This window comes from Streptomyces sp. CB02009, from assembly GCF_001905825.1.
Lineage (GTDB): Bacteria > Actinomycetota > Actinomycetes > Streptomycetales > Streptomycetaceae > Streptomyces.
The window spans coordinates 169,395-281,667 of sequence record NZ_LIVV01000008.1; the positions used below are offsets into that span (position 1 = coordinate 169,395).

The 112,273-nt window shown below is 72.1% G+C and carries 102 protein-coding genes, 1 tRNA gene and 1 pseudogene (2 of these 104 only partly in view); 47 read left to right on the forward strand and 57 right to left on the reverse strand.

Features of this window, described 5'->3' with window-relative positions:
• From AMK27_RS29810 to AMK27_RS29870, 13 genes are all read right to left on the reverse strand, one after another.
• A protein-coding gene (locus tag AMK27_RS29810) for a cytochrome P450 (RefSeq protein WP_241847645.1) crosses the window boundary here: on the reverse strand, window positions 1–903 show its 5' portion. Its footprint begins 495 nt before the window's first position; only the first 903 of its 1,398 coding nucleotides appear in the window; it begins with the start codon at window positions 901–903; the stop codon falls past the left edge of the window.
• A gap of 388 nt (window positions 904–1,291) precedes the next feature.
• Entirely contained in the window at window positions 1,292–4,120 is a 2,829-nt protein-coding gene (locus AMK27_RS29815; RefSeq protein WP_073915017.1) for a DEAD/DEAH box helicase, read from the reverse strand.
• A gap of 44 nt (window positions 4,121–4,164) precedes the next feature.
• Window positions 4,165–5,205: a diacylglycerol kinase family protein gene (locus tag AMK27_RS29820; protein WP_073915020.1), complete on the reverse strand. Its 1,041-nt coding sequence runs from the start codon at window positions 5,203–5,205 to the stop codon at window positions 4,165–4,167.
• A gap of 39 nt (window positions 5,206–5,244) precedes the next feature.
• Window positions 5,245–6,147, reverse strand: coding sequence for a twin-arginine translocase subunit TatC (gene tatC / locus AMK27_RS29825; RefSeq protein ID WP_073915023.1), 903 nt, complete (start codon window positions 6,145–6,147; stop codon window positions 5,245–5,247).
• A 105-nt stretch (window positions 6,148–6,252) separates the two neighbouring features.
• Window positions 6,253–6,549 carry a Sec-independent protein translocase subunit TatA gene (tatA, locus tag AMK27_RS29830; RefSeq protein ID WP_073915026.1) on the reverse strand — a complete coding sequence of 99 codons (297 nt, stop codon included), beginning with the start codon at window positions 6,547–6,549 and terminating at the stop codon, window positions 6,253–6,255.
• Between the two features lie 186 nt (window positions 6,550–6,735).
• Window positions 6,736–6,933 (reverse strand): hypothetical protein, encoded by a 198-nt coding sequence (locus AMK27_RS29835; protein ID WP_073915029.1) that lies wholly within the window; start codon window positions 6,931–6,933, stop codon window positions 6,736–6,738.
• A 157-nt stretch (window positions 6,934–7,090) separates the two neighbouring features.
• Window positions 7,091–7,354 carry a hypothetical protein gene (locus AMK27_RS29840; RefSeq protein WP_073915032.1) on the reverse strand — a complete coding sequence of 88 codons (264 nt, stop codon included), beginning with the start codon at window positions 7,352–7,354 and terminating at the stop codon, window positions 7,091–7,093.
• 182 nt (window positions 7,355–7,536) lie between these two features.
• Window positions 7,537–8,490: a helix-turn-helix transcriptional regulator gene (locus AMK27_RS29845; RefSeq protein WP_073915034.1), complete on the reverse strand. Its 954-nt coding sequence runs from the start codon at window positions 8,488–8,490 to the stop codon at window positions 7,537–7,539.
• 16 nt (window positions 8,491–8,506) lie between these two features.
• Entirely contained in the window at window positions 8,507–9,463 is a 957-nt protein-coding gene (locus tag AMK27_RS29850) for a helix-turn-helix transcriptional regulator (RefSeq protein WP_073915037.1), read from the reverse strand.
• A 285-nt stretch (window positions 9,464–9,748) separates the two neighbouring features.
• On the reverse strand, window positions 9,749–10,129 hold the full coding sequence (locus AMK27_RS29855; RefSeq protein WP_073915041.1) for an FKBP-type peptidyl-prolyl cis-trans isomerase: 381 nt from the start codon (window positions 10,127–10,129) through the stop codon (window positions 9,749–9,751).
• 43 nt (window positions 10,130–10,172) lie between these two features.
• On the reverse strand, window positions 10,173–11,114 hold the full coding sequence (locus tag AMK27_RS29860; RefSeq protein WP_073915043.1) for an FKBP-type peptidyl-prolyl cis-trans isomerase: 942 nt from the start codon (window positions 11,112–11,114) through the stop codon (window positions 10,173–10,175).
• A 117-nt stretch (window positions 11,115–11,231) separates the two neighbouring features.
• Complete coding sequence (gene pafA, locus AMK27_RS29865) at window positions 11,232–12,593, reverse strand: Pup--protein ligase (RefSeq protein WP_055598404.1); 1,362 nt, start codon at window positions 12,591–12,593, stop codon at window positions 11,232–11,234.
• 69 nt (window positions 12,594–12,662) lie between these two features.
• Complete coding sequence (locus AMK27_RS29870) at window positions 12,663–13,943, reverse strand: MFS transporter (RefSeq protein ID WP_073915046.1); 1,281 nt, start codon at window positions 13,941–13,943, stop codon at window positions 12,663–12,665.
• 145 nt (window positions 13,944–14,088) lie between these two features.
• On the opposite strand from AMK27_RS29870, the gene AMK27_RS29875 reads away from it, so the two are divergent.
• Entirely contained in the window at window positions 14,089–15,108 is a 1,020-nt protein-coding gene (locus AMK27_RS29875) for a LacI family DNA-binding transcriptional regulator (RefSeq protein WP_073915049.1), read from the forward strand.
• A gap of 371 nt (window positions 15,109–15,479) precedes the next feature.
• Here the strand turns inward: AMK27_RS29875 and prcA are convergent, their stop codons facing one another.
• From prcA to arc, 5 genes are all read right to left on the reverse strand, one after another.
• The gene (gene prcA / locus AMK27_RS29880) at window positions 15,480–16,232 is read right to left on the reverse strand and encodes a proteasome subunit alpha (protein ID WP_073915052.1); all 753 of its coding nucleotides are present in this window, start codon (window positions 16,230–16,232) and stop codon (window positions 15,480–15,482) included.
• Between the two features lie 46 nt (window positions 16,233–16,278).
• A complete protein-coding gene (gene prcB, locus AMK27_RS29885) occupies window positions 16,279–17,118 on the reverse strand; it encodes a proteasome subunit beta (protein ID WP_073915055.1) in 840 nt (279 codons plus the stop codon).
• 160 nt (window positions 17,119–17,278) lie between these two features.
• Entirely contained in the window at window positions 17,279–17,491 is a 213-nt protein-coding gene (locus tag AMK27_RS29890; RefSeq protein WP_030315996.1) for a ubiquitin-like protein Pup, read from the reverse strand.
• Between the two features lie 159 nt (window positions 17,492–17,650).
• A complete protein-coding gene (dop, locus tag AMK27_RS29895; protein ID WP_073915058.1) occupies window positions 17,651–19,162 on the reverse strand; it encodes a depupylase/deamidase Dop in 1,512 nt (503 codons plus the stop codon).
• A 179-nt stretch (window positions 19,163–19,341) separates the two neighbouring features.
• Window positions 19,342–21,108 carry a proteasome ATPase gene (gene arc / locus AMK27_RS29900; protein WP_073915061.1) on the reverse strand — a complete coding sequence of 589 codons (1,767 nt, stop codon included), beginning with the start codon at window positions 21,106–21,108 and terminating at the stop codon, window positions 19,342–19,344.
• A gap of 251 nt (window positions 21,109–21,359) precedes the next feature.
• On the opposite strand from arc, the gene AMK27_RS29905 reads away from it, so the two are divergent.
• A complete protein-coding gene (locus AMK27_RS29905) occupies window positions 21,360–21,671 on the forward strand; it encodes a ferredoxin (protein WP_073915064.1) in 312 nt (103 codons plus the stop codon).
• A gap of 4 nt (window positions 21,672–21,675) precedes the next feature.
• Here the strand turns inward: AMK27_RS29905 and AMK27_RS29910 are convergent, their stop codons facing one another.
• From AMK27_RS29910 to AMK27_RS29920, 3 genes are all read right to left on the reverse strand, one after another.
• Window positions 21,676–22,254, reverse strand: a complete 579-nt coding sequence (locus AMK27_RS29910) for a hypothetical protein (RefSeq protein WP_073915067.1) — start codon at window positions 22,252–22,254, stop codon at window positions 21,676–21,678.
• A 213-nt stretch (window positions 22,255–22,467) separates the two neighbouring features.
• Window positions 22,468–23,355: a tRNA (adenine-N1)-methyltransferase gene (locus tag AMK27_RS29915; RefSeq protein WP_015032448.1), complete on the reverse strand. Its 888-nt coding sequence runs from the start codon at window positions 23,353–23,355 to the stop codon at window positions 22,468–22,470.
• 18 nt (window positions 23,356–23,373) lie between these two features.
• A complete protein-coding gene (locus tag AMK27_RS29920; protein ID WP_073915070.1) occupies window positions 23,374–24,564 on the reverse strand; it encodes a site-2 protease family protein in 1,191 nt (396 codons plus the stop codon).
• A 122-nt stretch (window positions 24,565–24,686) separates the two neighbouring features.
• Here AMK27_RS29920 and AMK27_RS29925 point away from each other — a divergent pair, with 122 nt between their 5' ends.
• Both AMK27_RS29925 and AMK27_RS29930 read left to right on the forward strand, forming a co-directional pair.
• On the forward strand, window positions 24,687–25,589 hold the full coding sequence (locus tag AMK27_RS29925) for a RecB family exonuclease (RefSeq protein WP_231075450.1): 903 nt from the start codon (window positions 24,687–24,689) through the stop codon (window positions 25,587–25,589).
• 42 nt (window positions 25,590–25,631) lie between these two features.
• Window positions 25,632–26,309 carry a response regulator gene (locus AMK27_RS29930; protein ID WP_073915076.1) on the forward strand — a complete coding sequence of 226 codons (678 nt, stop codon included), beginning with the start codon at window positions 25,632–25,634 and terminating at the stop codon, window positions 26,307–26,309.
• Window positions 26,310–26,452: 143 nt separating this feature from the next.
• Here AMK27_RS29930 and AMK27_RS29935 read toward each other — a convergent pair whose 3' ends face one another.
• From AMK27_RS29935 to metH, 4 genes are all read right to left on the reverse strand, one after another.
• Complete coding sequence (locus tag AMK27_RS29935; protein WP_198955961.1) at window positions 26,453–28,033, reverse strand: ABC transporter substrate-binding protein; 1,581 nt, start codon at window positions 28,031–28,033, stop codon at window positions 26,453–26,455.
• Between the two features lie 82 nt (window positions 28,034–28,115).
• Window positions 28,116–29,705: an ABC transporter substrate-binding protein gene (locus tag AMK27_RS29940; protein WP_073915082.1), complete on the reverse strand. Its 1,590-nt coding sequence runs from the start codon at window positions 29,703–29,705 to the stop codon at window positions 28,116–28,118.
• A gap of 534 nt (window positions 29,706–30,239) precedes the next feature.
• Window positions 30,240–30,938 carry an HAD family hydrolase gene (locus AMK27_RS29945; protein ID WP_073915085.1) on the reverse strand — a complete coding sequence of 233 codons (699 nt, stop codon included), beginning with the start codon at window positions 30,936–30,938 and terminating at the stop codon, window positions 30,240–30,242.
• 141 nt (window positions 30,939–31,079) lie between these two features.
• Window positions 31,080–34,610: a methionine synthase gene (gene metH, locus AMK27_RS29950; RefSeq protein ID WP_073915088.1), complete on the reverse strand. Its 3,531-nt coding sequence runs from the start codon at window positions 34,608–34,610 to the stop codon at window positions 31,080–31,082.
• 244 nt (window positions 34,611–34,854) lie between these two features.
• On the opposite strand from metH, the gene AMK27_RS29955 reads away from it, so the two are divergent.
• The 6 genes from AMK27_RS29955 (at window position 34,855) to AMK27_RS29980 (ending at window position 42,416) form a co-directional block, all read left to right on the forward strand.
• A complete protein-coding gene (locus AMK27_RS29955) occupies window positions 34,855–35,619 on the forward strand; it encodes an IclR family transcriptional regulator (protein WP_073915091.1) in 765 nt (254 codons plus the stop codon).
• Between the two features lie 267 nt (window positions 35,620–35,886).
• Window positions 35,887–36,645 (forward strand): MIP/aquaporin family protein, encoded by a 759-nt coding sequence (locus AMK27_RS29960; RefSeq protein ID WP_073915095.1) that lies wholly within the window; start codon window positions 35,887–35,889, stop codon window positions 36,643–36,645.
• Window positions 36,646–36,680: 35 nt separating this feature from the next.
• Window positions 36,681–38,207 (forward strand): glycerol kinase GlpK, encoded by a 1,527-nt coding sequence (glpK, locus tag AMK27_RS29965; RefSeq protein WP_073915098.1) that lies wholly within the window; start codon window positions 36,681–36,683, stop codon window positions 38,205–38,207.
• Window positions 38,208–38,212: 5 nt separating this feature from the next.
• Entirely contained in the window at window positions 38,213–39,817 is a 1,605-nt protein-coding gene (locus AMK27_RS29970; RefSeq protein ID WP_073915101.1) for a glycerol-3-phosphate dehydrogenase/oxidase, read from the forward strand.
• 118 nt (window positions 39,818–39,935) lie between these two features.
• Window positions 39,936–40,997, forward strand: coding sequence for an LLM class flavin-dependent oxidoreductase (locus tag AMK27_RS29975; protein WP_073915104.1), 1,062 nt, complete (start codon window positions 39,936–39,938; stop codon window positions 40,995–40,997).
• A gap of 141 nt (window positions 40,998–41,138) precedes the next feature.
• The gene (locus tag AMK27_RS29980; protein WP_073915107.1) at window positions 41,139–42,416 is read left to right on the forward strand and encodes a PAC2 family protein; all 1,278 of its coding nucleotides are present in this window, start codon (window positions 41,139–41,141) and stop codon (window positions 42,414–42,416) included.
• An 88-nt stretch (window positions 42,417–42,504) separates the two neighbouring features.
• Here AMK27_RS29980 and AMK27_RS29985 read toward each other — a convergent pair whose 3' ends face one another.
• The 5 genes from AMK27_RS29985 to AMK27_RS30005 all read right to left on the reverse strand — a co-directional run bounded on the left by AMK27_RS29985 (window position 42,505) and on the right by AMK27_RS30005 (window position 49,257).
• Window positions 42,505–45,600 (reverse strand): NPCBM/NEW2 domain-containing protein, encoded by a 3,096-nt coding sequence (locus AMK27_RS29985; RefSeq protein WP_073915110.1) that lies wholly within the window; start codon window positions 45,598–45,600, stop codon window positions 42,505–42,507.
• Between the two features lie 116 nt (window positions 45,601–45,716).
• On the reverse strand, window positions 45,717–46,946 hold the full coding sequence (gene mshC, locus AMK27_RS29990) for a cysteine--1-D-myo-inosityl 2-amino-2-deoxy-alpha-D-glucopyranoside ligase (protein ID WP_073915113.1): 1,230 nt from the start codon (window positions 46,944–46,946) through the stop codon (window positions 45,717–45,719).
• A gap of 159 nt (window positions 46,947–47,105) precedes the next feature.
• The gene (locus AMK27_RS29995; RefSeq protein WP_198955963.1) at window positions 47,106–47,945 is read right to left on the reverse strand and encodes an SCO1664 family protein; all 840 of its coding nucleotides are present in this window, start codon (window positions 47,943–47,945) and stop codon (window positions 47,106–47,108) included.
• Window positions 47,909–48,499, reverse strand: a complete 591-nt coding sequence (locus AMK27_RS30000) for a DUF3090 domain-containing protein (protein WP_030315944.1) — start codon at window positions 48,497–48,499, stop codon at window positions 47,909–47,911. The genes AMK27_RS29995 and AMK27_RS30000 overlap by 37 nt, the downstream gene beginning before the upstream one ends.
• A gap of 68 nt (window positions 48,500–48,567) precedes the next feature.
• The gene (locus tag AMK27_RS30005) at window positions 48,568–49,257 is read right to left on the reverse strand and encodes a histidine phosphatase family protein (RefSeq protein ID WP_073915119.1); all 690 of its coding nucleotides are present in this window, start codon (window positions 49,255–49,257) and stop codon (window positions 48,568–48,570) included.
• Between the two features lie 130 nt (window positions 49,258–49,387).
• Here AMK27_RS30005 and AMK27_RS30010 point away from each other — a divergent pair, with 130 nt between their 5' ends.
• Window positions 49,388–50,380, forward strand: coding sequence for a magnesium and cobalt transport protein CorA (locus tag AMK27_RS30010; protein WP_073915482.1), 993 nt, complete (start codon window positions 49,388–49,390; stop codon window positions 50,378–50,380).
• A gap of 64 nt (window positions 50,381–50,444) precedes the next feature.
• Here AMK27_RS30010 and AMK27_RS30015 read toward each other — a convergent pair whose 3' ends face one another.
• Together AMK27_RS30015 and AMK27_RS30020 are read right to left on the reverse strand one after the other, a co-directional pair.
• Entirely contained in the window at window positions 50,445–51,230 is a 786-nt protein-coding gene (locus AMK27_RS30015) for a hypothetical protein (protein ID WP_073915485.1), read from the reverse strand.
• Window positions 51,231–51,465: 235 nt separating this feature from the next.
• A complete protein-coding gene (locus AMK27_RS30020; protein WP_073915488.1) occupies window positions 51,466–52,515 on the reverse strand; it encodes an LLM class F420-dependent oxidoreductase in 1,050 nt (349 codons plus the stop codon).
• 130 nt (window positions 52,516–52,645) lie between these two features.
• Between AMK27_RS30020 and AMK27_RS30025 the strand changes: the two genes are divergently transcribed.
• Both AMK27_RS30025 and AMK27_RS30030 read left to right on the forward strand, forming a co-directional pair.
• A complete protein-coding gene (locus tag AMK27_RS30025; protein WP_073915122.1) occupies window positions 52,646–53,623 on the forward strand; it encodes an aldo/keto reductase in 978 nt (325 codons plus the stop codon).
• Window positions 53,620–56,013 (forward strand): helix-hairpin-helix domain-containing protein, encoded by a 2,394-nt coding sequence (locus AMK27_RS30030; RefSeq protein WP_073915124.1) that lies wholly within the window; start codon window positions 53,620–53,622, stop codon window positions 56,011–56,013. Before AMK27_RS30025 ends, AMK27_RS30030 begins: the two co-directional genes overlap by 4 nt.
• A gap of 136 nt (window positions 56,014–56,149) precedes the next feature.
• Here the strand turns inward: AMK27_RS30030 and AMK27_RS30035 are convergent, their stop codons facing one another.
• Window positions 56,150–56,860 carry a hypothetical protein gene (locus AMK27_RS30035; RefSeq protein WP_073915126.1) on the reverse strand — a complete coding sequence of 237 codons (711 nt, stop codon included), beginning with the start codon at window positions 56,858–56,860 and terminating at the stop codon, window positions 56,150–56,152.
• Window positions 56,861–56,907: 47 nt separating this feature from the next.
• Between AMK27_RS30035 and AMK27_RS30040 the strand changes: the two genes are divergently transcribed.
• The gene (locus tag AMK27_RS30040) at window positions 56,908–57,096 is read left to right on the forward strand and encodes a DUF5703 family protein (protein WP_073915128.1); all 189 of its coding nucleotides are present in this window, start codon (window positions 56,908–56,910) and stop codon (window positions 57,094–57,096) included.
• A 56-nt stretch (window positions 57,097–57,152) separates the two neighbouring features.
• Here the strand turns inward: AMK27_RS30040 and AMK27_RS43100 are convergent, their stop codons facing one another.
• From AMK27_RS43100 to AMK27_RS30055, 3 genes are all read right to left on the reverse strand, one after another.
• Window positions 57,153–58,085, reverse strand: a complete 933-nt coding sequence (locus AMK27_RS43100) for a chaplin (protein WP_073915130.1) — start codon at window positions 58,083–58,085, stop codon at window positions 57,153–57,155.
• Between the two features lie 140 nt (window positions 58,086–58,225).
• Complete coding sequence (gene chpH / locus AMK27_RS30050) at window positions 58,226–58,459, reverse strand: chaplin ChpH (RefSeq protein WP_015032475.1); 234 nt, start codon at window positions 58,457–58,459, stop codon at window positions 58,226–58,228.
• Window positions 58,460–58,623: 164 nt separating this feature from the next.
• Window positions 58,624–59,958 (reverse strand): M20/M25/M40 family metallo-hydrolase, encoded by a 1,335-nt coding sequence (locus tag AMK27_RS30055; protein ID WP_073915132.1) that lies wholly within the window; start codon window positions 59,956–59,958, stop codon window positions 58,624–58,626.
• 208 nt (window positions 59,959–60,166) lie between these two features.
• On the opposite strand from AMK27_RS30055, the gene AMK27_RS30060 reads away from it, so the two are divergent.
• Window positions 60,167–60,254, forward strand: a tRNA-Leu gene (locus AMK27_RS30060).
• A gap of 69 nt (window positions 60,255–60,323) precedes the next feature.
• Entirely contained in the window at window positions 60,324–61,250 is a 927-nt protein-coding gene (locus AMK27_RS30065) for an RluA family pseudouridine synthase (protein WP_073915134.1), read from the forward strand.
• Here the strand turns inward: AMK27_RS30065 and AMK27_RS30070 are convergent.
• The 4 genes from AMK27_RS30070 to AMK27_RS30085 all read right to left on the reverse strand — a co-directional run bounded on the left by AMK27_RS30070 (window position 61,234) and on the right by AMK27_RS30085 (window position 65,414).
• Window positions 61,234–61,863, reverse strand: coding sequence for an MBL fold metallo-hydrolase (locus AMK27_RS30070; protein WP_073915136.1), 630 nt, complete (start codon window positions 61,861–61,863; stop codon window positions 61,234–61,236). The two genes, AMK27_RS30065 and AMK27_RS30070, sit on opposite strands and share 17 nt — an antisense overlap.
• Window positions 61,863–62,948: an S-(hydroxymethyl)mycothiol dehydrogenase gene (locus AMK27_RS30075; protein WP_073915138.1), complete on the reverse strand. Its 1,086-nt coding sequence runs from the start codon at window positions 62,946–62,948 to the stop codon at window positions 61,863–61,865. The genes AMK27_RS30070 and AMK27_RS30075 overlap by 1 nt, the downstream gene beginning before the upstream one ends.
• Before the next feature lie 121 nt (window positions 62,949–63,069).
• Window positions 63,070–64,527, reverse strand: a complete 1,458-nt coding sequence (locus AMK27_RS30080; protein ID WP_073915140.1) for an amino acid permease — start codon at window positions 64,525–64,527, stop codon at window positions 63,070–63,072.
• A 185-nt stretch (window positions 64,528–64,712) separates the two neighbouring features.
• On the reverse strand, window positions 64,713–65,414 hold the full coding sequence (locus AMK27_RS30085; protein WP_073915142.1) for a FadR/GntR family transcriptional regulator: 702 nt from the start codon (window positions 65,412–65,414) through the stop codon (window positions 64,713–64,715).
• 147 nt (window positions 65,415–65,561) lie between these two features.
• Between AMK27_RS30085 and AMK27_RS30090 the strand changes: the two genes are divergently transcribed.
• From AMK27_RS30090 to AMK27_RS30100, 3 genes are all read left to right on the forward strand, one after another.
• Window positions 65,562–66,089 carry a gluconokinase gene (locus AMK27_RS30090; protein WP_073915144.1) on the forward strand — a complete coding sequence of 176 codons (528 nt, stop codon included), beginning with the start codon at window positions 65,562–65,564 and terminating at the stop codon, window positions 66,087–66,089.
• 63 nt (window positions 66,090–66,152) lie between these two features.
• Complete coding sequence (locus AMK27_RS30095) at window positions 66,153–67,550, forward strand: GntT/GntP/DsdX family permease (RefSeq protein WP_073915147.1); 1,398 nt, start codon at window positions 66,153–66,155, stop codon at window positions 67,548–67,550.
• Between the two features lie 55 nt (window positions 67,551–67,605).
• On the forward strand, window positions 67,606–68,037 hold the full coding sequence (locus tag AMK27_RS30100; RefSeq protein WP_073915149.1) for an ASCH domain-containing protein: 432 nt from the start codon (window positions 67,606–67,608) through the stop codon (window positions 68,035–68,037).
• A gap of 72 nt (window positions 68,038–68,109) precedes the next feature.
• Here the strand turns inward: AMK27_RS30100 and AMK27_RS30105 are convergent, their stop codons facing one another.
• Window positions 68,110–69,765 carry an FAD-binding dehydrogenase gene (locus AMK27_RS30105; protein WP_073915152.1) on the reverse strand — a complete coding sequence of 552 codons (1,656 nt, stop codon included), beginning with the start codon at window positions 69,763–69,765 and terminating at the stop codon, window positions 68,110–68,112.
• Between the two features lie 105 nt (window positions 69,766–69,870).
• Here AMK27_RS30105 and AMK27_RS30110 point away from each other — a divergent pair, with 105 nt between their 5' ends.
• The 5 genes from AMK27_RS30110 to AMK27_RS30130 all read left to right on the forward strand — a co-directional run bounded on the left by AMK27_RS30110 (window position 69,871) and on the right by AMK27_RS30130 (window position 72,743).
• Window positions 69,871–70,524 (forward strand): TetR/AcrR family transcriptional regulator, encoded by a 654-nt coding sequence (locus tag AMK27_RS30110; RefSeq protein WP_073915155.1) that lies wholly within the window; start codon window positions 69,871–69,873, stop codon window positions 70,522–70,524.
• Window positions 70,521–71,285 (forward strand): glucose 1-dehydrogenase, encoded by a 765-nt coding sequence (locus tag AMK27_RS30115; protein WP_073915158.1) that lies wholly within the window; start codon window positions 70,521–70,523, stop codon window positions 71,283–71,285. The genes AMK27_RS30110 and AMK27_RS30115 overlap by 4 nt, the downstream gene beginning before the upstream one ends.
• A gap of 80 nt (window positions 71,286–71,365) precedes the next feature.
• Window positions 71,366–71,899, forward strand: coding sequence for an NUDIX hydrolase (locus AMK27_RS30120; RefSeq protein WP_073915161.1), 534 nt, complete (start codon window positions 71,366–71,368; stop codon window positions 71,897–71,899).
• 125 nt (window positions 71,900–72,024) lie between these two features.
• Entirely contained in the window at window positions 72,025–72,420 is a 396-nt protein-coding gene (locus AMK27_RS30125) for a YidH family protein (protein ID WP_073915163.1), read from the forward strand.
• Window positions 72,417–72,743 carry a DUF202 domain-containing protein gene (locus AMK27_RS30130; protein WP_073915166.1) on the forward strand — a complete coding sequence of 109 codons (327 nt, stop codon included), beginning with the start codon at window positions 72,417–72,419 and terminating at the stop codon, window positions 72,741–72,743. Before AMK27_RS30125 ends, AMK27_RS30130 begins: the two co-directional genes overlap by 4 nt.
• A gap of 51 nt (window positions 72,744–72,794) precedes the next feature.
• Here AMK27_RS30130 and AMK27_RS30135 read toward each other — a convergent pair whose 3' ends face one another.
• Complete coding sequence (locus tag AMK27_RS30135) at window positions 72,795–73,724, reverse strand: NADP-dependent oxidoreductase (protein WP_073915169.1); 930 nt, start codon at window positions 73,722–73,724, stop codon at window positions 72,795–72,797.
• Between the two features lie 99 nt (window positions 73,725–73,823).
• Here AMK27_RS30135 and AMK27_RS30140 point away from each other — a divergent pair, with 99 nt between their 5' ends.
• The gene (locus AMK27_RS30140; protein WP_073915171.1) at window positions 73,824–74,756 is read left to right on the forward strand and encodes an MBL fold metallo-hydrolase; all 933 of its coding nucleotides are present in this window, start codon (window positions 73,824–73,826) and stop codon (window positions 74,754–74,756) included.
• Between the two features lie 21 nt (window positions 74,757–74,777).
• Here AMK27_RS30140 and AMK27_RS30145 read toward each other — a convergent pair whose 3' ends face one another.
• Window positions 74,778–76,160: an enolase C-terminal domain-like protein gene (locus AMK27_RS30145; RefSeq protein ID WP_073915173.1), complete on the reverse strand. Its 1,383-nt coding sequence runs from the start codon at window positions 76,158–76,160 to the stop codon at window positions 74,778–74,780.
• Window positions 76,161–76,292: 132 nt separating this feature from the next.
• On the opposite strand from AMK27_RS30145, the gene AMK27_RS30150 reads away from it, so the two are divergent.
• Window positions 76,293–77,315: a phosphotransferase gene (locus AMK27_RS30150; protein ID WP_073915176.1), complete on the forward strand. Its 1,023-nt coding sequence runs from the start codon at window positions 76,293–76,295 to the stop codon at window positions 77,313–77,315.
• 6 nt (window positions 77,316–77,321) lie between these two features.
• A complete protein-coding gene (locus tag AMK27_RS30155) occupies window positions 77,322–78,536 on the forward strand; it encodes an acyl-CoA dehydrogenase family protein (protein ID WP_073915178.1) in 1,215 nt (404 codons plus the stop codon).
• 29 nt (window positions 78,537–78,565) lie between these two features.
• Here the strand turns inward: AMK27_RS30155 and AMK27_RS30160 are convergent, their stop codons facing one another.
• Together AMK27_RS30160 and AMK27_RS30165 are read right to left on the reverse strand one after the other, a co-directional pair.
• Window positions 78,566–79,159 carry a TetR/AcrR family transcriptional regulator gene (locus AMK27_RS30160; RefSeq protein ID WP_073915180.1) on the reverse strand — a complete coding sequence of 198 codons (594 nt, stop codon included), beginning with the start codon at window positions 79,157–79,159 and terminating at the stop codon, window positions 78,566–78,568.
• 108 nt (window positions 79,160–79,267) lie between these two features.
• On the reverse strand, window positions 79,268–80,044 hold the full coding sequence (locus AMK27_RS30165) for an SDR family oxidoreductase (protein ID WP_073915182.1): 777 nt from the start codon (window positions 80,042–80,044) through the stop codon (window positions 79,268–79,270).
• Window positions 80,045–80,247: 203 nt separating this feature from the next.
• Here AMK27_RS30165 and AMK27_RS30170 point away from each other — a divergent pair, with 203 nt between their 5' ends.
• The 5 genes from AMK27_RS30170 to AMK27_RS30190 all read left to right on the forward strand — a co-directional run bounded on the left by AMK27_RS30170 (window position 80,248) and on the right by AMK27_RS30190 (window position 86,191).
• Window positions 80,248–81,540, forward strand: a complete 1,293-nt coding sequence (locus AMK27_RS30170; protein ID WP_073915184.1) for an exo-beta-N-acetylmuramidase NamZ family protein — start codon at window positions 80,248–80,250, stop codon at window positions 81,538–81,540.
• A gap of 189 nt (window positions 81,541–81,729) precedes the next feature.
• The gene (locus tag AMK27_RS30175; protein WP_073915186.1) at window positions 81,730–83,073 is read left to right on the forward strand and encodes an erythromycin esterase family protein; all 1,344 of its coding nucleotides are present in this window, start codon (window positions 81,730–81,732) and stop codon (window positions 83,071–83,073) included.
• A 193-nt stretch (window positions 83,074–83,266) separates the two neighbouring features.
• On the forward strand, window positions 83,267–84,553 hold the full coding sequence (locus AMK27_RS30180; protein ID WP_073915188.1) for an alpha/beta hydrolase: 1,287 nt from the start codon (window positions 83,267–83,269) through the stop codon (window positions 84,551–84,553).
• A 214-nt stretch (window positions 84,554–84,767) separates the two neighbouring features.
• Window positions 84,768–85,382, forward strand: a complete 615-nt coding sequence (locus AMK27_RS30185; protein WP_073915190.1) for a hypothetical protein — start codon at window positions 84,768–84,770, stop codon at window positions 85,380–85,382.
• 44 nt (window positions 85,383–85,426) lie between these two features.
• A complete protein-coding gene (locus AMK27_RS30190) occupies window positions 85,427–86,191 on the forward strand; it encodes a 3-keto-5-aminohexanoate cleavage protein (RefSeq protein ID WP_079188642.1) in 765 nt (254 codons plus the stop codon).
• A gap of 205 nt (window positions 86,192–86,396) precedes the next feature.
• Here the strand turns inward: AMK27_RS30190 and soxR are convergent, their stop codons facing one another.
• Window positions 86,397–86,879, reverse strand: coding sequence for a redox-sensitive transcriptional activator SoxR (gene soxR / locus AMK27_RS30195; RefSeq protein WP_073915192.1), 483 nt, complete (start codon window positions 86,877–86,879; stop codon window positions 86,397–86,399).
• A gap of 124 nt (window positions 86,880–87,003) precedes the next feature.
• On the opposite strand from soxR, the gene AMK27_RS30200 reads away from it, so the two are divergent.
• Window positions 87,004–87,465: a MaoC family dehydratase gene (locus AMK27_RS30200; RefSeq protein ID WP_030315866.1), complete on the forward strand. Its 462-nt coding sequence runs from the start codon at window positions 87,004–87,006 to the stop codon at window positions 87,463–87,465.
• On the opposite strand, the gene AMK27_RS30205 is transcribed toward AMK27_RS30200, so the two are convergent.
• The 3 genes from AMK27_RS30205 to AMK27_RS30215 all read right to left on the reverse strand — a co-directional run bounded on the left by AMK27_RS30205 (window position 87,456) and on the right by AMK27_RS30215 (window position 89,751).
• Entirely contained in the window at window positions 87,456–88,082 is a 627-nt protein-coding gene (locus AMK27_RS30205) for a TetR/AcrR family transcriptional regulator (RefSeq protein WP_073915194.1), read from the reverse strand. The genes AMK27_RS30200 and AMK27_RS30205 overlap by 10 nt on opposite strands.
• A 100-nt stretch (window positions 88,083–88,182) precedes the next feature.
• The gene (locus tag AMK27_RS30210; protein WP_073915196.1) at window positions 88,183–88,470 is read right to left on the reverse strand and encodes a YiaA/YiaB family inner membrane protein; all 288 of its coding nucleotides are present in this window, start codon (window positions 88,468–88,470) and stop codon (window positions 88,183–88,185) included.
• Between the two features lie 129 nt (window positions 88,471–88,599).
• Entirely contained in the window at window positions 88,600–89,751 is a 1,152-nt protein-coding gene (locus AMK27_RS30215; protein ID WP_073915199.1) for an acyl-CoA dehydrogenase family protein, read from the reverse strand.
• 62 nt (window positions 89,752–89,813) lie between these two features.
• On the opposite strand from AMK27_RS30215, the pseudogene AMK27_RS30220 reads away from it, so the two are divergent.
• From AMK27_RS30220 to AMK27_RS30235, 4 genes and pseudogenes are all read left to right on the forward strand, one after another.
• A pseudogene (locus AMK27_RS30220) lies at window positions 89,814–90,470 on the forward strand (TetR/AcrR family transcriptional regulator); the annotation flags it as partial.
• A 253-nt stretch (window positions 90,471–90,723) separates the two neighbouring features.
• On the forward strand, window positions 90,724–91,419 hold the full coding sequence (locus AMK27_RS30225; RefSeq protein ID WP_073915202.1) for an ArsR/SmtB family transcription factor: 696 nt from the start codon (window positions 90,724–90,726) through the stop codon (window positions 91,417–91,419).
• Window positions 91,420–91,498: 79 nt separating this feature from the next.
• On the forward strand, window positions 91,499–92,413 hold the full coding sequence (locus AMK27_RS30230) for a DMT family transporter (protein WP_073915205.1): 915 nt from the start codon (window positions 91,499–91,501) through the stop codon (window positions 92,411–92,413).
• A gap of 213 nt (window positions 92,414–92,626) precedes the next feature.
• Window positions 92,627–93,316, forward strand: coding sequence for a TetR/AcrR family transcriptional regulator (locus AMK27_RS30235; RefSeq protein ID WP_073915208.1), 690 nt, complete (start codon window positions 92,627–92,629; stop codon window positions 93,314–93,316).
• A 99-nt stretch (window positions 93,317–93,415) separates the two neighbouring features.
• On the opposite strand, the gene AMK27_RS30240 is transcribed toward AMK27_RS30235, so the two are convergent.
• Window positions 93,416–94,078, reverse strand: a complete 663-nt coding sequence (locus AMK27_RS30240; RefSeq protein ID WP_073915211.1) for a TetR/AcrR family transcriptional regulator — start codon at window positions 94,076–94,078, stop codon at window positions 93,416–93,418.
• Window positions 94,079–94,200: 122 nt separating this feature from the next.
• Here AMK27_RS30240 and AMK27_RS30245 point away from each other — a divergent pair, with 122 nt between their 5' ends.
• The 10 genes from AMK27_RS30245 (at window position 94,201) to AMK27_RS30290 (ending at window position 103,168) form a co-directional block, all read left to right on the forward strand.
• The gene (locus AMK27_RS30245; protein WP_073915214.1) at window positions 94,201–95,139 is read left to right on the forward strand and encodes a DMT family transporter; all 939 of its coding nucleotides are present in this window, start codon (window positions 94,201–94,203) and stop codon (window positions 95,137–95,139) included.
• 71 nt (window positions 95,140–95,210) lie between these two features.
• Window positions 95,211–96,011: an MBL fold metallo-hydrolase gene (locus tag AMK27_RS30250; RefSeq protein WP_073915217.1), complete on the forward strand. Its 801-nt coding sequence runs from the start codon at window positions 95,211–95,213 to the stop codon at window positions 96,009–96,011.
• A 26-nt stretch (window positions 96,012–96,037) separates the two neighbouring features.
• Window positions 96,038–96,739: a DsbA family oxidoreductase gene (locus AMK27_RS30255; protein WP_073915220.1), complete on the forward strand. Its 702-nt coding sequence runs from the start codon at window positions 96,038–96,040 to the stop codon at window positions 96,737–96,739.
• Between the two features lie 220 nt (window positions 96,740–96,959).
• Window positions 96,960–98,138, forward strand: coding sequence for an aminotransferase class I/II-fold pyridoxal phosphate-dependent enzyme (locus AMK27_RS30260; RefSeq protein WP_073915223.1), 1,179 nt, complete (start codon window positions 96,960–96,962; stop codon window positions 98,136–98,138).
• Window positions 98,128–98,673 carry a DUF6190 family protein gene (locus AMK27_RS30265; protein WP_073915226.1) on the forward strand — a complete coding sequence of 182 codons (546 nt, stop codon included), beginning with the start codon at window positions 98,128–98,130 and terminating at the stop codon, window positions 98,671–98,673. The genes AMK27_RS30260 and AMK27_RS30265 overlap by 11 nt, the downstream gene beginning before the upstream one ends.
• A gap of 26 nt (window positions 98,674–98,699) precedes the next feature.
• Window positions 98,700–99,506 (forward strand): dihydrodipicolinate synthase family protein, encoded by an 807-nt coding sequence (locus AMK27_RS30270; protein WP_073915229.1) that lies wholly within the window; start codon window positions 98,700–98,702, stop codon window positions 99,504–99,506.
• Complete coding sequence (locus AMK27_RS30275; protein WP_073915232.1) at window positions 99,503–100,393, forward strand: iron-containing redox enzyme family protein; 891 nt, start codon at window positions 99,503–99,505, stop codon at window positions 100,391–100,393. The genes AMK27_RS30270 and AMK27_RS30275 overlap by 4 nt, the downstream gene beginning before the upstream one ends.
• Complete coding sequence (locus AMK27_RS30280) at window positions 100,390–100,770, forward strand: Rieske (2Fe-2S) protein (RefSeq protein WP_079188636.1); 381 nt, start codon at window positions 100,390–100,392, stop codon at window positions 100,768–100,770. The genes AMK27_RS30275 and AMK27_RS30280 overlap by 4 nt, the downstream gene beginning before the upstream one ends.
• Window positions 100,767–102,218, forward strand: coding sequence for a purine-cytosine permease family protein (locus AMK27_RS30285; RefSeq protein ID WP_073915235.1), 1,452 nt, complete (start codon window positions 100,767–100,769; stop codon window positions 102,216–102,218). The genes AMK27_RS30280 and AMK27_RS30285 overlap by 4 nt, the downstream gene beginning before the upstream one ends.
• 2 nt (window positions 102,219–102,220) lie before the next feature.
• Complete coding sequence (locus AMK27_RS30290) at window positions 102,221–103,168, forward strand: PDR/VanB family oxidoreductase (protein WP_073915238.1); 948 nt, start codon at window positions 102,221–102,223, stop codon at window positions 103,166–103,168.
• Window positions 103,169–103,265: 97 nt separating this feature from the next.
• Here AMK27_RS30290 and AMK27_RS30295 read toward each other — a convergent pair whose 3' ends face one another.
• From AMK27_RS30295 to AMK27_RS30325, 7 genes are all read right to left on the reverse strand, one after another.
• On the reverse strand, window positions 103,266–104,348 hold the full coding sequence (locus AMK27_RS30295; RefSeq protein ID WP_073915491.1) for a Zn-dependent alcohol dehydrogenase: 1,083 nt from the start codon (window positions 104,346–104,348) through the stop codon (window positions 103,266–103,268).
• A 105-nt stretch (window positions 104,349–104,453) separates the two neighbouring features.
• Window positions 104,454–105,845, reverse strand: a complete 1,392-nt coding sequence (locus AMK27_RS30300; protein ID WP_073915241.1) for an aldehyde dehydrogenase family protein — start codon at window positions 105,843–105,845, stop codon at window positions 104,454–104,456.
• Window positions 105,846–106,130: 285 nt separating this feature from the next.
• Window positions 106,131–107,015, reverse strand: coding sequence for a class F sortase (locus tag AMK27_RS44390; protein WP_338014352.1), 885 nt, complete (start codon window positions 107,013–107,015; stop codon window positions 106,131–106,133).
• A gap of 52 nt (window positions 107,016–107,067) precedes the next feature.
• Entirely contained in the window at window positions 107,068–107,838 is a 771-nt protein-coding gene (locus AMK27_RS30310) for a hypothetical protein (RefSeq protein ID WP_073915247.1), read from the reverse strand.
• A 164-nt stretch (window positions 107,839–108,002) separates the two neighbouring features.
• Window positions 108,003–109,472, reverse strand: a complete 1,470-nt coding sequence (locus tag AMK27_RS30315) for a CitMHS family transporter (RefSeq protein ID WP_073915250.1) — start codon at window positions 109,470–109,472, stop codon at window positions 108,003–108,005.
• Between the two features lie 119 nt (window positions 109,473–109,591).
• Window positions 109,592–111,793 (reverse strand): molybdopterin oxidoreductase family protein, encoded by a 2,202-nt coding sequence (locus AMK27_RS30320; RefSeq protein ID WP_073915253.1) that lies wholly within the window; start codon window positions 111,791–111,793, stop codon window positions 109,592–109,594.
• 84 nt (window positions 111,794–111,877) lie between these two features.
• Window positions 111,878–112,273, reverse strand: partial view of a TetR/AcrR family transcriptional regulator gene (locus AMK27_RS30325; protein ID WP_073915256.1) — the 3' portion only. 234 nt of this gene lie beyond the right edge of the window; the window shows 396 of its 630 coding nt (coding positions 235–630); its start codon lies beyond the right edge, outside the window; it ends in the stop codon at window positions 111,878–111,880.

The window sequence follows — 112,273 nt, forward strand, 5'->3', positions numbered from 1 at the left end:
GGCGAGGGCGTCGCGGACCTGCGGGTTGCGGGAGAGCAGGTACCAGGTCCAGACGAGCGTGGAGCTCGTGGTCTCGTGGCCGCCGATGTAGAGGGTGACGGTCTCGTCGCGTATCTCCTGGTCGGAGAGGGGCGCGCCGGTCTCGTCGCGGGCCGCGAGGAGGCGGCTGAGAAGGTCGGGGCGGTCGGTGTCACCGTCGCGATGACGGGAGACGACACGGGAGACCTCCGCGTCGATGACGGCGGTGGCGCGTTTGATGCGGGCGCGTCCTGGGGTCGGCAGCCAGTCGGGCAGCACGGCTCCGATGCCGCTGAACTCAGCGCCGATCTCCTTCTGCGCGACGTCCATCGCCTGGCCGATGGCTTCGGCGTCGGCGGCGGTGTCGACGCCGAAGATGGTGCGGACGGCGACGAGTTGGGTGAGGGCCGCCATCTCCTTCTTGATGTCGATGTGCTGCCCGTCGGCCCATCGGTCGGCGAGGGCGACGGCGCATTCGGACATGGTCGCCGCGTAGGACCGGACCTGTTTCGGCCGGACGGAGGGCTGCACGAGGGAGCGCTTGCGCCGCCAGTCGGCTCCCTTGGAGACGATGACGCCGTTGCCGAGGAGGGTGCGGAAGGCGATGCCGAGGTCGGGCTGGTCGAAGGTGCCTTCGACCTCGGTGAGGAGTTCGCCGACGGTGTCGGGGTGGGCGATGAAGAGGGAGGGTTTGCGGCCGAAGCGCCAGCGGACGATGTCGCCGCGGTCCCGGAGCTGCTCGAAGAAGGCCAGCGGGTTCTTTCCGAAGGCGGGCAGGCTGCCGAGGAGGGGCACGCCCCGCGGCCCGTCGACGACGACCGGAGTCGCGGCCCGCGCCGCTGCCGGAGCGTCCGCCAGCGCGTCTGATGACGCGTCAGACGGCATCCCCGAAAGCGCGCCCGTCGGCCCGCCCGGAGACGCTTCCAAGGGCGCGTCCGCCGGTTGTCCCTCGCCCTGTTCTCCGGCGCTCGATCGGCCCTCGCCCTGCGCCCCCGCGTGCGGATGACCGGCTTGCGTGGTCATGTACATCCCTCCCCAACTGGCCTTCCCTGCTTGCGAGTCCATGCAATCGGAACGGCCTCGCCCGCGCCACCCCTGTGGACGACGGCCTGTGGACAACGACTGCACCAACGGCCCGGTATGACCATCGGACCACCGAAGAAGGCTCTGAGAAGGCCCTGAGAAGGCTGGCTTCAAGAGGCTCAGGAAAGGCCGGGTGCCCGTGGCGTGATCGCCACGGGCAGCCGGCCTGTGCAGGAGGGGATCGGGGCCGTCAGCCCACCGAGCTGTAGGCGACGACACCCCGCAGCAGCGCGTCCACGGCCTTGCGGGCGTTCTTGGCGACGGTGCTGTTCTCCCTGGGCGCCGCCGCCGCGATCTGCCCGAGGACGTCGATGACCTGCTTGCACCAGCGGACGAAGTCGCCGGCCGGCATCTCGGCCTCGCGCAGCACCTCGTCGAGGCTCTTGTCGGAGGCCCACTGGTAGGCGGCCCAGGCGAATCCGAGGTCGGGTTCGCGCTGGCCGACCCCCTCCGCCTGGTTGATCTTGAATTCCTCTTCGAGGGCGTCGAGCCGGCCCCAGATCCTGACCATCTCGCCGAGCGCCGCCTTGGCGTTGCCCGCGGGCAGCTTGGGGGCGACGGCGTCGTCGGACTGACGTGCCTCGAACACCAACGCCGAGACGCAGGCCGCGAGTTCGGCCGGGTTCAGGCCCTCCCAGACTCCGTCGCGGAGGCATTCGCTGGCCAGCAGGTCGAGTTCGCCGTAGAGCCGGGCGAGCCGCTTGCCGTTCTCCGTGACCTCGTTGCCGCGCAGGTAGTCGAGCTCGGTGAGGAGGGCGACGATCCGGTCGAAGGTGCGCGCGATGGTGTTGGTGCGGCCCTCGATGCGCCGCTCCAGCTGCTGGGTGTCGCGCTGGAGGCGGTGGTAGCGCTCGGCCCAGCGGGCGTGGTCCTCGCGCTCGTCGCAGCCGTGGCAGGGATGGGCGCGGATCTCGGAGCGCAGCCGGGCGATCTCGCGGTCGTCGGCGGCGGCGGAGCGCTGCTTGTGGTGGCGCTCGGGGTTGATGTGTCCGGCCTTGCTCCGCAGGGCGGAGGCGAGGTCGCGGCGGGACTGCGGGGAGCGCGGGTTGAAGGACTTGGGGATCCGCATCCGCTCCAGGGCCTCGACCGGGACGGGGAAGTCGATGGAGGCGAGCCTCTTGACCTGCCGTTCGGCGGTGAGGACGAGGGGGCGGGGCCCGTCGTGGTGCTCGAAGCCGCGGTGGCCGTTGGTGCGGCCGGCCGGGATGCCCGGGTCGAGGACGAGGGCGAGTCCGGCGAACTTGCCGGTGGGGACGTGGATGACGTCGCCGGGCTTGAGCTTCTCCAGGGAGCCGGCGGCCTGGGCGCGGCGCTGGGCGGCGCCCTGGCGGGCCAGTTCGGTCTCGCGGTCCTTGAGGTCGCGGCGGAGCCGCGCGTACTCCTCGAAGTCTCCGAGGTGGCAGGTCATGCCCTCGCGGTAGCCTTCGAGGCCCTCCTCGTTCTTCTGCACCTGCCGGGAGATGCCGACGACGGAGCGGTCGGCCTGGAACTGGGCGAAGGACGTTTCGAGGAGCTCGCGGGAGCGGTGCCGGCCGAAGCCTTCGACGAGGTTGACCGCCATGTTGTACGAGGGCTTGAAGCTGGAGCGCAGCGGGTAGGTGCGCGTGCCGGCGAGGCCGGCGAGGTGGTCCGGGTCGAGGCCGCGCTGCCAGAGGACGACGGCGTGGCCTTCGACGTCGATGCCGCGGCGTCCGGCCCGGCCGGTGAGCTGGGTGTACTCGCCGGGGGTGATGTCGGCGTGCTGCTCGCCGTTCCACTTGACGAGCTTCTCCAGGATGACGGTGCGCGCGGGCATGTTGATGCCCAGGGCGAGCGTCTCGGTGGCGAAGACGGCCTTGACGAGGCCCTTCACGAAGAGGTCCTCGACGACCTCCTTGAAGGTCGGGAGCATGCCGGCGTGGTGGGCGGCGATGCCGCGTTCCAGCGCTTCGAGCCATTCGTAGTAGCCGAGGACGTGGAGGTCCTCGGTGGGGATGGCGGCGGTGCGCTCCTCGACGATCTCGCGGACGCGGCGGCGTCCCTCGTCGTCGTTGAGCCGGAGTCCGGCGTAGAGGCACTGCTGGACGGCGGCCTCGCAGCCGGCGCGGCTGAAGATGAAGGTGATGGCGGGCAGGAGCCCTTCGGCGTCGAGGCGCTCGATGACCTCGGGGCGGCCGGGGGTCCAGATGCGGGAGCGCTGGCGGCGCTCGCGCTCGCGGTCGGCCTCGCGGACCATCTTGCCGCGGCGGCGGTCGCGCGGGTTGTACGTGCGCGTGTTCTCCGTGCGGGCGAGTCGCTGGAGGTCGGGGTTGACCTCGCGGCGGGAGGCGCCGCGGCCGCCGTGGTCGGTCTCCTCCTCGAAGAGGTCGTACATCCGGCGTCCGGCGAGGACGTGCTGCCAGAGGGGGACGGGGCGGCTCTCGGAGACGATGACCTCGGTGTCGCCGCGGACGGTGTCGAGCCAGTCGCCGAACTCCTCGGCGTTGGACACGGTCGCGGAGAGTGAGACGAGGGTGACCGATTCGGGGAGGTGGATGATCACTTCCTCCCAGACGGCGCCGCGGAAGCGGTCGGAGAGGTAGTGGACCTCGTCCATGACCACGTAGCCGAGGCCGGAGAGGGCCTGGGACCCCGCGTACAGCATGTTGCGGAGGACTTCGGTGGTCATGACCACGATCGGCGCGTCGCCGTTGACGCTGTTGTCGCCGGTGAGCAGGCCGACCTTGTCGTTGCCGTAGCGCCGGACGAGGTCGGCGTACTTCTGGTTCGACAGCGCCTTGATCGGCGTCGTGTAGAAGCACTTGCGGCCCTGGTTCAGGGCGAGGTGGACGGCGAACTCGCCGACGATGGTCTTGCCGGAGCCCGTGGGCGCGGCGACGAGCACGCCCTTGCCCGCTTCGAGGGCCTGGCATGCCTCGATCTGGAAGGGGTCCAGACCGAACTCGTACATCTCGCGGAAGGGGGCCAGCGCGGTGGCCGCATCGGCGTTGCGGGCACGGGCGGCCGCGTACGCCTCGGCTGGTGTGAGGTCCTCTGTCATCTTGTTCTCGAGCCTACCCGCCGCCTGTGACAGTGACGCGATCTTTATCGAGGGGATGTGGAGGGGTCCGCTCCGGGGTCTTCGCGGGGTGCCGGGGCGAGGACGCGGAGGGCGCCGGGGACGCAGCTCACGGTGAGGGGGAGGCTGCCGAGGGGCTCGCCGTCGGCGTATCCGGTGGTGTCGGGGGCTTCGAGGGTGAGGGAGCGGACCCGGTACGTGGTGACCTTCGGGTGGCTGAGATGGGTGCCCTTGTAGACACGGGGGAAGACCTTGATCAGGGTCCTGCGGTCGCAGTCGCCGACGACGGTGACGTCGAGGAGTCCGTCGTCGAGGCGGGCGTCGGCGCAGATCCGCATGCCGCCGCCGTACGAGCTGCCGTTGCCGACGGCGACGAGGGTGGCGTCGGTCTCGACGACCCGCCCGTCGTCGAGGGTGAGGCGGTACGGGACGGGGCGGAAGCCGGCGAGCTCGGCGAGGATCGCGAGGTCGTAGGTGAAGCGTCCGGCGCGGAGGCGCATGCGGTTGCCCCGGTCGTTGACGCGGGAGTCGAACCCGGAGGCGAGGACGGTGCCGTACCAGCGGCCGGTCCCGGATCCCCCGGCGGTGTCTCCGGCGCCGGCGATGTCCCTGCCCCGGGCCACGTCTCCGCCCCCGCCCGTGTCCCCGGCTCCGGCCGTGTCCCCGCCGGTGCCGATCCGTCCCAGGTCGACGGCCCGGGCGCCCGTCGTCCCGAGGATCCGCGCCGTGACGCGCGCGGCGGCGGCCGGGTCGCCGAGGGGCAGGCCGAGAGCGCGGGCGAAGTCGTTGCCGGTGCCGGCGGGGATGATCCCGAGCGGGGTACGGGTCCCGGCGACCGCCCGGAGCGCGAGGGCGACCATTCCGTCGCCGCCGACGACGACCAGGGCGCCGGTGCCCGCCGCGACCGCCTCGCGGGCGCGCCGCAGGGCGTCGTCGGCGGTGTGCCCGAGGACGGTGCGGACGGAGAAGCCCGCGTCCCGAAGGGCGCGGGCGGCGGGCTGGGCGGCATGGGAGCCGCGGCCGCGGCCCGCGGTGGGGTTCACGAAGAGGGTGAGCTCGCTGGTCATGGGGTCCCCCCGGACGAAGTCTGGGGGGACCCTACAAGCTCAGGTGATGTCGTCGTAACCGTTGGCGCGCTGCACGGCCGAACCGCCGTGTTCGCCGGTGGCCTGCTCGGGCAGGGCGCGGGGAGCGCCGACCGGCTCGATGGCGCCGACGGCCTGCGGCGTCAGGTCCAGCACCGAGGCCTCGTCGTCGTCGAGCTCGGCGTCGGGGTTGTTGCGCCTGCGCCGCCGGTCGTTGAGGAGGGAGAAGCCGACGGCACCGAAGTACAGGACGGTGACGGGTCCCGCGAGGGCGATCATGCCGACGGGGTCGGTGGTCGGGGTGATGACGGCGCCGAAGATGAAGACGCCCATGATCACGCCGCGCCACCAGCCGGCCATCCGGCGGCCCGTGAGGACGCCGGTGAGGTTGAGCATCACCAGGATCAGCGGCAGCTCGAAGGCCAGGCCGAAGACGAGCACCATGCGCAGGGTGAAGTCGAGGACGTCAGCGAGCGAGAGGAGGTTCTGGGCCCCGTCGGGCGTGAGGCTGATGAGGACCTTCACGCTGATGGGGAGGATCTTGTACGCGAGGTAGGCACCGGCCGCGAAGAGCGGGACGGCCGCGCCGACGAAGGCGTACGTGTACTTCTTCTCGCTCTTGTGCAGCCCGGGCGCGATGAAGGCCCACAGCTGGTAGAGCCACACGGGGCTCGCGACGACCAGGCCCACGGTCAGGGAGATCTGGATCGTCGTGCTGAAGGGAGCCGTCAGCGTGGCGAAGGTGACCTCGGCGCAGTTGCCGCCGCTGCTCTTGACGCCCGGTGGGCACTTGGGCACCGACTTCTGCAGGAAAACCAGCAGCTCCTCGCTGTACACGAGGGCGACGATCGTCACCGCGACGATGGCGAGGAGGCCCTTCGCCATGCGGTTGCGGAGTTCACGCAGGTGCTCCACGAGGGGCATACGGCCCTCGGGATCTTTGTCCTGCTTGCGGGCAGACTTGGGCAACCCACGTCCTCATCTCATGCGGCAGGCCGCCGCACGGTGCGGCGGCCGCGGCGGACCGGGTCAGCGCTTGGTGGTGTCCGAGGGCTCGGTCACGGGACGTGCGCTGGTCACGTCACCGGGAGCGGCCTGGATGGTGCGCGGTGCGGGCTCCTGGGCGGCGGCGGTGCCGGTGCCGGGGTGCGGCGGGTCGGCGGGGGCGCTCTGCTGGTCGTCCGACTTCATCGCCTTGGCCTCGCTCTTGAGGATGCGGGCCGACTTGCCGAGCGAGCGGGCCATGTCCGGGAGCTTCTTGGCGCCGAACAGCAGGATGATGACGACGAGGATGAGAATGATCTCGGTGGGGCCGAGCCTACCCATAGCTGTTTACCTTCTTCACCGAGGCGACATGGAGTGCAGTGCCCGGCGGGTCGGACAGGTGTCCGGCCACCGCGCTGTCTGCGATCGTAACCCGCAGGAGTAAACGCAGGGCAATGCCCTTGCATACTCCCGATTGCGTCCCGCGCGCCCGGTTCAGGGCCGCTTCACGCAGGGTACGGCACGGGATCAGCGCAGCGACTCGCCCGTGCGGGCCAGACCGACGGCCGCCGTTTCGAGGTCGTCGGCGGCCTGGCTGATCCGCTCTGTGGTGTGGGCCACTTGACGGCCGAGGCGCTGGACCTCGACGAAGACCCTGATGGCGAGGACGCCGAGGACGGCGATGCCGAGGAAGCCGAGGGCGATGGCGAGCATGGGCCAGAACATGTGCTGAGCCTAGACGTTGGGCGCGGCGGACCCGGGGCCGGGCCGCGGCCCGGTCCTCTGTGCTCGGTCCTCTGCGCTCGGTTCACGCTGCTCGGTTCCCGGTTCCCGGTTCGCGGTTCGCGGTTCGCGGTTCGCGGTTCGCGGTCGCGGTCGCGGTTCAGACAGTCGTGTGGAGCCGCAGGGTCCGGACGCCGCCGCCGGTGAGGAGTTCGACGATGCGCTCGCCTGCGGGCTTGCGGACGGAGCTGCCGCACTCGGGGCAGGTGAAGGAGTAGAAGGTGGTACGGCGGCTGGCCCCGATGGCGAGGCGCAGGGAGCTCGCGGAGAGCTCGCAGCGGGAGCGGCAGTCGGGGCAGGCGGCCTTGAAGAGGACCGGGGCGATCGTCGCCGTAAGATCGTGGATCACGGACATTTCCCTCATCTCTCTGCTCCCGCACCTCGCGCGGCGCGCGTCGCGCAGCGCGCACGTCCGCAGGCGCGGCTTCTCCGTCCTTGCCCGCTCCGGCGTGTCGGGCCGGTGACCGCACCGGTCACCGCACCCGTCGCACCGCCGGCCCGCGGCCGGTCACCCCGTCTGTCACAGCGTCCCCCGGGCGGGGAACGTCACTCGCCCTCGTACGCGGCGAGCGCGGCGGCCGCCGCCGTCCTGGCGTTGTCGGCGAGCTCCGGCGGCGCGGCGATCCGGCCGTCGCTGCCCAGCCGCAGCGCCAGCCGGCGCAGCGAGGCCGGGTCCGGCGTCCGCAGCGTGATCCGCAGCCCGCCGTCGGGCAGCTCCTCGGCCCGGTCGTGCGGGTAGTACTCGGCGACCCAGCGCCCGCCGGGGCCGACCTCGACGACGACCTCGGGGTCGTCCGCGGAGGGCTGGACCAGACCCGCGGAGAGGTCGCGCAGCTCGAGCTCGGGCGGTGCCGCGTGCTCGTCGAGGATGCGGATCTCGGCCACGCGGTCGAGGCGGAAGGTGCGGCGCGCCTCGGAGAGCCGGCACCACGCCTCCATGTAGGTGTGGCCGACGGCGAAGAGCCGGATCGGGTCCACCTCGCGCTCGGTGAGCTCGTCGCGGGCGGGCGAGTAGTAGCGGACCCAGAGGCGACGGCGCTCGGAGATCGCCCGGTCGACCTCGGCGAAGACGCCGCCCTCGGACTCGAAGGTCACCGAGAGCCGGGAGCTGGCCCCGGCGGCCTCGCCCGCGGCGGCCTCCAGCTTGGCGGTGGCCCGCAGCAGCGCCTCGCGGTCGCTCTCCCGGAGCCCGGGGAGGGTGGCGACGGCGCGGGCTGCGACAAGCAGGGCGGTCGCCTCGTCGGCGGCGAGCCGGAGCGGTGCGGCGACGTCGTCCGGGTTGTGCCACCAGATCCGGTCGCCGTCGGTGTCGATGTCGAGGAGGTCTCCGCCGCGGAAGCTGGTGCCGCACATGGGCAGCACGTCCAGGTCGGAGATCAGCTCGTCCTCGGTGATCCCGAAGGCGCGGGCGACATCGGCGACGTGGGCGCCGGGGCGCTCACGGAGATAGGTGACGAGCGAGAGCATCCGCCTCGTCTGGTCGATCGCGTTGGCAGCCATGCGGTACGTCTCCCCCTCAGCCCTTGGCCACGGCGCGCAGCCGGTCCACCACGTCGGCCCGCAGATCGGCCGGTTCCAGTACGACGACATCGGGTCCGAACTCGACGAGCCAGGCGTCGAGGCCGTGCCCGTACGGGATCTCCAGCTCGTCCCAGCCGTCGGCGCCCTCGGTCAGGGACTGGGCGCGGGCGCGCAGCGGGTAGCCGCAGCCGGTGCGCAGCCGGATCCGGGCGGAGCGGGTGGCGGTCTCGCCGGCCCAGCTCTCCACGGTCTCGCGGACGGTGACGACGTCGGGCACGGGCGCGGTGAAGGCTCCGGCGCGGGAGCGGACCTTGCCGGTGATGCGGGAGAGCCGGAAGACGCGCTCGGCTCCGCGGTCGCGGTCCCAGCCGGCCAGGTACCAGTGGCCGCGCCAGCATTCGAGGGTCCAGGGCTCGACCTGGCGGGCCTCGGGGCGGGCGGCGTTGGCCTTGCGGTAGTCGAAGGAGACGGGCCGCCGGTCGCGGCAGGCCAGCATCAGCGGTTCGAAGGCGGCCTCGTGGACGGGGATACGCGGTTCGAGGGCGCTGGGCTGGGTGTCGTACGAGTCCTCGGCCTCCGGCATGCCGGCGGCGCGGAGCTTCTGCAGGGCGCCGCTGGCGGCACCGGCGAGGCGGGCCTGCTGCCAGACCTTGGCAGCCAGGCCGAGGGCGGCTGCCTCCTCGGCGTCCAGGGTGATGGGCGGCAGCCGGTTGGAGTCGCGGCGGGCGAGGTAGCCGGTCTCGCCCTCCAGGTTCTCGACGGTCTCGATGACGAGGCCGAGCTCGCGGAGGTCGTCCTTGTCGCGCTCGAACATGCGGTTGAAGGCATCGTCGCCGCTCGCTTCGAGGTAGGCCTCGATGGAGCCGCGGAGCTCCCGCTTGCTCAAGGGGCGGCGTGTCCCGAGCAGGCACAGCGCGAGATTCATCAGCCGCTCGGACTTGGCAATCGCCATCGACGCCCCGTACCCCTTCGCCGTTCCACTTCTCGGACGTCCGACCGTACCGCCCCGGGGTGTCGGGACCAAAGCCGGGACCGAAGCCCGGACGGGGGCTGGACCCACGCAGGGACCGCGGCCCGGACGGGGGCTTGCACCGACGCCCCGACCCGGGCCCGGACCGCAGCCCGACCCGGGCCGGATCGGAGCCTGATCCCGCGCCGGGCCGGGGCATGCCCGAGGGCCCCCGCCGGGAACGGCGGGGGCCCTCGGAGCGACCGGAACCCGGTCGGGGTGCGCGGGTCAGCGCTTGGTGACGCCCACGAGGTCGCAGACGAAGATCAGCGTCTCGCCCGGGGCGATCTTGCCGCCGGCGCCGCGGTCGCCGTAGGCGAGGTGCGCGGGGATGACCAGCTGGCGGCGGCCGCCGACCTTCATGCCCTGGACGCCCTGGTCCCAGCCCTGGATGACCTGACCGGCGCCGAGGTGGAAGTCGAGCGGGGCGCCGCGGTTCCAGGAGGCGTCGAACTCCTCGCCGGAGTCGAAGGACACACCGACGTAGTGGACCTTCACGAAGTCACCGGCTTCGGCGAGGTCGCCGTCGCCCTCCCAGAGGTCCTTGATCTCCAGGTCCTTCGGCGGCTCGCCACCCGGGAAGTCGATCTCGGGCTTCTCGATGCTCACTGAACTGCTCCTCATGCTGATGAACTGCGTGATCGGGACAGTCTTACACCTTCGTGAGGATGTCCACGGCGAAGACGAGGGTGGAGTTCTTCGGGATGCCCTGCTGCTCCTTGTCGCCGAACGCCTCGGACGGCGGCGCGACGATGAGGACGCGGCTGCCGACCTTCTTGCCGACGAGGCCGTCCTTCAGACCCTTCAGCGTGAGCTGCGCGAGCGGGAAGTTCGCGGGCTTGCCCGAGGTGTACGTCGAGTCGAAGACCTTGCCGTCCTTCCACAGGGCGGCGACGTAGTTCACGACGACCGTGTCGGTGGCGGTCACGGCGTCGCCCTTGGCCTCGAGGATGTAGTTCGAGACGAGCTTGGTCGGCGGGTCGACCTTGGGGACCGTGAGCGAGGGGGCCTTGCCGTCGGTGTTCGTGCCGACCTTCGGCAGGTCCTTGTTGTCCTGGGCGACCGGGGTGCCGGTGGCGGACTTGGGGATCGTGACGGCCTTCAGGATGTCCACGACGAAGACGAGGGTGGCGTTCGGCTTGATGCTGGGCGGCGAGCCCTTCTCGCCGTAGCCGAGCTCCGGCGGGATGCCGACCTCGATGCGGCTGCCGACCTTCTGGCCTTCGAGGGCCTGCTCCCAGCCCTTGATGACCTGGCCCTCGCCCAGCGTCACGCTGAAGGGCTGGCCGCGGTCGAAGCTGTTGTCGAAGGGGGTGGTGGAGTCCCAGGCCTGACCCAGGTAGTTCACCGAGAGCGCGTCGCCCTTCTTCGTCACCGCGCCCTTGCCCTCGCTGATGACGTTGACCTTGAGTTCCTTGGGCGGGTCGCCCTCGCCCTTGGCGAGGGTCGGCTTCTCGCCGAACTTGGCCCCCGCGGTGATGGCGGGCAGCCCGTTCGTCATCGAAGCGGAATCGGAGCCCTTGTCGTCGCTGCCGCACGCCGCTGTGGAGAGCAGCAGCAGCGGGACGACGAGAAGGCCGGCAAGTCGGCGCACGTGTTCCTCAGATCTCAGACGGCACAGTAGTTGTCCCGACACTCTAGGGGACCCTCCTGTCACGTCGAGGGCCCCGCACGCCAAACGTGCGGGGCCCACATCGCCGGTACGACCGGCCTACATTCCGGCGATCAGCTTTTCGACGCGGTCGTCGACGGAGCGGAACGGGTCCTTGCACAACACCGTGCGCTGCGCCTGGTCGTTCAGCTTGAGGTGGACCCAGTCGACGGTGAAGTCCCGCCGCTGCTCCTGGGCGCGGCGGATGAAGTCGCCGCGGAGCCGGGCCCGAGTGGTCTGCGGGGGCACCGACTTGCCCTCGAAGATCTTCATGTCGTTGCAGATCCGGGCCGCCTGGCCGTTCTTCTGCAGCAGGTAGTACAGCCCACGACGGCGGTGGATGTCGTGGTAGGCGAGGTCTATCTGCGCGACCCTCGGGTTCGACATGGTCATGTTGTGCTTGGCCCGGTAGCGCTCGATGAGCCGGTGCTTCATGACCCAGTCGATCTCGGTCTCGATCCTGTCGAGCCGCTCGCTCTCGATCGCGTCGAGCGTGCGGCCCCACAGCTCCAGGACCTGGGCGACCGTGCCGTTCCTGATGCCTCGGCGGTCGACGAAGTCGACGGCCTTCTCGTAGTACTCGCGCTGGACCTCCAGGGCGGAGGCCTCGCGGCCGCTGGCGAGCCGGACCTTGCGCTGTCCGGTGATGTCGTGGCTGACCTCGCGGATGGCCCGGATCGGGTTCTCCAGGGTCAGGTCGCGCATCACGGTGCCGGCCTCGATCATGCGGAGGACCAGGTCGGTGGCGCCGACCTTGAGGAGCATGGTCGTCTCGGACATGTTCGAGTCGCCGACGATGACGTGGAGCCGGCGGTAGCGCTCGGCGTCCGCGTGCGGTTCGTCACGGGTGTTGATGATGGGGCGTGAGCGGGTGGTCGCGGAGCTGACGCCCTCCCAGATGTGCTCGGCGCGCTGGGAGACGCAGAACACCGCTCCGCGCGGGGTCTGGAGGACCTTTCCCGCGCCGCAGATGAGCTGCCGGGTGACCAGGAACGGAATGAGGATGTCCGCGAGCCGGGAGAACTCTCCGTGGCGGGCGACGAGATAGTTCTCGTGGCAGCCGTAGGAGTTTCCTGCCGAGTCGGTGTTGTTCTTGAAGAGGTAGACGTCGCCCGCGATTCCCTCCTCGTGCAGGCGGCGTTCGGCGTCGACGAGCAGGCCCTCGAGAATGCGCTCACCGGCCTTGTCGTGGGTGACCAGTTCGGTCACGTTGTCGCATTCCGGTGTGGCGTATTCCGGATGCGATCCCACGTCGAGGTACAGGCGGGCGCCGTTCCGCAGGAAGACATTGCTGCTGCGGCCCCATGACACGACACGGCGGAAGAGGTAGCGCGCCACTTCGTCAGGAGACAGTCGGCGCTGTCCCCTGAACGTGCACGTGACGCCGTACTCGTTCTCCAGCCCGAAAATGCGGCGGTCCATGTCTGAACATTACGCCTGACGGCCTGTGCTGAAACCGGGTTGGACGTTCCCGTTTCGATCATTTTCCGATCAGTGCGTGTTCTTTTCCGTGTGTACGGAGGTGGGGACGGCCGCACCGACGGCGTGTCGCGGCTCGGCCCCGGGCGTTTCGGGGGCCGCGGGCACGTGCAGGACACGGCCGGTGGCGAGCAGGACGAGGAGGGCGGCGACGCCGCCCGCCCCGGCGACGGCGAATCCGGCGACCGTCCCGGCGAGTTCGACGGCGGGGCCCGCCGCGGCGGAGCCGAGGGCGGAGCCGACGCCGAAGGTGGTGACGAGCCAGGAGAAGGCCTCGGTGACCGTGCCGCGCGGCGCGTGCCGGTCCACGACGATGAACGCGCAGGCGAGGACCGGCGCCAGGAAGACGCCGGCGAGGGCCGCGAGGGCGCTCATGGCGACGGGGCCGGGGGTGAGCACCAGCGGCAGGTAGCAGACGGCCAGGAGGAGCACGAGGACGCGCAGTCGCCGCTCGGGGGCTCCGGACCACTGCCGGGCGCCGTAGGTGACACCGCCGACGAGCGCGCCGAGGCCGAGCGCGGCCATCAGCCAGCCGTAGACGGACGGGGTGCCCCGGTCGTCGGCGTACGCGACGGCGGCGACAGTGATGGAGCCGAGCGCGAGGCCGACGAAGAAGAACGAGCCCAGCAGGGCGAGCAGGCCCGGGGAGCGCAGGGCGCCCAGCCAGTGGGCCTCCCGGGGCGCGGAGCGCCAGGCGCGGGAAGGCTCGGAGAGGACGACGGCGAGGGCGCCGAGGACGCCGAGGAGGTTGATGACGAGGAGGGCGGCGGCGGGCGACCAGAGGGAGACCAGGAGGGTCAGCAGCAGCGGGCCGACGGTGAACATGACCTCCTGCGCGACCGCGTCCATGGCGTACGCGCGGTGGACCCGGTCCTCGCGGCCGAGGACGCTCGGCCACAGGGCCCGCAGACCGCCCTCCAGGGGCGGTGTGAAGAGTCCGGCGACGACGACGGCCACGTAGGCGAGGCCGAGGTGGCCGATGCCGGTGAGGGCGAGCAGGGCCATGCCGAGGGCGGAGAGGACCGCGGCGGGCAGCTGGACACGGGGCTGGCCCTTCAGGTCGACGGCGCGGCCGAGGAGGGGCTGGCCGACGGCGGTCGCGACGCCGTAGGCGGCGATGAGGCCGCCGGCCAGGGTGTAGCTGCCGCCCTGGTCGCGGACGAAGAGGGTGAGGGCGATGGGGCCGACGCCGTTGGGCAGGCGCCCCACGAGGGTGCCGGCGAGCAGCCGGGCCGCGTGCGGCGCCCGGAGTATGTCGAGATAGCCGCCTCGCGCCGGGGCCTCGGTGGCCATGTGGTCTCCCCTCGCCTCGGACCGCTCCGAGGTTTTACGTATAACTTCCGTGGTCATACGTACCATGTCGCCAGTGCGCGGGTCCACCCCGCGACCGGGCAGCGGACGCCCCCGCGCGCCCGGACCGTACGACGCGGAGGCTTGTGTGCAGACCCCGGAGCCGCTCGGCGGCACCCGCCCCACCAGCCGCGACGTCGCCCGGACCGCGGGCGTCTCCCAGGCCACCGTCTCCCTCGTGCTCGGCGACAAGTGGCGCGGCCGTGTGTCGGAACGCACGGCCGAGGCCGTGCGCGGGGCCGCCCGGGAGCTCGGCTACCGGCCCAACCTGGCCGCCCGCAACCTGCGGCTCGGCCGCACCCGTACCGCCATGCTCGTCGTCCCGGCGCTCACCAACGAGTTCTTCGCGCACGTCTACACGGGAGCGGCCGCCGCGGCGGCCCGGCACGGCTTCGGCGTGGTCCTCTACCCCTCCCCCGACGGCCTGGGCCCCGCACGGGACCCCTTCGCCTCGGCGCAGGCCGCCCTCGACGGGGTGATCGCCTCCTCGATGGCGACCGGCGCCCTGGAGGCCTTCCGGGGCACCGACCTCCCGCTCGTCATGCTCGACAGCGACCCGGCCGATGCCGGGGCGGCCGCCCATGTGAACCTCGACGTCGCCGACGGCATGCGCCGGGTGACCGACCACCTGCTCGCCCTGGGCCACCGCCGCTTCCTGCACCTGGCCTCCGCGGCCCCGTCCTGGACCTTCGACGTGCGGGCGGCCGCCCTCGCCCACGCCCTGCGGGGCACGGAGGTGCGCACCGTGCGGTCGCCGCTGAACGTCGCGGACGCGTGGGAGGTCGCGGGCCGGGCCCTCGACGCCCCCGGGCCCCGGCCCACGGCGGTGATCTGCGACGACGACATCCTCGCGGCCGGCGTCTGCAAGGCCGCGCGGCGGCTCGGACTGCGGGTCCCCGAGGACCTGTCGGTGACCGGCTTCGACGACATGGCCCTGGCGACGGTGGTCGACCCGGAGCTCACCACCGTGCGACTGCCCGCGGAGGAGTTCGGCCGGCGGGGCATGGAGGCCCTCCTCGCGGTCCTCACGGGCGAACGGCCCCAGCCGGACACCCTTCCCGTCTCCCTGATCCCCCGAGGCTCCTCGGGGCCCGCACCGGCCGCCTGAGGGGCGGACCGGGCTCCTCGGGGCCCGCACCAGGCCGTCCGAGACAGGACCGGGCTTCACGGGGCCCGCACCGGCGGTCTGAAGGGCCACCAGGCTTCACGGGGCCCGCGCCGGCCGCCTGCGGGGCGGACCGGGCTCCCGGCCGGGTCTGAGACCGGACCGGCTCCTCGGGGCTCACACCGGCCGTCTGAGACCGGACCGCGCTCCCTCGGGGCCGCACCGGCCGTTCGATGGCGCACCCGGGCTCCCCGGGGCCGTTCGAGGGCGGACCCGGCTCCCCGGCGCCCGCGCCGCCGGCCGTCCGAGGGCGGACATGCCGGAGGGGCCCCGGCCGCGCGTCCGCGGGACGGGGCCCCTCCGGGCCGTGCCGACTACTCCTCGGGAGCCTCGTCCGAGGGCTCGTCCGTCTTCGCCACCGCCGCGTCGTCGGCCTCCAGGAGGCGCGACAGCTGACGGCCGACGATCCGCTTGAACTTGCGCTGCTGCGGCCGCGTGCGGTCCAGGACCGCCACCTCGAGGCGCTCCGCGGGGATCTCCCGCTCGCTGCCGTTGGTGTCGCGCGAGAGCGCCTGCACGGCCAGCCTCAGGGCCTCGGCGAGGGACATGCCGTCCCGGTGCCGCTGGTCCAGGAAGGAGCCGATCTGCTCGGCGTTGCCGCCGACCGCGACCGAGCCGTGCTCGTCCACGATCGAGCCGTCGTGCGGCAGCCGGTAGATCTGGTCGCCCGACGGCTCGGTGCCGACCTCGGCGACGACCAGCTCCACCTCGTACGGCTTCTCCCCCGCGCTGGAGAAGATCGTGCCGAGGGTCTGGGCGTAGACGTTGGCCAGGCCGCGCGCGGTGACGTCGTCCCGGTCGTAGGTGTAGCCCCGCAGGTCGGCGTAGCGGACGCCGCCGATGCGGAGGTTCTCGTACTCGTTGTACTTGCCGGCGGCCGCGAAGCCGATCCGGTCGTAGATCTCGCTGAACTTGTGCAGCGCGCGGGACGGGTTCTCACCGACGAAGACGATCCCGTCGGTGTACTGGAGGACGACAAGGCTGCGGCCTCGGGCGATGCCCTTGCGGGCGTACTCCGCCCGGTCGGCCATGGCCTGCTGGGGTGAGACGTAGAACGGAGTGGACACCGGCGGTCCGTCCCTTTCTTCTGGGCTTCAGTCGGGCGACGAGGGGTCAGAGCAGGGCGGCGCGGGGCCCGTCGGGCTCCTCGAGACGCCGCTCGGTGACCGACCGGGCCAGCGCGGAGGACTCGTCCTCCGTGAGCCTGCGGTAGCCCTCGTCGGTGATGACCGTGACGATCGGGAAGATCCGGCGTGCCATGTCCGGCCCTCCGGTCGCGGAGTCGTCGTCCGCCGCGTCGTAGAGCGCCTGCACGACCAGCGTGGTGGCCTGCTGCTCGGTCAGGTCGGCGCGGTAGAGCTTCTTCATCGAGCCGCGCGCGAAGATCGAGCCGGAGCCGGTGGCGGCGAACCCGTGCTCCTCGGAGCGGCCGCCGGTCACGTCGTAGGAGAAGATCCGGCCCTTCTCCTTGCCCTCGTCCCAGCCCGCGAAGAGCGGCACGACGGCGAGCCCCTGCATGGCCATGCCGAGGTTGCCCCGGATCATGGTGGAGAGGCGGTTCGCCTTGCCCTCCAGGGAGAGCGTGACGCCCTCCACCTTCTCGAAGTGCTCCAGCTCCAGCTGGAACAGCTTGACCATCTCCACGGCGAGGCCGGCGGTGCCGGCGATGCCGACGGCGGAGTACTCGTCGGCAGGGAAGACCTTCTCGATGTCCCGCTGCGCGATCATGTTGCCCATGGTGGCCCGCCGGTCACCGGCGAGCACGACCCCGCCGGGGAACGTGGCCGCCACGATGGTCGTCCCGTGCGGGGCCTCGACGACCCCTTCGGGGAGCTTGCGCCCGCCCGGCAGCATCTCCGGCGAGTGGTCCGCCAGGAAGTCGATGAAGGAGGACGAGCCCGGCGTCAGGAAGGCCGCCGGCAGACGCCCGGTGCTACGAGGGTTGGCTTCCACGCGATTCCTTCCGGGTGGGAGAGTCGGCCCGCCGTGGGAAGCGCCGGCCGATCTTGCTTGCTGTGCACGGACCTTACCCGTGCCACCGCTTGTCATCCGTCCCCGGGCCCACGGCTTTCGCCGGGGCTCCGGGGACGGGGACGACAGACGCGCCGAGCGGCTACTCGCCGCCCTTTTGCACAAATGACCGCACGAAGTCCTCGGCGTTCTCCTCGAGGACGTCGTCGATCTCGTCCAGGACGGAGTCGACGTCGTCGCTCAGCTTCTCCTGGCGCTCCTGGAGGTCGGAGCTCGCCTCCGTGGTGGTCTCCTCGACCTCCTCCGTGGAGCGCGTCGCCTTCTGCTGTCCGCCGCCGGTGTCCTTGGTCGCCATATCCCTCACCCCGCTCGAATCGGCCCGCTCGGTTGAGTCCGTACAAGATCAGACCCTATACGGCGGGTCCTGTTTCGGCCCTGCTGTTTCGACAACGCCCGGGCACTGATTCCATGATTCCCAGTGCCGGGGTATTTCAGGCCCCCGCGGGGCCTCGGATCAGCCGCCGGACAGGACGCGCACCAGTTCCTCGGCGGTCCTGCAGCGGTCCAGGAGCGATTTCACATGGGCTTTGGTGCCCCGCAGCGGCTCCAGGGTGGGAACGCGCTGGAGGGAGTCGCGGCCGGGCAGGTCGAAGATCACCGAGTCCCAGGAGGCCGCCGCGACGTCGTCGGCGTACTGCTCCAGGCACCGGCCCCTGAAGTAAGCCCGGGTGTCCTCCGGAGGCGCCGTCTCGGCCCGCTCCACCTCGGTCTCGTCCAGGAGCCGCCTCATCCGCCCGCGGGCCGCCAGCCGGTTGTAGAGGCCCTTCTCGGGGCGCACGTCCGCGTACTGGAGGTCGACCAGGTGCAGCCGTGCGGCGTCCCAGTCCAGGCCGTCCCGGCGCCGGTAGCCCTCCATGAGCTCCCGCTTGGCGATCCAGTCGAGCTCGCCGGCCAGGCTCATGGGGTCGTTCTCGAGCCGGTTGAGCGTGTCCTCCCAGCGGATCAGGACGTCCTTGGTCTGCTCGTCGGCGTCGACCCCGTACCGCTCCTCCACGTACTTCCTGGCCAGCTCGAAGTACTCCATCTGGAGCTGCACCGCGGTGAGTGTCCGGCCGCTGCGCAGCGTGACGAGGTACTGGAGGGTCGGGTCGTGCGAGACCTGGTGGAGGGTCCGTACCGGCTGGTCGACGGCGAGGTCGACGGTGATGAACCCGTCCTCGATCATCGAGAGGACCAGGGCGGTGGTGCCCAGCTTGAGGTAGGTCGAGATCTCCGAGAGGTTCGCGTCGCCGATGATCACGTGCAGGCGCCGGTACCGCTCGGCGTCCGCGTGCGGCTCGTCCCGGGTGTTGATGATGGGCCGCTTGAGGGTGGTCTCCAGGCCGACCTCGACCTCGAAGTAGTCGGCGCGCTGGCTGATCTGGAAGCCGTTCTTCCGGCCGTCCTGCCCGATGCCGACCCGTCCCGCGCCGGTCACGACCTGGCGGGAGACGAAGAAGGGCGTCAGGTGGCGCACGATGTCCGAGAAGGGGGTCTCCCGCTTCATCAGGTAGTTCTCGTGCGTGCCGTAGGAGGCGCCCTTGTTGTCGGTGTTGTTCTTGTAGAGGTGGATCGGCTGCGCCCCGGGGAGCTGCGCGGCCCGCTCGGCGGCCTCCGCCATGATCCGCTCGCCGGCCTTGTCCCAGCGGACGGCGTCGAGCGGGTTGGTGACCTCGGGCGAGCTGTACTCGGGGTGGGCGTGGTCCACGTAGAGGCGGGCCCCGTTGGTGAGGATCACGTTCGCCAGGCCGATGTCCTCGTCGGTGAGCTGGCTGGAGTCGGCGGCCTCGCGGGCGAGGTCGAAGCCGCGGGCGTCCCGCAGCGGGTTCTCCTCCTCGAAGTCCCAGCGGGCGCGGCGCGCCCGGTGCATCGCCGCCGCGTAGGCGTTGACGATCTGGGACGAGGTGAGCATGGCATTGGCGTTCGGGTGTCCCGGGACGGAGATCCCGTACTCCGTCTCGATGCCCATTACTCGCCGTACGGTCATGCGGCCCTCCTTGCCCGGCGGCGCTCACTGTGCGCGACTCGGCGGTACCGATGAGCCTAGAGCGGCTCCGCGCTGGTGGGGAGATCGGTTGCGTATTTCCCTGTGATGCCGGGGGAAATGCTGGATGGAATGCGTCGGCTGCGGATGCCCGGTTTCCGGACATCCGCAGCCGGGGCGTTTTACAGGTACTGACCGGTATTGGCCACCGTGTCGATGGAGCGCCCGGTGTCCGCGCCCTGCTTTCCGGTGACGAGGGTGCGGATGAACACGATCCGCTCGCCCTTCTTTCCGGAGATCCGGGCCCAGTCGTCGGGGTTGGTGGTGTTGGGCAGGTCCTCGTTCTCCTTGAACTCGTCCACGCACGCCTGGAGGAGGTGGGAGACCCGGATGCCCTTCTGGTTGTGGTCGAGGAAGGCCTTGATGGCCATCTTCTTGGCCCGGTCGACGATGTTCTGGATCATCGCGCCGGAGTTGAAGTCCTTGAAGTAGAGGACTTCCTTGTCGCCGTTGGCGTACGTGACTTCGAGGAAGCGGTTCTCCTCGGATTCGGCGTACATCTGCTCGACGACCGACTGGATCATTCCGTGAGCGGCCGCCGCCTTGGAACCGCTGTGCTCGGAGATGTCGTCCGAGTGGAGCGGCAGGGTGGCGGTGAGGTACTTCGCGAAGATGTCCTTCGCGGCCTCGGCGTCCGGACGCTCGATCTTGATCTTGACGTCGAGCCGGCCGGGTCGCAGGATCGCGGGGTCGATCATGTCCTCGCGGTTGGAGGCGCCGATGACGATGACGTTCTCCAGGCCCTCCACACCGTCGATCTCGGCGAGCAGCTGGGGGACGATGGTGTTCTCCACGTCCGAGCTGACACCGGATCCGCGGGTGCGGAAGAGGGATTCCATCTCGTCGAAGAAGACGATGACGGGGGTGCCCTCGCTCGCCTTCTCCCGCGCACGCTGGAAGACGAGGCGGATGTGCCGCTCGGTCTCGCCGACGTACTTGTTGAGGAGCTCGGGGCCCTTGATGTTGAGGAAGTAGGACTTCCCCGCGGGCTGGCCGGTCACCTCGGCGACCTTCTTGGCCAGGGAGTTGGCCACGGCCTTCGCGATCAGCGTCTTGCCGCAGCCGGGCGGGCCGTAGAGCAGGATGCCCTTGGGCGGCCGCAGTTCGTGCTCCTTGAAGAGGTCCGGGTAGAGGTAGGGGAGCTCGACCGCGTCCCTGATCAGCTCGATCTGGTTGCCCAGGCCGCCGATCTTGTTGTAGTCGACGTCCGGGACCTCTTCCAGAACGAGCTCTTCGACCTCGCTCTTAGGGACCACTTCGTACACGTAGCCGGACCGGGAGTCGAGCAGCAGGGCGTCGCCGGGGCGGATGGTGACGTCCAGCAGAGGCTCGGCGAGCCTCACCACCCGCTCCTCGTCGGTGTGCCCGACCACCAGGGCGCGCTCGCCGTCCTCGAGGATCTCCTTGAGGGTGACGATGTCCCCGGCGCGCTCGAACTCCATGGCCTCGACCACGTTGAGCGCTTCGTTGAGCATGACTTCCTGGCCGCGCTTGAGCTCTTCGAGCTCGATGCTCGGGCTGACGTTCACCCGGAGCTTGCGGCCCCCGGTGAAGATGTCGCACGTGCCGTCCTCATTGGCCTGAAGGAAGACACCGAAGCCGGCCGGCGGCTGCGCGAGCCGGTCGACTTCCTCCTTGAGGGCCACGATCTGGTCGCGGGCCTCACGGAGCGTGTTCGCCAGTCGTTCGTTCTGCGCGGACACGCCGGCCAGGCTGGTCTGCAGCTCGACGATCCGCTCTTCGAGAATCCTCGTGTGTCGCGGAGAGTCGGCGAGCTTGCGGCGCAGGACGGCGATTTCCTGCTCGAGATAGGCAACCTGACCGGCGGGGTCCTCAGACCCTCGCCCGGGCCGGATGCCGCGGTTGATGTCGTCGTCGTGGGCTGCCACGGTCCTCACCTCCTCCAAGGGGAGCTGGACGCTTCCTGACCCTACCTGCGTGGGTGGTGATTGAAACCCCTAGATCAAAAAGACTCCGAGGTGTGTCCGATCTTCACCCTTGCGCTTCCCCTGTCGACAGGGGAATACCCACCCTTCGCAGGTTGAAAGCGGGCGGTTGTATCGTCGTCATGGGCCAACACCCGTCGGAGGTGGCCCGACTTACCCGCGAGAACACACGAGAAGCAGAAACGGCAGGAGATATGACCGTGCAGCACGAGGCTCCGTCCACGGGCGCCGCAGAGGCGCTGGAGGTCTGGATCGACCAGGACCTGTGCACCGGGGACGGGATCTGCGCGCAGTACGCTCCCGAGGTCTTCGAGCTGGACATCGACGGGCTCGCTTATGTGAAGAGCGCCGACGACGAGCTGCTCCAGGACACCGGTGCCACGACGCCGGTCCCGCTGACGCTGCTCCAGGACGTGGTGGACTCGGCGAAGGAGTGCCCGGGCGACTGCATCCATGTGCGCCGGGTCGCGGACAAGGTCGAGGTGTACGGCCCCGACGCGGAGTGACGGGTCAGGCGCTGCGCGCTTCGGCCTGTCCGGTGCGCACGAAGGCGCCGCCCTTCCAGTGCCAGCTGACCTGCTCCTTCTCGTCGGGGCAGCAGCTGGGCACGTCGGGGGACGAGTAGCCGAGCAGGGTGGCGCGGACCGCCCCGTCGCGTACGGAGAAGTCGGTCACGGTCTTGAGCAGCTCGGGTGCGACGAGGGTGGCCACCACGCGCGCGGGTGCGCCGGCCTGCTTACCCCGGGTGAGGACGTAGACGCCGCTCGGCGGTGTGCCGGAGCCCGCTTCGCAGTGCACGACCGCAACGGTCTCGGGGTTCCCGTCTCCGTCGAGGTCCCCCGACGCCCGCTCGGCGACCTTGTGGGGTGCTCCCCCGCAGTCGAGCGGGTAGGCGACGCCGGCGGCCTCGGGGGCCGGTGCGGGCTTCGCTGCCGTGGCGGGGGTCGCGGTGGCTCCGGCGGGGCCGGGCTGGAGGAGGCCGGCGAGGGCGACGACCGCGGCGGTCGCGGTGGCGGTGGCGAGCCAGTGGGCCGGCCGGGCGTGGGTGTGTGCGAGGTCCGCGAGGTCCGGGGCGGCGGAGGGCTGCACGCGAGACGTCTCCTGTGGGGTGGTGCGGCGGTTTCCGGCATCGTGCCACACGTCACAGGGGGACGGAACCGTCGGGGTCGGCCTCGTGGGAGTCCGGGTGCCCGCCGAACGTGAGGACGCCGAACATGAGGACGCCGAACATGAGGACGCCGCCGTCGAGTTCCCCGCGGCGGGCGGGGAAGTCGACGGCGGCGCGCCGTGGGTGTCGGGACGTCAGCCCTTGTTGGGGCCTTCGTAGTCCTCGCCGTAGGCGCCCTTGGCGGGGCGGCGGCGGCGCATCGGGGGCTCGACGCCGTCCGCGAGGCGGCGGGCGGTGACGAGGAAGCCGGTGTGGCCGATCATGCGGTGATCGGGGCGGACGGCGAGGCCCTCGACGTGCCAGTTGCGGATCATGGATTCCCAGGGCTGCGGCTCGGCGTAGCAGCCGAACTCGCGGATGGACTCCACGGTGCGGGCGAGCTGGGTGGTGGTCGCCACGTAGCAGCAGAGGATGCCGCCGGGGACGAGTGCCTTGGAGACGGCCTCCAGGCACTCCCAGGGGGCGAGCATGTCCAGGATGACGCGGTCGACGTCGGTGTCGGACAGGTTGTCCTGGAGGTCGCCGACGGTCAGCTGCCACGCGGGGTGGGGGCCGCCGAAGTAGCGCTCGACGTTGCCCTTCGCGATCTCGGCGAAGTCCTCGCGGCGCTCGTAGGAGTGCAGCATGCCGCTGTCCCCGATGGCGCGCAGGAGGAAGCTGCTCAGCGAGCCCGAGCCCACTCCCGCTTCCACGACGCGGGCGCCGGGGAAGATGTCGGCGAAGGCCAGGATCTGCCCCGCGTCCTTGGGGTAGACCACGGCGGCGCCGCGGGGCATGGACAGGACGTAGTCGGGGAGCAGGGGGCGCAGCGCGAGGTAGGCGACGTTTCCGGTGGTGCGGACAACGCTGCCCTCGGGGGCGCCGATCAGTTCGTCGTGCGGGAAAGAACCCTTGTGGGTGTGGAAGTTCTTTCCCTCTTCGAGCGTGAACGTGTAGTGACGGCCCTTGGGGTCGGTCAGCTGAACCTGGTCCCCGACCTTGAAGGGCCCGCGTCGGCGGGCGGCACCGGTCGGTTCGGACATGTGACCAGAGTACAAGGACTACGAGGAGGGTCGTGCCATGGCCTGGACGAAGGCGCGCTCGACGTCGGTGGTGGAGAGGACTCCGTAGATCTCGCCGGTGTCCTCGACGACGAGGTACTCGGTGGCCGGGCTGGCGCGGAGGTGGTCGAGGAGGGGCTGGCCGGTGAGTTCGGCGGGGACGCGCATGCCGCTGGTGAGGTCCTGGGCGAGGGTGCTGACGGCGACCCAGGGGCGGCGGTGCTGGGGGACGGCGGCGATGGCGGCCTCGCGGACGATGCCGGTGGGTTCGCCGTGGCCGTCGACGACGACGAGGGCGCGGGCGCCCGCCTCGTTGGCGCGGCGGAGGGCCTCGGAGAGGGGGGTGACGGGCTCGACGGGGATGGCGCGGCGGGTGAGGCTGCGGGCGCGGAGCTCGGGGAGGTGTTCGCGGAGGCGGGCCATGCGGAGGCTGTTGCCGGCGCCGGTCCAGATGATGGCGGCGAGGATCGCGGCGAGCAGGGCGTCGGTGACGGTGTTGAGGCCGCTGATGTCCTCGGTGGAGTTGCCGAGGAAGCCGGTGCGGGTGAGCAGGGGCAGTCCGACGAGGACGAGGACGGCGAGGGCGCGGCCGACCCAGGCGGCGGCGATGGTGCCGCTCATGGGCTTGCCGGTGATCTTCCAGACGACGGCGCGGAGCATCCGGCCGCCGTCGAGGGGGAGCCCGGGGAGCAGGTTGAAGATCGCGACGATGAGGTTGGAGATCATCAGGCCGGCGAGGAGGACGCCGGGGACGGTGCCGGGCTCGACGGCGTACATCGAGAGATAGAACACGCCGGCGAGGACGAGGGAGAGGAGGGGGCCGACGAACGCGAGGACGAATTCGCGGCCGGGGGTCTCGGTCTCCTTCTCGATCTCGGAGACGCCGCCGAAGAACTGGAGCTGGATGCGGCGCACCGGGAGCTTGAAGCGGAGCGCGGCGATGGTGTGGGCCAGTTCGTGGACGAGTACGGAGGCGTAGAAGGCGACGGCGAAGAAGAGGGAGACGAGGTAGCGGGCGGCGCCGAGTTCGGGCAGGACGCGCTCGATCTGGTCGCCGAAGACCCAGGTGATGAGGGCGGCGACGAGGAACCAGCTGGGGGCGACGTAGACGGGCACGCCGAAGGGCCGGCCCATGAGGATCCCGCCGCCGGGCTCCTCGGTCCGCTGCGGCTTGGGCTCGTCCTGGTTCACGGGTTCCTCTCGTCGCGGGCGGTGACCACGTCGGTGTGTCACGGTTCGATCATGCAGTGCGACGGGGTCCCAGGTCGATGGTATTCCGCTCGCTGTCGGTGGCGGGTCGTAGGGTCTTCGTCATGAGTACGAGCGAGCAGGTGCCGGCGGAGCCCCGGGCGCCCATGTCGTTGTCGCCGTCGCGGGCGAGCGATTTCATGCAGTGTCCGCTGCTGTACCGGTTCCGGGTGATCGACCGGCTGCCGGAGAAGCCGAGCGAGGCGGCGACGCGGGGGACGCTGGTGCACGCGGTGCTCGAGCGGCTCTTCGACGATCCCGCGGTGGAGCGGACGGCTCCGCGGGCGCGGGCGATGGTTCCGGGGCAGTGGGACCGGCTCCTGGAGTCGAAGCCGGAGCTGGGTGCGCTGTTCGCGGAGGATCCGGAGGGCGAGCGGCTCGCGGGCTGGCTGGGTGAGGCGGAGCGGCTGGTCGAGCGGTGGTTCACGCTGGAGGACCCGACGCGGCTGGAGCCCGCCGAGCGGGAGCTGTTCGTGGAGACGGAGCTGGATTCGGGGCTGCGGCTGCGCGGGGTGATCGACCGGATCGACGTGGCGCCGTCGGGTGACGTGCGGATCGTCGACTACAAGACCGGGAAGGCGCCCCGTCCTGAGTACCGGGACGGCGCGCTGTTCCAGATGACGTTCTACGCGCTGGTGGTGTGGCGGCTGCGGCGGGTGATCCCGCGGCGGTTGCAGCTGGTCTACCTGGGCAGCGGGGAGGTGCTGACGTACGACCCGGTGGAGGCGGATCTGCTGCGGGTGGAGCGGAAGCTGCTGGCGCTGTGGGAGGCGATCCGGCTGGCGACGGAGACGGGCGACTGGCGGCCGCGTCCGACGAAGCTGTGCGGCTGGTGCGATCACCAGGCGGTGTGTCCGGAGTTCGGGGGGACTCCCCCGGTCTATCCGCTGAAGATCGTTCCCGCGCGCCCGCCGGAGTCGGGCGATTCGGGGCAGGGCAGAATGGACCTGGCCCCGCCGGCGCCGTAGTGCCGGTGCACCTCGTGAGCTCAGCCCCGTGAAGGAGCCCCTGTGACGATCCGCGTCCTCTTGGTCGACGATCAGCCGCTGCTGCGCACCGGCTTCCGGATGATTCTGGAGGCGGAGCAGGACATCGCGGTGGTGGGTGAGGCCGGGGACGGTCTCCAGGCGCAGGACCAGGTGCGGGCGCTGCAGCCGGACGTGGTGCTGATGGACATCCGGATGCCGCGGATGGACGGGGTGGAGGCGACCCGGCAGATCACGGGTCCGGGTCGGGACGGTCCGGCGAAGGTGCTGGTCCTGACGACCTTCGATCTCGACGAGTACGTGGTGGAGGCGCTGCGTGCGGGGGCGAGCGGCTTCCTCCTGAAGGACGCCCCGGCGAACGAGCTGGTGCAGGCGATCCGGGTGGTGGCGGCCGGTGAGGCGATGCTGGCGCCGTCGATCACGCGCCGGCTGCTCGACAAGTACTCGGCGCATCTGCCGACGGGCGAGGAGCAGGTGCCGGACACGCTGAACACCTTGACGGACCGTGAGGTCGAGGTGCTGAAGCTGGTGGCCCGGGGCCTGTCGAACGCGGAGATCGCGGCGGACCTGTTCGTCAGCGAGACGACGGTGAAGACGCATGTGGGCCATGTGCTGACGAAGCTGGGCCTGCGGGACCGGGTGCAGGCCGCGGTGTACGCGTACGAGAGCGGTCTGGTGCGGCCGGGGGCCAACGGGCAGTAGTCCCGGCGGGTTCTTCGGGAGCGGGGACGCCGGCGGAGACGACGGGAGGGGCCCGGTGCGCGTGCTGCGTGCACCGGGCCCCTCCTGTCGTGCCGGGACGGGCCTCGCCCCCCAGGGGGGACGGGCCTCGTGTCCCGGGGCGGTCAGCCCTTGCGGATCTCCCAGAAGCGGAAGACCGTCGAGGCGTCGAGGGTCCATTCGAGGCCCGTGACGTCCTGGCGGGCGACGGCGTACTGCTTGCCCTGCCAGAGCGGCAGGAGGGGCAGCTGCTCGGCGACGAGGTCCTGGAGCCTGCCGTACTCGTCGGCGGTGGCGGCGCGGTCCGGGGCGGCGGCGGTCTTGGGGAGGAGGCTGCCGGTGATGGTGGCGTTCTCGTAGTGGTTGCCGAGGACGTTGCCCTCGCCGAAGAACGGGGTGGTGAAGTTGTCGGCGTCGGGGTAGTCGGGGACCCAGCCCTTGACGTAGACGCCGTACTTGCCGGCCGCGACGTCCTTCTCGTACTGGTCGTAGGCGACGGACTTGACGTCGGCGTCGAAGAGGCCGCTGGCGTTGAGCTGCTCGGCGATGGCCTTGAGCTCCTCGTCGGTGGAGGGGCCGTAGCGGCTGGGCGTGGACCAGAGGGTGAGCTTCACCTTGTCGGTGATGCCGGCGGCGCGCAGGGCCTTCTTCGCCTTGGCGGCGTCGGGAGTGCCGTAGGTGTCGTAGAAGGCGGTGTTGTGTCCGGCGATGCCGGCCGGGACGATCGAGTACAGCGGCGTGGCCGTCGACTTGTAGATGCCTTCGACGAGGGCCTCGCGGTCGACGAGGTGGGCGATGGCCTGGCGGACGCCCAGCTTTCCGGCGACCGGGTCCTTCATGTTGAAGACGAGGTGCTGGACCTCGGCGCTGCTGCCCTGGACGACCTCGATGCCCTTGTCGTCCGTGGTGTCGGAGGTCTCGAGGGTCGCGATGTCCTCGGCGGAGAGGCCTCGGTAGGCGACGTCGACGTCTCCGTCGGTGAGCGCCTTGGCGAGGGCGGAGCGGTCGCCGCCGTAGAGCTTGAGGGTGACGGCGTCGTTCTTGCGCTGCGCGGTGCCCTTGTAGCCGGGGTTGGCGGAGAAGGTGGCCTCGGTGGCGCTGAAGGAGTCCAGCTTGTAGGGGCCGGAGCCGGTGGCCTTGCCGTCGGTGCGCAGGGCGTCGGCGGCGTACTCGCGGTGGTCGACGATGGAGCCGGCGCCGGAGGCGATCTTGCTGGGGAAGGTGGCGTCGGGGACCTTGAGGTGGAAGACGACCGTCTTCTCGTCCGGGGTCTCGATGCGCTTGATGGTGGCCAGCAGCGGCGCCGGGCCCATCGGGTCGGCGATCTTGAGGGCGCGCTCGAAGGAGAACTTGACGTCCTCCGAGGTGAGCTTGTTGCCGTTGGAGAAGGTCAGGCCGTCCCGCAGGGTGCAGCTGTACACGGTGCTGCCGGTGGTGAAGCCGCACTTGTCGGCGGCCTCGGGCTCGGGCTCGGAGCCGCCCTTGGGGAAGGCCAGCAGGGACTGGAAGACGTTGTTGAACAGCAGCCACGAGCCGGGGTCGTAGCCGGCCGCCGGGTCGGTGGCGACGATCTCGTCGGACATGCCGACGCGTATGCCGTTGCCGGAGTCGCCCGAGCCGCCCTGCTCGGTGCCGCAGCCGCTGAGGAGGGCGGCGGACAGACCGGCGGCGAGGGGGGCCGTCAGCCACTTGTTGTGCGTCTTCACAGAACGTGCCTCGTGATCTCTTGTCATGTCAGGCCGGCCGCGCGCGGGTGCGCGGCCGGTGTAACCGACCCGGTCGACGGGGTTATGCGGTACCGCGGCCCAGTTCCCACAGCAGGAGGTCGGAGGACGTGTTGAGGGCGTACTCGACTCCGTTGAGGTCGTCGCGCGCGGCGACGTACTGCTTGCCCTGCCACAGCGGCAGGACGGGTACGTCCTCGGCGACGATCTTCTGGATCTGGTTGAAGACGGGGCTCGCGGCGGTGCGGTCGGCCTGCCGGCGCGAGCGCGGGATGAGCTGGTCGCGGACGACCTTGTTCACGTACGGGGTGTTGAGGAAGTTGTCGCTGTCCAGGAACGGCGCGATGTAGTTGTCCGGGTCCGGGTAGTCGGGGAACCAGCCGAGTCCGTAGACGGCGTAGTCGCCGCGCTTCTGGGCGGTGCGGAACGTCGACCACTCGGCACCCTGCACGGTGACGTCGAAGAGCTCGCTGGAGACGAGCTGCTTCTTGAGCGCCTCGAACTCCTCCGCGGTCTCGGCGCCGTAGTGGTCGGTGGTGTAGTTCAGCGTCAGCTTGACCGGGGTCTTGACGCCGGCGTCCTTGAGGAGCTTGGCGGCGCGGTCCTGGTCGGGCTCGCCGTAGGTGTCGAAGAAGGGGGTGGCGTGGCCGGTGATGCTGGAGGGGATCAGCGAGTACAGCGGCTCGGCGGTGGTGCCGTACACCCGGTTGACGAGGGCGCCGCGGTCGACGACGGCGGCCATGGCCTGGCGGACGGCCTTCTCCTGGACGGCGGGGGCCTTGGTGTTGAAGCCGAGGTAGCGGATCTCGAGGCCGGGGACCTCGATGACCTCGATGCCGTCCTTGGGGGTCTCGGTGAGGTCCTTGACCTGCTTCCGGGACAGGGAGCGGGCCATCATGTCGATGTCGTCGCTCTCCAGGGCCCGGCCCATGGTGCTCGCGTCGGCGTAGGGGCGCAGCTCGACCTTCTCGTTGCGCAGGGTGATGTCGCCCTTGTAGGACGCGTTCTTGGTGAAGACGAAGCGCGTGGCCTTGTCGCCCTCGCGCTCGACCTTCATGGTGTACGGCCCGGAGCCGTCGACGTCGAAGCCCTCGCGGAGCTTTCCGGCCTCGTACTTGTCCTTGCTGAGGATGCCGGCGACCGGGGTGGAGAGCTTGTACGGGAAGGTGGCGTCGGGGGTCTTCAGGTGGAAGACGACCTCGTCGGCGCCCTTGGTCTCGATGGTGTCGATGTTCGAGAGGAGGGCGGCGGTGCCGTTGTCCGACTTGATCTTCAGCACGCGCTCGATGGAGAACTTGACGTCCTCGGCGGTGATCGGGGTGCCGTCGGCGAAGGTGAGGCCGGAGCGCAGCTTGCAGCGGTAGCTCTCGCTGGCCTTGTCGGAGAATCCGCAGCTCTGGGCGGCCTCGGGGACGGGCTCGCCGCTGTCGCGGGGCACGTGCATCAGCGTCTGCACGGTCTGCCGGAGGATGTTCCAGGCGCCGGTGTCGTAGGCGAAGGCCGGGTCGAGCGGCGCGGGGGCGTCCGCGGTGGCGATGAACTGGTCCGTGGTGCCGACGACGATCGCTCCGCCTTCCTCCGCACCGCCGCAGGCGGCGAGCAGGGGGGCGAGCAGTCCGGCCACGGCCGGGAGCACCAGGGTCTTGCGGTTCATCAGGGACGATCTCCTCATCCGGCACTGGGATACAGCGGTCAGTGGAACTCCGCCGCCGGCCGCCCGGTCGGGGCGGGAGCGATCGGGCCGGGTGTTGCGATCGGTCCTGTGTTCACGGCGACTTGGGTGTGCGCCGGTGCACGCGGGTTATGCGGCGAAGTACTCGCGAAAGATTAGTGGGCGGCGTCGCTATTGCTTGACCACGGGCGGCCGTGGGGGTAATCGCACAGTGATCATGAATGCGGGAGCCTCGATAGTCATGCGTCGGATGATGCGGACGGTGGCCATCGAATCGGGACACAGGGGGCGCCGAAACACACCCCAATCGGACAGGGGACGCAGGAAGGCCACCCACCGTCCGGCACTCTGCGTGACCAAGGTCACGCAGAGGCCTTTTCGGCGAATGGCCTGATCGTTTTCTCCGGGCGTTCCCCGGGTGCACCCCGGGTGCCTCCTGGGTGCCCCCCGGGGTATCTCCCGGCGGTATCTCCCGGGGGAAATCGCATTCCGCCCGAGGGGAAGCTCAGATAGAGCTCAGATTCCGGTGATCAATGTACGGAGGAAGGGCACGTCGACCTCTTCGAGGGAGCGCACGACCACCCGGCCCGGGGAGGGCGCGATCGGGGCGACCGAGGGCACCGCGACGACCCGGCAGCCGGCCGCCTCTGCGGCCGCCACACCGGTCGCGGTGTCCTCGATGACGGCGCAGAGCACGGGGTCGGCCCCGACCCCCTGGGCGGCCGCCAGGTACGGCTCCGGGTGCGGCTTGGTCCGGACGACCTCGTCGCCCGCGACGGTGAGCGCGAAGCGGTCGCGGCCCAGCGAGTGGAGCACCTTGTCGATGATCCGCCGGTGCGAGGCGGAGACCAGCGCGGTCGGGATGGAGTGCCGGGCCAGCTCGGCGAGGAGCCGCTCGGCGCCGGGCATGAGGGGCACGCCGCGCTCGATGCGCTGCTCGAACTTCTCGTTGAGCAGCACGGTCAGCTCGTCGACGGTGATGTCGGCGCCGGTGGACTCGATGAGGTAGCCCGCGCTGCGCGTCATCGGGCCGCCGACGACGACGTCCCGCCAGGCCTCGTCCAGCCGGTGCCCGAGGTCGGCGAAGGCCTCGACCTCCGCGTCCCACCAGAAGCCCTCCGTGTCGACGAGGGTCCCGTCCATGTCGAGGAAGACCGCCTGCAGGGCGGAGCTTCCGTTGGTACGGATCAGGGACGCGGGGACCGTACTGGTCATCCGGCACACCTCCATGGAGGGACGAGAAGGCCGGCCCCCCTCCCCGGTACGGGGAGGAAGACCGGCCTGCACTGGACCGACAAGTGTACGTCCGGATCACCGAAAGGGCGCGGATTTACCCCCGGGACGGTGTGCGCCCGGTCACCGGGCGTTGAAGTACTTCGCCTCGGGGTGGTGGATCACGATGGCGTCGGTGGACTGCTCGGGGTGGAGCTGGAACTCCTCGGAGAGGTGGACGCCGATCCGCTCCGGACGCAGCAGCTCCGCGATCTTCGCGCGGTCCTCCAGGTCGGGGCAGGCTCCGTAGCCGAGCGAGAAGCGCGCGCCGCGGTACTTGAGGTCGAACATGTCCTCGACCGCGTCCGGGTCCTCGCCGCCGAAGCCGAGCTCGGCGCGGACCCGGGCGTGCCAGTACTCGGCCATGGCCTCGGCGAGCTGGACGGAGAGGCCGTGCAGCTCCAGGTACTCGCGGTAGGAGTCGGACTCGAACAGCTTGGCGGTGGCCTCGCCGATCTTCGAGCCGACGGTGACGACCTGGAGGCCGACCACGTCGGTCTCGCCGGACTCCTCCGGCCGGAAGAAGTCCGCGAGGCAGAGCCGGCGGCCGCGGCGCTGGCGCGGGAAGGTGAAGCGGGTCCGCTCGTTGCCGGCCTCGTCGAGGATGATCAGGTCCTCGCCCTTGGAGACGCAGGGGAAGTAGCCGTAGACGACGGCCGCCTCGAGCAGGTTGTCGGTGTGCAGCCTGTCGAGCAGGCCGCGCAGCCGCGGCCGGCCCTCGCTCTCGACGAGCTCCTCGTAGCTGGCGCCGCCGACGCGGGCCTGCTTGAGGCCCCACTGGCCCTTGAAGAGGGCGCCCTCGTCGAGCCAGGAGGCGTAGTCCTTGAGCGGGATGCCCTTGACGACGCGGGTGCCCCAGAACGGCGGGGTGGGGACGGGGTTGTCGACGGCGACGTCGGAGCGGCCGCCCGGCTCGTCCGCCTCCTCCACCTGGACGACCGGCGTGTCCCGCTTGGGGACGCGGCGCTGCTTGAGCTCGGGGAGCGTGGCGCCGGGGACGCCGCGCTTGACGGCGACGAGGGCGTCCATGAGGCGCAGGCCCTCGAAGGCGTCGCGGGCGTAGCGGACCTCGCCCTGGTAGATCTCGTGGAGGTCCTGTTCGACGTACGCCCTGGTGAGGGCGGCGCCGCCGAGGATCACGGGGTACTTGGCGGCCAGCTCGCGCTGGTTCAGCTCCTCCAGGTTCTCCTTCATGATCACGGTGGACTTCACGAGGAGGCCGGACATGCCGATCACGTCGGCGCTGTGCTCCTCTGCGGCTTCCAGGATCGCGGAGACGGGCTGCTTGATGCCGATGTTGACGACGTTGTAGCCGTTGTTAGAGAGGATGATGTCGACGAGGTTCTTGCCGATGTCGTGGACGTCGCCGCGGACGGTGGCGAGCACGATCGTGCCCTTGCCGTCGGCGTCCGTCTTCTCCATGTGCGGTTCGAGGTAGGCCACCGCGGTCTTCATGACCTCGGCGGACTGGAGCACGAACGGCAGCTGCATCTGGCCCGAGCCGAACAGCTCGCCGACGGTCTTCATGCCGTCGAGCAGGATCTCGTTGACGATCTCCAGAGCGGGGCGGATCGTCAGCGCCTCGTCGAGGTCGGCCTCGAGACCGTTCTTCTCGCCGTCGATGATCCGCCGCTTCAGGCGCTCGTCCAGCGGCAGCGCGAGGAGCTCCTCGGTCTTGCCCGCCTTCATCGACTTGGTGTTGACGCCCTCGAAGAGGGCCATCAGCTTCTGCAGCGGGTCGTAGGCCGGTTCGTCCCCCTGCTGGGGGCGCCGCCGGTCGTAGATCAGGTCGAGCGCGGTGGTGACCTGCTCGTCGTCGAAGCGGGCGATCGGCAGGATCTTCGAGGCGTGGACGATCGCCGAGTCGAGTCCGGCCTTGACGCACTCGTCGAGGAAGACCGAGTTGAGCAGGATGCGGGCGGCCGGGTTCAGGCCGAAGGAGATGTTGGAGAGGCCCAGGGTGGTCTGGACGTCCGGGTGGCGGCGCTTGAGCTCGCGGATCGCCTCGATGGTGGCGATGCCGTCCTTGCGCGACTCCTCCTGACCGGTACAGATGGTGAAGGTCAGGGTGTCGATGAGGATGTCGGACTCGTGGATGCCCCAGGTGCCCGTGAGGTCCTCGATGAGCCGCTCGGCGATGGCGACCTTGTGCTCGGGGGTGCGGGCCTGGCCCTCCTCGTCGATGGTGAGGGCGATGAGCGCGGCGCCGTGCTCCTGGGCGAGGCGGGTGACCTTGGCGAAGCGGGACTCGGGGCCGTCGCCGTCCTCGTAGTTGACGGAGTTGATGACGGCCCGGCCGCCGAGCTTCTCCAGACCGGCCTGCAGCACGTCGACCTCGGTGGAGTCGAGGACGATCGGCAGGGTGGAGGCGGTGGCGAAGCGGCCGGCGAGCTCCCGCATGTCGGCGACGCCGTCGCGGCCCACGTAGTCGACGCAGAGGTCGAGCATGTGCGCGCCCTCGCGGATCTGGTCGCGGGCCATCTCGACGCAGTCGTCCCAGCGGGCCTCCAGCATGGCCTCGCGGAACTTCTTCGAGCCGTTGGCGTTGGTGCGCTCGCCGATCGCCATGTACGCGGTGTCCTGGCGGAACGGCACGGTCTGGTAGAGCGAGGCGGCGCCGGGCTCGGGGTGCGGCTCGCGCACGGCGGGGGTGAGGTCCCGGACGCGCTCGACGACCTGGCGAAGGTGCTCGGGGGTCGTACCGCAGCAGCCGCCGATCAGGGAGAGGCCGTACTCGCGGACGAAGGTCTCCTGGGCGTCGGCGAGCTCGGCGGGGCTGAGCGGGTAGTGGGCGCCGTCGGAGGTGAGGACGGGCAGGCCGGCGTTGGGCATGCAGGAGAGCGGGATGCGCGAGTGGCGGGCGAGGTAGCGGAGGTGCTCGCTCATCTCGGCGGGGCCGGTGGCGCAGTTCAGCCCGATCATGTCGATGCCGAGCGGCTCCAGGGCGGTCAGCGCCGCGCCGATCTCGGAGCCGAGGAGCATGGTGCCGGTGGTCTCGACGGTGACGGAGACGATGAGCGGCACGTCGGCGCCGAGGGCCTCGAGGGCGCGGCGGGCGCCGATGACGGAGGCCTTGGTCTGGAGGAGGTCCTGGGTGGTCTCGACGAGCAGGGCGTCGGCGCCGCCGGCGATGAGGCCTTCGGCGTTCTGCTGGTAGGCGTCGCGCAGCAGGGTGTACGGGGCGTGGCCGAGGGTCGGCAGCTTGGTGCCGGGGCCGATGGAGCCGAGGACCCAGCGCTGGCGTCCGGTGGAGGCGGTGAACTCGTCGGCGACCTCGCGGGCGATGCGGGCACCGGCCTCGGAGAGCTCGTGGACACGCTCGGGAATGTCGTACTCGCCCAGGGCGGCGTGGTTGGCGCCGAACGTGTTGGTCTCGACGCAGTCGACGCCGGCGGCGAAGTACTCCTGGTGGACCGAACGGACGATGTCGGGCCTGGTGATGTTCAGGATCTCGTTGCAGCCTTCGAGGTTCTGGAAGTCCTCGAGGGTGGGGTCCTGCGCCTGGAGCATGGTGCCCATGGCGCCGTCGGCGACGACGACTCGGCTGGCGAGTGCCTCGCGGAGGGCTGCGGCGCGGTTCCGGCTGTCTGCGGAAGGGGTCGGCAACGAGGCCATGGATGAGCTCCCTGGGATGCGACGGCTGTCGGCTTTGCACCTTCGGAGGAGGGTGCACGGGGCCAGCGTAACCGCGCGCCGGTCGGGGTGGACACGGCGTCTCGCGGGGCGGACGGCATCCTGTGTGCGGGGACTCCCGGTTCTGACCGTTCTTGACTGACACTGTCGTGTGTCACCCAAGGTCGGCATCGACCGATAGTGTTCAGCATTGTCGAACAGCATGAGAGGGAGAAGGGGTCGGGCGATGGCGAAGAACATCCAGTCGCTTGAACGGGCGGCGGCCATGCTGCGACTGCTCGCGGGCGGCGAGCGCCGGCTGGGCCTGTCCGACATCGCGTCCTCGCTGGGACTCGCCAAGGGCACCGCCCACGGCATCCTGCGCACGCTCCAGGCGGAGGGCTTCGTGGAGCAGGAGGCGGCCTCGGGCCGCTACCAGCTCGGCGCGGAGCTGCTGCGGCTCGGCAACAGCTATCTCGACGTGCACGAGCTGCGCGCGCGGGCGCTGGTCTGGACGGACGACCTGGCGCGGTCCAGCGGCGAGAGCGTGCACCTGGGGGTGCTGCACCAGCAGGGCGTCCTGATCGTGCACCACGTCTTCCGGCCGGACGACAGCCGCCAGGTGCTGGAGGTGGGGGCCATGCAGCCGCTGCACTCCACGGCGCTGGGCAAGGTCCTCTCGGCGTACGACCCGGTGGCGCACAGCGAGGTCCTGGAGGTCGAGCGGGAGCCGTTCACGCCCCGTACGACGACGGAGCTCGGGGCGTTCGAGTCGCTGCTCGACATGACGCGGGCCAAGGGCTGGGCGGCGGACGTGGAGGAGACCTGGGAGGGGGTCGCCTCGGTGGCGGCGCCGATCCACGACCGGCGGCGGATGCCGGTGGGCGCGGTGGCGGTGACGGGCGCCGTGGAGCGGCTGTGCCCGGCCGGGGAGCTGCGTCCCGAACTCGTCGCGGCGGTGCGCGACTGCGCCCGCGCGGTCTCCCGGGATCTGGGGGCCGGACGCTTCTGACCCTGCGCCACCGTGCACCCCGAGCTGAGTGAACCCGCCGGTAACGATCGCGTTATCGGCGGGTCTTTCGTTTCCCGGGGCCTTGACGCGCTGTTAACCCGGGGGCAAAACTTCCGTTCATCGGTCGGCAATGCCGAACACCTAACGGCAATACGCGCTAAGGTGTGGCAGTGCCAAGGGCCGGAAACAGCCCTCACACGAGGGTGCGGACCTCCGGAGGGACCCGGAGTCCGCCGTTCCCCTGGACGAAGGACAAAGGAGTCGCGGGTGTCCAGCTCCGACATCTTCCTCGGCGAGACCATCGGTACCGCCGTTCTGATTCTGCTCGGCGGCGGCGTGTGCGCCGCTGTCACGCTCAAGGGCTCCAAGGCCCGCAACGCGGGCTGGCTCGCGATCACCTTCGGGTGGGGCTTCGCCGTCATGACGGCCGTCTACATGACGGCTTCCCTCTCCGGCGCCCATCTGAACCCCGCCGTCACGGTCGGCATCGCGATCAAGGACAGCGACTGGGGCAACGTCCCCGTCTACATCGCGGGCCAGATGCTCGGCGCCATGATCGGCGCGGCGCTGGTCTGGGTGGCCTACTACGGCCAGTTCCAGGCGCACCTCGACGACCCGGAGGCCTCGGGCCAGAAGCCGATCGAGGGCCCCGGCCCGGTGCTCGGCATCTTCTCCACCGGCCCCGAGATCCGTAACACCTGGCAGAACCTGGCGACCGAGATCATCGGCACCGTCGTGCTCGTCCTGGCCGTGCTCACGCAGGGCCTCAACGACAGCGGCAAGGGCCTCGGCGTCATAGGCGCCCTGATCACCGCGTTCGTCGTGGTCTCCATCGGCCTGTCGCTCGGCGGCCCGACCGGCTACGCGATCAACCCGGCCCGCGACCTCGGCCCGCGCATCGTGCACGCCCTGCTCCCGCTGAAGCACAAGGGCGGCTCCGACTGGAGCTACGCCTGGATCCCGGTCGCCGGTCCGCTGATCGGTGGAGCCATCGCCGCGGGTATCTACAACATCGCGTTCGCCTGAGCCGTCCTTCTTCCAGACCTCCCTTGGAGCCAACCGTGACCGACGCACACACCTCCGGCCCGTTCATCGCGGCCATCGACCAGGGCACCACCTCCTCCCGCTGCATCGTCTTCGACAAGGACGGCCGGATCGTCTCGGTCGACCAGAAGGAGCACGAGCAGATCTTCCCGAAGCCGGGCTGGGTCGAGCACGACGCCGCCGAGATCTGGACCAACGTCCAGGAGGTCGTCGCCGGCGCCCTGACGAAGGGCGGCATCGCCGCCGCCGACGTCAAGGCCATCGGCATCACCAACCAGCGCGAGACCACGCTGCTCTGGGACAAGAACACCGGCGAGCCCGTCCACAACGCCCTCGTCTGGCAGGACACCCGCACCGACGCCCTCTGCAAGGAGCTCGGCCGCAACGTCGGCCAGGACCGCTTCCGCCGCGAGACCGGCCTGCCGCTGGCGAGCTACTTCGCCGGTCCGAAGATCCGCTGGATGCTCGACAACGTCGAGGGGCTCCGCGAGCGCGCCGAGGCCGGCGACATCCTCTTCGGCACCATGGACTCCTGGGTCATCTGGAACCTCACGGGTGGCACCGACGGCGGCGTGCACGTCACCGACGTCACCAACGCCTCGCGCACCATGCTGATGAACCTGCACACCCTGGCCTGGGACGAGAAGATCGCGGAGTCGATGGGGGTCCCCCTCAACGTCCTCCCCGAGATCCGCTCCTCCGCCGAGGTCTACGGCCACGTCAAGGACGGCGCCCTCGCCGGCGTCCCGGTCGCCTCCGCGCTCGGCGACCAGCAGGCCGCCCTCTTCGGCCAGACCTGTTTCGCCGAGGGTGAGGCCAAGTCCACGTACGGCACCGGCACCTTCATGCTGATGAACACCGGTGACAAGATCATCAACTCCTACAGCGGCCTGCTGACCACGGTCGGCTACCAGATCGGCGACCAGAAGCCGGTCTACGCCCTGGAGGGCTCGATCGCCGTCACCGGTTCGCTGGTGCAGTGGATGCGCGACCAGATGGGCCTGATCAAGTCCGCCGCCGAGATCGAGACCCTCGCGTCCTCGGTCGAGGACAACGGCGGCGCCTACTTCGTGCCGGCCTTCTCCGGTCTCTTCGCCCCGTACTGGCGCTCCGACGCCCGCGGTGTGATCGCCGGCCTCACCCGGTACGTCACCAAGGCGCACATCGCCCGTGCCGTCCTGGAGGCCACCGCCTGGCAGACCCGCGAGATCACCGACGCCATGACGAAGGACTCCGGCGTCGAGCTGACCGCGCTCAAGGTCGACGGCGGCATGACCTCCAACAACCTGCTGATGCAGACCCTCTCGGACTTCCTGGACGCGCCCGTCGTGCGCCCCATGGTCGCCGAGACCACCTGCCTCGGTGCCGCCTACGCCGCCGGCCTGGCCGTCGGCTTCTGGCCGGACACCGACGCCCTGCGCGCCAACTGGCGCCGCGCGGCGGAATGGACCCCTCGCATGGACGCCGACAGGCGCGACAGCGAGTACAAGAGCTGGCTCAAGGCCGTGGAGCGGACCATGGGCTGGATCGAGGACGAGGAGTAAGACACATGACCACCCTGCAGAGCGTCCCTGCCCTTGGGACGCACCCGGCGTCCGGCTCCCTCCCGAGCCGCGCCGAGACCCGGGACCGGCTTTCCAAGGCGACGTACGACCTCCTGGTGATCGGCGGCGGCATCCTGGGCATCTCCACCGCCTGGCACGCCGCGCAGTCGGGCCTGCGGGTGGCCCTGGTGGACGCCGGCGACTTCGCCGGCGCCACCTCCTCCGCCTCCTCGAAGCTGCTCCACGGCGGTCTGCGCTACCTGCAGACCGGCGCGGTGAAGCTGGTCGCGGAGAACCACTTCGAGCGGCGTGCGGTCTCCCGCCAGGTGGCACCGCACCTCGCCAACCCCCTCACCTTCTACCTGCCCGTCTACAAGGGCGGCCCGCACGGCGCGGCCAAGCTGGGTGCCGGCGTCTTCGCGTACAGCGCCCTCTCGGCGTTCGGCGACGGCGTCGGACACCTGCTCTCCCCCGCCAAGGCCGCGCAGGACGTGCCGGAGCTGCGCACCGACAACCTCAAGGCCGTGGCCGTCTACGGCGACGACCAGATGAACGACGCCCGCATGGCGCTGATGACGGTCCGCGCCGCCGTCGACGCCGGCGCCACCGTCCTCAACCACGCCGAGGTCACCGGGCTGCGCTTCACCAGGGGCCGGGTCACCGGCGCCGAGCTGAAGGACCGCACCAGCGGCGACGAGTTCGGCGTCACCGCCCGTCTCGTGCTCAACGCCACCGGCCCGTGGGTCGACCACCTGCGCAGGATGGAGGACCCGAACGCGGCCCCCTCCATCCGCCTCTCCAAGGGCGCCCACCTGGTCCTCAAGCGGACCTCGCCGTGGAAGGCCGCCCTGGCCACCCCGATCGACAAGTACCGCATCACCTTCGCCCTCCCCTGGGAGGACATGCTGCTCCTCGGCACCACCGACGAGGAGTACGAGGGCGACCCCGGCCAGGTCGAGGTCACCGAGAAGGACACCGCCCAGATCCTGGACGAGGCCGCCTTCTCCATCCGCGACCAGCAGCTGTCGCGCGACCTGATCACCTACGCGTTCGCCGGTCTGCGGGTGCTCCCGGGCGGTCCCGGCGACACCTCGAAGGCCAAGCGCGAGACGGTCGTCACCGAGGGCCGCGGCGGCATGCTGTCGGTGGCCGGCGGCAAGTGGACGACCTTCCGCCACATCGGCCGCACGGTCATGAAGAAGCTGGAGCAGCTCCCCGGCCACCCGCTCGGCGAGGACTACGAGTCGGTGTCCACGCTGCCGAAGCGGCTGCCGCTGCCCGGCATCGCCAACCCGAACGCCGTCGCGCACCGGCTGCTCGTCGACGGCCCGGCGCCCGGCCCGCGGATGGCCGCCGACACCGCCAAGCACCTGGCGACGCACTACGGCTCGCTCTCCTTCGACATCGCCCGCATGGCGAACGAGAACCCGGAGCTGGCGCGGCGCATACACCCCGACGCGCCGGAGATCTGGGCGCAGGTCGCCTACGCCCGCGACCACGAGTGGGCCGAGACGGCGGACGACGTGCTGCGCCGCCGCACCACGCTGACCATCCGCGGCCTCGCGACGGACGAGATCCGCGCGGACGTCGAGAAGATGCTGAACAAGTAGCACCGGGATCGATCCAACTCCCGTGCGCACAGGGGCGGTTCCTCTCCGGAGGGCCGCCCCTGCGGCGTGCCACACGCCGTCCACACCGCGGCAACACTCGGCGCGCAGAGTGGAGCGCATGAAATTCCAGGTGCTCTCGATCGTCCACCACTCCCCGCACCCGCTCACCGGCGAACTCCTCTCCGCCGCCGACCGGTTGGAGCAGGTCGTCACGCTCGGCGAGACGGCCGAGCGGCTCGGCTTCGACGCGTACGCCGTCGGCGAACGGCACGCGGGCCCCTTCCTCTCCTCCGCCCCCACCGTGCTGCTCGCCGCACTCGCCGCCCGCACCACCCGGATCAGGCTGCTCACCGGCGTCACCGTCGTCGCGATCCTCGACCCGGTCCGGGTCGCCGAGGACTACGCCACCCTCGACCAGCTCTCCCGCGGCCGGATCGAACTCGTCGTCGGCAAGGGCGCGGAGGCCGGCCACTTCGACCTCTTCGGCCTGGACGAGGAGCGGCAGTGGGACCTCCAGAAGGAGAAGTACGAGCTGCTCCGGCGGCTCTGGACGGAGGAGGGCGTCGACTGGGAGGGCGAGTTCCGGCCCGCGCTGAAGAACGTCACCACGGTGCCGCGCCCGTACGCGGGACCGCCCCGCATCTGGCACGGCTCGGCCACCAGCCTCAACTCCCCCGAGCTCGCGGCGAAGCACGGCGATCCGCTCTTCACCGCCAACGCGATCCAGCCCCGAGAGGCGTACGCGCGGCTCATCGCCCACTACCGGGAGAAGTTCGAGGAGTACGGGCACGACCCGGCGCACGCGCGCGTGGCGGCCGGTTCCGGCGGCCTGCTCATCGCCGACACCACCCAGGAGGCGATCGCCCGTCACAAGGACCTGTACGAGGCGAAGGTGCGGCAGAGCTTCAAGCCGCACCTGGAGGGCAAGGCCGGTTACAACACGCCGTTCCGCACGATCGAGGACGCCGTCGCGGACGGCCCCCAGCTGATCGGCTCCCCGCAGCAGATCATCGACAAGATCCTCGGCTACCACGCCCACTACGGGCACGACCTGCAGTCCGTCACGGTCGACACCTTCGGCCAGTCGACGGCCGAGCAGATCGAGACGCTCCAGCGCTTCGCCGAGGAGATCGCGCCGGTGGTCCGGAGGGAGGCGCCGAGCACGCTCTGGGAGGAGTGAGACCGCCGTGTGCGGAGGCGAGTTCCTGGGTAGTCGATCAAGGCCGCACGGGTTTTCGGGGATGTCCGGGGGCTGCGGACGGACCGGGAGAAAGCCGTAAGGTTGGTCCGTACGACAGGAACTTCGAAAAGGAGGCGCTGGGTGATCGAGCTCGAGGGGGTACCCGAGCTGATCGACCCGGTCATGGTGGCCGCGTTCGAAGGCTGGAACGACGCCGGCGACGCCGCCTCCACCGCGGTCGCCCATCTGGACCGGGAATGGAAGGGCGAGGTCTTCGCGGCACTCGACGCCGAGGACTACTACGACTTCCAGGTCAACCGGCCCACGGTCTTCCTGGACAACGGCGTCCGGAAGATCACCTGGCCGACGACCCGGCTCTCCGTGGTCCGGGTCGGCGGCGAGAAACCCCGTGACCTGGTGCTGGTGCGCGGGATCGAGCCGTCGATGCGCTGGCGCTCCTTCTGCAACGAGATCCTCGCCTTCGCCCACGAGCTGGGCGTGGAGATGGTCGTGATCCTGGGCGCGCTGCTCGGCGACACCCCGCACACCCGGCCGGTCCCGGTCAGCGGTGTGACCTCCGACCCGGACCTGGCGCGCACGATGGACCTGGAGGAGACCCGGTACGAGGGCCCGACGGGCATCGTGGGCATCCTCCAGGAGGCGTGCACCCACGCGGGCGTGCCGGCGGTGAGCCTGTGGGCCGCGGTGCCGCACTACGTGTCGCAGCCGCCGAACCCGAAGGCGACCCTGGCGCTCCTCAACCGGCTGGAGGACCTGATCGGGCTGCGCATCCCGCTGGGCGAGCTGCCCGAGGACGCGCGTGCCTGGCAGGTCGGTGTGGACCAGCTGGCCGCCGAGGACAGCGAGGTCGCCGAGTACGTGCAGACGCTCGAGGAGGCCCGGGACACGGCGGAGCTGCCGGAGGCCTCGGGCGAGGCGATCGCCCGCGAGTTCGAGCGGTATCTGCGGCGGCGTGAGCCGGGCACGGGTCCCGGCGGCCCCGGGGTGGCGATGGAGGGCGGCGACACGCCGTTCCTCCGGGACACCGGCGGCGGTCGTACGCGCCCTCCGAAGCCGGAGCAGCCGGGCCCGGAGGCGGTCCCGGGTGCGGAGGCGGCCGAGGGGGCCGGGGCGGCGGAGGAGCCGGACGGTCCCGAGGCGCCGGAAGGGTCCGCCGACGGTTCGGCGGACGGGGCCACGGCCCTGGATGCTGGCACGGACGCAGGCACGGGTACCGGCACGGGTACCGGCACGGGCACGGACGCGGCCACCGGCACGGACGCAGGCGCCGAAGCGGACGCGGACGCGGACGGCGGCACGGGTCGCGGCACGGGCGGCGACACCGGCAGCAGCCCCAGCGGCGACAGCGGCAGCGGCAGCGGCACCAGCGGCGACACGGACGGCGAGTCCGGCAAGTAGCCGCCTCCGCCGGGAAGTCGGGACGGAACGGGAGGGGTGCCCGAGGGCGCCCCTCCCGTCGTCGTGCCGGCCGGAGTCAGGTCACGCGTCAGGCGCAGCCGAACCGGGCCGCCGCCCAGTCCCCGTGGTCGCCGCTCTTGGACCCGTTGGTGTCCGTGAGCCGCAGCCGGACGTGCCGCGCCCCGGTCACGTCGACGTTCACGGGCAGGGTGGCGGAGGCGCCGGTGAGCCGGGGCGAGGTCCACAGGACCTTGCCGTCGGCCTCGACGGAGAAGGCCACGTCGCCGTAGCCGTTGATCTCGTCGTCAATGCCGACGTCGGCGGTGAAGGTGGTGCAGCGGCCGCCGAGGTAGACCTCGATGTCGGAGTCGGCGTGGGCGCCGATGCCCTTCTCGTAGGCCGTGCCGGCCAGGGTGAGGGCCCGACCGTCGGCGGCGCCGGACTCGCCGTTGGAGCGGTCGCGTTCGGGCGGTCCCCAGCCGTTCGTGGAGCGCAGCCAGACGAGGTCGCTCGCCCAGGCGTCGCCGGTGGGCGGCGGGGGCATGACGCCGATCGCGAACCGCTGGCCCGCGGTGCGGTCGATGCCCGCGGCGCGGTGCCGGGCGGTGGCGGTGAGGGTGACCTCGCCGGGCTCGGCGTCCGGGGCGGGGGTGACGGTGACCTCGACCCGGCGGGTGGTTCCGGCCGGGACGCGGTCGACCGGCGCGGCCGGGGTGACCTGCCAGCCGGCCGGGGCGGCCAGGGAGACCCGTACGTCGGTGGCGTCGCGGGTGCCGGCGGTGACGTCCACGGCGACGGTGCCGGGCGCTCCGGCGCCGAGTTCCTGCGCCGTGGGGACGGCGAGGGTGGCGGCGGCGCCCGGTACGGCGCCGCCGACCGCGCTGGTGTCGGTCAGCAGCAGTTCGAAGTCGCGGGCGGTGGAGAGGGCGGCCGTCTTGACCCGGACGACTCCCCCGCGCTCGTCGCGGTCGTACCACCAGCCCTGGGAGGCCGCGTCGAAGGCGGCGCGGGAGGTGAGGGCGGGCAGCTTGCGCCCGTCGAGCCGGACGGTGCCGGGCGCGTCGCCGGTGTGGACCGTGAAGGCGTACGGCCGGGCGGCCGCCTTGCCGGCGTACGTACCCTTGCTCGCTCCGATGCGGACGGTGACGTCGCCGGCGCCGCGCTGCGGGGCGCGGACCTCGGCGCGCTGGGTGGCGTACCGGCCCGTGCGGTGTTCGCGGGTGACGCCGTCGTCCTCGTACAGCTCGAAGGAGGAGGTGCCCTTCGGGTAGACGTCCCAGGCGATCGGGTCGCCGGGGGCGCGGTCCGTGTACGAGCGGATGTCGCCGGGCCACATGGGCACGGTCGCCCCGGCCCGTACGAAGAGGGGCAGGGTGTCGAGCGGGGCGCTGTAGTCGTCGACGGTGACGGGGCCCTCGTAGGTGCGGCCGTTCCAGTAGTCGATCCAGGTGCCGGCGGGCAGGTGGATGCCGTCGCGTTCGACGGCGTCCTGGTAGACGGGGGCGACCAGGAAGTCCTCGCCGCTGAGGAACTCGTACTTCGCGGCGTCGCTCGCGGCCTTCGGATCGTCCGGGTACTCCAGGGCCAGCGGCCGGGCGAGGCCGACGCCGGTCTTCGTCGCCCGGTGGGCGTGGCTGTAGATGTACGGGAGCAGGGCCTCGTGGAGCTTGAGGGAGGCGCGGTTGATGCTGGTGTAGGGCTCGCCGTACCGGAAGGGCTGCTTGTCGTTCGCGGCCCAGCCGTCCATGGTCATGGTGACCGGGAGGAAGGTCTTCCACTGCAGGTCGCGGGTGTACGTCTTGGCGCTGCCGCCGAAGATGCCGTCGACGTCGCCGGTGGTGTAGGCGAGTCCGGACATGGAGGCGCCGGCGTAGGTGGGGATCTGCCAGCGGATGTACTCCCAGCTGCCGGACTGGTCGCCGGACCACTGGACGCCGCAGCGCTGGGCGCCGGACCAGCTCTCGGGGGCCCAGGTGAAGCCGCGGGCGTCGCTGTGGGCCTCGATGCCGGCGTGGGCGTCCTTGCAGCCGTCGAGGGCGAACTTGTAGCCGTCGCCGACCCAGGCGACGTCGAGCTTGGCGACCCGCTGTCCGGCCTTGACCTGCTCTTCGAGCTTGTCGATGCCGTCCTCGGTCCAGAGGCCGAGCTTCATGCCGCGCTCGCCGAGTCCTGCGGAGGCCTCGGCGAGGTTCTCGTAGCCGCAGCCGTAGCCGTCGTTGACGAGCATCCAGCCGTTGGGCATGTCGTTCTCGACGTAGCCGTCGGCGACCTTCAGGGCGTCGAGGGTGCGGCGCTCGCCCCGGTTGGCGTTGTGGAGGTAGCAGTCGGCGTCGCCGATCTCCAGGCCGTACACGGGCGGCAGGAAGGGCTTGCCGGTGAGCCGGGTGTACTGGCCGATGACGTCCTTGGCGGCGTCGCGGCCGGTGCCGGCGAAGTAGTAGGCGTCGAAGCGCCGTTCCTGGGCGCTGGTGGTGACGGGTTCGGTGAAGGCGTAGGTGTTCGGGGCGTAGGTGTTGCGGTAGACGCCGTATCCGGCCGAGGAGAGGTAGAAGGGGACGGAGTTGGGGTGGCCGCCGTCGTTCCAGTTGTAGTCGACGCCGACCTCGACGGTCTTGTCGCGGTGGGAGGTGTTGCCGCGGCCGTTCTGCATGCCGGCGCCGTAGAACTGCTCGGTGGCGCCGCGGGCGAGGGTCTGGGTGGTGCGGTCGGCGGTCCAGCTGAGGCCGCGGGACTCGCTCCAGAGCGGGGTGCCGTCGGCGCGCAGGGCGGCGAAGCGGAGCGGTGACTTGTAGGCGCGCAGGGTCACCGCGGCCGTGCTCAGTTCGTAGCGGTCGCCCAGGTCGCGCCAGCGGGTGGCGGGCGGCGGGCCCTGGGGCAGGGTGATGTCGCTGCCGGTGGGGTCGGTGAACGTGCCGTCGGGGGCGAGTTCGATGCGGAAGGTGTCTGCGGTGACGAAGCTGACCCGGGCCTGGGCCCGGCCCGCGGTCAGCTGGTAGACGGATCCGGTGGCGGCGAACCCGGTGAGGTCGCCGACCGTGGTGGCGGGCTCCTGTGCCGTGGTGTCGGCTCGGTCGGCGCGGCCGTCGGGGCGGGCCGACGCGGTGGTGCCGGGTCCCGCGAGGGCCGCGAGGAGCCCGAGGACGGCTCCGGCGAGTGCAACTTTCATGCGTGATGATGATTGCATGGAGCTTATTTAGCGCAGGATCGAGCAGTGCCGCCAGGACAAAACGGAACCGCCCTCGGACTTCGGCGAGAAGTCCGAGGGCGGTTGCCTGAAAGGGAGTTGTACGGTCCTGCTCGCTACAGGGCCACACCGAGCAGTGCGTCGACGGCACGGGAGACGAGACCGGGTGCGGAGTCGTCGGTGCCGCCCTCGGCCGTCTGGAGCGCGGCCCAGCGGTCGACCGCGGCGAGCGCGGTCGGCGTGTCGAGGTCGTCGGAGAGGGCCTCGCGGAGCTCCTCGACGAGCGCGTCGGCGGACGGGCCGTCGGGGCGCGACACGGCGGCGCGCCACCGGCCGAGGCGCTCCACGGCGTCCTGGAGGACCTGGTCGGTCCACTCCCAGTCGTCGCGGTAGCGGTGCGAGAGGAGCGCGAGCCGGATGGCGGCCGGGTCGACGCCGTCGCGGCGGAGCTTCGAGACGAAGACCAGGTTGCCCCGGGACTTGGACATCTTCTCGCCGTCGAGGGCGACCATGCCGGCGTGGACGTACGCCTTCGCCATGGGGAACTCGCCGGTGAGCGTCTGGGCGTGGGAGGCGCCCATCTCGTGGTGCGGGAAGATCAGGTCGGAGCCGCCGCCCTGCACGTCGAAGCCCATGCCGAGGTGGTCGAGGGCGATGGCGACGCACTCGATGTGCCAGCCGGGGCGGCCGGCGCCGAGGCTCGCGCCGTCCCAGCTCGGCTCGCCCTCGCGGGCGGCCATCCAGAGCATCGGGTCGAGCGGGTTCTTCTTGCCCGGACGGTCCGGGTCCCCGCCGCGCTCGGCGGAGAGGTGGCGCATCAGCTCGGTGGTGTAGTTCGAGACCTGCCCGAAGTGCGGGTCGGCGTCGACGGAGAAGTAGACGTCCCCTTCGAGCTCGTAGGCGGCTCCGGAGTCCCGGAGGCGCTCGACGAGCGGGACGATGCCGGGTATGGCCTCGACCGCGCCGATGTAGTGCTGCGGGGGCAGCATCCGCAGGGCGGTCATGTCCTCGCGGAAGAGGGCGGTCTCCCGCTCGGCGAGGCCGACCCAGTCGACGCCGTCGCGGATCGCCCGCTCCAGGAGCGGGTCGTCCACGTCCGTGACGTTCTGGACGTAGTGCACCTGCCGCTTGGTGTCGAGCCACACGCGCTGAACGAGGTCGAACGCGTTGTAGGTCGCCGCGTGACCCATGTGGGTCGCGTCGTACGGCGTGATGCCGCAGACGTAGATACGGGCGACGGGGCCGGGGGCGAGGGTCACTCGTCCACCGGTCGCGGTGTCGTGGATCCGGAGGTCGCGGCCCTTGCCGGGAAGGGCGGGGACCTCAGAAGCGGGCCAGGCATGCATGACCCGAGCGTAACCGGACAGGTGTTCCGGATACGAACCGGATCCGGGATCTTGACCGATTAGGCGCTCTTGCGGGTCGGAGGCCTGCGTGCATACCCCCCAGGGGTGCACGGCACCCGAGGGGCCGCGCACAGGGATGGCTGAAACCTTTCGGCCCGGTCAGACGGGGGGCCAGGGGATCGCCGGCCACTGCCCCGAGGGCTCCGGGTGCCGTCCCGTGCTCCGCAGCGCCTCCACGCGGGCGCGTACGGCGGCCACCTCGGCATCCGTGAGCAGTTCCGCCAGACGGGCGGCGAGCGGCTCTCCCGGGGCCAGGGAGCGGCCCAGGGAGTCGAGCACCCCGGCCGCCTCCGCGGGCAGTTCCTCGCCCGCCCAGCCCCACAGCAGGGTGCGCAGCTTGTCGTCGACGTGGAAGGTCACCCCGTGGTCGATGCCGTAGAGGTGTCCGCCGGGGGCGGGCAGCAGATGCCCGCCCTTCCGGTCGCCGTTGTTGATGACGGCGTCCAGGACGGCGAGCCGCCGCAGGTCGGGGGTGTCCGCGTGGACCAGGAGGGCGGTGCGGTCCTCGTCGACCTGCGCGGGACCGACGGCCTTCCAGCCCTCGCCCGCCTCGTCGTCCTCGGTCAGGGCGAGCAGCCGCGCCTCGGGGTCGGCCTCGATCCACAGCTGGACCATGCCCTGCCCGTACGGGCCGTCGCGGAGCACGGTCGGCGGGACCAGGCTCCAGCCGGTGGCCTCGGAGATCTCGTACGCCGCGACCTCGCGCTGGGCGAGCGTGCCGTCGGGGAAGTCCCACAGCGGCTGCTCGCCCGCGACCGGCTTGTAGACGCAGGCCGCCTCGCGCCCCTCGTACGCGACGGAGCAGTAGAGCACGGCGTTGGAGGCCTCGCGGACCCGGCCGCGCACGGTCAGCTCACCGTGGGCGAGCAGCTCGGCGTCGGGCGGCGGCGGGGGGCTGCTGCTCATGCTCCGCGGCGGTATCCGTTCTGGCGCGGGCAGACGTGGCCCTCGGGGTCGAGCGGCAGGCTGCACAGCGGGCAGGGCGGACGGCCGGCGTTGACGACGTCCAGGGCCCGCTTCGCGAAGGCGCGGGCCTGGGCGCCGCTGAGGCGGACCCGGAGCATCGGCGGGCCGTTCTCCTCGTCCTGGAGCAGCCGCTCCTCGGCCTCGGCGAGGTCCTCCTCGGACTCCACGTCGAGTTCGACGAGCGCCTGCGCCTCGACGATCATGCGCTGCTCCTCGCCGTCCCAGGCGAGCGCCATGGTGCCGACCCGGAACTCCTCCTCGACGGGTACGTCGAGGGGGGCGGTGTCGGCGACCTCGGCGGGCGCGACGGCGGGGACCGGGGCGTTCCCCCCGGTGCGGCGGACGACCTCGTCGAGGAGTTCGTCCATGCGCTCGGCGAGCGCGGCGACCTGTGTCTTCTCCAGGGCGACGCTGGTGACCCGGCCGGCGGCGGACGCCTGGAGGAAGAACGTACGGCGGCCAGGCAGCCCGACCGTGCCGGCCACGAAACGCTCCGGTGGGTCGTAGAGGAACACCTGACGGGACACGTTTCCCGGCTCCCTTGCGTCTCGACAGTCGTACTACGGCGGCGCGTCCACCCTACTGCGCGAGAGGATCACGGTGCGCCCGCACCACCCCCGACCTCGGCGGTACCGCTGCTGTCGGAGTGCTCGCGCGGGGCGAATCCGGCGAAGTCCCCGGTGTCGCCGAGGCGGACGAGGAACGGGCGCAGGCGGGTGTAGCGGATGACGGTGACCGAGCACGGGTCGACGTGGAGGCGCTGGAAGAGGTCGAGGTGGAGCCCGAGCGCGTCGGCCACGATCGACTTGACGATGTCGCCGTGGGAGCACATGACGTAGGCGGCCTCCTCGCCGTGCTCGGCCTCGATCCGCGCGTTCCAGTCCTGCACGGCGTCGACGGCGCGGGCCTGCATCGCGCGCATGGACTCGCCGCCGGGGAACGCCGCCGCGGAGGCGTGCGCCTGGACGACCTCCATCAGGGGTTCGTCGTTGAGCTCGGCCAGCTTCCGGCCGGACCAGTCGCCGTAGTCGCACTCGTTGATCCGGTCCTCGACGTGCAGCGGGAGGTCCGGGCGGGCGTCGAGGAGCGGGCGTACGGTCTCCCGGCAGCGCTGGAGGGGGCTGGAGACGACGGCGGCGAGCGGGACGTCCGCCAGGCGTCCGGGGAGCGCGGCGGCCTGCGCGGCGCCCCGCTCGTCGAGGGAGATCCCGGGGGTGCGCCCGGCGAGGACCCCGGAGGTGTTGGCGGTGGAGCGTCCGTGCCGGACGAGGATCAGCGTGGCCATGGCGGCCAGCCTAGGCGGTGCCCGGAGGTGTCCGGCGGGTCCGGTCCTGCGGGGCCGGAGGGTCCGGTCCTGGGGGGCCAGGGGGCTCCGGGCGGATCCACGCGTGCGTCGCGAGGCCGTTCGATGGAGAATACGGCGCGTGATCGTGGACTCAGCCATCTACCGGGACGGGCGCCGTACGGACGGCCCCGCCGACCTCTCCGACGCGCTCGACGAGGCGCGGGCCGCCGGGGACGCCTTTCTGTGGGTGGGGCTCCACGAACCCACGGAGGCCGAGTTCGCCCATGTCGCCTCGGAGTTCGCGCTGCACCCGCTGGCCGTCGAGGACGCCCTCAAGGCCCACCAGCGTCCCAAGCTGGAGGTCTACGACGACTCCCTGTTCGCGGTCCTCAAGCCGGTCGACTACGAGCCGGAGAGCGACCGGGTCTCCTCCGGCGAGCTGATGGTGTTCATGGGCGACTCCTTCGTGGTGACCGTCCGGCACGGGCAGGGCGCTCCGCTCGCGGAGGTCCGCCGGCGGCTCGAAGCCGATCCGGAGGTCCTGAAGCACGGGCCGACGGCGGTGCTGTACGCGGTGAGCGACGCGATCGTGGACCACTACCTCGATGTGGCGGGCGAGCTCCAGGTGGACCTCGAGGAGCTGGAGGCGGACGTCTTCGCGCCCACCGGGGGCAATCCCGCGAACACGGCGGAGCGGATCTACACGGCGAAGCGGCAGGTCCTGGAGTTCCGCCGGGCCAGCGGTCCGCTCGCCGGGCCGATGTCCCGGCTCACGGGCGGTTCGGTGCCGTTCGTGAACGAGCGGTCGCAGCCCTTCTTCCGGGACGTCAACGACCATCTGCTGCGGGCCAACGAGCAGGTGGAGGGGCTCGACCGGCTCCTCTCGGACGTGCTGTCGGCCCATCTCGCGCAGATGGGCGTGCGGCAGAACGACGACATGCGGAAGATCTCGGCCTGGGCGGCGATGGCGGCCGTCCCCACGATGGTCGCGGGCATCTACGGCATGAACTTCGACCACATGCCGGAGCTGCGCTGGGTGGGGTCGTACCCGGTGGTGCTCGTGGCGATGGCCGGCATCGTCGTCACCCTGTACCGGATGTTCAAGCGGCGCGGCTGGATGTGAGCCCGCCGGCCCGCCCCGCGCGGCCCGGCGGTCGCCCCGGAGCGGGTCGGAACGGCGGCGCGGGTCAGAACGCCGGGGCGGGGGTCGCGGGCCCGCCGAGGGCGTCGAGCCGCTCGGGCATCCTCAGGCCGACCATCCGGTGCCAGCCCGCGGCGCGCTCGTACACGTACGTCCCGTGGATGCCGGCGGCGAGGACGGCCGCCTTGGGCTTGGACCAGCCCAGGATCCGCCCCATGTGCCCCATCACGGCGAGGCTGACGTCGCGGTAGACCTGGATCTCGACGAGGGCGGACTCGCGCAGGGTCCGCTGGATGAGCCGGCCGTGTCCCGCGCGCGCGAGGCGCAGCAGCTCCTCGTGGCAGTAGGCGAGGTGGTTCGCCTCGTCGTTGTCGATCATGTGGATGGCCTTGCCGAGTTCGGGATGGTCCCCGAAGTACGTGACCAGCATGTCCATCTGGTCGGCGGCCCGCTGCTCGGTGACCCGGCTGTGGGCGAGGTAGACGACGACGTCCTCCTCGCTCAGCGGTTCGTCGCGGCGCAGCTTGTCGTGGGCGAGGCCGATGCCGCGCTGTTCGAGCAGCATCGTGTAGTCCGTGTCGGGCGGCACCGGGACGGGTTCGAGACCGCGCTTCTTCATCAGCGCGTTGAAGATCCGGCCGTGCTTGTCCTCGTCGGCGCCGTGCCGGGTGATCTTGGGCGTGAGATCCCTCATCCCGGGGGCGACGAGCGCCGCGATCCGGGCGTTCTCCCAGCCGCCCTGGGACTCCCCGCTCGCCGCGATCGAGCAGAAGAGCGCGAAGGACTCGTCGTTGTCGATGATTTCCTTGAACAGGCCCTTGGCCGTGAGCATCGCCGCCACCTCCGTGCGCAAGTCCGCACTCCGTCCGGCCCCCGGGAGAACGAGTCAAGTGCGGTACGCGGCGAGGGGCAACACGGGGGCCGGAAGGCTCGGCCGAAAGAGTGAGTCCCGAGGGCGTAACCGAGGGCCCCGTGGAGCCGTTGTGCAGCGTGACGGCCGTGGCGGGGAAGACCCCCGAGCCCCCACCACGGCCGCAGAACCTCTCGCCGACGGCGCCCCCTCGGGGTCACGCCAGTCCGGCTCGCTCCATCGCCTCGACGCCCGCCCGCAGCGCCGCCACCCGCTCGTCCAGGGTGAAGCCGGCCGGGGCCAGGGTGAGGGTGGTGACACCGGCCTCCGCGTAGGCCGTCATCCGCTCGGCGATCCGCTCGACGGAGCCGAGCAGCGAGGTCTGGTCGATCAGGCTCTGCGGCACGGCCGCGGCGGCCCCCGCCTTGTCGCCGGCCAGGTACTTGTCCTGGATCTCGGCGGCCTCCTTCTCGTACCCCATGCGCTGCGCGAGCTGGTTGTAGAAGTTCTGCTTGCGGCTGCCCATGCCGCCGACGTACAGCGCGGTGTACGGGCGGAACACGTCGGCGAGGGCGTCGACGTCGTCCCCGAGGGCGAGCGGCACGGTGGGACAGACGTCGAAGCCGTCCATCGTCAGTCCGGCCTTCTCGCGGCCCGCGCGGATGTGCCGGAGCGCGGTCTCCTCCAGGTGGGCGGCGGAGGGGAAGATCAGCAGGGCGCCGTCGGCGATCTCGCCGGTCTGCTCCAGGTTCTTGGGGCCGATCGCGGCGATGTAGAGCGGGATGTGCTCGCGCTCCGGGTGCACGGTGAGCTTGATCGGCTTGCCGGGGCCGCCGGGCAGCGGCAGGGTCCAGTGCTCGCCGTCGTAGCTGAGGCGCTCCCGGGTCATCGCCCGGCGGACGATCTCGACGTACTCGCGGGTCCTGGCCAGCGGCTTGTCGAACTTCACGCCGTACCAGCCCTCGGAGACCTGCGGCCCCGAGACGCCGAGGCCGAGGCGGAAGCGGCCGCCGGTGAGCGAGTCGAGGGTGGCGGCGGTCATGGCCGTCATCGCGGGCTGCCGGGCCGGGATCTGCATGATCGCGGAGCCGACGTCGATCCGCTCCGTCTTCGCCGCGACCCAGGCGAGCACGGTGGGCGCGTCGGAGCCGTAGGCCTCGGCGGCCCAGCACACGTCGTAGCCGAGGCGGTCCGCCTCCTGGGCGACGGCGAGGTTGTCGCCGTCCATGCCCGCACCCCAGTAGCCGAGGTTGATGCCGAGCCGCATGTCCACGCACCCCTTACCCATCGGTAACGTTCTTGTGGGCGGGACTCTAGCGCGCGGTCGGGGCATCCGACAGGACGTGGTTGTCCACAGGCTCTCTCCGCGTGGTGCCCTGGCCAGTAATCTCGCGCCCATGGAGCAGAGGCATCTCGGACGTACGGGCCTGCGTGTGTCGCGCATCGGACTCGGCACCCTCACCTGGGGCCGGGACACCGACGAGCACGACGCCGCCGAGCAGTTGAAGTCGTTCTGGGACGCGGGCGGCACGCTCGTGGACACCGCCGACGTGTACGGCGGGGGCGAGGCGGAGTATCTGCTCGGCCGTCTGATGGAGCGGCTCGTGTCCCGGCAGGACCTGGTGCTGTCGACCAAGGCGGGCAGCGTGCCGGACCCCGACCGGCGGACGGACGGCTCGCGCGGGCATCTGCTCGCCGCGCTCGACGCCTCGCTCGCCCGGCTCGGCACGGACCACGTGGACCTGTGGCAGCTGCACGCCTTCGACCCGCACACGCCGCTGGAGGAGTCCCTCCAGGCGCTCGACATCGCGGTGCGCAGCGGGCGGGCGCGGTACGCCGGTGTGGCGAACTTCTGCGGCTGGCAGCTCGCCAAGGCCGGCACCTGGCAGCTCGGCGGGGACCGGACCCGGCTCGCGGGGACGCAACTGGAGTACTCGCTGCTCCAGCGGGGCGTGGAGCGTGAGGTCCTGCCGGCGGCGCAGGACCTCGGGATAGGCCTGCTGCCCTCCTCACCGCTGGGGCGCGGAGTCCTGACGGGCAAGTACCGCGGCGGGACCCCGTCCGACTCGCGCGGTGCCTCGGAGACGATGGCGCCGTTCGTGGAGCCGTACCTGGACGACGCCGCGAGCAGGATCGTGGACGCGGTCGCGACGGCCGCCGACGGCCTCGCGACGACCCCGCTGCACGTGGCGCTCGCCTGGGTCCGCGACCGGCCCGGGGTGACCGCGCCGATCGTCGGCGCGCGCACGGCGCGCCAGCTCGCGGCCGCGTTGTCGGTGGAGACCCTTAGTCTTCCTGACGAGATCTGTCGGGCGCTGGACGATGTGTCGGCGCCCGTGCACCGCTATCCGGATCACGACTGGAGCACCTTGTGACCGAGCCTTCCGGGGAGACCGCGCCCGAGGCACCCGAGGACGTGGCACCCACCGAGGACGTCCGGGAGGACGTACGGCAGGGAGCCGCCGAGCCGGAGGAGCCGGGGACGGCGGAGGAGCCTGCGTCGGCCGAGGAGTCCGCGCCGGCTGAGGAGCCTGCGTCGGCCGAGGAGTCGGCGTCGGCCGAGGAGTCGGCGAGCGGCGAGGAGTCGCCGCGGGCCGGGGAGCCCACGCCGGCTCAGGAGCCCGCCGCGTCCGAGGAGTCGGACGGGCCCGCCGCGGGCGACGCGGCACCGGAGCCGGAGTCGGAAGGGCCCGACGCGGCCCAGGCGTCTCCGGAGCCGGCCGGCACCGAGTCCGGCGCGGACGGCGGCGCCGTCGCCGAGACCTCCGACACGCCCGAGCTGAGCGACGCGCAGGCCGAGCTCGCCGCGCAGCGGGAGCTGCGGGCCAGGATCGAGGCGCGCAAGGCCGAGAAGGAAGGGCCCCTGGCGAGCGGCGCCAAGCTGAGCGGCACGGCCGCCGATCTGCTCGCCGCCGTCCGTGCGGTGGAGGGCGGTGCGGCCTCCGGCAGCGCGTTCTACGAGGCCCCCGCGCCCGCGCCCCGCCGGACCGCCCCCGAAGCGGCCCCCGCCACGACGGTGCGGCCACCCGTACCGGCTCAGGCGCCCGCCCCTGCTCCCGGCACCACCGCCGCAGTGCGGGAGGTCCTGGCCAAGGGCGGCGCCCCCGAGGCCCTGGCCGGCCAGGTCGCCGCCGCGCTCGGCGAGGGCGCCGCCCAGGCCCTGCTCGACGACCCCTGGCAGCTGCTCACGGTCTCCGGGGTCCGCCCCGAGCAGGCCGACGGCTTCGCGCGGGCCCTGCTCGGCGCCGCGTGCGGCCCCGACGACCCGCGCCGGACGGTCGCCCTGACGGTGTGGCTCCTGGAGCGGGCCGCGCTCCAGGGACACACGGCGCTGGAGGTCGACGCCGTGCGCGCCGGGCTCGCCCGGCACGCGGTGCCCGACGCCGGGTCGGCCGTCGAGGAGGCGGTGTCCGCGGGCGCCGTCCTCGTCTTCCAGGAGGAGGAACCCTCCGAGGGGGATCACGAGGAGGACGAAGAGGACGAGGGCCACGAGGAGGCGCCGGGGGCGGCGGAAGCCGCCGCCGAGCCGGCCTCGCCCGTGCTGCTCGGCCTCGACCGGTACGCGCTCGCGGAGGAGAGCCTCGCCGACGGGCTCGCCCGGCTGGTCAAGACGGCGACGGCCGACACCTGGGAGGGCTCCGAGCTCGAACGGGCCGCCGGGGCGCACGGTCTCGTCCTGCACACGGGCGGCGAGGCCTCCCGCGCCGAGCCGGTCGCGCTCGCCGCGGCCGCCCGCGCGCACGGGCTCCGCACTCTGGTCGCCGTCCACGCGGACGGCGGACGGCGCGCGCTCGGCCCCGCCGGGACGGACGCGGTGACGGTCGCCGCGCTGCTCTCCGGAGCGGCCGGACCCGGCCGTGACGAGGAGGGCGCGTTCGCCCTGGACCTCCTGGTGGTGCTCGACGCGCCGCAGCTGGACGTGGAGACCGCCGCGATGCTCGTGGAGTCGCTGCCCGACGGCTGCCGACTGGTGCTGAGCGGCGACCCGGCGGTGCTCGGCGCGCCGGGGGCCGGCCAGGTCTTCGACGACCTGCTGGCGGCCCGGGTGTGCCCGCGGATCGCCTCCCGCGTGCCCGACCCGGGCCCGCTCGGCGAACTGGTCTCGGGCATCGGCGCCGGAGAGCTGAACCAGGTCGAGGCACCCGGCAAGGAGATCGTGATCGTCCCCGTGCGGGACGCCGGCGAGGCCGTGCACCGCACCGTCCAGCTGGTGGCCGACTCGGTGCCGCGGGCGATCGGGGTACCCGCCGAGCAGACGCAGGTCGTCACGGTCGGCCACGGCGGCTCGGCCGGTACGCGCGCGTTGAACACCGCGCTCAAGGAGCGGCTGAACCCGGGACCCGGCCGGTTCGGCGGCTACGACCCCGGTGACCGGGTGGCGTACGCGCCGGTGCCGGGGCGGACGGTGACCGGCACGGTCCTGTCGGCCGACGCCGAGGGGCTGCGGCTGCGGTGCGGCGACGAGGAACTCCTCGTACCGAAGGAGCGCGTGGAGTCGGCGCTGCGGCACGGCTGGGCGCTCACCGCGCACCAGGCGGCCGGGCTGCGCTGGCCCGCGGTGGTCGTGGTGCTGCCGGGCGACGCCGCGGGCGGCCTGAGCAGGCCGTGGGTGTACACGGCGTTCGGCCGCGCGGAGCGTCATCTGTCCGTCGTCCACGGGGTGGACCAGGCACTGCCCCGCGCGGTGGCCGAGGGTGCCGCCCCGGAGCGCACGACGCGACTGCGGCCGCTCCTCGAGGCGCTGCTCGCCGTTCCCGAGGAGTAGGGGCCGCGGAGCAGGGGCCGAGCCGCGGGCGCCCGGGCAGGGGCCCGACCGACGGGACGGCGGAGGGCCGGGACACCGATCGTGGTGTCCCGGCCCTCCGCCGTCTCCCCGCGTCTCGCGCGCCCCCGGATGCCTGTCAGGAGGCGGAGCCGCCGGCCCCCACCCGGTCACCGTCGCCGGCGTCGTCGTCGGCGACATCGACGATGTCCGCGATGTCGGCGTCGTCGTCATCGTCCTCGTCGAAGACGGAGCTGACGTCGAAGCGGCAGACGATCCGCTCCGGATCGGCGTGCTCGAAGGGGGCGTTGAGCCACTCCCCCGGTTCCGGGAGCTCCTCGGCAGCCGTCACCCAGAGCGTGGAGTCGCCCTCCTCCAGGCCGAACTCCTTGTGCCGGGAGGCGATCTCGTCCGGTTCGTACTCGCCGAAGAGCACCCCGAGTGCGGCGAGCGGTGAGACTCCGGCCCGGGCGCCGGGGCCGGTGGCGTCCGCCCCGCCGTCGATCTCGGCGATCCGGCGGGCCTGGGCGAGCAGTCGCTTCGGTTCCGCCACGGCGTAGTCACGGCGGATCAGGAGGCTGAGCGCGTGCGGTTCGTCGGGTCCGGCGTACGGCGGCAGCGAACCGTCCGCTCCGGGGATCTCGAAGGGAGTGACCTCGTCGTACCGGTCGTAGAGGAGTTCGTCGTACGCCTCGGCCGCCCCCGCGAGGGCGTTGAAGGCTTCGTAGACGGCCGGGTCGTCGTCACCCGTGCGGCGTTCGACCGCCGTGAGGTGACGGTCCAGTGCGGCTTTGACCGCCTCGGCGGCGGCACGTACCTCGGCAGCGGTGGGCTGCGCAGCATCAGACATGAGACGCACGCTATCCGTAGCGGGCCCGTGCCCGCACAATAGATGCGATGCCGGAATACGAATTTGTCGACGTGTACGTGCCGCGCGGTGTCTCCCGCAAGGAGGCGACGCGGCTGCTGACCGACCATGCCGAGTACGGACACTGGGAGTTGGACCGCCTGACCCTGCACCGGGACGGGAGCCGCAGAGTACGGCTGAAGCGGCGGATCATCCGCCAGGTGCGAGCGACCTGGTAGAGCGGCGAGAAGGGGCCCCGCGGTGTGCGGGGCCCCTGTGCGTGGTGCTGCGCGGATCAGGCGGCGCTGCGGGACCGGCGGTAGATCAGCGCACCGGCGAGCAGCAGACCGGCACCGGCGGGGACGATCACGCCGAGCGGACCGGAGCCGGTCTCGGCGAGCTCCTCCACGGCGCGGGGCGGAGTGGCACCCTGCTCACCCGGGGTGTTCGGCCCGCCCTCACTGCCGGGAGTGCCGGGCGTACCCGGGTTGCCCGGGGTCCCGGGAGTACCAGGGGTGCCGGGGTTGCCCGGGTTACCGGGGTTACCGGGGCTACCCGGGTTCCCAGGGTTGCCGGGGTTGCCCGGGTTCCCGGGGTTCCCGGGGTTCCCAGGGTTCCCAGGGTTACCCGGGTTGCCGGGGTTCCCAGGGTTCCCAGGGTTACCCGGGTTGCCGGGGTTCCCAGGGTTCCCAGGGTTACCCGGGTTGCCGGGGTTCCCAGGGTTACCCGGGTTGCCGGGATTCCCCGGATTCCCAGGGTTACCGGGGTTCCCCGGGTTGCCCGGATGCGTCGGCTCGATGCCGTTGCCGCAGCCGTTGCCCGCGGCGGCGTTGCCCAGGCCGATGCCCGTGACGCTGTTGCCGCACACGTTGACCGGGACGTCGACGGGCACCTGGACGGTGTTGCCGGAGCCGACGCCCGGGGAGTTGCTGGTGTGCCCGCCGGCGGAGGAACCGCCGCCCGGCTTGCCGGGCTTACCCGGCTTGGAGATGTTGGCGCACTTGTTGCCGAAGGCCGGATTGAGCACTCCGACGACGTTGACGGTGTTTCCGCAGGCGTTCACCGGCACGTGCACCGGGACCTGGACGGAATTTCCGGACGCGACGCCCGGGGAATTGGTGGCCGCACCGTACGCACCGGAATCGGCGTGCGCGTAACCGCCGACGGCGGCGAGAACGCCTCCGGCTGCCGCAACGGTGACAAGACTCTTGCGCGTGACCTGTCGCATAGTTCGTTCCCTGCCTGCTCGGCTTCGAAAGAGTGCCACCGGGTGGAACACCCGGGGCTGAAATGGCCACCGGCCCCGGAGTGCATGGCACGCACTCCGGGGCCGGACCGGCTCACACCCTCACGGGGCGAGGCACAACGTCAGGCGTTGACGCAGGTGTTGCCGAAGGCGGGGTTCAGCAGCCCGATCACGGAGACCGTGTTACCGCACACGTTCACGGGAACGTGAACCGGCACCTGGACGACGTTGCCCGAGAGGACACCGGGGGAACCGATGGCCGCACCCTGGGCACCCGCGTCGGCGACGGCCATGCCCGCACCCGCGAGAACGAGACCGCCAGTGGCAGCCGCAGCAGCGACGACCTTCTTGATCATTATTCCTCCTAGTTGGAAATGCGGTCCCAGCCGCGGACCGCACCACCTGTAACGAGGGGGAATGGTGGGGGCTACGAGCCCCCGGGTGCATTCACTCTTTCCGGTCACATGCAAACGCGCGGACGAATTGCGACGGACGAAGCGCACGGACGTCGCGACCGTCGTCAGCAGGCGTCGATGAACCGGTCCAGGACGCGGGCACCGAACTTCAGGCCGTCGACCGGCACCCGCTCGTCCACGCCGTGGAACATGCCGGCGAAGTCGAGCTCGGGCGGCAGCTGGAGCGGGGCGAAGCCGAAGCAGCGGATGCCGAGGTCGTCGAAGGACTTCGCGTCGGTGCCGCCGGACAGCATGTACGGCACGGCGCGGGCGATCGGGTCCTCGGCGCGCAGCGCCAGCTGCATGGCGTCGACCAGGGCACCGTCGAAGCTGGTCTCCAGGGCCTTGTCGCCGTGGACGTCCTCGCGCTTCACGTTCGGTCCGAGGATCCGGTCGAGGTCGGCGAGGAACTCCTGCTCGTATCCGGGCAGGAAGCGGCCGTCGACGTGCGCGGTGGCCTGGCCGGGGATCACGTTCACCTTGTAGCCGGCGCCGAGCATGGTGGGGGCGGCCGAGTTCCGCAGGGTGGCGCCGACCATCTTGGCGATGCCGCCGAGCTTGGCGAGGGTGCCGTCCATGTCCTCGGGGTCGAGCGGGGTGCCCAGCGCGTCGGAGAGCTCGTCCAGGAAGGAGCGGACGGTCTTGGTGACCCGTACCGGCCACTGGTGGCGGCCGAGCCGGCCGACGGCCTCGCAGAGCTCGGTGATGGCGTTGTCGTCGTTGGTCATCGAGCCGTGGCCGGCCGTGCCCTCGACGGTCAGCCGCATCCAGTGCATGCCCTTCTGGGCGGTCTCGACCAGGTAGAGCCGCAGGTTCTCGTTCACGGTGAAGGAGAAGCCGCCGACCTCGCCGATGGCCTCGTCGACCCCGTCGAAGAGGTCCCGGTGCTTGTCGACCAGGTGCCGGGCGCCGTAGGTGCCGCCGGCCTCCTCGTCGGCGAGGAAGGCGAGGACGATGTCGCGCGGGGGCTTGCGGCCGCTGCGCAGCCGGTCCCGGACGACCGCGAGGGTCATCGCGTCCATGTCCTTCATGTCGACGGCGCCGCGGCCCCAGACGCAGCCGTCGGCGATCTCCCCGGAGAAGGGGTGGTGGGTCCAGTCCTCGGCGTTGGCCGGGACGACGTCGGTGTGGCCGTGGATGAGCAGGGCCGGCCGCGACGGGTCCTCGCCCTCGATGCGGGCGACGGTGGAGGCCCGCCCCTTGTGCGACTCGATGATCTTGGGTTCGAGTCCGACCTCCGCGAGCTTCTCGGCGATGTACTCCGCCGCCGCCCGCTCGCCCGGCCCGGAGTGGTCGCCGTAGTTGCTGGTGTCGATGCGGATGAGGTCGCGACAGAGGTCCACGACCTCGTTCTCGGCGGTCTCGGCGCTGCCGCCTCGACCCGTGTTCGACTCGCTCACGCTGCTTCCTCCCACTACGTGCCCCACGTGATTGCTTCGGTCCTCCCCCCATCCTCCCGCGTGCCCCCCTCCCCGCCCAAGGGCGGCCCTCGGCCGACATGCGGCTGTCACATGACGGGGGCGACCTGGGGTGGTGATCGACCACCCCGAATGTTTGCTATGGTTTTCCTCGTCGGAAGGGCCCAGCGGCCAGGAAGACAGACACCTTGTCCGGGTGGCGGAATGGCAGACGCGCTAGCTTGAGGTGCTAGTGCCCTTTATCGGGCGTGGGGGTTCAAGTCCCCCCTCGGACACCACAGGAAGTCCCGGTCGATCTCATCGACCGGGACTTTCGGCATGAGTACGCGCAGTCACGAGGCGGAGCCGTGAGACGGAGAGCGAAGGCGCCGGTCGCGCCGTTGCCGCAGCGGGACGGGATCGATCCCGTGCGGCTGCGGCTGCCGGAGGATCCGGGCGGGGCCTGGGCGACCGTGCAGGAGTACCTGGTCGACCGGTACGGGGTGGCCGTCGGTGCCGGGCGGGTCGAGGAGATGCTCGGTGAGGGCCGGTTCGTCGGGGTCGACGGGCCGGCGGCCGGGGGCGATCCGTACACCGCGGGCAGGTACCTCTGGTTCCACCGGGACTTTCCGGTGGAGGAGCCGGTGCCGTTCCCCGTCGGGGTGGTCCACCGGGACGAGCGGATCGTCGTCGCGGACAAGCCGCACTTCCTCGCCACCATGCCCCGGGGGCGGCACGTCACGGAGACCGCGCTCGCGCGGCTGCGGCGGGAGCTGGGGCTCCCGTCGCTGCAGCCCGCGCACCGGCTCGACCGGCTGACGGCGGGCCTGGTGCTCTGTGTCGTACGTCCGGAGGACCGGGGGGCGTACCAGACGCTGTTCCGGGACCGGCTGGTGCGCAAGGAGTACGAGGCGGTGGCGCCGTACGACCCGGCGGTGGGGCTGCCGGTGACGGTGCGCAGCCGGATCGAGAAGGAGCGCGGGGTGATGGCCGCCCGGGAGGTGCCGGGCGAGCCGAACAGCGAGAGCCGGATCGCGCTCGTGGAGCGGCGGGGCGGGCTCGGGCGGTACCGGCTGGTGCCGGAGACCGGGCGGACGCATCAGCTGCGGGTGCACATGAACGCGCTGGGGCTGCCGATCCTGCACGATCCGATCTATCCGGTGGTCCGTGAGGACGGGCCGGAGGACTTCCGGCGTCCGCTGCAACTGCTGGCGCGGACGCTGGAGTTCACCGACCCGTTCACGGGTGTCGAGAGGCGTTTCGAGAGCCGGTCGGCTCTCAGTGGCCTCGGTTGATCCATTCCTGGAGGTGCGGGGCCTCGGCGCCGATCGTGGTGCTGTCGCCGTGGCCGGTGCGGACCACCGTCTCCGGCGGGAGGGTGAGGAGCTTCTCGCGGATCGAGTCCACGATCGTCGGGAAGTCCGAGAAGGACCGGCCGGTGGCGCCGGGGCCGCCCTGGAAGAGGGTGTCGCCGGTGAAGACCGTGCCCAGGTCGGGGGCGTACAGGCAGATGCCGCCGGGGGCGTGACCTGGGGTGTGCAGGACCGTGAGGTCGGTGCCGGCGATGGTGAGGACCTGGCCGTCGGCGAGTTCGCCGTCGGGGCTGTGGTCGGGGTGGGTCTGCTTCCACAGCGGCTGGTCGGCCGAGTGGAGCAGGATGCGGGCGCCGGTGGCGGCCGCGAGCGCCGGGGCCGCGTCGATGTGGTCGTTGTGGGCGTGGGTGCAGACGATGGCGCGCAGGGCGCGGCCGTCGAGGGCGGCGAGGATGGCCTCGGCGTCGTGGGCGGCGTCGATGACGATCGCCTCGCTGTCGTCGCCGACGATCCAGACGTTGTTGTCGACGTCCCAGGTGCCGCCGTCGAGGCTGAAGGTGCCGGAGGTGACGAGGTGGTCGATGCGGGCGGCCATCAGAACACCACCACCGAGCGCAGGACGTCGCCCTCGTGCATGCGGCCGAAGGCCTTCTCGACGTCGCCGAGGCCGATGGTCTCGGTGACGAAGGCGGCGAGGTCGATGCGGCCCTGCTGGTGCAGGTCGACGAGCATCGGGAAGTCGCGGGAGGGCAGGCAGTCGCCGTACCAGGAGGACTTGAGCGCGCCGCCGCGGCCGAAGACGTCGAGGAGCGGGAGCTCCAGCTTCATCTCGGGGGTGGGGACGCCGACGAGGACGACGGTGCCGGCGAGGTCGCGGGCGTAGAAGGCCTGCTGGTAGGTCTCGGGGCGGCCGACGGCCTCGATGACGACGTCGGCGCCGAAGCCCCCGGTGAGCTCGCGGATCGCTTCGACGGGGTCGGTGGAGCGGGAGTTGACGGTGTGGGTGGCGCCCATCGCCTTCGCCGTCTCCAGCTTCCGGTCGTCGATGTCGACGGCGATGATCTTCGCGGCTCCGGCGAGGCGGGAGCCGACGACCGCCGCGTCGCCGACGCCGCCGCAGCCGATGACGGCGACGGTGTCGCCGCGGCCGACGTTCCCGGTGTTGATCGCGGCGCCGATGCCGGCCATCACGCCGCAGCCGAGGAGGCCCGCGACCTCGGGGGCGACGGCGGGGTCGACCTTGGTGCACTGGCCGGAGGCGACGAGGGTCTTCTCGGCGAAGGCGCCGATGCCGAGGGCCGGGGACAGCTCCGTGCCGTCGAGCAGGGTCATCCGCTGCTTGGCGTTGTGGGTGTCGAAGCAGTACCAGGGGCGGCCGCGCAGACAGGCGCGGCACTGGCCGCACACCGCGCGCCAGTTGAGGATCACGAAGTCGCCGGGCTCGACGTCGGTGACGCCCTCGCCGACCGACTCGACGATTCCGGCGGCCTCGTGGCCGAGCAGGAAGGGGAACTCGTCGTTGATCGCGCCCTGCTTGTAGTGGAGATCGGTGTGGCAGACGCCACAGGCCTGGATCTTCACGACGGCCTCGCCGGGGCCGGGATCGGGGATCACGATCGTCTCGACCCGTACCGGTTCGTTCCTGCCGGGGGCGATGACCCCCTGGACGTGCTGCGGCATCGCGAACTTCCCTTCCTCCGACCGGATCTTGTAAGGCTCTTGCGTACCACTATCTCCTGACAAAAGGCGAGACCCCCGCAGGCCGTGCCTGCGGGGGTCTCGCCGTTCCCGTGGGGGGAGGTCAGCCGCGGTTCGCCGCGGCGGTCGTACGGACCCGCTTGCGGACGAGGAACCAGCCGCCGACCAGGGCCGCCGCGATGAGCGGCAGACAGTTGACGGTGGTGCGGCTGATGCCGCCGTCCATCCACATGAGGACGAGGACGGAGCCGAGGAAGACGAGCGTCACGATCTGGGTGTACGGGGCCCAGGGCAGCTTGTAGCCGGGGCGGGACAGCTTGCCCTCCTGGGCGTTGCGCCAGAACAGGAGCGAGCAGACCATGATCATGGCCCAGGTGCCGATGATGCCGATGGAGGCGAAGTTGAGGACCAGTTCGAAGGCCTCGCCGGGCATCACGTAGTTGAGCGCGACGCCCATGACGCCGAAGGCGGCGGTGAGCAGGATGCCGCCGTAGGGGACGCCGCCCTTGTTCATGACGCCGGTGAACTTCGGCGCGGAGCCGGAGAGCGACATGGAGCGCAGGATGCGGCCGGTGGAGTAGAGGCCCGAGTTGAGGCTGGAGAGCGCGGCCGTGAGGACGACGAGGTTCATCACGCCGGCGGCGCCGGGGATGCCCAGCTTGTCGAAGACGGTGACGAAGGGGCTCTGGTCGCCGGAGTACGCGGTGTACGGGAGGATCAGCGCGAGCAGGACGACGGAGCCGACGTAGAAGAGGCCCACGCGCCACATGATCGAGTTGATCGCCTTCGGCATGATCTTCTCGGGGTTCTCGGTCTCGCCCGCGGCGACGCCGCACAGTTCGACGGAGGCGTAGGCGAACACGACGCCCTGGATGAGCAGCAGCATCGGCATCATGCCGTTGGGGAAGATGCCGCCGTTGTCGGTGATGTTCGCGAGGCCCGGGGTGCTGCCGCCGACGTCGTGGGAGGTCACGATGAGGAAGATGCCGATCAGCATGAAGGCGACGAGCGCGCCCACCTTGATGATCGCGAACCAGAACTCCATCTCGCCGAAGTACTTCACGGAGATGAGGTTGGCGGCGAGGACGACCGCGAGGGCGATCAGCGCGAGGATCCACTGCGGGACGTCGCTGAACATCGACCAGAAGTGGGCGTAGGTCGCGGCCGCGGTGATGTCGGCGACGGCGGTGGTCGACCAGTTGAGGAAGTACAGCCAGCCGGCCGTGTAGGCGCCCTTCTCGCCCATGAACTCACGGGCGTAGGAGACGAAGGCGCCGGACGAGGGGCGGTAGAGCACGAGCTCGCCGAGGGCCCGCACGACGAAGAAGGCGAAGACGCCGCAGACCGCGTACGCGATGAAGAGGGAGGGGCCCGCCTGGGCCATCCGGCCGCCGGCGCCCAGGAAGAGGCCGGTGCCGATCGCGCCGCCGATGGCGATCATGTTGATGTGGCGGGACTTGAGGTCCTTGCGGTATCCGGCGTCGCCGGCGTCGACGTGGGGGGCGGCCGGGTTCGCCGTGGCGGCGGACAGCGGGTCGGCCGCGATGACGCGGTCACTCATGGACTGGTTCGCCTTCGTGAGGGGGCTGTGCGGTACCCGGCCGTGCCTGGTGGGGGGTCACCCCGGCACGGCCAGCGCACATCCTCACGGCAAGGAGCGGCAAATGACTGTGGCGCATGTCACTGAACGCCCGTATTTGAGCTAGTTCAGAGCTTGGCAGTGTCTTGATTGGGCCTGGCGGACACCTACGGGGCGAGGACGTCCAGCTCCTGGAGGGCGCCGACCGCGATCTGCCGGGTGAGCTCCTCCGCGCGGGCCGCGTCCCGCTCCCGTACGGCCTCGGCGACCTGGACGTGGAGGGTCACGGCGGCCGGGTCGGGGTCCTCGAACATCACGTGGTGGTGGGTGCGGCCGGTGAGGACCTCGGCGACGACGTCGCCGAGGCGGGCGAACATCTCGTTCCCCGAGGCGTTGAGCACGACCCGGTGGAAGGCGATGTCGTGGACGAGGTACTCCTCCAGGCGCCGGCCGCGCGAGGTGGCGACCATGCCGAGGGCGTGCTCGGTGAGCTCGCGGCACTGCTCGGGGGTGGCGTTCTCGGCGGCCAGGCCGGCGGCGACGGGCTCGACGGCCGAGCGGAGCACGGTGAGCGAGCGGAGCTGGCGGGGCCGGTCGGCGCCGGCCAGCCGCCAGCGGATGACCTGGGGGTCGTACACGTTCCAGCCGGCGATGGGGAGGACGGTCACGCCGACGCGGCGACGGGACTCGACGAGGTGCATGGACTCCAGGACGCGGACGACCTCCCGGACCACCGTCCTGGACACGTCGAAGCGCTGGGCGAGCTCGTCGGTGCGCAGCACGGTGCCCGGCGGGTACTCCCCCGCGGTGATCGCGAGACCCAGGGTGGCGAGGACCTGCGAGTGAAGCCCCTGGGCCGGTGTCGTCATGGTGGCAAGCCTATGCGCGCTCGCGGGGATGATCACATCGGGAATTAAAAGTACTACTTTTATGTCACAGCCTCTTGAATACGTCGTACCCAATGGGTTTCATGGGCGCGACGGATCGATGTCGAAGAAGACAGCGAGGCACCACCCATGAGCACCACCCCCCAGCCCGGAACGACGACGGTCGTCGTCGTGATGGGCGTCGCCGGGACCGGGAAGACCACGATCGGCCCGCTGGTCGCCGACGCCCTCGGCCTCCCCTACGCCGAGGGCGACGACTTCCACCCGGCGGCGAACGTGGCCAAGATGTCGGCCGGCACCCCCCTGGACGACAGCGACCGCGCGCCGTGGCTGGACGCCATCGGCGCCTGGGCGCACGACCGGGCCGGGCTCGGCGGTGTGGTGAGCAGCTCCGCGCTGAAGCGCAGCTACCGGGACCGGCTCCGCGCGGCGGCCCCCGGTGTGGTCTTCCTCCATCTGACCGGCGACCGGGAGCTGATCGAGCAGCGCATGGGGGCCCGCAAGGGCCACTTCATGCCGACGGCGCTCCTCGACTCCCAGTTCGCCACCCTGCAGCCGCTGCAGGAGGACGAGGCCGGCGTCGCCGTCGACGTCTCCGGCACCCCCGAGGAGATCGCCGCCCGGGCCGCCGCCGCGCTGCGCGGCCTCGCCGGCTGATCCCCCTCCCGTCCCCGTCCCCGTCCCCGTCCCGTTCCCCCCGCTCGTACGAAGGACACCACCGTGACCAGTCTCAGCGTCGAGATCCTGGCAGCGGACGCCGCCGAACCGATCACCTCGGCAGGCAACGCCCAGCTCGGCATCGCCGTACTCGCCGGCATCGCCGTCATCGTCGTGCTCATCACCAAGTTCAAGCTGCACGCCTTCCTGGCGCTGACCATCGGGTCGCTCGCCCTCGGCGCGTTCGCCGGTGCGCCGCTCGCGGACACCATCAAGTCCTTCACCACGGGCCTCGGCAACACCGTGGCCGGCGTGGGCGTCCTGATCGCGCTCGGCGCGATCCTCGGCAAGCTGCTCGCCGACTCGGGCGGCGCCGACCAGATCGTCGACACGATCCTCGCGAAGGCGAGCGGCCGGGCGATGCCCTGGGCCATGGTCCTGATCGCCTCGGTGATCGGTCTGCCGCTCTTCTTCGAGGTCGGCATCGTGCTGCTGATCCCGGTGGTGCTGCTCGTCGCCAAGCGCGGCAACTACTCCCTGATGCGGATCGGCATCCCGGCCCTCGCCGGCCTCTCCGTGATGCACGGCCTCATCCCGCCGCACCCCGGCCCGCTCGTCGCCATCGACGCGGTCGGCGCCAACCTGGGCGTCACCCTGGCCCTCGGCCTCGTCGTCGCGATACCGACCGTGATCATCGCCGGTCCGCTGTTCGCCCGGTACGCGGCCCGCTGGGTCGACATCCCGGCCCCCGAGAACATGATCCCGACGCGCCCCTCCGAGGACCTGGAGAAGCGCCCCGGCTTCGGCGTCACCGTCGCGACCGTCATGCTGCCCGTCGTCCTCATGCTGGTGAAGGCGCTCGTCGACATCGTCGTCGACGACCCGGAGAACGGCGTCCAGAAGGTCACCGACGTCATCGGCTCCCCGCTGATCGCCCTCCTCGCCGCCGTCATCGTCGGCATGTTCACCCTGGGCCGCGCGGCCGGCTTCACCAAGGAGCGGCTGTCCACGACCGTCGAGAAGTCGCTCGCCCCGATCGCGGGCGTGCTGCTGATCGTCGGCGCGGGGGGCGGCTTCAAGCAGACCCTGATCGACATCGGCGTCGGCCAGATGATCCTGGACTTCTCCGAGAACTGGTCCATCCCGGCCCTGCTGCTCGCCTGGCTGATCGCCGTCGCGATCCGCCTGGCGACGGGTTCCGCGACCGTGGCGACGATCTCGGCGGCGGGGCTCGTGGCTCCGCTGGCGGCGGGCATGTCGACGACCGAGACGGCGCTGCTCGTGCTCGCGATCGGCGCGGGTTCGCTCTTCTTCAGCCACGTCAACGACGCCGGGTTCTGGCTGGTGAAGGAGTACTTCGGCATGACCGTCGGCCAGACGATCAAGACCTGGTCGGTGATGGAGACGATCATCTCCGTCGTGGGCATCGGCTTCGTGCTGCTGCTGTCGCTGGTGTTGTAGCCCGGCGCCTCCGATACGGCTCCGAGGGCCGGTCACGGCTGACAGACTGTCGGCCATGACCGGCCCTCACGCGCTGAAGCCCTTCCTCCTCGCCTTCCCCGGCCCCCTGCGGGACCGGCTCGTCGCGGCGGTCCTCTCCGGCGAGAAGACCGCCACGACAGGGCTCCTCGTGGAGTACGAGGTCGAGAACGAGGAGCTGCCGGAGGCGGGCGAGCGCTCGGCCCTGATCGACTCGGACGGCCGCGAGGTGGCGGTCGTGGAGATCACGGAGGTCGAGGTCCTGCCCCTGGGCAGCGCGGACCTGCGGCTCGCGCTCGACGAGGGCGAGGGCTTCCTGTCGGTCGCGGACTGGCGCGCGGCGCACGAACGGTTCTGGCACAGCGCGGAGATGCGGGAGGGACTGGGGGACCCCGGGTTCGTGGTGGACGACACGACGATGGTGGTGGTGGAGCGGTTCAGGGTGGTGGAGGCGGTCCGGGAGTCCTGAGCCGGGAGCCCTGGTCCCTGAGCCGTGAGCCCTGGTCCCTGAGCCGGGAGCCAGGAGTCCTGAGCCGGGGCCTCAGCCCACCGCCTTCGCCGCCGCCCGGCCCGCCGCGCGGCCCGAGAAGATGCAGCCGCCGAGGAAGGTGCCTTCCAGGGAGCGGTAGCCGTGGACCCCGCCGCCGCCGAAGCCGGCCGCCTCGCCCGCCGCGTACAGGCCCTCCAGGGGCTCGCCGCCCTCCGTGAGGACGCGGGAGTCGAGGTCGGTCTCCAGGCCGCCGAGGGACTTGCGGGTCAGGATGTTGAGGCGGACGGCGATCAGCGGGCCCGCCGCGGGGTCGAGGATGCGGTGCGGGGCCGCCGTGCGGATCAGCTTGTCGCCGAGGTACTTGCGCGCGCCGCGGATCGCCGTGACCTGGAGGTCCTTGGTGAAGGGGTTGGCGATCTCGCGGTCGCGGGCGGTGATCTCCCGGCGGAGGGCGTCCTCGTCGATGAGGGGCTCGTCGGTGAGTGCGTTCATGCCCCGCACGAGGGCCGGAAGGTCGTTCTCCACGACGAAGTCTGCGCCCTTGTCCATGAACGCCTGGACAGGGCCCGGCACGTCGGCGCGGGCGCGGCCGATGACGTCGCGGACCGACTTGCCGGTCAGGTCGGGGTTCTGCTCGGAGCCGGAGAGGGCGAACTCCTTGCCGATGATCCGCTTGTCGAGGACGAACCAGGTGTGGTCGTGGCCGGTCCGCATGATGTGTTCGAGGGTGCCGAGGGTGTCGAAGCCGGGGAAGAGCGGGACGGACAGCCGCTTGCCGGTCGCGTCCAGCCAGAGCGAGGACGGCCCGGGGAGGATGCGGATGCCGTGCCTGGCCCAGATCGGGTTCCAGTTCTCGATGCCCTCGGTGTAGTGCCACATCCGGTCGCGGTTGATGTGGCTGGCGCCGGCCTTCTCGGCGATGCCGAGCATCAGGCCGTCGACGTGGGCGGGGACGCCGGAGAGCAGCTTGGCGGGCGGGGTGCCCAGCCGCTCGGGCCACTGGGCGCGGACGAGCTCGTGGTTGCCGCCGATGCCGCCGGAGGTGACGATCACCGCCTGGGCGCGCAGTTCGAAGGCGCCGGTGGCCGTGCGGGTGCTGGCGGTGCCGCGCTCGGCCGCGGAGGGTTCCAGGATCTCGCCGGTGACGGTGTCGACGGCTCCGGCGGTGCGGCCGAGGGCGGTGACCCGGTGGCGGAAGCGGAGCTGGACGAGGCCCCGGGCGACGCCCTCGCGGACCTTCCGCTCGAAGGGGGCGACGAGGCCGGGGCCCGTACCCCAGGTGATGTGGAAGCGGGGGACGGAGTTGCCGTGGCCGTTGGCGTCGTAGCCGCCGCGCTCGGCCCAGCCGACGACGGGGAAGAACCGCACCCCGCGCGCGTGGAGCCAGGAGCGCTTCTCGCCGGCGGCGAAGTCGACGTACGCCTCGGCCCACTTCTTCGGCCAGTGGTCCTCGGTCCGGTCGAAGCCGGCGGTGCCGTACCAGTCCTGGAGGGCGAGGGCGTGGCTGTCCTTGACGCGCATCCGGCGCTGCTCGGGCGAGTCGACGAGGAAGAGGCCGCCGAAGGACCAGTGGGCCTGGCCGCCGAGGGACTGTTCGGGCTCCTGGTCGAGGAGGATCACGGTGCGGCCGGCGTCGACCAGCTCGGCGGTGGCGACGAGGCCGGCGAGGCCCGCCCCGATCACGATCACATCTGCGTCGTAGGACATGGACCGCATCTTGGATACACGGATGTATCGAGTCAACCTTTTCGCCGTTCCGCCGCGACTCCCACCCCCCTCCCGTTTCCTAATGCCGAGCATTAATATGAATGCATGGCGAGGACATCGGGGCCCGAGACCCGGGACAGACTGATCCGCGCGGCGGAGGAGCTCTTCGCCGCCCAGGGCGTCCACGGCGCCCAGCTGCGGGACATCGTGAGCCGCGCGGGGCAGGCCAACCCCTCCGCGGTGCAGTACCACTTCGGCTCGCGCGCCGGGCTGCTCGACGCCGTGATGGCCGGCCGTCAAGCGCGCACCGAAAGCGTGCTCGCCCCGCTGCTCACCGCCGCCCCCGACGAGACCCACGCCCTGGTCGGCGCCCTCGTCACGGCCGAGGCCAGCGAGCTGCGCACCGACCGGGGCCGCCGCTGCCTGCGGATCTCCGCGCAGCTCAGCCACGAGAGCGGCGTGCGCGCCCGGACCCCGCACCCCACGCTCGCCGGCACCGGCTACTGGCGTCTGATCGAGCGGATCGCGGACCGGCTCGCCGCCGACGGCCTGCCCGAGCCCCTGCTCCTCGAGCGCCTCGACCTGGCGCTGACCGTGGTGGGCGCGGCGATGGCGGACCGGGCCCGGCAGTACCTCGACGGCACCGAACCCCTCACCGGTGAGGGGCTCTTCCTCGCCGACCTCGTCGAGACCACCACCGCCCTGCTGCGTGCCGCACAGCCGGAGCAGGCGCATCTCCCCCGAAAGGACCCTTCATGAACGACCTCACCGGCAGGACCGTCCTCATCACCGGCGGCGCCCGCGGCCTCGGCGCCGAGGCCGCCAAGCAGGCGGTCGCGGCCGGCGCGAACGTCGTCGTCACCGACGTGCTCGACGAGGAGGGCCGGGCGACCGCCGAGGCACTCGGCGAGCGGGCGCGGTACGTCCACCACGACGTGACCTCCGAGGAGGAGTGGGCGGCGGCCGTCGCGTACGCCGTGGCGGAGTTCGGCGGGCTGCACGGCCTGGTGAACAACGCGGGCATCTCCACCGGCGCGTTCCTCGAGACCGAGTCCGTCGAGCACTTCCGCAAGGTCCTCGACATCAACCTGACGGGTGTCTTCATCGGCATGAAGGCCGCGATACCGGCGATGAAGGAGGCCGGCGGCGGCTCCATCGTCAACATCTCCTCGGCCGCGGGCCTGATGGGCCTCGCCCTGACCGCCGGATACGGTGCCTCCAAGTGGGGTGTGCGCGGGCTGACGAAGATCGGCGCGGTGGAACTCGGTACCGCGGGGATCCGCGTCAACTCGGTCCACCCGGGCATGACGTACACCCCGATGACGGCCTCCGTGGGCATCGAGCGCGGCGAGGGCAAGTACCCGAACACGCCGATGGGCCGGGTCGGCGAGGCCGACGAGATCGCCGGCGCGGTCGTCTTCCTGCTGTCGGACGCCGCCTCCTACGTGACGGGCGCGGAGCTGGCGGTGGACGGCGGCTGGACCACCGGGCCGACGGTCAAGTACGTGATGGGGCAGTGAGGCGGCAGTGACGGGACGGTGATCCCGCCGGTCGCGGCCCGGCGGGCCCGGCGGCCCCCGCGGTTTGCTTGGATGGCGGGATGAGCGCCGCTGAAGAGATTCTCGATGTCGTCGACGAGCACGACCGGGTGATCGGGCAGGCCCCGCGCGGTGAGGTGTACGCGCGGGGTCTGATCCATCGCTGCGTCTTCATCCGGGTCCGGGACGCCGAGGGCCGGATCTTCGTGCACCGCAGGACGCCGACGAAGCTGGTCTTCCCGTCGATGTACGACATGTTCGTCGGCGGGGTCGTCGGCGCGGGCGAGTCCTACGACGAGGCCGCGCTGCGAGAGGCCGAGGAGGAGCTGGGAGTACGGGGCCTGCCCCGGCCCGAGCCCGTCCTGACCTTCCTGTACGACTCCGCGGGCGTGGCCGGCAAGTGGTGGTCGGCGGTCTACGAGGTGCGGTGCGACCTGCCGGTGGATCCGCAGGCGGAGGAGGTCGCCTGGCACTCCTTCCTGACGGAGGAGGAGCTGGCGGCGCGGATCGGCGACTGGGCGTGGGTGCCGGACGGGCTCGCGGCGTACGAGCGGCTCCGGAAGCACGGGGCGGGCGAGGCGCACCCCGCGGGCTGAACCACGCGCGAGGGCCGGGGCCCGGTGGGCGCGGGACGCCGGGCGGCCGGTGGGCGCTGGGCGCCCGGCGGTCATCGGCCCCTGGGCGCCCGGCGGGCTGATCACTCGAACGTTAGGGTGCGCGTGTGAGCGATTTCGTACAGAGCCTGCGGCTGTGGTTCGCACCGCAGCGGATCCGGGACGAGGGGGACACCCCGGACTACCGGTTCTCCCTCGCCAACGAGCGGACGTTCCTGGCCTGGATCCGGACCGCGCTCGCCCTCGTCGGCGGCGGTTTCGCCGTCGACCAGTTCCTGCCGGACCTGCGCTGGGGCGTCCGGGTCGGGCTCGCGCTCGCGCTGCTCGCCGCCGGCGTGCTGTGCGCGCTGCGGGCGGTGAACCACTGGGTGCGCTGCGAGCGGGCCATGCGGCGCGGCGAGGATCTGCCGGGGTCCCGCTTCCCGGCGGTGCTGAGTCTGGTCGTGGCCGTGGTGGCGGTCGCGATGGTGGTGGTCGTGCTCTTCGGCTGGGCGGGGCGGTGACGGAGGCCGCCTCCGGGACCGACGCGCGTGATCCCGGGCTCCAGCCGGAACGGACCCGGCTCGCGTGGCGGCGGACGACCCTGTCGTGCACGGTGGTGGCGGTCCTCGCCGTGAAGCTGGCCGTGAGCGACGAGATCACGGCCGTGGGGATCACCGGGCTCGCGCTGTCGGCGCTCGTGTGGATCGGGTTCCTGGCCGTCGCCCACCGCCGGATCCGCTCCCTGAGCCCGGCCCGGCCGCAGGCCCTCTCCCGCCGGGGCGCGCTGCTCGCGGCCGGCTGCACGGTCGCGCTCGCCGTCTTCGGGGCGGCGATGATCTGGTGACTCGCCCGCCCTGGGCCGTCTCCTTCGGTTCCTGCCGGCCGGGCCGGCGGATCAGGGGACGGTGACGACGACCTTGCCGTTCAGGCCGCCCGCGGCGTTGGCGCGCTGCGCGTCGGCCGCCTGCTCCAGGGGGAACGTCCTGGCCACCCGTACGGAGAGCACGCCGTCGTCGACCAGGTCCGCGAGGGCCGCGAGGTCGACCGGGTCGGGGCGGACCCAGAAGTAGCGGCCGCCGAGGGCGAGGACCTCGCCGTCGGCGATGGAGGCGAGCCGGCCGCCGGCCGCGAGCAGTCCGGCGGAGATCCGCAGGAACGGTCCGCCGATGGTGTCGAGGACGGCGTCCACGCCCTGTGGGGCGAGGGTGCGGACCTGCTCGGCGAAGGTCGCCTCGTCGTAGACGACCGGTTCGGCGCCGAGCTCCGCGACCCGTTCGAGGCCTGCCTCCCGCGCCGCGCCGATGACCCGGCAGCCGAGGTGGCGGGCGATCTGCACGCCCATGGATCCGACCCCGCCGGCCGCCGCGTGCACGAGGACGGTGTCGCCGGGGCCGACCGCGAGGGGCTGGTGGAGCGCCTGGTAGGCGGTGAGGCCGACGAGCGGCAGGGCCGCGGACTCCTCGAAGCCGACCGAGCGCGGCTTGCGGGCGAGGGTGCGGACGGGGGCGGCGACGTACTCCGCGAAGGTGCCCCGGGAGAGGAAGTCCTCCCGGACGTATCCCATGACCTCGTCGCCCTCGGCGAACTCGGTGACGGAGACCCCGGGCCGGACGACGACACCGGAGACGTCCCAGCCGGGGATCACGGGGAAGACCGCGTCCATCATCCCGTCGAGGTACCCGGCCTGGCACTTCCAGTCGACCGGGTTGACCGCGGCGGCCCGCACCTTGACCAGCACCGCGTCGGGGCCGATCTTGGGATCGGGCAGCTCGCCGTACTCCAGGACCTCGGGGCCGCCGTACCGGCGGTAGCTGATCGCCTTCATACTCCGACCCTCGACGCAGTGCTGTCGGCCCGCAAGCCGGGGAGACTCCTCCCTGTCCGATCAGGCACTCACGCCTCACCACCGGGGGAATCCCTGCCCATGTCCGCCACCACCGAGTCCCACGACGCCCGCGCTCCCCATGTGGTCACGCTCGCGCCGAACGTCCACGCCTTCCTCCAGCCCGACGGCGGCTGGTGCCTGAACAACGCCGGCTTCCTCGGCGACCCGCGCGAGTCGCTGCTCGTCGACACCGCCGCCACGGAACGCCGGGCGCGGCTGCTGCGGGAGGCGGTCCTCGCGGCGGGTCTTCCGCTGCCGGGGACGATCGTCTCCACCCACCACCACGGCGACCACACCTACGGCAACGGGGTGTTCCTGCCGGAGGCGCGGATCGTCGGCCACGAGAACTGCCGGAGCGAGCAGCTGGCGGCCGGGCACCAGCTGCATCTGCTGTGGCCCCGAACCGACTTCGGGAAGATCGACATCGTCGCGCCGTCCGTCACGTACCGCGAGCGCATGACTCTGTACGTCGGCGGGATCGAGGTACGGGTGATCCACCCGGGGCCCGCGCACACGTCGGGCGACTCGATCGTGCACCTGCCCGAGCAGGGCGTCGTCTTCACCGGCGACCTGGTCTTCCACGGCGGGACGCCGTTCCTGCCGATGGGTTCGCTGACCGGGTCGCTGCGGGCGCTCGACCTGCTGCGCTCGCTCGACGCGCCGACGGTGGTCCCGGGGCACGGCCGGGTGACCGACCCCTCGGCGTACGACGCGACCGAGCGCTATCTGCTCTGGGTGCGGGAGGTCGCGGCGGAGGGGTACGCCAAGGGGGCGACGCCGCTGGAGACGGCACGGCGGGCGGAGCTCGGCGAGTTCGCCGCGTGGCGGGAGAGCGAGCGCCTGGTGGCCAACCTGCACCGGGCGTACGCGGAGCTGGCGGGCCTGCCGGAGACGTCGCCGCTGGATCCGGTGGCGGTGTTCGGGGACATGGCGGCGATGAACGGGGGCGTGCCGGTGGCCTGCCACGCGTAGCCCTCGGGCGGGCGGCGGGGACTACCGACGGCGGGGCCGCCACTCCGGGTTCGCCGCGCGCATCGCCGCCGCGTCGTCGCGGTCCCGGTACCTCCCGTCGTCCTCCCGCCAGCGGCGGTGCAGGGTCGCCAGGGCCTCCCGGTCCAGTTCGACGCCCAGGCCGGGGGCGTCGGAGACGGCGAGCCGGCCGTCCCGGAAGACGGGGCGGGTGGTGACGACGTCCTCGGTCTGCCACGGGTAGTGGGTGTCGCAGGCGTGGCGGAGTTCGGGCAGGGTGGCGGCGACCTGGGTCATGGCGGCGAGGCTGATGCCCAGGTGGGTGTTGGAGTGCATGGACAGCCCCACGCCGTACGTCCGGCAGAGCGCGGCGAGTTCACGGGTGCGCCCGAGGCCGCCCCAGTAGTGGTGGTCGCAGAGGACGATCCGTACCGCCCCCTTCGCGAAGGCCTCCGGGACCTCCTCGAAGGTGGTCACGCACATGTTGGTGGCGAGCGGGACCTCGGTGCCCGCGGCGATCTCGGCCATCGCCCCGGTGCCGCTCGCCGGGTCCTCCAGGTACTCCAGCACGTCCGCCAGTTCGCGTGCGACGGCGAGGGAGGTCTCCACGGACCAGGCGCCGTTGGGGTCGAGGCGGAGCGGACGGCCGGGGAACTCCTCGGCGAGGGCGCGGATCGCGGCGATCTCCTGCTCCGGTGCGAACACCCCGCCCTTGAGCTTGAAGGACCGGAAGCCGTACGCGCGGTCGAAGCGGCGGGCCTGCGCGACGATCCCGGCGGGGTCGAGGGCCGCGCCCCAGTCGTCGACGGGGCCGCCGCCGGGGTGGGTGGCCCAGCGGTAGAAGAGGTAGGCGCTGTACTCGACCGAGTCGCGGACCTTGCCGCCCAGGAGGGCGTGGACGGGCAGACCGAGGGTCCTGCCGAGGGCGTCGAGGCACGCGGTCTCGAAGGCGGAGACGACGGAGAGGCGGAGCTTCTCGGCGGTACGGACGCCGCGGAGACCGCCGGCGTCGACACCGGCGTCGATCCCGGCGTCGGTGCCCGTAGCGGAGCCGGAGCCCGTGGCGGAGTGGGCGCCCGTGCCGGCGTCGGTGCCCGTGCCGGAGCCGGATCCGGTGCCGGAGCCCGCGCTTCGGCCCGGGTTCGCGGCCTCCTCCGCGAGCGCGAACAAGGCGTTCACATCCGTGACCGATCGCCCCGGCAGCGTCTCGGCCAGCGGGCGGGCCAGGTCCAGGTAGACGCCGTCACCGTACGTCTCCCCCAGTCCGCTCACCCCGCCCCGGGTGATCACCTCGACCACGAGCCGGGGCGTATACGGCTGGTGAACCCCCTGGACGTTGAGGAGAGGCGGGTCGGAGATGAGGATCGGGGTCAGCCGGACTTCGTCGACGATCAGCTTCGCATCCATATGTGAACCCTATTCATGGATGGGATCGGTGACCAGAGGACGGTGCACGGTTTCACGACTCCCCCCTGGACGACATACCGACTGGTCGGTCATCATGAACGCCGACCGAAGCCGATCCGGAGGTACGCACGAATGAGTTCCGCCCCGCCGCCAGGCCTCGACCCCGAGCAGCTGCGCCGCTTCCTCGACCGCGAGCGCCCCGGCCTGGTGTCCGGCCCCCTCGAAGCCCGGCTGATCGAAGGCGGCCGGTCGAACCTGACGTACGTCGTGACCGACGGCACGGGCCGCTGGGTCGTCCGCCGGCCGCCGCTCGGCCACGTCCTCGCCACCGCCCACGACATGCGCCGCGAGCACCGCGTCATCAGCGCCCTGCACACCACGGACGTGCCCGTGCCGGAGGCGCTGCTCCTCTGCGAGGACGACTCCGTGCTGGGCGCGCCGTTCTACGTCATGGAGTTCGTCGAAGGGACTCCGTACCGCTCGGCGGCGGAACTCGCCCCGCTCGGCCCCGAGCGCACCCGCGCCGCCGCCCTCGGCCTGGTCGACACCCTCGTCGACCTGCACGCCGTGGACCCGGCCGCCGTCGGGCTCGCCGACTTCGGGCGCCCCGAGGGCTTCCTCGACCGGCAGCTGCGCCGCTGGGGCAAGCAGCTCGACGCCTCGCGCGGCCGCGAGCTCCCCGGGATCGACGAGCTGCACGCCGCCCTCGGCCGTGCGCTGCCCGTCTCGCCCGCGCCCACCGTGATCCACGGCGACTACCGGCTCGACAACGTCCTCATCGACGGGGACGACCGCATCCGGGCCGTCCTCGACTGGGAGATGTCGACCCTCGGCGACCCGCTGACCGACCTCGGCCTGCTCGTCATGTACAGCACGCCGCTCGACCTGCCCGACTCCCCCATCTCCACCACCGCGACGGCCCCCGGGCACCCGGCCGCCGCCGAACTGGTCGAGCGCTACGCCGCCCGCTCGGGCCGCGACACCTCCGCCCTCGCCTGGTACACCGCCTTCGCCTGGTTCAAGCTCGCCGTGATCCTGGAGGGCATCCACTACCGCTGGACCCTCGGGCAGACCGTCGGCGCGGGCTTCGACCGCATCGGCGAACTCGTCCCCGTCTTCATCGAGCACGGCCTGACCACCCTTCAGGAGGGCTGAACCGCCATGGACTTCGCTTACGACGCGCGCACCGAGGAACTCCGCGGGAAGCTGCTCGCCTTCATGGACGAGCACGTGTACCCGGCCGAGCGGACGGCCGAGGAGCAGCGCGCCCTGCTCGCCTCCCCGTGGGACACCCCGCGGGTCGTGGAGGAGCTGAAGGCCGAGGCCAAGCGGCAGGGCCTCTGGAACCTCTTCCTGCCGGACGCGGAGTACGGTGCCGGGCTGACGAACCTCCAGTACGCGCCGCTCGCCGAGATCACCGGCCGCAGCCCGCACCTGGCCCCCACCGCCCTCAACTGCGCCGCCCCCGACACCGGGAACATGGAGCTGCTGGCCCAGTTCGGCGACGAGGCGCAGAAGAAGCAGTGGCTGGAGCCCCTGCTCGCGGGCGAGATCCGCTCGGCCTTCGCGATGACCGAGCCCGAGGTCGCCTCCTCCGACGCCACCAACATCGAGACCCGGATCCGGCGGGACGGCGACGCGTACGTCGTCACCGGACGCAAGTGGTACATCTCCGGGGCGATGAACCCCCACTGCGGGATCTTCATCGTGATGGGCAAGACCGACCCCGACGGCGCCGACCCGCGCCGCCAGCAGTCGATGATCCTCGTACCCCGCGACACCCCCGGCGTCGAGGTGCGGCGCGCGATGCAGGTGTACGGCTACGAGGACCACTCGCACGGCGGCCACGCCGAGGTGCTCTTCGACGACGTCCGCGTCCCCGCCTCGCACCTCATCGGCGAGGAGGGCGGCGGCTTCGCCATCGCCCAGGCCCGGCTCGGCCCCGGCCGCATCCACCACTGCATGCGGCTCATCGGCATGGCCGAGCGGGCCGTCGAGCTGATGTGCCGCCGGGCGGTGTCCCGTACGGCCTTCGGCAAGACGATCGCCCAGCAGGGCGTCGTGCAGAACTGGATCGCGGACGCCCGGGTGCAGATCGAGCAGCTGCGGCTCCTCGTCCTCAAGACGGCCTGGCTCATGGACACCGTGGGCAACCGCGGCGCGCACACCGAGATCCAGGCCATCAAGATCGCGACCCCGCGCGCGGTGGTCGACATCATCGACAAGGCCGTCCAGGCGCACGGGGCGGGCGGGGTCTCGCAGGACTTCCCGCTGGCCGAACTGTGGGCGGCGGCGCGGACGCTGAAGCTCGCCGACGGCCCGGACGAGGTGCACCAGCGGTCACTGGCACGCCGGGAGCTGAAGAAGTACCTGTAGGAGCCGGGCCGGTCACCCGCCTGCGGCCCTCAGGGCCGCAGGGCCCTGAGCAGGAGGTCGGCGAGGTGGCCGGCGACCTGCTCGGGGGTGAGCGGGCCGTCCGGGCGGTACCAGGTGGAGAGGTGGTGGACCGAGCCGAAGTGGTAGTCCACGACCAGGTCGGCGGGGGTCGCCGAGGAGAACACCCCGGCCCGCTGCCCCTCCTCGATCAGGGCGCGGAACCGCTCGTGGTAGCGGCGCCGCTCCGACCTGACCTGCTTGTTCTTCTCCGGGCTGAGGTGGTGCATGGAGCGGAAGAAGATGGCGGCGTCGTCGAGGTTCTCGATGGTGGTGACGACGACGTCGGCGGCGGCGTCGCGCAGCCGGTCCTCGACGGGCGCGTCGGCGTCCGCGAAGGCGTCGAGGCGCTCCTGCTGGAGGCGCAGGACCCGTGAGTAGACCTCCTGGAGGAGGTCCTCCTTGGAGCCGAAGTAGTGGTAGAGCGCGCCCTTGGTGACCCCGGCGGCCTCGACGATCTCCTGGACGGAGGTGCGGTCGTACCCGCGCTCCGCGAAGAGCCGGGTGGCGGCGGCGAGGAGCCTCTGGGGGACGGGCGTGCCGCTCCCTTCCGTCGTCCTGGCCATGCTCCGCCGCCTTCCTTGGTGGTCGTTCTCAGTGGTCGTACTCGCTGATGGTTTTCGGTCAGGGGAACGCGTTCCCGCCGGTAGATCTTCGCATCCGGTCGGGTCCGGCTAGCGCGTGCCCGTCTCCCAGGCCTGCTGGACGTGGTTCATGGTGCCGAGCCAGCGCTCCGGGTCGGTGGCCCGGTTGCGGTAGTAGCCGGCCACCTCGGGGTGCGGCAGGACGAGGAAGCGGTCGGCGGAGATCGCGTCGAGGAGGGCGTCGGCGACGTCCTCGGGCTCGATGGCGGTGGGGGCGAGGACGAGTTCGCCGGCCGTTCCCGCGGCCGTGAGCATGTCCGTACGGACGCCCTGCGGGCAGATCGCGTGGACGGCGAGGCCGCGGTGCCGGTAGGTGAGGGAGAGCCATTCGGCGAAGGCGTACGCGCCGTGCTTGGAGACGCTGTACGGCGCCGCGCCGATCATGGTGAGCAGCCCGGCGGCGGAGACCGTGGAGACGAAGCGGCCGCTGCCGCGCTCCAGCCAGTCGGGGAGCAGCGCGCGGGCCGCCCGGACGTGGGCCATCACGTTGACGTCCCAGGCGGCGGCCCAGACGTCCTCGTCGGCGAAGGCGTCGCCGGGCGAGGAGAGGCCGGCGTTGGCGCACCAGATGTCGACGGTGCCGCCGAGGGCCTCGCGGGCCTCTTCGACGACGGCGGAGGCGTCACCGGGGACGGCGAGGGCGCCGATCTCCTCGGCGACCGCCTTGGTGCGGACGGGGTCGAGGTCGTTGACCACGACGCGGGCCCCCTCGGCCGCGAACCGGCGCGCGAGGGCGGCGCCGATGCCTCCGCCCGCTCCCGTGACGACGACTCCGGCGCCCTGGACCTGGTTCGCGCCCTCGCTCATGGACCCACCCCTCCGCTCGGCGGCCTGTGACGGCCGCTGTGATGACCTGTGCTGACCTGCGGGACGCGGACAGACTAACCAGTCGGTATGGAAAGACGGAAGAGTGTCGGCCGCTTGCCTCGTTCCCGTGGGCGGTCAGGACCGCTAGCGTGCGTGCCCATGTCACGCGCCCCGGCCGGGGACGGCGATCGAGGAGGTTTCGCATGGGCCTGTCGCGACGGAGTCTGCTGGCCGCCGGAGGCGCGCTCGGGGCGGTGGCGGCCACCGCGCCGACCGCTTCGGCCGGCGCCCCCACGGCGGCGACGGGCTCGCCCACCGCGTCGGCGGAGGAGCGGCAGCACGGGCACGCGCGCGTGCGGACCGGTTTCGAGCGGCTCGCCGACGACGGGTACGCGCTGCTGTCCGGGGAGCGCGTCGGTGTCGTCACCAACCCGACCGGCGTCACCCGGGACGCCCGGCACATCGTCGACGTGATGCACGCCGACGAACGGGTGGACCTGGTGGCCGTCTTCGGCCCGGAGCACGGCTTCCGGGGCACCGCGCAGGCGGGCGGCTCCGAGGGGCGGTACGACGACCCGGCGACCGGGCTGCCCGTCTACGACACGTACCTGAAGAGCGGGCAGCCGCTCGCGGACGTCTTCACCGCCTCCGGCGTGGACACGGTCGTCTTCGACATCCAGGACGCCGGCGCCCGCTTCTACACGTACATCTGGACGCTGTACGACTGCATGGCGGCCGCCGCGCTCGCCGGGAAGCGGTTCGTGGTCCTCGACCGGCCGAACCCGGTGACCGGGCGGGCGGCGCTGGGCCCGGTCCTGGACCGGGCGTTCGCCACCTTCGTCGGGCGCGAGCCGATCGCGCAGGCGCACGGCATGACGGTGGCCGAGCTGGCCCGCCTCTTCAACGGCGAGTTCCTCGCCACGCCGGTCGCCCTGGAGACCGTACGGATGACGGGCTGGCGGCGCACGGACTTCTTCGACGCCACCGGACTGCCCTGGGTGCCGCCCAGCCCCAACATGCCGACGCCGGAGACCGCGCTCGTCTACTCCGGCACCTGCCTCTTCGAGGGGACGAACCTCTCCGAGGGCCGCGGCACCACCCGCCCCTTCGAACTCCTCGGCGCGGAGGGGATCGACCGGCGGTGGGCGGAGGCGGCGAACGCGCTCGGCCTGCCCGGCGTCCGGTTCCGCGAGGCGTACTTCGCGCCGACCTTCTCCAAGTTCCAGGGGAAGACCGTGGGCGGGGTGCAGCTGCACGTCGACGACCGGGAGTCCTTCGATCCGGTACGGGCCGGGATCGGGCTCCTGGTCACCGCCCGGAGCTCGTGGTCCGGCTTCGCCTGGCGGGCGGACAACTGGATCGACAAGCTGACGGGTTCGACGCGGGTGCGGACCCTGATCGACGCGGGCGCCGGGGTGGACGAGGTCGTCGGGGCGTGGCAGACGGACCTGGCGGCGTTCCGGGCGGTACGGAGGGAGTACCTGGTCTACCGCTGAGGCCGGTCGGCGCGGAGATCGGTCGCCGTGGAGCCGGGGGGTCGGCGGCGCCGGGAGGGTCGGCGCCGAGCGGGGTCGGCGCCGGTGTTCAGCGTCCCCGCGGCGGTCGCGGCGGGTGGGGTTGTCCCCATGATCGACCGGGGTGCGGGCGGGATGTCCCGGCGGCGGCCCGCCGACCAGGCTTGGCCCATGAACCTATCCAGCTCCTTCTTACGACGCCGACTGCCCCTCGTCGGGCTCCTCCTGGCCGCCTGCCTCGGCTCCCTGGCGCCCGCCGCCGGGGCCGCCGGGCCCCCGGCCGCTCCCGATCCCGCACGGGAACTCGCCCGCACGGCGGAGCCGTTCACCGATCTCCGCCCGCTCGACCGGATGATCGGCTCGGCCAAGGTCGTCGGCGTCGGCGAGGCCACCCACAGCTCGGCGGAGTTCTTCACCGCCAAGCACCGGATCTTCGAGCACCTGGTGGAGCGCAAGGGCTTCACCACCTTCGCCCTGGAGGCCAACTGGTCCACCGGGCTGCTCGTCGACGAGTGGGTGCGCACCGGGCGCGGCGACATCCGGGCGATCATGCGGGACGAGTTCCAGGAGTCGTACCGACTCTGGAACACCGAGGAGTACCTCGACCTCTTCCGCTGGATGCGGCGGCACAACCAGCTCCACCCCGACCACCAGGTCCGCTTCATGGGCAACGACCTCGGCTACGCGGGCGCGAACCTCTTCGACCGCGTGACCTCGTACGTGGCCCGCGTCCACCCCGCCCTCCTCCCCCGCTTCGAGGAGCTGTACCGGGGTTCGCGCCCCACGGGCACGGTCGAGGACTGGATGAAGGGGTACATGACCAGGCCGCGCCCTGAGCGGCAGCGGATGGCCGCCGACGTGAACACGGCGCTCGCCCTCCTGGAGCGGCAGCGGCCCGCGCGGGACCCCCGCGCGCGTGAGGCGGCCCAGTGGGCGGTGCAGCACGCCCGGGCCATCGCCCAGGTCGGCACCGAGTACGCCCACGACATGTTCACGGACGCGGGGATCGCCCAGGCCATGCTCTACCGCGACCGGGTGATGGCCGAGAACACCGTGTGGTGGCAGCGGCAGACCGGCGACCGGATCGTGCTCTCCGCGCACAACGGGCACGTCGGCTACGAGACCCCGAAGCCCGACCAGTACCCGAGGATCCAGGGCGCCTTCCTGCGCGACGCGCTCGGCCGGGACTACGTGAGCGTGGGCGCCTCCTTCGGGCAGGGCTCGTTCAACGCCCACGACACCGAGGCACCCGGCGAGCCGCTGCGGCCCTTCACCGTCGGCGCCCTGGGTCCGGACAGCAACGCCCACACCCTGGACCGGGTCTCGCCCGGCGCGTTCTACCTGGACCTGCGGCGCACGACACCGGCCGCGCGCGACTGGCTCGGCACCGCCCGGCCGACCCGCGGCATCGGGACGGCGTACCCCTGGCCGGACGCCGTGCACGAGGCGCGCCTCGCGACCTCGTACGACCTGCTGATCCACTTCCCCCGGATCACGGCGGCGCGCGTCCGCTGAGGCGGGAGACACGGACGGGCCGGCCGAGACGGTACGGAACTCGGCCACGGTCCGTCCGAAAAGGTACGCCTCCCGGTCGAGGTCTGGCCGGGGCCACGCGCGGGCATGCTGGCCCTTGAGCCGCCGCCCGCGCTGGGCGCGTCCGGGTGCGACGGCCACCTCGAGGAGAGGGGCGGGTCGGGCCGTGACCGGGATGAGTGTGGAGCCGTACCGGGAGATCACCTTCGACAAGGAGGGCGACGGGCCCGCGGGGCAGCCCGCGGCCCTCGCCGCTCTGGCCCGGCAGGGCCTCACCGACCTGGTGGTGTTCGCGCACGGGTGGAACAGCTCCCCTGCCGGTGCCACCCGGCTGTGCTCCGACTTCTTCGGGCCGTTCCCCGGTCTGCTGGCCCCCGGTGTCGAGGCCGGGTACGCGGGCGTGATCTGGCCGTCGATGATGTTCACCGGCGAGCCGGTGCCCGACTACCGGGCCCTCGTGACGGTCCTTCCGGAGAAGGAGCCGGTCCTCGACCGGCTCACCGAACTCCTCGCGACGGCCCCGGCGGACGAGGCGGCGTTCGCCGAGTTCGGCGCGCTGCTGCGGGAGCTGGCGGACGTGGCCGTCGACGGGGACGGCCGGGCGGGCGCGGCCGGTCCCCGGGAGCCGGTGCCCGCGTTCCTGGTCGCGGACCCGCTGGAGGTGTGCGCCCTGTTCACCGAGGCCTTGGAGGCGGACGCCGGCGCCGCGGGGGGCTTGGGCCAGGACGAGGGCTTCGGCGTCGTGGAGAGATCCGGCCCGAACGGGGGCTTCGGCCCCGCGGAGGGCTTCCGGGCGGGTCTCGGGCGGTACTGGAAGGGGGCCCGGGAGGTCCTGCGGCAGGCCACGTACTACGTGATGAAGAAGCGGGCCGGTCGCGTCGGCGAGTCCGGCCTCGGGCCGCTGCTCGGCGAGGTCGCCCGCGCCGCCCCCCGGGTCCGCGTCCACCTGGTCGGTCACAGCATGGGCGCCCGGCTCGTCGCGTACGCGCTGAGGGGGCTGCCGTCGGGGGCCCGTCCGGTCGCCTCCGTGACCCTGCTCCAGGGCGCCTTCTCGCACTACGCGTTCGCGACCAGGCTGCCGCACGACCCCGGGCGCGCGGGCGCGCTGCGGGACCTGCAGAACCGGGTCCGGGGACCCGTGGTGGCCTGCTACTCGCGGCACGACACGGCGCTCGGCGTGTTCTACCCGCTGGCGTCCCGGCTCGCGGGCGACTCGGCGTCGCTGACCCGGGCCGCCGGCCTGCTCGGGTCGGACGACCCGCGCTGGGCGGCGATCGGGCACGACGGCGTCCATGCGGTGCCCGGGACGGTCGTACGGCCGCTGGCGGCGGTGCTGCGCGACGGAGTGCCGGCTTCCGGGTGCGTGAGTGTCGACACGGCGGACGTGGTCCGCTCGCACAGCGACATCTGCCGCGCGGAACTCGCCCGGGTGGTGGTGTCGGCGGCACGGACGGGCAGGTAGGAGGGGGTACGGCCGCCTTCCCGAGCCGCTTCGGAAGCTCGCCGTCCGGCCGCCCGAGGCGTCCGCTCGCCTCGCCGGACTCTTCCGTTCCGCCCTTCCTCCGGTGCCTCTCGGCCCCCGCTGATGGCAGCCATCCGAATTTCGATGGAACACGGCGGGGCGCTCGTTCGTCCCTCTGATATCGCGGAACGACCAGCGACGGAGGTGGCGGGAGATGGCCGGTTTCCGGAGTCTTGCGAGACAGGTGCGCGATCCGGGGTGCGACACGGCCCTGCGCAGGTACTCGCTGCGCAAGTGTCTGGAGCGGTTCGCGCCGTACGGACACCGGGCGACGTGGGACCACCTGTGCCGCAGGCACAGGTTCGGACCGGAGGACCGGGAGCTCGACCCCGGGCGGCTGATCGCCGCGCTCGACGAGCTGGAGGAGGCGCGGGCCGTGTGGCTCGCGTACGAGGAGGAGTTCGCCGCCCGGCGGCGGCGCGAGAAACACGAGGGGCTGCGCCGGCTCGGCTCCCTCGACGACTGGCACCGGCGGGTCTGGGGCGGCAACGGCGTGGTGCGGTGCGGCGATCCGGCCGTGCACCCGTCGGACCCGCTGCCCGAGGTGCTGCGGCGGCTGATCACGGCCCTGGAGGGCGACCCGGGCGAGCGGTGCCCGGTGTGCGCGGGGCCGCGCATCGCGTGGGCCGGTCCCGGGGACACGCACGAGCCGTGGCTCGGCCCCGTCTGCGGGGACTGCGGGGTGGGTGTGCCCCGCGCGGTCCTCACCTCGGGGGCGCTGGCCCGCGCGCGCGGGGAGCGGAACCGCTCGCTGGCGTCGGCGGCGTGAGTCCGCGGGAACCCGGCGTGCCGTGGGTTCCGCCGGGGGTGCCGGTGCTGCAGGTCTGCCTCAACGGAGCACGGGGGCACGGCGATTCGGCGGCGGTGCCGATGTCGCCCGAGTCGCTCGCGGAGTCCGCCGCGCGGGCGGTGGCGGCGGGCGCGGGCGAGGTGCGGGTGCATCCCCGGACGCCCTGCGGAGGCACGTCGCTCTCGCCCCGCGTGCTCGGCCCCGTCCTGGCCTCGGTCCGGGCGGCGGTGGGCGGAGGCGTGGGGGTCACGACGGCCGCGGCCGCCGAGCCCGACGTAGGACGCCGGGCGGAGCGGATCCGGTCCTGGGAGGTGCTGCCCGACCTGGTGTCGGTCGACTGGCACGAGCCCGGGGCCGAGGAGGTGGCGGCGGTGCTCCTGGAGCGCGGGATCGGGGTCGAGGCCGGGCTCTGGGCCGGTAGCGACGGGCGGGAGCGCTTCGCCCGCTCGCCGCTCGCGCCCCGCGTACGACGGGTCCTCGTGAAGGTCCCGTACCCGTCGGCGGGGACCGGGGCCGAGGAGGCCTCGCGCGCCGTCCTGTCCGGCCTCGAACCGCCGCCCGGCGTCCCGGTGCTGCTGCACGGCGAGGACGCCGGCGCCTGGCCGGTGCTGCGGCTCGCCCGGCGGCTGGGCCTCGCCGCCAGGATCGGTCTCGAGGACACCGTGCTGCTGCCGGACGGCACCTGGGCGCGCTCCAACGCGGAGCTGGTCGCCGCGGCCCTCGCGGGCCAGGGGCGTCCCGCCGATCGCGCCCGGCTCGCGGGGTCCGATCGGCAGGGCAACCCCTAGGGCGAGGCCGGTCCGATCGGCGGGGCACCCGCTAGGGCGAGCCGGTCGGATCGGCAGGGAACCCGTCAGGCCGAGCCCGGTCGGATCGGCAGGGAACCCGTCAGGCCGAGCCCGGTCGGATCGGCAGGGAACCCGTCAGGCCGAGCCCGGTCTGGTCGGCAGGGCACCAGCTAGGCCGAGCCCGGCCTGACCGGCAGCCCGCGCCCTAGGCCTCGTCGCCGTCCGGGGCGGGGTTGCGGACCGGCAGCAGGCGGGAGCCCGCCATTCGCTCGCCGAAGGCGTCGTCGGGGTTGGACAGCACGCAGGTCTCCAGGGAGAGGCAGCCGCAGCCGATGCAGTCCGTCAAGTGGTCGCGGAGCCGGCCCAGCTGCTTGATGCGCTCGTCCAGCTCGGTGCGCCAGGCCGCCGAGAGCCGGGCCCAGTCCTCGTTGGTGGGGGTGCGCTCCTCCGGGAGCTGGGCGAGGGCCTGACGGATCGTCGCCAGCGGGATCCCGACGCGCTGCGCGGCGCGGACGAAGGCGACCCGGCGCAGGGTGTCGCGGCCGTAGCGGCGCTGGTTGCCGGTGGTGCGGCGGCTGCTGATGAGCCCCTTCGCCTCGTAGAAGTGGAGGGCGGAGACGGCTGCCCCGCTACGGGCGGAGAGCTGGCCGACGGTGAGCTCGTGGATCTTCTCTGGAATCTGCGGCACCCCAGGACCCTACTGGTCCGTTGACAGCGGCCTCCTCACCCCACATGCTGAGCAAGCGCTTAGATACCGACCGTTGGGTATGCCGTACCGGGTGGGGCGTACCGGACCAGAAGGGACCAGGAACATGGCCGAGCCGAGGATCTTCACCTCCGCGGAGGAACTGCGCGCGGGAGTCGGCGAGCAGCTGGGGCACAGCGACTGGGTGGAGATCGACCAGAAGCGGATCGACCTCTTCGCCGAGGCGACCGGGGACCACCAGTGGATCCACGTCGACCCGGAGCGCGCGGCCACCGGTCCGTTCGGCACGACCATCGCGCACGGCTATCTGACCCTGTCGCTGCTCCCGCTGTTCGTTCCGCAGGTGCTGCGGGTCGAGGGCATGAAGATGGGCCTCAACTACGGCACGGAGAAGGTGCGTTTCCCCGCCCCCGTGCCGGTCGGCTCGCGCCTGCGCGCCTCGGCCGTCCTGACGAAGGTCGAGGAGGCCGGCGGCGGTGTGCAGGTGACGGCGGCCGTGACGGTGGAGCGCGAGGGCTCCGAGAAGCCGGTCTGCGTCGCCGAGTCGGTCTCCCGCTACTACTTCTGAGCGCCGACCATCCTGAGGACGAGGTCGGCGTAGAGCGCGCCGACCTCGTCGGGCGACCGGCGCCCCTGGACGTTGAACCAGCGCGAGACGTCGATGCAGAGCGAGAGCACGGCGACCGTGGTGCCCGCGACGTCCGGCACGTCGAACTCGCCCGCCGCCACGCCCTCGTCGATGATGCCGCGCACCGCCGCGTCGGACCGGCGGCGCAGCTCCACGATCTCGGCCCGGTGCTCGGGGCCGAGGGCGTCGAGCTCGTACTGGACGACCCGCGCGGTGGTGTGGCGCTCGGCGTGCCAGCGGACGAAGGAGCGCACGGCGTCGGCGAGGCGCTCGGCGGCCGTGCCGTCGCCTTCGGCCGCGGCCCGGAGGATCTCCAGGGCCTTGTCGTGGCCGATGCGGCTGATCCGGTGGAGCAGCTCTTCCTTGGTCTTGTAGTGGATGTAGAGCGCGGCCGGGCTCATCCCCGCGCGGCCCGCGATGTCCCGGGTGGTGGTGGCGTGGTAGCCGCGCTCGGCGAACGCCTCGACGGCGGCCACCAGCAGTCGCCGGGCCGCCTCGGGCGTGACCTCGCCCCAGGGCATGTCCTCGCCGCCGGGCGTCTCCTCCGCCGCGCTCATCCCACACTCCCTCTCGGACCCCGTCAGGACGCACACCATACCAACGAGGGTGAGCAAGCGCTTAGAGAGCGAGTGGGGCGGCTCGGGGCCCGCCGAGCGGTCAGAGCTTCTGGAAGGGGTCGTGCTCCGCGAGCAGCTTCTCGAGGCGGGCCTGGTCGACCCGGCTGACGATCTGCCCGGCCTCCTGGCGGTCGCGGACGACCTTGGCGAGCGTGAAGGCCGAGGTGGTGAGGTAGAGGACCGCGACGGCGAGGAAGGCGCGGACCCAGGCGCTGGCCTCCAGCTGGTAGATCCCGATGGCCACGGCCCCGAGGGCGAGCGAGAAGGAGGCGACGGCCTGGGCGTAGTAGGCGGCGGTGTTCTGCTGCTTGACCGGTGTGTCACTCATGGGCCCAGCATCGGGCGGATGTGGCCGGTGCCACATCCGTCCTCGTACTCAGCGGGGTACTCAGAAGAGCGGGCCGGGGACCCGGACAGGGTCGGAACGCGGAGACCCCGGCCCGGATCCTGGGCGGCGTCAGAACGCGGAGACCCCCGTCAACGCCCGCCCGATGATGAGCTTCTGGATCTGGCTGGTGCCCTCGTACAGGGTCATGACGCGGGCGTCCCTGAGGAGCTTCCCGACCGGGTACTCGTCGATGTAGCCGTAGCCGCCGAAGACCTGGAGGGCGTTGTTCGCGGCACGGACGGCGGCCTCGGAGGCGTACAGCTTCGCCTTGGAGGCGGCGGTCGCGAAGTCCAGGCCGCGGTCGATCAGGTCGGCGACCCGCCAGGTGAGCAGCCGGGCGGCGTCCACGTCGACGGCGATGTCGCTGATCAGCTCCTGCACGAGCTGGTACGAGGCGATGGGCCGGCCGAACTGCTCGCGCTCCCCGGCGTACCGGACGGCCGCGTCGAGGGCGGCCTGGGCGATGCCGACGCAGCCCGCGGCGACGGACATCCGGCCCTTGGCGAGGGCGGACATGGCGATGCTGAAGCCCTTGCCCTCGGGGCCGAGCATCGCGGCGGCGGGGACGCGGACGTCCTCGAGGACGAGTTCGGCGGTGGCCTGGCCGCGCAGGCCGAGCTTGCCGTGAATGGCGCGACGGGTGAGGCCCGGGGTGTCGGTGGGGACGAGGAAGGCGGAGACGCCCTTGTGTCCGGGGGTGTCGTTGGTGCGGGCGAAGAGCAGCACCACCTCGGCCCAGGTGCCGTTGGTGATGAACATCTTGGTGCCGCTGATGCGGTAGTCGTCGCCGTCGCGGACGGCCCGTGTGACGAGGTTCCCCGCGTCGGACCCGGTGCCGGGCTCGGTGAGGCCGAAGCAGCCGAGCGCCTCGCCGGAGGCGAGCCGGGGCAGCCATTCCCGCTTCTGCTCCTCGGTGCCCCAGGCGGCGACGGTCTTGGCGACCAGGCCGAGCGAGACGGAGACGATGCCGCGCACGGAGGAGTCGCCTCGCCCGAGTTCCTCGGTGACGAGGCAGTACGCGAGGTGGTCGCCGCCGGAGCCGCCGTACTCCTCCGGGACGGTCAGTCCGAGGAAGCCGACGGCGCCGAGCTTCTTCACGATCGCCCGGTCCACCTCCTCCGCCCGGTCCCACGCCACGGCGTGCGGGGCGACCTCGCGCGCGACAAAGTCCTCGGCGAGCCGCCGTACGGCTTCCTGCTCCTCGCTGAGTTCCAGATTCATGCGGCGCCCACCTCACCCGACCGTTTAATTACCACTGCTAGTTTTCTTGGTGCAGGCCTACTATGTGCGCCATGGCCCGACCGCGCAAGCCCCTGCTCAGCCGAGACCGCATCGTCGAGACGGCGGGCGCGCTCGTCGACGCGGAGGGCCTCGACGCGCTCTCGACCCGGCGGCTCGCGGCCGAACTCGGGGTCAGCGGACCCTCGCTCTACAACCACTTCCGCACCAAGGACGAGATCCTCGACGCCGTCGCCGACGCGGTGAGCGCGAAGATCGACCTGTCGATGTTCGCGGAGGAGGACGGCCGCGACTGGCAGACGGCGCTGCACGACTGGGCCGTCTCCTACCGCGCCGCCCTCGCCGACCACCCGCACATCGTCCCGGTCCTCGCCCAGGGCCCCGGCCGCCGCCCGGCGGGGCTGCGCGTCGCGGACGCCGTCTTCGGCGCGATGGTCCGCGCGGGCTGGCCGCCGGCCCAGGCCACCTCCATCGGCGCGCTGATGCGGTACTTCATCACCGGCTCGGCGCTCGGCTCGTTCGCGCGCGGCTTCGTCGACGACGAGGCGGCCTACGACCCGGCCGACTACCCCCACCTCGGCCAGGCGCACCGCCTCGCCGAGCACCGCCAGAAGGTCGACGAGGGCGCGTTCACCACGGGCCTGCGGGCGCTGCTCGACGGACTGCGGCTCCAGTACGAGGGCCAGGCCCGCCCGTCCGAGGCGCGGCCCGGAGCCCGCCCGTCCGAGGCGGGGCCTGGAGCACGCCTGTCCGAGGCGGGGCCCGGAGCCCGCTCTTCCGAGGCAGAGCCTGGAGCACGCCCGCCCGCGGCGGAGCCTGGAGCACGCCCGCCCGCGGAACAGCCCGGAGCCCCCTCGTCCGATGTGCAGCCTGGAGCCCGCCCCTCCACCCCGTAGGACAGTTCGACAGGACGGTTCGGCCCCCGCCGAAGCGTGCGTGCGGGAGGGTGGACGCATGGCAGCCAGTGACCTCGCCGCGCTCGCGGCGCTCTTCGCGGACGAGACCCGCGCCGCGTTCCTGCTCGCCCTGCTCGACGGGCGGGCCTGGACCTCAGGGGAACTCGCCCGGCACGCGGGCGTGGCCCCGTCCACCGCGAGTGAGCACCTCGGGAAGCTCGTCACCGGCGGGGTGCTCGCGGAGGAACGGCAGGGCCGTCACCGGTACGTGCGCCTCGCCGACCCCGGGATCGCGCACCTGGTCGAGGACCTGGCCGCCCGGTCCGAGCCCGCGGTGCCCGCGCCGCCCCGCTCGCTGGGCGCCGCGAGCGCCGGCCGGGCGATGGCCAGGGGCCGGACCTGCTACGACCACCTCGCCGGGCGGCTCGGCATCGCGATCACCGAGGCGATGACGGTCCGCGGACTGCTGCGCCAGGACACCGGGTTCGCGCTCACGGACCGGGGGCTCGCCTGGTTCGACGAGCTGGGCGTCCCGCTCGTGTGCCGGGGGCGGCGGCCGGTCGCGCGCGGCTGCCTCGACTGGACCGAGCGCCGGCCGCACCTCGCGGGGCTCGCGGGCGCCGCGCTGTGCCGGCACGCCCTGGACGAGGAGTGGTGCGTGCGGATCGGGTCCGAGCGGGCCGTGAAGGTGACCGGGCGGGGCGAGAGCGCGCTGCACGCGCACCTGGGGATCGCCCCGGAGGAGCTGCGATGAGGCGGCTGCCGCGGGGCGGCGGCGCCCGGCCCGGGATATTGCGGTGAGCGCCGAAGGGTTCGCGCCCTACGGTCGAGCCATGCAGAAGCAATCCTCGCGGCTCGCCCTCGCCGCCGCCGGTGTCACGGTCGTCCTCTGGGCCTCGGCCTTCGTCTCCATCCGCAGCGCGGGAGAGGCCTACTCCCCCGGCGCGCTCGCGCTCGGTCGGCTGCTCGCCGGCGCCCTGGTCCTCGGAGCCGTCCTCCTGGTCCGCCGGGAGGGACTGCCGCCCCGGGCGGCCTGGCCGGGGATCCTGGTCTCGGGCCTGCTCTGGTTCGGCGTCTACATGGTGGTGCTCAACTGGGGCGAGCAGGAGGTCGACGCGGGCACGGCGGCGATGGTGGTGAACATCGGGCCGATCCTGATCGCGCTGCTCGGCGCCCGCTTCCTGAAGGAGTCCCTGCCGCCGCGGCTGCTCGCGGGCATGGCGGTCTCCTTCGCGGGCGCGGTGGTCGTGGGCCTCTCCATGTCCCGCGCCTCCTCCGGCGCGCACGCCTCCCTGCTCGGCGTGTTCCTCTGCCTCCTGGCGGCGATCGCGTACGCGGGCGGGGTCGTGGCGCAGAAGCCGGCGCTCGCCCACGGCAGCGCGCTCCAGGTGACGACGTTCGGGTGCCTGGTCGGGGCGGTCGCCTGCCTGCCGTTCGCCGGGCAGCTGGTCGACGAGGCGGGCCGGGCCCCGCTGTCGGCGACCCTGAACATGGTCTACCTGGGAGTGTTCCCGACCGCGCTCGCGTTCACGACCTGGGCCTACGCCCTGGCCCGGACGACCGCGGGGCGGATGGGCGCGACGACGTACGCCGTGCCCGCCCTGGTGGTGCTGATGGCGTGGCTGTTCCTCGGCGAGCTGCCGGGTCCGCTCACGCTCGCCGGGGGCGCGCTGTGCCTGGCGGGTGTGGCTGTATCCCGTTCACGGGCGCGGACGGCCGCCGGCGCCGGAACGGCCGAATCCACCTGACAGGGCATGGCTCCGGTTCCGGACACTTCACACGCCCCCGGCGCCGGGTGTGCGCCCGCGACCTGGAGGGGAGATGCCCGTCAAGCCCCAGTTTCGGCCGGTGGGACGAGAGGACACGTTTCGTGACTCCCCGGCCGGATAGTTTCGAGTCGGTCACAGGCGCGGGCCGGAACATCACGCTCCGGCCCCTTCTCGCAAGCCGACGGGGGAGTCATGGCGATTCAGCAGCGGGCAGAACGCACAAGACAGGAAATCCTGTCGGCGGCCGCACGGGTGTTCGACAGGCATGGGTACGAGCGGGCCTCGCTCGCCAGGATCGCCGGCGAGGCCCGGGTGACGACCGGCGCGCTCGTCTTCCACTTCGCGACCAAGGCGGAGCTCGCGACGGCGGTCCACGGGCGGGCGCACGCCGCCACCCGGATCACGGTCGAGTCGGCGTGTCTGTCCACGGAGGGCGTCGGCGGCACCGCGATCGACAAGCTGGTGATCGCCACGCACGCGCTGATACGGCTCTTCGAGACCGATCCGACGGCACGCGCCGGTGAACGCCTGGCGCGGGAACTCCAATTAGCCGACCCGGGGTTCTCCCGGGACTGCCCCTGGCGGCGCGAGGTGGCGCGCCTGGCACGCTACGCGGAGGCCGAGAAGGCCCTGCGTCCCGGCGTGGACGCGACGGCGGTCGCCGCGCTGATCGGCTATGTGATCACCGGGGTCGAGCTGGAGATGCGCTGCCCCAACGGCCCGTCCGACGAGTGCTGGCCCTCCGAGGACCCGAGGAGCGCCGACACCGGCGCCCTGCACGGCCCCGCCGAGCAACGGCTGGACCGCATCTGGAAGTTGATCCTCCCGGGCCTGGTCCACCCGGCCGGGAGACGGCCCGGGGCCCCCGCGAGCCCGGCCTGACCGACACGACACTCCTAGGCCCTTCCCGATCCCGGCCGCCCGCGGGGCGGCCCGGGAAGCGGCGTCCGGCGGGTCGCCGGCGCCGTGCGGCGCCCCGCCTCACTCCCCCGAACGCAGCAGCTGGCGCGCGAAGTCGGCGAGCGAGCGGCCGACGCGTTCGGTCGACAGACCGAGTTCGTGCCGCTGGAACTGGTAGAGCTCGGGCGACAGCGGGCTGAGCGCGATGTCGATCAGCGGGTCCGGGTCCTGGATCCCGTGGTCGACGAGCAGCGTGCGGACGTGCACGCGCCAGAAGCCGTACGCACCCGTCCGGAAGCGCGCGGGACCGGTCTCCGCGCCGAGGGCCAGCGGCAGGTGCCGCTCCAGGAGATCGAGCATCGCCAGGTAGAACGCCGCCAGCCGCTCCCCCGCCGGCGCGCCGGGGCCGAGCGGCGGCGGGCCGTAGATGAGCTGCCCCTGGAGCCGGCGCTCGTGCTCGTCGAGCAGCGCGACGGCGACCGACGAGGGATCGGGGAAGCTCCGGTAGAGCGTGGCCCGACCCACCCCGGCGGCCTTGGCGATCTTGTCCATGGTGACCGTCCGCGGATCCTGCTGGGCGAAGAGCTGCTCGGCCGCGGCCAGGATCTGGGCACGGTTGCGCTCCGCGTCCGCGCGTCTGCGCGGGGCGACCGGCTGTTCGTCCGCGGCCTGGAGATCACCGAGGAGCCCGCCGACCCGGTGGACGGAGGCGGCTCCACGACCCCGCTGCTCTTCGTCGCTCATGGACCAGACCTTACTTCCCCTGGAGCTAAGTGGACACCTTGTCCGTTTGCCATGTCGCGTGGCATGCTAAACGGACTCAGTGTCCACTTATCCGCTCGCCATCCCGCCCCAGGGAGATCCAGATGCACACCGCGCTCCTCGCCGCGGCCCTGCTGGTCGGCTGCCTCCTGGCCGTCCAGGCCTCGGTGAACCTCCAGCTCAACTCGGCCGTCGGCACCCCGTACGGCGCCTCGACCATCCAGCTCGGCGTCGCGACCGGTCTGCTGACCGTGCTCGCGGTGGCGGCCGGAGCGCTCGGCGCGCTCGGCAAGCTGCCCGACGTCGAGCCCTGGCAGCTGCTCGGCGGACTCGCCAGTCCGCTCTACATCACCAGCGGCATCCTGCTCTTCCCACGGCTCGGCGCCCTCGCCGCCGTCGGACTCTTCGTCACCGGCCAGATGTTCGCCTCGCTCGCGCTCGACCTCTTCGGCCTCCTCGGCCTCGAGAAGCAGGACCTGAGCGCCGGGATCGTCATCGGCGCCGTGGCCGTCCTCGCCGGCATCGTCGTGATCATCCGGGGCATGAAGGCGGCGGCCCCGCCCGGCGCCCCCAAGATGTCGAGCGCCGGCCGCGCCGGCTGGCTCGCCCTCGGCATCGTCGCCGGCGCCGTGCTGCCCATTCAGGGCGCCGTCAACGCCCAGCTGCGCGCCCAGCTCAAGCAGCCCGTCACCGTCGCCGTGATCAGCTTCGCCGTGGCGACCTTCACCATCGCCGTCGTCCTGCTCGTGCTGTACGCGACCCGGAAGACGCCGAAGCCCAAGATCGCCCCGCTGAAGAAGATGCCCTGGTGGGGCTGGCTCGGTGGCGCCTGCGCCGCCGCCTACGTCACCGGGACCTTCCTGCTCATCCCCGAGATCGGGGCCGCGGTGACCATCGCGCTCACCGTGACCGGGCAGCAGCTCACCTCGGCCCTGATCGACCACAAGGGCCTCTTCAAGCTCCCCCAGCGCTCCCTCACCAAGCCGCGCACCCTGGGCCTCGCCCTGCTGATCGCCGGCTCGCTGACCATCCAGCTCGTCTGACCGAGGCCGTCACTCCCCCGGGACCCCGCCCGGGGGCCACGGCCCGCACGGTGCGTCATGAAAGGTGTGTCATGCAAGCGTCCTACACCGCCGGGCCGGACCTCCACGTCCTCCCCTCGGCGCTGCCCATACCCGGCCTCGGCGACCAGCCGGTGAACGCCTTCCTCCTCCGCTCGGGCGAGCCGATCCTCGTGGACACCGGCATGCCCGTCGACCGGGAGGGCTTCCTGGACTCCCTCTGGTCGCTGATCGAGCCGGCCGACCTGCGCTGGGTGGTCGTCACGCACGACGACCGCGACCACACCGGCGCCCTCGCCCGGATCCTGGAGGCGGCGCCGAACGCGAAGGTCCTGGCCAACGCCATATCGCTGACGCGAATATCGGAAGAGTTCAGCATTCCGCAGGAAAGGGTCGTCACCGCGAACCCGGGAAGCCGCGTGAAAGTCGGGGACCGCGAGCTCAGTTTTCACCGGCCGCCCACTTTCGATTCACCCGGGACTCTCGCCGTGTTCGACCATTCCGATGGAACGCTCTACAGTTCCGACAGTTTCGGGACCGTCGTCGAGGAAATCAGCCACGAGTTCACCGACCTTTCAGAGGCCGAGTTCTTCCACGGCTTCGAGGTCCTGAACCGGGCGATAGCCCCGTGGACCGCGCTGGTCGACGAGACGAAATTCCTCCGGCCGGTGCGTGAACTGGCCGCCCTGCGCCCCGCGAAGCTGCTGAGCGCCCACGGGCCGACCGTCCGCGAGGCCGCCGTACCGCGGCTCTTCGAGGCGATGGCCCGCATCCCCTCCCTGCCCGCCTGGCTGCCCGACGCCGACCTCGACCTCGAGGCCGCGCTCGACGCCGTCGAGCCCCCCGCCGCCTGAGATCCCCGCACGAACCGAGGAGAACCATGTCCGACCCGACCACCGCCGACCTGACGCCGCCGCGCGGAGTCGTCACCGTCTTCTCCGACATCTGGTGTTCCTTCGCGCACATCGCGATCCACCGGCTGCACACCACCCGGGCCCGCCTCGGCCTGGAGGAGCAGGTCGCCTTCGACCTGCGCGCCTTCCCTCTCGAACTGCTCAACGACGCCCCGAGCCCGCGCCCCGGCACGGACAGCGAGGTCGCCCGGATGGCCAGCCTGGAGCCGGCCGCCGGCTGGCAGCTCTGGCAGGCCAAGGACTGGCTGTACCCGTCGACGACCCTGCCGGCCCTCGAGGCGGTGCTCGCCGCCAAGGAGCAGAGCCTGCGCGCGTCGGAACAGCTCGACCTCGGGCTGCGCCGGGCCTTCTGGGCCGAATCGCGCTGCATCAGCCACCGCAAGGTGATCCTGGACGTGGCCGCCGAGACCGGTGCGGTCGACGTCGACGCCCTCGCCGAGGCCCTGGACGACGGGCGCGCGCGCCGGTCGCTCGCGGACCAGGCCGCGCTCGCCGCGAGCGACCGGGTGGACTGCAGCCCCCACCTGTTCCTGCCCGACGGCTCCGACCACGCCAACCCCGGCATCGAGGTGGACTGGGAGGGCGCCTACGGCATCGGCTGGCCGGTGATCGGCTCGGACGACCCGAAGGTGTTCGAGGACATCCTGCTGAAGGCCGCCACTGAATAGTTGAATACGCCGCAGAAAGCGGCCGCACCACCGGAACGACGGCCAGGCATTCCTTTACGAGGAATGCCTGGCCGTCGTTCCTTTTTTTCGCCCGCAGAACATCGCGGTGATTATTAATTGCGTGACCCGGCCGTTATTCGCAAGGCCGCTCGAAGCTCCTACAGTCATTCACGCCGCCGGAATTCCGGACGGAGATTCGTATCGACAGCGGGAGTTCTTCATGTCGTTGACCGACAAGGCAGACGTCAGCACGTTCGTCGACCTCACCCAGCACGAGATCGAAGCCCTGAAGACCCGGTTCAACCTGGCCGACGCGCACACCCACCAGCGTCAGTCCACCTCCCAGGAGCGGATCGTCTCGCGGCTTCCCGAGCTGTGGCACGAGTCCGAGTCGAAGCAGCAGGCGCACTTCGAGCAGCAGTTCCTGGACGCCTTCTTCCGGCTGCACCGGCAGCCCACGGCCCGCGCCATGGGCCGCACGCTCCTGTCGTACTCCGCGAGCGTGTCGACCATGGTCGCCGGCATGTTCCTCAAGCAGCGCGGGATGTCGGTGCAGTTGGTCGAGCCCTGCTTCGACAACCTGGTCGACCTGCTGCGCAACATGCAGGTGCCGATCGCCCCGTTCGCCGAGTCGGCGCTGCACGACAAGGACTCGATCTACGAGCGGCTGGTCGAGGAGATCACCGCGGACGCGATCTACCTCGTCGACCCCAACAACCCCACCGGGTTCACCCTGCTCGCCGAGAAGCTGGAGGGCTTCCGCGAGGTCGTCCGCTACTGCGTGGACCACGACAAGGTCCTGGTGATGGACTTCTGCTTCGCGTCCTTCGCGCTCTGCGACGAGGGCATCGGCCGGGTGGACATCTACCAGCTCCTCGAGGAGTCCGGCGTCACATACATGGTCATGGAGGACACCGGCAAGACCTGGCCGATCCAGGACGCCAAGTGCGCCATGATCACGGCCAGCCGGAACATCCAGGAGGAGGTCTACAACCTCCACACCAGCGTCCTCCTGAACGTCTCGCCGTTCGTGCTCAACATGGTCACGCAGTACGTCGAGGACTCCATCACCGACGGCTTCGCCTCCGTCCGCGACATCATCCGCACCAACGGCGAGGCCGCCCGCAACGCCCTCAGCGGCACCATCCTGGAGTTCCAGGAGCCGGTCGTCGGCACCAGCGTCGCCTGGTTCCGCATCAAGCCCGAGCACCTGACCGCCACCCAGCTCCAGGCCGTCCTCTTCGACGAGGAGGTGTATGTCCTGCCGGGCACGTTCTTCTACTGGAACACCAAGGAGAAGGGCGAGCGCTTCGTGCGCCTGGCCCTGGCCCGCGAGCCGGAGCTGTTCGCCGGCGCGATGGAGCGGATGCGGAAGGTGCTCGAGCGCTATGCCGGCTGACACCGACCCGGTGGTGTTCATCGACGCCACCACGTTCATGGGCATGCACAGCAAGGACGACGCGGTCCGCGTGGCCGCCAAGGCCTTCTTCGCCGGCCGGCTGGCCGCGGGGGAAGCCGGCGGGGTCGTCATGAGCTGGGAGCAGGTCGGCCGCTGCGACGACCTCGTGTGGGGCTACGAGCGCGAACTGCAGGACGAGTACTACCCGTTCATGGACGTCCTCCACACGGACCTCGCGATCGACCGGATCGCCTACACCGAGGACGACGTCCGCCGGGCCTTCGCCGAGCCCGCACTCGACGGCCTGCCCGCTCATGAACGTCTGCTGCTCGCCCAGGTCATCGGCCGCGGGGGCGTGCTCCACACGGCGAGCCCCCGGCTCGTCCGGGCCGCGGCCGGCCTGCCCGTCGTACCGCTGGCCCCGCTCGTCCCGGCCGGCGCTCCCGCCCCCGGCGAGGAGCCGTCGTTCCCGGCGTACCTGGAGGACCTCTACCGGCGGTCGCTGGTCCTGAAGGTCGTCTCCGAAATCCTCTGAAGTCGTTCCGAAGGGCACCCCACCTCATGCCTGGCACCTACTCCGGGACCGTCGTCCCGCTGATCACCCCGTTCGACGAGCACGGCGTCGTCGACGAGCAGAGCGTCGTCCGTCTCCTGGACCACATCCGCGCCGAGGTCAGCGGCTTCATGCCGGCCCTGACCTCCGGCGAGGGCTGGAAGCTCGACGCGCGGCAGTGGCAGGACGTCGTCACGTACACCGTCCGGCACGCGGGCGGTCTGCCCGTCCTCGCCGGCATCCAGCTCCCCGACACCGACGCGGTGATCGACCGGGCCCGGACGGCGGCCGCGATCGGCGCCGACGCCGTCGTCGTCACCACGCCGTTCGGCGCCGAGGTGACGCAGGACGACATCGTCGAGCACTACAAGGCGATCCGCGCGGCCCTCGACATCCCGATCTTCCTCTACAACGAGGAGGCGCTCTCGGGCAACCGCATCGAGTTCGACACCCTGATCCGGATCTGCAAGGAGATACCGGGGATCGTCGGGATCAAGGAGTCCAGCGGCGACGCCGCGTTCACCCGGAACATGGCCGAGGCCGGCACCGGCATCCCGGTCTTCGAGGGCTGGGAGAACCTCCTCGTCGACGCCCGCGGCATCGACGGCTTCATCGGCCCGCTGGCCAACCTCGAACCCTCGCTGTGCAACGCGATGCTGGTCGACCCGACCCCCGACCGGCAGGCGGAGATCAACACCGTCTGCGAGCGGTACGGCGTCTTCAAGGACGACTGGTACCGCTGGGTCAAGAAGGAACTGCACGTGCGCGGCGTGATCTCCTCCCCGACCGTTCACGAGGAGGCGAAGGCGGCATGAGCACCACCCCCGCCGCTCCCTCCGCGGCCGTCCCGTCCGCCGTACCGGTGGCCGCGCACTCGATCACCGCCCCGGCCGCGACCTCCCAGCGCGAGCTGCACAGCCTCTACCGGCGGGTTCCCAACCTCGGCGACTACGGGTCGATGACCGCGATCGAGGAGCGCTGGATCCTGCCCAAGGCGCGGGCGTACGAGGCCTCCGCGCCCCGGTTCGGCTCGCCCGGCGAGCTCCTGCAGGCCCTCAAGGAGTTCCTCGCCGAGGAGGAGGCGTCGCTCCCCGAGAGCGCCACCTTCCTCGCCGAGCACGCGACGCTCGACCAGTTCAAGGTCGTGGTCCGGCAGTTCGCGCTCGACGGTCTCACCGAGTCGGAGTCGCTGCTCCCGGTGGTGCCCCGGCTGCCGTACCGCTCGGCGATGGCGGTCTTCCGCGTCCTCATCGACGAACTCGGCTGCGGCAACGAGGAGAAGGCGCACTCCCAGCTCTACCGCGACCTGCTCACCGAGCTCGGCCTGAGCCTCCGGCTCGACGACTACCTCGACGAGACGGTCCCCGAGTGCTTCGCCTACGTGAACATGTTCCACTGGCTGGCGAGCCGGGCCCCCTCGCCCCAGTACTTCCTGGGCGCGTACGCCTACTTCGAGACGAGTGTGCTGTACGCCTTCCAGAGCTTCGCGCGGGCGGCGCGGCGGCTCGGGATCAGCCACGACGCCTACTACACCGAGCACCTCTACATCGACTCGTACCACAGCAGTCATATGCGCACGGCGATCCGGTCGCTCGAGGAGCCGGACCTGGCGAAGATCTGGGCGGGCGTGCGCCTGGCCTCCGACATCGTCGGCACGGCCACGGAGGCGGCCGTCGCCCGAGCCCGGGAGACCGTCGCATGACGGCCGTGCCGGCGGGGCGGCGGCGGGGCTCCGACGAGCCCACCGTGCGCCAGGTGACCGAGGACCTGGTCCTCGTCGAGGTCGGCGGCCGAAAGGTCCTCGCGGCCGCCGTCTGCCCCCACCGCGGGGGCCGGCTCAAGTACGGCAGGGTCGACGGGGACAGGCTGCGCATCACCTGCCCCCTGCACCACACGACCTTCGACCTGACCAGCGGCGCGCGGCTGGCCGGAGCCGCGTGCGCGGACATCCGCGTGGTGGACGTGCTGCCCGGGGACCTCAGCGTCCCCGAGCAGCGCGACCCCGCCCACGACAGCCGGGCGGCCGCCCCCACCGAAGCGGCCGTCCAGGGGACCGCCCCGTCCGGGGGCGCCTCATGACCACCACACCGACCGGGGCGGCGTCCACCGCGACGCCGCCCCGTGCGGCCGTCGACCACGACGGCATCGCACCGGTGCCCGAGGCCGAACGCACCTCGACCCCGGGCGACTTCGGCTGGATCTGGCCCTCCGCCCAGTTCTCCTTCGGCACGGTCGTGCTCGGCGCGCTGCCCGTCGTCTTCGGACTCGGCTGGTGGGCCTCGGCGAGCGCCATCGCCGTCGGCGTGGCCGTCGGCACGGCGCTGCTCGCGCCGCTCGCCCGCTTCGGCGTCCGGACCGGCACCAACGACCCCGTGTCGAGCGGCGCGCACTTCGGCGTACGGGGCAGGGTCGTCGGCAACGTCCTCACGGTCGTGACCGCGCTCGGCTTCTTCGCCATCGCCGTGTGGACGGGCGGCACCGCCGTCATGGTCGCCGGCCACCGGCTGTTCTCCACCCCCACGGGCCCCGGGGCCCTGACCGCCGCGATGTTCGTGACGGCGGCCGCGGTCGCGCTGGTCGCCGTACGCGGCCACGAGACCCTCGTCCGTACGTACAAGGTCACCGCGGTCACCGGCGGCGCGGTCCTCCTCGGCACCGTGCTCGTCCTCGCCCCGGACTTCGACGCGGGCTACGCCGGCGGAACGCTCGCGCTCGACAGCACCCTGCACACCTGGCTGCTCGCGGCGACCGCCTCCGCCACCGTGCCCCTGTCGTACGCCACCTTCCAGGGCGACTACACCCGCTTCATGCCCGCCTCCACGCCCGCCGGCCGGGTCGCGCGGGCCAGCGGGATCTCGATGTTCCTCAGCAGTCTCGCCGCGCTGCTCACCGGCGCGTACGTGACGACCCTCTTCCCCGTCCCCGACGAGCCGTGGCTCCAGGGCCTGACCGACGCGGTGCCCGGCTGGTTCGCGGTCGCGGTGGTCGTCTTCGGCTTCGCGGGCACCCTGCCGCAGGCCGGGCTCTGCCTGTACGCGGCCGGGCTCTCCGCCAACTCGGTGTTCTGGCGCTCCTCACGGGCCGCCGTCACCACGGTGGTCGCGGTGCTGGCGGCGGCCGTGCTGTACCTCGGTGCGGTCGTGTACGACGCCATGGACGCGATGTCGGCGTTCGTGACGCTGCTCCTCACCGTCGTCGCCCCGTGGGCGGCGGTGCTCTTCGTCGGGTACGTGCTCCACCGCGGCAGGTACGACGCGGAGGCGCTGCGTACCTTCACCACGGGTGGCGGCGGCCGGTACTGGTACACCGGCGGGGTCAACCCGCGGGCGGCCACGGCCTTCGTGATCGGCTCGGTCGTCGGGGTCCTCTGGGTCAACAACCCGCTCTACACCGGCCCGTTGACCGACCTGACAGGCGGGGTCGACCTCAGCCTGCCGGCCTCCTTCGCGGTCGCCGCCGTGCTGTACGGGGCGCTGTGCCGGGTGTGGCCGGAGCCGCTGCTGCCGCCGACACGAGTCCCGAGGTGACGATGTCCACCACAGTCCCGCGCACCGCCCGGCTCACGGTCCGGGCGGTCGTCCCCGAGGCCGAGGGCGTCCTGGGGCTCGTGCTCGCCGATCCCACGGGCGCCGAGCTGGCCCCGTGGGAGCCCGGCGCCCATCTGGAGGTGACCCTGCCGTCCGGGGCGGTCCGGCACTACTCGCTCTGCGGGGACCCCGCGGACCGGAGCACGTACCGGCTCGGGGTGCTGCGGGAGCGTGACGGCCGGGGCGGATCGGAGGAGGTCCACACGGCCGTCGGCGCGGGCACCGTCCTCGGGGTGCGCGGGCCGTTCAACCGCTTCCCGCTGGTGCCCGCCGAGCGGTACCTGTTCATCGCGGGCGGCATCGGCATCACCCCGCTGCTTCCGATGGTCCGCTCGCTTCCGCCGGGGTCCTGGTCCCTGCTGTACGGGGGCCGGAGCCTGCCGGGCATGGCGTACCGCGAGGAGCTCGCCGCACTCCCCGGGGTCACGCTCGTCCCGCAGGACACGGCGGGGCTGCCCGACCTGGACGGCGTCCTGGCGGGGCTGCCCGCGGGGACGGCCGTCTACTGCTGCGGTCCCGAGGGGCTGCTGCGGGCCGTGGAGGAACGCTGGCCGGGTCCCCTGCACACGGAGCGGTTCGGGGCGGCGCCGGCCGCCGTCCCCGGGGCGGACCCCGGGACCGGCGACGGCTTCGAGGTGGAGCTGCGGCGGAGCGGGCGGACCGTGCGCGTCGCGCCCGACCGGACCCTGCTCGACGCCGTGCGCGAGGTGGTCCCCGGGGTCGCGTACTCCTGCGAGGAGGGGTTCTGCGGGACCTGCGAGACGAAGGTGCTCGCCGGGACGCCCGAGCACCACGACTCCGTCCTCGGCGAGGACGAGAAGGCCTCGGGGACGACGATGATGATCTGCGTGGGCCGCTCGCGCGGCGGCCGCCTCGTGCTCGACCTGTGACGCGAACGCGACCTGTGACGCGCCCTCGATCCGCGGCGCGGCGCCGGTCCTAGACGCGCGGAGGGCCCGGTAAGGGCCCCCGCGCGTACGGGTCGTGTCAGGGGAAGACCACCAGGGCCCGGCCGCCCTTGCCCGCGAGCATGTTCTCGAAGGCGCCCGGGATGCCGTCCAGGGTGATCCGCTCGGTGACGAGCGCGCTCAGGTCGAGGCGCCCGGCGCGGATGTGCCCGGCCAGGACCGGCAGGTCGACGGCGGGGTTCGAGTTGCCGTAGACGCAGCCCGCGAGGGTGCGGCCCCAGTGGAAGATCTCCAGGGCGTTGAAGGCGACCTGCTGGTCCTTGCCGCCGATGCCGACGACCGTGGTGCGGCCGCCGCGCCGGGTGGAGTCCCAGGCGGTACGGATGGTGACGGCGCGGCCGACGCACTCGACGGCCACGTCGACGCCGTGGCCCCCCGTCAGCTTCCGGATCTCCTTCGCCGTCGTCTCCGAGGCGACGACGTACTCGGTCGCCCCGGCCGCCCGCGCGAGCGCCTCCTTCTCCGGGGAGACGTCCACGGCGACGATCGTCGAGGCGCCCGCGATCCGGGCCGCCTGCAGCGTCGCGAGCCCCACCCCGCCGACACCGAACACCGCCACCGTCTCGCCCTCGCGGACCCGGGCGGAGTGGTGGACCGCGCCCCAGCCGGTGAGCACGGCGCAGCCGAGGAGGGCCGCGTCGGCGAGCGGCACGCCCTCGGGGACGGGCAGGACGCAGTTCGCGGCGACGACCGTCTCCTCGGCGAAGGCGGCGACGTTGAGCCCGGGGTGGAGCTCGGTGCCGTCCTCGGTGCGGGCGTGGGTGTTCGCGGTGCCGGTCAGGGCATTCGCGCAGAGCCAGACCTCGCCGAGCGAGCAGGGGTGGCAGTCACCGCAGGACGGCGCCCAGTTGAGGACGACGCCGTCACCGGGGGCGACATGGGTGACGCCCTCGCCGACGGAGACGACGGTCCCCGCGCCCTCGTGGCCGAGGACGGCGGGCACCGGCACCCGCATCGTGCCGTTGGTGAGGGACAGGTCGGAGTGGCAGACACCGGCGGCCGCGAGCCGGATCCGGACCTGGCCGGGCCCCGGCTCGGGGAGTTCGATGCCGGTGACCTCCAGCGGGGAGCCGACGGCGGGCAGGACGGCGGCGCGGATCAGGCTCACGTGCGGTGCTCCTCGGGAGTCGCGTGGACGGGGCGGAACGGCGGGGCCGGTGGGGTTGGTGGAGTTGGCGGGGTTGGTGGGACAGGCGGGCCCCGTCTCTCAGAACTGCAGGGACTTGGTCTGGAGATACTCGGTGAGACCGTGCGCGCCGAGCTCCCGGCCCACGCCGGACTGCTTGTACCCGCCGAAGGGGGCCAGCGGGTTGAACCGGCCGCCGTTGATGTCGACCTGGCCGGCCTCCATGCGCCGGGCGAAGGCGACGGCCTCCTCCGGCTCGCCCCAGACCGCCCCGGCGAGGCCGTACACCGTGCCGTTGGCGATGGCGAGGGCCTCCTCCTCATCCTCGTACCGGAGCAGCGAGACGACCGGTCCGAAGATCTCCTCCTGCGCGATGGTCATCTCCGGGGTGACGTCGGCGAAGACGGTCGGGGAGACGTAGTAGCCGGTCTCCAGCGGGGCCTCGGCTCCGCCGGCGACGAGCCGGGCGCCCTCCTCGACGCCCTTCTCGATGTAGCCGCGGACGCGCTCCTGCTGCTTGGCGTTGACCAGCGGGCCGAGGCGCTCGCCGGGGACGTACTTGGCGACGGCCTCCGCCGCGAGCGCCACCGCCTCCTCGTACCGGTCCGCGGGGATCAGCATCCGGGTCCAGGCGCTGCACTTCTGACCGGAGTTGGACATCACGTTGGCGACGCCGACGGAGACCGCCTTGGCGAGGTCGGCGCTCGGCAGGATGACGTTGGCGGACTTGCCGCCGAGTTCGAGGGCGACCCGCTTGACGGCGCCGCCCGCGAGGGCGCCGATGCGGCGGCCGACGGCGGTGGAGCCGGTGAAGGAGACGAGGTCCACGTCGGGGTGCTCGGCGAGGGCCTGCCCCGCGACCGGGCCGAGGCCGGTGACCAGGTTGAAGACGCCGGCCGGCAGGCCCGCCTCGTGCACGGCCTCGGCGAAGAGCTGGGCGGTCAGCGGGGTGTCCTCGGCGGGCTTGAGGACGGTCGTGCAGCCGGCGGCGAGGGCCGGCGCGATCTTGGCGACGACCTGGTGGAGCGGGAAGTTCCAGGGCGTGATCGCGGCGACGACGCCGACGGGCTCGGCGTAGACGGTCGAGTTGCCGACCTTCTCCTCGAAGGGGTGGGTGGCGGCGAGCTCCGCGTACGTCCCCGCCACGGCGATCGGCAGTCCGGCGTGCACGGCGGCGGCGAGCTGCGGCGGAGCGCCGAGTTCGGCGGTCACGGTGGCGGCGATCTCCTCCGCGCGGGCGGCGAGCGCGTCGCGCAGGGCGGCGATCCGGGCGCCGCGCTCGGCGGGCGGGGTCGCGGCCCAGCCGGGCAGGGCGGCACGGGCGGCGCGTACCGCCGCGTCGACGTCCTCGGCGGTGCCCGCCGGGACGTGGGCGATGACCTGCTCGTCCGCCGGGTTGAGGACGGCGATCGTGTCGGGACCGACGGCGGGCCGCCACTCTCCGCCGATGTACATCGCGTCGTGCGCCTTCATCCGATGTCTCCTCACACTACCGACCGGTTCGACACCCAAACTAGCGCTGTTAGTTTTTGGGCGCCAGGGCCTCCGGACGTGCCCCCGGTCTCAGTCCCCAGCCGATCGTGCCGCTCCCTCGCACCCGCTGTCCACGGGAGGACCGGACAGATGCCGGGCGGGCCCCGGCACAGCACCGCGCCCGGCGGGCACGCACCTGGGTGGTGCGGCCCGCCGGACGCGGCGGGGCGGGGCCGACGGAGCGGCTGGGTCTGTCGGACCCGTGGTTCAGATCGGACCTGTGGTTCAGATCTGCTGGGCGATGTCGGTGAGGTGGGCGAAGACGACGATGTTCGCCTCGTAGCCCTTTCCGGGGTCGAAGGCTCCGCCGCAGGTGAGCAGCCGCAGTTCGGGCCGCCCCGTGGAGCCGTACACCTCCTTGTCGGGGAAGCCGGTCTTGGAGTAGGTGACGACGCGGTCGACCGTGAAGACGGCGACCTTGCCGTCGGCGCGGGCGACCCGGACGGTGTTGCCGGCGCTGAGCGAGTCGAGGCTGACGAAGATGGCGGGTCCGGTACGGGTGTCACGGTGGCCGACGACGACGGCGGTCCCCCGCTCACCGGGAGTGACCCCCTTCGCGTACCAGCCGACCACGTCGGGGTTCTCCATCGGCGGTGTCGCGAGCCGCCCTTCGCCGTCGAGGCCGAGATCCAGCACCGGGGCCTCGATGGTGATGGCCGGTACGGCGACGGTGACGGGACGCGAACGGGCCAGCGGCGCGGGCGGGGGCGAGGACCGGGGCGACGGCACTGCCTTCGGCACCGCACCGGGCGCCGCCTTGGGCACTGCCTTCGGCGCCGCCTTGGGCTTCGCCGTGGCTTTCGCCCCGGGTTTCGCCGTGGATCCCGCCTGCGGCTTCGCCACGGGCCTCGTCTCGGGCTTGGCCTCAGGCTTCGCGACGGGCCTCGTCTCGGGCTTGACCGCAGACCTCGCCTCCGGCTTTCCCTCGGGCTTCGTCTCGGGCTTCGTCTCGGGCTTCGCCTTGTGGTCGAGGGCCGCCTGTGCTCCGACCGCCGCCTCCGCCGGGCCGGGAGCGGCCGCCGCGGCGGCAGCGGCAAGCGCCGGAGCGTCCGGTTCCTCGTCACCGGCCCACCAGATCCCGCCGGTCACCAGGACCGTGGTGACCGTCACGGTCCTGGCGAGCCGGAACAGCCGCCGTTGACGACGCGTGAGGCGCGCGAGGCTACGCGGCGCCATGGTCGCGGCGGCGCGAGCGGCGGATCAGGACCAGGCCGGCCGTGCCGGCGAGGCCGGCGGCGACGGCCGCCCCGATGCCGAAGCCGGAGGAGTCGTCGGCGGCGACCTCCGCGCTGCCGCCGCCGCCCGCGCCGACCGCGCCCTGCGGAGGCTGGCCGCTCCAGCTGTCTTCGCGGCTGCTGTCGCTTCCGCCGTTCCAGTTGTTTCCGTTGCCGCCGGTGGCGTTGGGATTGCCGTTGCCATTGCCGTTGCCGTTGCCGCCGTCGGCATTGGGGCCGGGGCCGTTCCCGCCCGTGCCGTTACCGCCGCCACCGTTCCCGCCGGTGGGTGGCGGACTCGCGATGGTGTCACCGGGGCACGAGACCTGGAAGGCCTTCGGCCTCACCACGACGGTCTGGCCCTGGAAGGTCCATGAGAGCCGGTACTGCCCGCTCGGCAGGGAGAGCGGGTCCGTGTGCCCCGCGCCGGCCACGAGGGTGAGCTGCCCGGAGAGGGCGGGCCCGTTGGCGGACGGCTGGCGTGAGATCGCCCAGTTGACCTGCGGGAGCGTCTCGAAGTCGGAGGCCGACAGATAGAACCGGCAGACCCTCGGTTCGTCCCTCTGGGACCCGAAGGGCGTGCCGACACTGTGGACCTTGATGTCGCCGCTGTCGCCGGGGGCGGCGTAGGCCGAGGGCGCGCCCGCGAGGGCGAGGCCGCCGAGCGTGAGGACGGCGGCCGCGGTGGCGGCGAGAGGGCGGGCGGTACGAGCGGTCATGCGGGGTTCCTCCGGAAGGAGCGCGCCGGACAGTACAAACCGATAATCGGACTATCTGTCACGACAGAACTACGGAGGGTGGCGCCATGCGCACGCCACCCTCCGAAGTCGCCCGTCCGGCCCAGGCCGGGGCTCCGAGGCCCCAGCCTGGGCCGCTCCGGGGCTCAGATGATGCCGAAGAGGATCCCCGCCGCGAGGACGACGAGCGAGGTCAGCGCGGCCCACTTCACCGTGAACCTGGTGTGGTCACCGAACTCCACCTTCGCCATGCCGACGAGGACGTACACGGCGGGGACCAGCGGGCTCGACATGTGCAGGGCCTGGCCGACCAGGGAGGCGCGCGCGATCTCCAGGGGCGAGACGCCGTGGGCGGCGCCCGCCTCGGCGAGGACCGGTACGACGCCGAAGTAGAAGCCGTCGTTCGACATGAAGTAGGTGAGCGGGATGCTCAGGACACCGGTGACCAGGCCCATGTGCGGGCCCATGCCCTCGGGGATGGCGCCGACGAGCCAGTCGGCCATGTGCTTGACCATGCCCGTGCCGGTGAGGACACCGGTGAAGACGGCGGCGGCGAAGACCATGCCGGAGACGTTGAGGACGTTGTCCGCGTGGGCCGCGATGCGCGCCTTCTGCTCGGCCATCTTGGGGTAGTTGACCGTGAGCGCGAGCGCGGCGCCGAGCAGGAAGAGCACCGGGATCGGCATCAGTTCGAGGATCATCGCGGTGAGCAGCGCGACCGTCAGCCCTGCGTTGAACCAGTACAGCCGGGGGCGCAGGGTCGCCCGGTTCGGATCGAGCCCCTGGAACCCCTCGTCCTCGCCCTCACCGGAGCTGGAACCGGAGGCGGAGCCGGGAACGGAACCGGAGACCGCGCCCGTCGCGTCACCGGAACCACCGCCGGACTTCTTGGTCAGGTCCACCACACCCCCAGCACCCCCGGCACCGCCGTGGCCGCCCCCGGTGCCCGCCGCGACCAGGACCGTGTCGTTCTCGGGCACGAGGGCCTCGTCGAGCGTGAGGTAGCCGATGCGCTTCCGCTCGCGGCGCCCGAGGACGTACGCGAGGACGAACACGAAGAGCAGGCCCGTGCCGAGCGCCGGGATCATCGGTACGAAGACATCGCCGGCGTCCAGCTTCAGCGCGGTCGCGGCGCGGGCCGTGGGACCGCCCCAGGGGAGGGTGTTCATGACACCGTTCGCGGTGGCGGCGACGCCCGTCATGACCACCAGGCTCATGCCGAGCCGCTTGTAGAGCGGATACATCGCGGAGACGGTGATCATGAACGTGGTCGAACCGTCGCCGTCCAGCGACACGATCGCGGCCAGCACCGCCGTACCCACCACGATCCGTACGGGGTCGGCCTTGCAGAAGCGCAGGATGCCCCGGACGATCGGGTCGAAGAGGCCGACGTCGATCATCACGCCGAAGTAGACGATGGCGAACATCAGCATCGCCGCCGTCGGTGCCAGCTTGCCGACGCCCTCGATGACGTAGTCGCCGAGCTGGGCTCCCTGCCCGACCGCCACGCAGAACAGCGCGGGGATCAGCACGAGTGCCGCGATCGGCGACATCTTTTTCATCATGATCAGGACCAGGAAGGTCGCGATCATGGCGAAGCCGAGGACGGTCAGCATGGAGGACACCTCACGTTCACCCTTGAACTGCCGCCGAGCGGCGGTCCGGATGACGGTAGGTGCCCCCTTCTGCCGTTAACAAGACGTTGACGCGTGAGCAATACGAGCAAAACCCCAGGTCACGGCAGGGGCGAGACCTGGACGGGGAAGCCGTTCAGGACGGCGGTGCCCGACAGGGGGTCGAGCCGGGAGCCGTCGAGCAGCTGGTTGACATTGACTCCGGGGCGCGCGGACGCGACGGCCAGCCGGGTGCCCGGCCGGTCGTGACCCCAGCCGTGCGGCAGGCTCACCACCCCCGGGCGCACCCCGTCGGTCACCTCGACCGGGACCTCCAGCTCGCCGCCCTCCCCCTTCACCCGCGCGAGGCCGCCGTCGGCGAGCCGCAGCCGGGCCGCGTCGTCGGGGTGCACCTGGAGGGTGCACCGGTTCGAACCGCCGCCGAGCGCCGGGGTGTTGTGCAGCCAGCTGTTGTTCGAGCGCAGGTGGCGGCGGCCCACGAGCTGGACGCTGCCCGCGTCGGGTACGGCGTGGAGCGCGGCCCGCAGCCGGGGCAGGTCGGCGGCGAGCGGCGCGGCGAACAGCTCGATCCGTCCGCTGCGCGTCCTGAGGACCTGCGGGAGGCGCGGCTTGAGCGGGCCGAGGTCGATGCCGTTCGGGTGGGCCCGCAGCTCGTCGAGGGTGAGCCCGTACGGGCCGAGGCGGAGCATCATGTCGAGCCGGCGCTCGGGCCCGGTGTCCCCGGTGAGCCCCGCGGCGAACTCCGCGGGGTCCGCCCCGTACGCCGGTGAGTGCTCCTGGGTCACCGCCTTGGCGAGGGTGGTGTCGATCGCGAGCCGGTCGACGGCGGACGGCGGGGCTCCGTGCATCCCGGAGACGGCGAGGATCAGCCGGGCGTGGATCTCGCACTCGTCCATCCGGTCCGCCTCCAGGGGGACGGCCGCCGGGGTGTAGCGGACCTGGTCGCGGACGGCGAGGGCGTTGAAGGCGAAGTCGAAGTGGGCGCTCCTGGAGGGCGGGGGCGGGGGCAGCAGGACGTCGGCGTGGCGGGTGGTCTCGTTGAGGTACGGGTCGACGGCGACCATCAGGTCGAGGGAGCCGAGCGCCGCGTCGAGGCGATCCCCGTCGGGTGCGGACAGGACAGGGTTGGAGGCGACGGTGATCAGCGCCCGGACGCGCCCCTCCCCCGGCGTCTCGATCTCCTCGGCGAGCGCCACCATCGGCAACTCCCCCTTGACCTCGGGGTGGTGCGAGACCCGGCTGTGCCGGCGGCCGAGGGCGAAGCCCCTGCCGGGTCCCGCGGGGCGCGGGGCCGGCGCGGTGGCGGAGAGCGGGAAGAGGGCGCCGCCGGGCCGGTCGAGGTTGCCGGTGAGGATGTTGAGGACGTCGACGAGCCAGTTGGCGAGGGTGCCGTAGGCCACGGTGGAGCTGCCCATCCGCCCGTACACGGCGGCGGTGGGCGCCGCGGCGAGCTCCCGGGCCAGGGCGCGGAGGGTGTCGGCGTCCACGTCGCAGGCGTCGGCGACGGCCTCGGGGCTGAACTCCCGTACCGCGGCCCTCACCTCCTCGACCCCCTCCACCTGGGCGGCGAGCGGGCCGAGGTCGGTGAGCCCCTCCTCGAAGAGGGTGTGGACGAGTGCGGCGAGGAGGAACGCGTCGGCGCCGGGGCGGATCGCGACGTGCCGGTCGGCGAGGCGGGCGGTGCGGGTGCGCCGGGGGTCGACGACGGTGAGGGTGCCGCCGCGCCGGCGCAGCGCCTTGAGCCTGCCGGGGAAGTCGGGGGCGGTGCACAGGCTTCCGTTGGAGTCCAGCGGGTTGGCTCCGAGGATCAGCAGGTGGTCGGTGCGGTCCAGGTCCGGCACGGGGATCGCGAAGGGGTCTCCGAACAGCAGGCCGCTGGAGACGTGCTTGGGCATCTGGTCGATCGTCGACGCCGTGAAGAGGTTCCGCGTGCGCAACGCGCCGATCAGCAGGGGCGGGTAGAGGGCGCCGGCGATCGTGTGCACATTGGGGTTGCCCAGGACGATACCCACGGCATCCGGCCCGTACTCCTCGATCAGCGGACGGATTCTCTCGGCGATCGTGTCGAACGCCTCGTCCCAGGTCGCCTCCTGGAGCCGCCCGTCCTTCCTGACCAGCGGGGTGCGGAGCCGGTCGGGGTCGGCGTCGATCCCGGGGAAGGCGGCCCCCTTGGGGCAGACGAAGCCCTGGCTGAACACGTCCTCGCGGTTTCCGCGCGCGCCGGTGACCCGGGACCCTTCGATCGTCAGGGTCAGTCCGCAGGTCGCTTCGCAGAGGGGGCAGATGCGCGGGGCGGTGGACATGGCGTCTCCCGGGGGCAGCGTCGGGTCGGGGCCGGGGCATCGGCCCGCCGCGAGCATACCGACCGGTAGGCACGTCCGGCAGGGTTACGACAGGGAGGGCGAGAGATAGGCGTGAAGGAGCTGCCGGGTCTCGTCGATGACGGCCGGGTCGCCCTCGGGGGCGGCGCGGAAGGCGAGGCGGACGAGGGTGTCGGCGGTCTCGACGCCGACCCGGACCTTGCGTCGCAGCGTCTCGTCCGCGGGACGGCCGAGGTGGGCGGCGAGCAGATCGCAGATCCGCTCGGCGACCTGGCCGTTGGGGTCCTCGCCGGCCTCCTCGGCGGCGGGCACCCCGAAGTCGACGAGGGCGAAGCCCGGAACGGTCCTCTTCATGGCGATGAACTCGTCGAGCACACCGTCGATGGCCGCGTGGGGATCGGGATCGGCGGCGGCGTCGAGATGGGCGGCGATCCGCTCGGCGTACCGGTCGAGGTTCCGGTG

Excerpts from the sequence above, each read along its gene's own strand:
- AMK27_RS29815 (WP_073915017.1), bottom strand. The coding sequence starts at position 4,120 with ATGACAGAGGACCTCACACCAGCCGAGGCGTACGCGGCCGCCCGTGCC.
- AMK27_RS29820 (WP_073915020.1), bottom strand. The coding sequence starts at position 5,205 with ATGACCAGCGAGCTCACCCTCTTCGTGAACCCCACCGCGGGCCGCGGC.
- tatC (WP_073915023.1), bottom strand. The coding sequence starts at position 6,147 with ATGCCCCTCGTGGAGCACCTGCGTGAACTCCGCAACCGCATGGCGAAG.
- tatA (WP_073915026.1), bottom strand. The coding sequence starts at position 6,549 with ATGGGTAGGCTCGGCCCCACCGAGATCATTCTCATCCTCGTCGTCATC.
- AMK27_RS29835 (WP_073915029.1), bottom strand. The coding sequence starts at position 6,933 with ATGTTCTGGCCCATGCTCGCCATCGCCCTCGGCTTCCTCGGCATCGCC.
- AMK27_RS29840 (WP_073915032.1), bottom strand. The coding sequence starts at position 7,354 with ATGAGGGAAATGTCCGTGATCCACGATCTTACGGCGACGATCGCCCCG.
- AMK27_RS29845 (WP_073915034.1), bottom strand. The coding sequence starts at position 8,490 with ATGGCTGCCAACGCGATCGACCAGACGAGGCGGATGCTCTCGCTCGTC.
- AMK27_RS29850 (WP_073915037.1), bottom strand. The coding sequence starts at position 9,463 with ATGGCGATTGCCAAGTCCGAGCGGCTGATGAATCTCGCGCTGTGCCTG.
- pafA (WP_055598404.1), bottom strand. The coding sequence starts at position 12,593 with ATGGACCGCCGCATTTTCGGGCTGGAGAACGAGTACGGCGTCACGTGC.
- AMK27_RS29870 (WP_073915046.1), bottom strand. The coding sequence starts at position 13,943 with ATGGCCACCGAGGCCCCGGCGCGAGGCGGCTATCTCGACATACTCCGG.
- AMK27_RS29890 (WP_030315996.1), bottom strand. The coding sequence starts at position 17,491 with ATGGCGACCAAGGACACCGGCGGCGGACAGCAGAAGGCGACGCGCTCC.
- dop (WP_073915058.1), bottom strand. The coding sequence starts at position 19,162 with ATGACCGTACGGCGAGTAATGGGCATCGAGACGGAGTACGGGATCTCC.
- AMK27_RS29905 (WP_073915064.1), top strand. The coding sequence starts at position 21,360 with ATGACCGTGCAGCACGAGGCTCCGTCCACGGGCGCCGCAGAGGCGCTG.
- AMK27_RS29915 (WP_015032448.1), bottom strand. The coding sequence starts at position 23,355 with ATGTCCGAACCGACCGGTGCCGCCCGCCGACGCGGGCCCTTCAAGGTC.
- AMK27_RS29925 (WP_231075450.1), top strand. The coding sequence starts at position 24,687 with ATGAGTACGAGCGAGCAGGTGCCGGCGGAGCCCCGGGCGCCCATGTCG.
- AMK27_RS29940 (WP_073915082.1), bottom strand. The coding sequence starts at position 29,705 with ATGAACCGCAAGACCCTGGTGCTCCCGGCCGTGGCCGGACTGCTCGCC.
- AMK27_RS29945 (WP_073915085.1), bottom strand. The coding sequence starts at position 30,938 with ATGACCAGTACGGTCCCCGCGTCCCTGATCCGTACCAACGGAAGCTCC.
- metH (WP_073915088.1), bottom strand. The coding sequence starts at position 34,610 with ATGGCCTCGTTGCCGACCCCTTCCGCAGACAGCCGGAACCGCGCCGCA.
- AMK27_RS29955 (WP_073915091.1), top strand. The coding sequence starts at position 34,855 with ATGGCGAAGAACATCCAGTCGCTTGAACGGGCGGCGGCCATGCTGCGA.
- AMK27_RS29970 (WP_073915101.1), top strand. The coding sequence starts at position 38,213 with ATGACCACCCTGCAGAGCGTCCCTGCCCTTGGGACGCACCCGGCGTCC.
- AMK27_RS29975 (WP_073915104.1), top strand. The coding sequence starts at position 39,936 with ATGAAATTCCAGGTGCTCTCGATCGTCCACCACTCCCCGCACCCGCTC.
- AMK27_RS29985 (WP_073915110.1), bottom strand. The coding sequence starts at position 45,600 with ATGCAATCATCATCACGCATGAAAGTTGCACTCGCCGGAGCCGTCCTC.
- mshC (WP_073915113.1), bottom strand. The coding sequence starts at position 46,946 with ATGCATGCCTGGCCCGCTTCTGAGGTCCCCGCCCTTCCCGGCAAGGGC.
- AMK27_RS30005 (WP_073915119.1), bottom strand. The coding sequence starts at position 49,257 with ATGGCCACGCTGATCCTCGTCCGGCACGGACGCTCCACCGCCAACACC.
- AMK27_RS30015 (WP_073915485.1), bottom strand. The coding sequence starts at position 51,230 with ATGCTCACGGCCAAGGGCCTGTTCAAGGAAATCATCGACAACGACGAG.
- AMK27_RS30020 (WP_073915488.1), bottom strand. The coding sequence starts at position 52,515 with ATGCGGCTCGGCATCAACCTCGGCTACTGGGGTGCGGGCATGGACGGC.
- AMK27_RS30025 (WP_073915122.1), top strand. The coding sequence starts at position 52,646 with ATGGAGCAGAGGCATCTCGGACGTACGGGCCTGCGTGTGTCGCGCATC.
- AMK27_RS30035 (WP_073915126.1), bottom strand. The coding sequence starts at position 56,860 with ATGTCTGATGCTGCGCAGCCCACCGCTGCCGAGGTACGTGCCGCCGCC.
- AMK27_RS30040 (WP_073915128.1), top strand. The coding sequence starts at position 56,908 with ATGCCGGAATACGAATTTGTCGACGTGTACGTGCCGCGCGGTGTCTCC.
- AMK27_RS43100 (WP_073915130.1), bottom strand. The coding sequence starts at position 58,085 with ATGCGACAGGTCACGCGCAAGAGTCTTGTCACCGTTGCGGCAGCCGGA.
- chpH (WP_015032475.1), bottom strand. The coding sequence starts at position 58,459 with ATGATCAAGAAGGTCGTCGCTGCTGCGGCTGCCACTGGCGGTCTCGTT.
- AMK27_RS30070 (WP_073915136.1), bottom strand. The coding sequence starts at position 61,863 with ATGGCCGCCCGCATCGACCACCTCGTCACCTCCGGCACCTTCAGCCTC.
- AMK27_RS30075 (WP_073915138.1), bottom strand. The coding sequence starts at position 62,948 with ATGCCGCAGCACGTCCAGGGGGTCATCGCCCCCGGCAGGAACGAACCG.
- AMK27_RS30080 (WP_073915140.1), bottom strand. The coding sequence starts at position 64,527 with ATGAGTGACCGCGTCATCGCGGCCGACCCGCTGTCCGCCGCCACGGCG.
- AMK27_RS30085 (WP_073915142.1), bottom strand. The coding sequence starts at position 65,414 with ATGACGACACCGGCCCAGGGGCTTCACTCGCAGGTCCTCGCCACCCTG.
- AMK27_RS30090 (WP_073915144.1), top strand. The coding sequence starts at position 65,562 with ATGAGCACCACCCCCCAGCCCGGAACGACGACGGTCGTCGTCGTGATG.
- AMK27_RS30100 (WP_073915149.1), top strand. The coding sequence starts at position 67,606 with ATGACCGGCCCTCACGCGCTGAAGCCCTTCCTCCTCGCCTTCCCCGGC.
- AMK27_RS30105 (WP_073915152.1), bottom strand. The coding sequence starts at position 69,765 with ATGTCCTACGACGCAGATGTGATCGTGATCGGGGCGGGCCTCGCCGGC.
- AMK27_RS30110 (WP_073915155.1), top strand. The coding sequence starts at position 69,871 with ATGGCGAGGACATCGGGGCCCGAGACCCGGGACAGACTGATCCGCGCG.
- AMK27_RS30115 (WP_073915158.1), top strand. The coding sequence starts at position 70,521 with ATGAACGACCTCACCGGCAGGACCGTCCTCATCACCGGCGGCGCCCGC.
- AMK27_RS30120 (WP_073915161.1), top strand. The coding sequence starts at position 71,366 with ATGAGCGCCGCTGAAGAGATTCTCGATGTCGTCGACGAGCACGACCGG.
- AMK27_RS30135 (WP_073915169.1), bottom strand. The coding sequence starts at position 73,724 with ATGAAGGCGATCAGCTACCGCCGGTACGGCGGCCCCGAGGTCCTGGAG.
- AMK27_RS30140 (WP_073915171.1), top strand. The coding sequence starts at position 73,824 with ATGTCCGCCACCACCGAGTCCCACGACGCCCGCGCTCCCCATGTGGTC.
- AMK27_RS30145 (WP_073915173.1), bottom strand. The coding sequence starts at position 76,160 with ATGGATGCGAAGCTGATCGTCGACGAAGTCCGGCTGACCCCGATCCTC.
- AMK27_RS30150 (WP_073915176.1), top strand. The coding sequence starts at position 76,293 with ATGAGTTCCGCCCCGCCGCCAGGCCTCGACCCCGAGCAGCTGCGCCGC.
- AMK27_RS30155 (WP_073915178.1), top strand. The coding sequence starts at position 77,322 with ATGGACTTCGCTTACGACGCGCGCACCGAGGAACTCCGCGGGAAGCTG.
- AMK27_RS30160 (WP_073915180.1), bottom strand. The coding sequence starts at position 79,159 with ATGGCCAGGACGACGGAAGGGAGCGGCACGCCCGTCCCCCAGAGGCTC.
- AMK27_RS30165 (WP_073915182.1), bottom strand. The coding sequence starts at position 80,044 with ATGAGCGAGGGCGCGAACCAGGTCCAGGGCGCCGGAGTCGTCGTCACG.
- AMK27_RS30170 (WP_073915184.1), top strand. The coding sequence starts at position 80,248 with ATGGGCCTGTCGCGACGGAGTCTGCTGGCCGCCGGAGGCGCGCTCGGG.
- AMK27_RS30175 (WP_073915186.1), top strand. The coding sequence starts at position 81,730 with ATGAACCTATCCAGCTCCTTCTTACGACGCCGACTGCCCCTCGTCGGG.
- AMK27_RS30180 (WP_073915188.1), top strand. The coding sequence starts at position 83,267 with ATGAGTGTGGAGCCGTACCGGGAGATCACCTTCGACAAGGAGGGCGAC.
- AMK27_RS30185 (WP_073915190.1), top strand. The coding sequence starts at position 84,768 with ATGGCCGGTTTCCGGAGTCTTGCGAGACAGGTGCGCGATCCGGGGTGC.
- AMK27_RS30200 (WP_030315866.1), top strand. The coding sequence starts at position 87,004 with ATGGCCGAGCCGAGGATCTTCACCTCCGCGGAGGAACTGCGCGCGGGA.
- AMK27_RS30205 (WP_073915194.1), bottom strand. The coding sequence starts at position 88,082 with ATGAGCGCGGCGGAGGAGACGCCCGGCGGCGAGGACATGCCCTGGGGC.
- AMK27_RS30210 (WP_073915196.1), bottom strand. The coding sequence starts at position 88,470 with ATGAGTGACACACCGGTCAAGCAGCAGAACACCGCCGCCTACTACGCC.
- AMK27_RS30215 (WP_073915199.1), bottom strand. The coding sequence starts at position 89,751 with ATGAATCTGGAACTCAGCGAGGAGCAGGAAGCCGTACGGCGGCTCGCC.
- AMK27_RS30225 (WP_073915202.1), top strand. The coding sequence starts at position 90,724 with ATGGCAGCCAGTGACCTCGCCGCGCTCGCGGCGCTCTTCGCGGACGAG.
- AMK27_RS30230 (WP_073915205.1), top strand. The coding sequence starts at position 91,499 with ATGCAGAAGCAATCCTCGCGGCTCGCCCTCGCCGCCGCCGGTGTCACG.
- AMK27_RS30235 (WP_073915208.1), top strand. The coding sequence starts at position 92,627 with ATGGCGATTCAGCAGCGGGCAGAACGCACAAGACAGGAAATCCTGTCG.
- AMK27_RS30240 (WP_073915211.1), bottom strand. The coding sequence starts at position 94,078 with ATGAGCGACGAAGAGCAGCGGGGTCGTGGAGCCGCCTCCGTCCACCGG.
- AMK27_RS30245 (WP_073915214.1), top strand. The coding sequence starts at position 94,201 with ATGCACACCGCGCTCCTCGCCGCGGCCCTGCTGGTCGGCTGCCTCCTG.
- AMK27_RS30250 (WP_073915217.1), top strand. The coding sequence starts at position 95,211 with ATGCAAGCGTCCTACACCGCCGGGCCGGACCTCCACGTCCTCCCCTCG.
- AMK27_RS30255 (WP_073915220.1), top strand. The coding sequence starts at position 96,038 with ATGTCCGACCCGACCACCGCCGACCTGACGCCGCCGCGCGGAGTCGTC.
- AMK27_RS30260 (WP_073915223.1), top strand. The coding sequence starts at position 96,960 with ATGTCGTTGACCGACAAGGCAGACGTCAGCACGTTCGTCGACCTCACC.
- AMK27_RS30265 (WP_073915226.1), top strand. The coding sequence starts at position 98,128 with ATGCCGGCTGACACCGACCCGGTGGTGTTCATCGACGCCACCACGTTC.
- AMK27_RS30270 (WP_073915229.1), top strand. The coding sequence starts at position 98,700 with ATGCCTGGCACCTACTCCGGGACCGTCGTCCCGCTGATCACCCCGTTC.
- AMK27_RS30275 (WP_073915232.1), top strand. The coding sequence starts at position 99,503 with ATGAGCACCACCCCCGCCGCTCCCTCCGCGGCCGTCCCGTCCGCCGTA.
- AMK27_RS30280 (WP_079188636.1), top strand. The coding sequence starts at position 100,390 with ATGACGGCCGTGCCGGCGGGGCGGCGGCGGGGCTCCGACGAGCCCACC.
- AMK27_RS30285 (WP_073915235.1), top strand. The coding sequence starts at position 100,767 with ATGACCACCACACCGACCGGGGCGGCGTCCACCGCGACGCCGCCCCGT.
- AMK27_RS30290 (WP_073915238.1), top strand. The coding sequence starts at position 102,221 with ATGTCCACCACAGTCCCGCGCACCGCCCGGCTCACGGTCCGGGCGGTC.
- AMK27_RS30300 (WP_073915241.1), bottom strand. The coding sequence starts at position 105,845 with ATGAAGGCGCACGACGCGATGTACATCGGCGGAGAGTGGCGGCCCGCC.
- AMK27_RS30310 (WP_073915247.1), bottom strand. The coding sequence starts at position 107,838 with ATGACCGCTCGTACCGCCCGCCCTCTCGCCGCCACCGCGGCCGCCGTC.
- AMK27_RS30315 (WP_073915250.1), bottom strand. The coding sequence starts at position 109,472 with ATGCTGACCGTCCTCGGCTTCGCCATGATCGCGACCTTCCTGGTCCTG.
- AMK27_RS30320 (WP_073915253.1), bottom strand. The coding sequence starts at position 111,793 with ATGTCCACCGCCCCGCGCATCTGCCCCCTCTGCGAAGCGACCTGCGGA.